The sequence below is a fragment of the Echinicola jeungdonensis genome (assembly GCF_030409905.1).
Classification (GTDB): domain Bacteria; phylum Bacteroidota; class Bacteroidia; order Cytophagales; family Cyclobacteriaceae; genus Echinicola; species Echinicola jeungdonensis.
Window position 1 is genome coordinate 2,079,457 of sequence record NZ_JAUFQT010000001.1, and the last position, 115,343, is coordinate 2,194,799.

Annotated in this window: 77 protein-coding genes, 1 pseudogene and 1 riboswitch (2 of these 79 only partly in view); of the genes and pseudogenes, 59 read left to right on the top strand and 19 right to left on the bottom strand. The window is 40.3% G+C overall.

Going from position 1 to position 115,343, the window contains the following annotated elements; translation table 11 throughout:
• A protein-coding gene (locus QWY93_RS08765) for a GMC oxidoreductase (protein WP_290247822.1) crosses the window boundary here: on the bottom strand, positions 1-841 show its 5' end (the start). 902 nt of this gene lie to the left of the window's left edge; only the first 841 of its 1,743 coding nucleotides appear in the window; its start codon is at positions 839-841; the stop codon falls past the left edge of the window.
• A gap of 520 nt (positions 842-1,361) precedes the next feature.
• Positions 1,362-1,937, bottom strand: a complete 576-nt coding sequence (locus QWY93_RS08770; protein ID WP_290247823.1) for an arylesterase — start codon at positions 1,935-1,937, stop codon at positions 1,362-1,364.
• Between the two features lie 356 nt (positions 1,938-2,293).
• On the opposite strand from QWY93_RS08770, the pseudogene QWY93_RS08775 reads away from it, so the two are divergent.
• The 4 genes and pseudogenes from QWY93_RS08775 to QWY93_RS08790 all read left to right on the top strand — a co-directional run.
• Positions 2,294-2,910, top strand: a pseudogene (locus tag QWY93_RS08775) (ABC transporter ATP-binding protein); the annotation flags it as partial.
• Complete coding sequence (locus QWY93_RS08780) at positions 2,903-5,425, top strand: ABC transporter permease (RefSeq protein WP_290248848.1); 2,523 nt, start codon at positions 2,903-2,905, stop codon at positions 5,423-5,425. The pseudogene QWY93_RS08775 and the gene QWY93_RS08780, both read left to right, overlap by 8 nt.
• Positions 5,426-5,499: 74 nt before the next feature.
• Positions 5,500-5,949, top strand: coding sequence for a MarR family winged helix-turn-helix transcriptional regulator (locus QWY93_RS08785; protein WP_290247827.1), 450 nt, complete (start codon positions 5,500-5,502; stop codon positions 5,947-5,949).
• A gap of 80 nt (positions 5,950-6,029) precedes the next feature.
• On the top strand, positions 6,030-6,557 hold the full coding sequence (locus QWY93_RS08790) for a YceI family protein (protein WP_290247828.1): 528 nt from the start codon (positions 6,030-6,032) through the stop codon (positions 6,555-6,557).
• A 68-nt stretch (positions 6,558-6,625) separates the two neighbouring features.
• On the opposite strand, the gene QWY93_RS08795 is transcribed toward QWY93_RS08790, so the two are convergent.
• Entirely contained in the window at positions 6,626-6,814 is a 189-nt protein-coding gene (locus tag QWY93_RS08795) for a hypothetical protein (RefSeq protein ID WP_290247830.1), read from the bottom strand.
• A gap of 229 nt (positions 6,815-7,043) precedes the next feature.
• Between QWY93_RS08795 and QWY93_RS08800 the strand changes: the two genes are divergently transcribed.
• Positions 7,044-8,249 carry an NAD(P)-dependent oxidoreductase gene (locus tag QWY93_RS08800; protein ID WP_290247831.1) on the top strand — a complete coding sequence of 402 codons (1,206 nt, stop codon included), beginning with the start codon at positions 7,044-7,046 and terminating at the stop codon, positions 8,247-8,249.
• Entirely contained in the window at positions 8,246-8,917 is a 672-nt protein-coding gene (deoC, locus tag QWY93_RS08805) for a deoxyribose-phosphate aldolase (RefSeq protein WP_290247832.1), read from the top strand. The genes QWY93_RS08800 and deoC overlap by 4 nt, the downstream gene beginning before the upstream one ends.
• Positions 8,918-8,989: 72 nt before the next feature.
• Here deoC and QWY93_RS08810 read toward each other — a convergent pair whose 3' ends face one another.
• Positions 8,990-10,189 carry a Na/Pi symporter gene (locus QWY93_RS08810; protein WP_290247833.1) on the bottom strand — a complete coding sequence of 400 codons (1,200 nt, stop codon included), beginning with the start codon at positions 10,187-10,189 and terminating at the stop codon, positions 8,990-8,992.
• Between the two features lie 346 nt (positions 10,190-10,535).
• Between QWY93_RS08810 and QWY93_RS08815 the strand changes: the two genes are divergently transcribed.
• The 4 genes from QWY93_RS08815 to QWY93_RS08830 all read left to right on the top strand — a co-directional run bounded on the left by QWY93_RS08815 (position 10,536) and on the right by QWY93_RS08830 (position 15,712).
• Positions 10,536-11,666, top strand: coding sequence for a hypothetical protein (locus QWY93_RS08815; protein WP_290247834.1), 1,131 nt, complete (start codon positions 10,536-10,538; stop codon positions 11,664-11,666).
• Between the two features lie 248 nt (positions 11,667-11,914).
• Positions 11,915-12,358: a nucleoside deaminase gene (locus tag QWY93_RS08820; protein ID WP_290247835.1), complete on the top strand. Its 444-nt coding sequence runs from the start codon at positions 11,915-11,917 to the stop codon at positions 12,356-12,358.
• Positions 12,359-12,464: 106 nt separating this feature from the next.
• Positions 12,465-13,070, top strand: coding sequence for a superoxide dismutase (locus tag QWY93_RS08825; RefSeq protein ID WP_290247836.1), 606 nt, complete (start codon positions 12,465-12,467; stop codon positions 13,068-13,070).
• A 209-nt stretch (positions 13,071-13,279) separates the two neighbouring features.
• Entirely contained in the window at positions 13,280-15,712 is a 2,433-nt protein-coding gene (locus tag QWY93_RS08830) for a TonB-dependent receptor (protein WP_290247837.1), read from the top strand.
• A gap of 175 nt (positions 15,713-15,887) precedes the next feature.
• Here the strand turns inward: QWY93_RS08830 and QWY93_RS08835 are convergent, their stop codons facing one another.
• A complete protein-coding gene (locus tag QWY93_RS08835) occupies positions 15,888-16,352 on the bottom strand; it encodes a MaoC family dehydratase (protein WP_290247838.1) in 465 nt (154 codons plus the stop codon).
• A gap of 196 nt (positions 16,353-16,548) precedes the next feature.
• Between QWY93_RS08835 and QWY93_RS08840 the strand changes: the two genes are divergently transcribed.
• Positions 16,549-18,396, top strand: a complete 1,848-nt coding sequence (locus QWY93_RS08840; protein WP_290247839.1) for a DUF3857 domain-containing transglutaminase family protein — start codon at positions 16,549-16,551, stop codon at positions 18,394-18,396.
• Entirely contained in the window at positions 18,393-20,321 is a 1,929-nt protein-coding gene (locus QWY93_RS08845; protein WP_290247840.1) for a DUF3857 domain-containing protein, read from the top strand. Before QWY93_RS08840 ends, QWY93_RS08845 begins: the two co-directional genes overlap by 4 nt.
• Before the next feature lie 130 nt (positions 20,322-20,451).
• On the opposite strand, the gene QWY93_RS08850 is transcribed toward QWY93_RS08845, so the two are convergent.
• Positions 20,452-21,675 carry a cation:proton antiporter domain-containing protein gene (locus tag QWY93_RS08850; protein ID WP_290247841.1) on the bottom strand — a complete coding sequence of 408 codons (1,224 nt, stop codon included), beginning with the start codon at positions 21,673-21,675 and terminating at the stop codon, positions 20,452-20,454.
• Positions 21,676-21,910: 235 nt separating this feature from the next.
• A complete protein-coding gene (locus QWY93_RS08855) occupies positions 21,911-22,849 on the bottom strand; it encodes a mechanosensitive ion channel family protein (RefSeq protein ID WP_290247842.1) in 939 nt (312 codons plus the stop codon).
• A 353-nt stretch (positions 22,850-23,202) separates the two neighbouring features.
• Here QWY93_RS08855 and QWY93_RS08860 point away from each other — a divergent pair, with 353 nt between their 5' ends.
• On the top strand, positions 23,203-23,370 hold the full coding sequence (locus QWY93_RS08860; RefSeq protein WP_290247843.1) for a hypothetical protein: 168 nt from the start codon (positions 23,203-23,205) through the stop codon (positions 23,368-23,370).
• A gap of 212 nt (positions 23,371-23,582) precedes the next feature.
• Here QWY93_RS08860 and galB read toward each other — a convergent pair whose 3' ends face one another.
• The 7 genes from galB to QWY93_RS08895 all read right to left on the bottom strand — a co-directional run bounded on the left by galB (position 23,583) and on the right by QWY93_RS08895 (position 39,194).
• Positions 23,583-26,045: a beta-galactosidase GalB gene (gene galB / locus QWY93_RS08865; protein WP_290247844.1), complete on the bottom strand. Its 2,463-nt coding sequence runs from the start codon at positions 26,043-26,045 to the stop codon at positions 23,583-23,585.
• A gap of 379 nt (positions 26,046-26,424) precedes the next feature.
• On the bottom strand, positions 26,425-27,939 hold the full coding sequence (locus QWY93_RS08870) for a RagB/SusD family nutrient uptake outer membrane protein (RefSeq protein WP_290247845.1): 1,515 nt from the start codon (positions 27,937-27,939) through the stop codon (positions 26,425-26,427).
• A 19-nt stretch (positions 27,940-27,958) separates the two neighbouring features.
• A complete protein-coding gene (locus QWY93_RS08875) occupies positions 27,959-31,144 on the bottom strand; it encodes a SusC/RagA family TonB-linked outer membrane protein (protein WP_290247846.1) in 3,186 nt (1,061 codons plus the stop codon).
• A gap of 583 nt (positions 31,145-31,727) precedes the next feature.
• Positions 31,728-33,215: an arylsulfatase gene (locus QWY93_RS08880; RefSeq protein WP_353959630.1), complete on the bottom strand. Its 1,488-nt coding sequence runs from the start codon at positions 33,213-33,215 to the stop codon at positions 31,728-31,730.
• A complete protein-coding gene (locus QWY93_RS08885) occupies positions 33,212-34,501 on the bottom strand; it encodes a TolB family protein (protein WP_290247847.1) in 1,290 nt (429 codons plus the stop codon). The genes QWY93_RS08880 and QWY93_RS08885 overlap by 4 nt, the downstream gene beginning before the upstream one ends.
• 6 nt (positions 34,502-34,507) lie before the next feature.
• Complete coding sequence (locus QWY93_RS08890) at positions 34,508-36,082, bottom strand: RagB/SusD family nutrient uptake outer membrane protein (RefSeq protein ID WP_290247848.1); 1,575 nt, start codon at positions 36,080-36,082, stop codon at positions 34,508-34,510.
• Between the two features lie 34 nt (positions 36,083-36,116).
• Positions 36,117-39,194 carry a SusC/RagA family TonB-linked outer membrane protein gene (locus tag QWY93_RS08895; RefSeq protein WP_290247849.1) on the bottom strand — a complete coding sequence of 1,026 codons (3,078 nt, stop codon included), beginning with the start codon at positions 39,192-39,194 and terminating at the stop codon, positions 36,117-36,119.
• 582 nt (positions 39,195-39,776) lie between these two features.
• Here QWY93_RS08895 and QWY93_RS08900 point away from each other — a divergent pair.
• The 8 genes from QWY93_RS08900 (at position 39,777) to QWY93_RS08935 (ending at position 51,503) form a co-directional block, all read left to right on the top strand.
• Entirely contained in the window at positions 39,777-42,626 is a 2,850-nt protein-coding gene (locus QWY93_RS08900) for a glycoside hydrolase family 2 TIM barrel-domain containing protein (protein ID WP_290247850.1), read from the top strand.
• 3 nt (positions 42,627-42,629) lie between these two features.
• Positions 42,630-42,944, top strand: coding sequence for an L-rhamnose mutarotase (rhaM, locus tag QWY93_RS08905; protein WP_290247852.1), 315 nt, complete (start codon positions 42,630-42,632; stop codon positions 42,942-42,944).
• A gap of 24 nt (positions 42,945-42,968) precedes the next feature.
• The gene (locus QWY93_RS08910) at positions 42,969-45,776 is read left to right on the top strand and encodes a glycosyl hydrolase (RefSeq protein WP_290247854.1); all 2,808 of its coding nucleotides are present in this window, start codon (positions 42,969-42,971) and stop codon (positions 45,774-45,776) included.
• Positions 45,777-46,201: 425 nt separating this feature from the next.
• The gene (locus QWY93_RS08915) at positions 46,202-47,251 is read left to right on the top strand and encodes a GntR family transcriptional regulator (RefSeq protein WP_290247855.1); all 1,050 of its coding nucleotides are present in this window, start codon (positions 46,202-46,204) and stop codon (positions 47,249-47,251) included.
• Positions 47,252-47,344: 93 nt separating this feature from the next.
• Entirely contained in the window at positions 47,345-48,787 is a 1,443-nt protein-coding gene (locus tag QWY93_RS08920) for a purine-cytosine permease family protein (protein ID WP_290247856.1), read from the top strand.
• 19 nt (positions 48,788-48,806) lie between these two features.
• The gene (locus QWY93_RS08925; RefSeq protein WP_290247857.1) at positions 48,807-48,992 is read left to right on the top strand and encodes a hypothetical protein; all 186 of its coding nucleotides are present in this window, start codon (positions 48,807-48,809) and stop codon (positions 48,990-48,992) included.
• 99 nt (positions 48,993-49,091) lie between these two features.
• Positions 49,092-49,994 (top strand): alpha/beta hydrolase, encoded by a 903-nt coding sequence (locus QWY93_RS08930; protein ID WP_290247858.1) that lies wholly within the window; start codon positions 49,092-49,094, stop codon positions 49,992-49,994.
• 453 nt (positions 49,995-50,447) lie between these two features.
• The gene (locus QWY93_RS08935; protein ID WP_290247859.1) at positions 50,448-51,503 is read left to right on the top strand and encodes a GntR family transcriptional regulator; all 1,056 of its coding nucleotides are present in this window, start codon (positions 50,448-50,450) and stop codon (positions 51,501-51,503) included.
• A 94-nt stretch (positions 51,504-51,597) separates the two neighbouring features.
• Here the strand turns inward: QWY93_RS08935 and QWY93_RS08940 are convergent, their stop codons facing one another.
• Positions 51,598-52,899, bottom strand: coding sequence for a voltage-gated chloride channel family protein (locus QWY93_RS08940; protein WP_290247860.1), 1,302 nt, complete (start codon positions 52,897-52,899; stop codon positions 51,598-51,600).
• Between the two features lie 29 nt (positions 52,900-52,928).
• A riboswitch (Fluoride riboswitch) is annotated at positions 52,929-52,998 on the bottom strand.
• A 59-nt stretch (positions 52,999-53,057) separates the two neighbouring features.
• Between QWY93_RS08940 and QWY93_RS08945 the strand changes: the two genes are divergently transcribed.
• Positions 53,058-53,957 (top strand): TIGR01777 family oxidoreductase, encoded by a 900-nt coding sequence (locus QWY93_RS08945; protein ID WP_290247863.1) that lies wholly within the window; start codon positions 53,058-53,060, stop codon positions 53,955-53,957.
• A gap of 20 nt (positions 53,958-53,977) precedes the next feature.
• Here QWY93_RS08945 and QWY93_RS08950 read toward each other — a convergent pair whose 3' ends face one another.
• Entirely contained in the window at positions 53,978-54,154 is a 177-nt protein-coding gene (locus QWY93_RS08950) for a PLDc N-terminal domain-containing protein (RefSeq protein ID WP_290247864.1), read from the bottom strand.
• 131 nt (positions 54,155-54,285) lie between these two features.
• Here QWY93_RS08950 and QWY93_RS08955 point away from each other — a divergent pair, with 131 nt between their 5' ends.
• The 4 genes from QWY93_RS08955 to QWY93_RS08970 all read left to right on the top strand — a co-directional run bounded on the left by QWY93_RS08955 (position 54,286) and on the right by QWY93_RS08970 (position 58,193).
• Positions 54,286-56,838, top strand: coding sequence for a M14 family metallopeptidase (locus tag QWY93_RS08955; protein ID WP_290247865.1), 2,553 nt, complete (start codon positions 54,286-54,288; stop codon positions 56,836-56,838).
• Between the two features lie 161 nt (positions 56,839-56,999).
• Positions 57,000-57,503 carry a hypothetical protein gene (locus tag QWY93_RS08960; protein ID WP_290247866.1) on the top strand — a complete coding sequence of 168 codons (504 nt, stop codon included), beginning with the start codon at positions 57,000-57,002 and terminating at the stop codon, positions 57,501-57,503.
• A gap of 80 nt (positions 57,504-57,583) precedes the next feature.
• Positions 57,584-57,907, top strand: a complete 324-nt coding sequence (locus tag QWY93_RS08965; RefSeq protein ID WP_290247867.1) for a hypothetical protein — start codon at positions 57,584-57,586, stop codon at positions 57,905-57,907.
• Positions 57,879-58,193, top strand: coding sequence for a hypothetical protein (locus QWY93_RS08970; protein ID WP_290247868.1), 315 nt, complete (start codon positions 57,879-57,881; stop codon positions 58,191-58,193). The genes QWY93_RS08965 and QWY93_RS08970 overlap by 29 nt, the downstream gene beginning before the upstream one ends.
• A gap of 182 nt (positions 58,194-58,375) precedes the next feature.
• Here QWY93_RS08970 and QWY93_RS08975 read toward each other — a convergent pair whose 3' ends face one another.
• Complete coding sequence (locus tag QWY93_RS08975) at positions 58,376-58,645, bottom strand: acylphosphatase (RefSeq protein ID WP_290247869.1); 270 nt, start codon at positions 58,643-58,645, stop codon at positions 58,376-58,378.
• A gap of 228 nt (positions 58,646-58,873) precedes the next feature.
• Between QWY93_RS08975 and QWY93_RS08980 the strand changes: the two genes are divergently transcribed.
• The 16 genes from QWY93_RS08980 (at position 58,874) to QWY93_RS09055 (ending at position 81,471) form a co-directional block, all read left to right on the top strand.
• Positions 58,874-59,974 (top strand): vWA domain-containing protein, encoded by a 1,101-nt coding sequence (locus tag QWY93_RS08980; protein WP_290247871.1) that lies wholly within the window; start codon positions 58,874-58,876, stop codon positions 59,972-59,974.
• Positions 59,975-59,976: 2 nt separating this feature from the next.
• Positions 59,977-61,503, top strand: a complete 1,527-nt coding sequence (locus tag QWY93_RS08985) for a P-loop NTPase family protein (RefSeq protein ID WP_290247872.1) — start codon at positions 59,977-59,979, stop codon at positions 61,501-61,503.
• Positions 61,504-61,906: 403 nt separating this feature from the next.
• Positions 61,907-62,191, top strand: a complete 285-nt coding sequence (locus QWY93_RS08990; RefSeq protein WP_290247873.1) for a hypothetical protein — start codon at positions 61,907-61,909, stop codon at positions 62,189-62,191.
• Positions 62,192-62,412: 221 nt separating this feature from the next.
• Positions 62,413-62,919, top strand: a complete 507-nt coding sequence (locus tag QWY93_RS08995; RefSeq protein ID WP_290247874.1) for a heme-binding domain-containing protein — start codon at positions 62,413-62,415, stop codon at positions 62,917-62,919.
• Positions 62,920-63,927: 1,008 nt separating this feature from the next.
• The gene (locus tag QWY93_RS09000; RefSeq protein ID WP_290247875.1) at positions 63,928-64,092 is read left to right on the top strand and encodes a hypothetical protein; all 165 of its coding nucleotides are present in this window, start codon (positions 63,928-63,930) and stop codon (positions 64,090-64,092) included.
• A gap of 434 nt (positions 64,093-64,526) precedes the next feature.
• On the top strand, positions 64,527-64,877 hold the full coding sequence (locus QWY93_RS09005) for a hypothetical protein (protein ID WP_290247876.1): 351 nt from the start codon (positions 64,527-64,529) through the stop codon (positions 64,875-64,877).
• 20 nt (positions 64,878-64,897) lie between these two features.
• On the top strand, positions 64,898-65,086 hold the full coding sequence (locus tag QWY93_RS09010) for a hypothetical protein (protein WP_290247877.1): 189 nt from the start codon (positions 64,898-64,900) through the stop codon (positions 65,084-65,086).
• On the top strand, positions 65,083-65,808 hold the full coding sequence (locus tag QWY93_RS09015; protein ID WP_290247878.1) for a hypothetical protein: 726 nt from the start codon (positions 65,083-65,085) through the stop codon (positions 65,806-65,808). Before QWY93_RS09010 ends, QWY93_RS09015 begins: the two co-directional genes overlap by 4 nt.
• A 56-nt stretch (positions 65,809-65,864) precedes the next feature.
• Positions 65,865-66,938, top strand: a complete 1,074-nt coding sequence (locus QWY93_RS09020) for a glycoside hydrolase family protein (protein ID WP_290247879.1) — start codon at positions 65,865-65,867, stop codon at positions 66,936-66,938.
• A gap of 10 nt (positions 66,939-66,948) precedes the next feature.
• Complete coding sequence (locus tag QWY93_RS09025; RefSeq protein ID WP_290247880.1) at positions 66,949-70,587, top strand: DUF4450 domain-containing protein; 3,639 nt, start codon at positions 66,949-66,951, stop codon at positions 70,585-70,587.
• A 272-nt stretch (positions 70,588-70,859) separates the two neighbouring features.
• On the top strand, positions 70,860-73,037 hold the full coding sequence (locus tag QWY93_RS09030; RefSeq protein ID WP_290247881.1) for a glycoside hydrolase family 65 protein: 2,178 nt from the start codon (positions 70,860-70,862) through the stop codon (positions 73,035-73,037).
• Between the two features lie 129 nt (positions 73,038-73,166).
• Positions 73,167-74,351 (top strand): glycoside hydrolase family 88/105 protein, encoded by a 1,185-nt coding sequence (locus QWY93_RS09035; protein ID WP_290247882.1) that lies wholly within the window; start codon positions 73,167-73,169, stop codon positions 74,349-74,351.
• A gap of 166 nt (positions 74,352-74,517) precedes the next feature.
• The gene (locus QWY93_RS09040) at positions 74,518-75,933 is read left to right on the top strand and encodes a glycoside hydrolase family 28 protein (RefSeq protein WP_290247884.1); all 1,416 of its coding nucleotides are present in this window, start codon (positions 74,518-74,520) and stop codon (positions 75,931-75,933) included.
• Positions 75,934-76,501: 568 nt separating this feature from the next.
• The gene (locus QWY93_RS09045) at positions 76,502-78,418 is read left to right on the top strand and encodes a family 43 glycosylhydrolase (RefSeq protein WP_290247885.1); all 1,917 of its coding nucleotides are present in this window, start codon (positions 76,502-76,504) and stop codon (positions 78,416-78,418) included.
• Between the two features lie 434 nt (positions 78,419-78,852).
• Positions 78,853-80,070, top strand: coding sequence for an oligogalacturonate lyase family protein (locus QWY93_RS09050; protein ID WP_290247886.1), 1,218 nt, complete (start codon positions 78,853-78,855; stop codon positions 80,068-80,070).
• 108 nt (positions 80,071-80,178) lie between these two features.
• Positions 80,179-81,471 (top strand): MgtC/SapB family protein, encoded by a 1,293-nt coding sequence (locus QWY93_RS09055; RefSeq protein WP_290247887.1) that lies wholly within the window; start codon positions 80,179-80,181, stop codon positions 81,469-81,471.
• A gap of 56 nt (positions 81,472-81,527) precedes the next feature.
• Here the strand turns inward: QWY93_RS09055 and QWY93_RS09060 are convergent, their stop codons facing one another.
• Positions 81,528-82,001, bottom strand: a complete 474-nt coding sequence (locus QWY93_RS09060; protein ID WP_290247888.1) for a DinB family protein — start codon at positions 81,999-82,001, stop codon at positions 81,528-81,530.
• 327 nt (positions 82,002-82,328) lie between these two features.
• Entirely contained in the window at positions 82,329-83,834 is a 1,506-nt protein-coding gene (locus QWY93_RS09065) for a rhamnogalacturonan acetylesterase (RefSeq protein ID WP_290247889.1), read from the bottom strand.
• Between the two features lie 317 nt (positions 83,835-84,151).
• On the opposite strand from QWY93_RS09065, the gene QWY93_RS09070 reads away from it, so the two are divergent.
• The 17 genes from QWY93_RS09070 to QWY93_RS09150 form a co-directional block, all read left to right on the top strand.
• Positions 84,152-85,534, top strand: coding sequence for a glycoside hydrolase family 88/105 protein (locus QWY93_RS09070; protein WP_290247890.1), 1,383 nt, complete (start codon positions 84,152-84,154; stop codon positions 85,532-85,534).
• 460 nt (positions 85,535-85,994) lie between these two features.
• Positions 85,995-87,740, top strand: coding sequence for a GH39 family glycosyl hydrolase (locus tag QWY93_RS09075; RefSeq protein ID WP_290247891.1), 1,746 nt, complete (start codon positions 85,995-85,997; stop codon positions 87,738-87,740).
• Between the two features lie 522 nt (positions 87,741-88,262).
• Complete coding sequence (locus tag QWY93_RS09080; RefSeq protein ID WP_290247892.1) at positions 88,263-88,904, top strand: RNA polymerase sigma factor; 642 nt, start codon at positions 88,263-88,265, stop codon at positions 88,902-88,904.
• 656 nt (positions 88,905-89,560) lie between these two features.
• Positions 89,561-90,601 (top strand): FecR family protein, encoded by a 1,041-nt coding sequence (locus tag QWY93_RS09085; RefSeq protein WP_290247893.1) that lies wholly within the window; start codon positions 89,561-89,563, stop codon positions 90,599-90,601.
• A 172-nt stretch (positions 90,602-90,773) separates the two neighbouring features.
• Complete coding sequence (locus QWY93_RS09090; RefSeq protein WP_290247894.1) at positions 90,774-94,184, top strand: TonB-dependent receptor; 3,411 nt, start codon at positions 90,774-90,776, stop codon at positions 94,182-94,184.
• A gap of 18 nt (positions 94,185-94,202) precedes the next feature.
• Positions 94,203-95,717, top strand: a complete 1,515-nt coding sequence (locus tag QWY93_RS09095; RefSeq protein WP_290247896.1) for a RagB/SusD family nutrient uptake outer membrane protein — start codon at positions 94,203-94,205, stop codon at positions 95,715-95,717.
• A 901-nt stretch (positions 95,718-96,618) separates the two neighbouring features.
• Entirely contained in the window at positions 96,619-97,989 is a 1,371-nt protein-coding gene (locus tag QWY93_RS09100) for a glycoside hydrolase family 28 protein (RefSeq protein ID WP_290247897.1), read from the top strand.
• A gap of 74 nt (positions 97,990-98,063) precedes the next feature.
• Positions 98,064-98,768, top strand: a complete 705-nt coding sequence (locus tag QWY93_RS09105; protein ID WP_290247898.1) for a rhamnogalacturonan acetylesterase — start codon at positions 98,064-98,066, stop codon at positions 98,766-98,768.
• 56 nt (positions 98,769-98,824) lie between these two features.
• Positions 98,825-100,462 carry an SGNH/GDSL hydrolase family protein gene (locus QWY93_RS09110; protein WP_290247899.1) on the top strand — a complete coding sequence of 546 codons (1,638 nt, stop codon included), beginning with the start codon at positions 98,825-98,827 and terminating at the stop codon, positions 100,460-100,462.
• 153 nt (positions 100,463-100,615) lie between these two features.
• The gene (locus QWY93_RS09115; protein ID WP_290247900.1) at positions 100,616-103,501 is read left to right on the top strand and encodes a glycosyl hydrolase; all 2,886 of its coding nucleotides are present in this window, start codon (positions 100,616-100,618) and stop codon (positions 103,499-103,501) included.
• Between the two features lie 52 nt (positions 103,502-103,553).
• Positions 103,554-105,023 (top strand): glycoside hydrolase family 28 protein, encoded by a 1,470-nt coding sequence (locus QWY93_RS09120; RefSeq protein WP_290247901.1) that lies wholly within the window; start codon positions 103,554-103,556, stop codon positions 105,021-105,023.
• Positions 105,024-105,202: 179 nt separating this feature from the next.
• Positions 105,203-105,754, top strand: a complete 552-nt coding sequence (locus tag QWY93_RS09125; protein ID WP_290247902.1) for an RNA polymerase sigma-70 factor — start codon at positions 105,203-105,205, stop codon at positions 105,752-105,754.
• A 63-nt stretch (positions 105,755-105,817) separates the two neighbouring features.
• A complete protein-coding gene (locus QWY93_RS09130) occupies positions 105,818-106,993 on the top strand; it encodes a FecR family protein (protein ID WP_290247903.1) in 1,176 nt (391 codons plus the stop codon).
• A 135-nt stretch (positions 106,994-107,128) separates the two neighbouring features.
• Positions 107,129-110,362, top strand: coding sequence for a TonB-dependent receptor (locus QWY93_RS09135; RefSeq protein WP_290247904.1), 3,234 nt, complete (start codon positions 107,129-107,131; stop codon positions 110,360-110,362).
• Between the two features lie 10 nt (positions 110,363-110,372).
• A complete protein-coding gene (locus QWY93_RS09140; protein WP_290247905.1) occupies positions 110,373-112,082 on the top strand; it encodes a RagB/SusD family nutrient uptake outer membrane protein in 1,710 nt (569 codons plus the stop codon).
• 297 nt (positions 112,083-112,379) lie between these two features.
• Positions 112,380-113,942, top strand: coding sequence for a glycoside hydrolase family 43 protein (locus tag QWY93_RS09145; protein WP_290247907.1), 1,563 nt, complete (start codon positions 112,380-112,382; stop codon positions 113,940-113,942).
• Positions 113,943-114,038: 96 nt separating this feature from the next.
• On the top strand, positions 114,039-115,343 hold the 5' portion of the coding sequence (locus tag QWY93_RS09150) for a glycoside hydrolase family 2 TIM barrel-domain containing protein (protein ID WP_290247910.1). It continues 1,065 nt past the right edge of the window; 1,305 of the gene's 2,370 nt are visible here — the first part of the coding sequence; it begins with the start codon at positions 114,039-114,041; its stop codon lies off the right edge, out of view.

Genomic DNA, 115,343 nt, shown 5'->3' on the forward strand with positions numbered 1-115,343 from the left:
CCTTCATATCCACTTTGCTGATATAGGATACTCCTGTGGCGAGGCCCCGTTCATTGGTGGTGACCTTCCTGACCATAGCATAAGTGAAAAGGTCCACCTTGCCTTTTTTCATGGCAGGCTTGACCAGGCAGGTTCCAGATGAAAAATCTGCATAAGCCTGGCAGCCCCGGTTACACTGTCTGCAAAAAAAGCAGACTCCTCTATCATTGCTAATGGGCCGGGTCAATATGGAAAGCCGCGAAGGGATCACAGGAATATTGACCTTGTCAGCTCCTTTTTTGATAAATAATTCATGGAGTCTTGGTTTTGGAGGGGGAAGAAAAAATCCATCCGGTTCATTAAATATTCCCTCCTTGGATCCAAATACCCCTATGAGTTGATCTACCTTGTCATAATAAGGTTTTAGGTCATTATAACCTATGGGCCAATTGTCCCCCAGCCCATCGATGTCTTTTCGTTTAAAATCATGGGGGCCAAACCGTAGGGAGATTCTTCCCCAATGATTGGTGCGGCCTCCTACCATCCGGGACCTGAACCAATCAAATTTAGTACCTGAGGTGGTCGTATAAGGCTCCCCTTCAATGTCCCATCCTCCTATGGCTGCATCAAAATCCCCAAAAGGCCTTAACCTGGTTCCTGCTCCCCTCCTCGGGGATTCCCAGGGATTACGCAATTGTGTCCTGTCCTCTTCTTTGGCCGGGTCAAAGTCCCCACCTGCTTCTACTACTGCCACAGAAAATCCAGCTTCCGATAAAATTTTGGAGGCCATTCCGCCTCCTGCTCCCGATCCTACAATAATCACATCATAAGCTTCCTGGGAAGATTTGATTTGCAAACTCATAAAGGGTGTATTTGGTTTATGGTTAATTAAAAAGGTATTTACAGCTTTTCGCCAAAAGAAAGAATTTTCCCACTTAGCTACGGGCATTTCTTTTTTGGAATATAAGTAAAATAATAACGCTAAAAGGGTTTAGGTCTTTTTTAATTAGCAGGAATTTTTCGAAAAAATTAATTAATTGTTAATCGTTAAGTGCTGTCATTAGTAAATGATTGATAAAATCATTCAAAAAATACAAATACTAAAAAAATGAAAGGGGGAGGTTAAGCTTACACTTCCTGACTTATAAAAATAAAAATAAGGTGTTGGTACATCAGGGTTTTAGCCTTTTTTAGGTGTCAGCGTATTTGTTGAATCATGGTACAACCGAATCAACATTAGGCTGGCAAGTTGTTGATTTGGAGGGGACCTCAAGGGGAAATTGCATTATAGTTTTCTTTAATTTTTCTAGTTGATTCTTTGATTCCACTTTATGTAATGCACAGATGTGCTCGGAGGAAACTAATAACTCAATTGGTTGATTTTAAAGCAATGGTTGAAGGTATTCCCAAACCGTTTGGGCAATAATTTGATGTCCTTCAATGTTAGGATGGATTCCATCATCTTGGTTCAGGTCAGGATTTCCTGCCACTCCATCCAACAAAAAGGGGATTAAGGTTACTTCTTTTTCTTCGGCTATTTGTGGAAATATGGTCTTAAAAGTGGAGGTATATTCCTTGCCCATATTGGGTGGGATTTGCATTCCCGCAAGAATAATTTTTGTGTCAGGATATTTTTCCCTGACTGATTCTATGATCCCCTCCAGATTTTTTTTGGTTTCCGAGAGTTTGATTCCTCTCAGGCCATCATTGGCTCCCAGTTCCAATACAAAAATATCAGGTTTCTCCTCCAAAAACCAATCAATCCTGTTTAGCCCACTGGCTGTAGTTTCCCCGCTAAGCCCTCCATTAATTACTTCATAACCCAAACCAAGACTGTCAATTCTGGATTTGATAAGTCCCACAAATGCTTTTTCTTTGTCAATTCCAAATCCTGCCGTAATGCTGTTTCCAAAGAATAATATGGTCTTTTGAGAGCTGGTTTTTTTCTTAACTTCCATTTGCTCTTTTTTTGAACTTTCCTTTTTTTCTGAAGCATCGCATCCAAAAAGAAGTGCTGTGGAAAGAAAAAGTAATAAAACCCAATTAATTTGATTTAATTTGAACATGTTCTGAAACCTATTGTTCATTTTTTTCGAATGTTATACTTAGTTTAATAAAAGTGAACTGGGAAATGAGCAGTTGCTAATTTTAAATCCAACCTCCCATTTGAAACTGGGTATTGAAACCTTAATTACAACCAAATTATACCCACTCAAAGTTTCCGTTCCAATTTAATCATTTTGAAAAAATCCTATGGCCATTTTAAATGTAGTCGATGTAAGTAAAATTTATCAAAGCGGTACAAGGAGCTTGACTGTTTTGGATCAAGTCAACCTTCATATTGAAGCTGGGGACAGCCTGGCCATTGTGGGGCCTTCTGGAAGTGGTAAAACTACTCTGTTGGGGCTTTGCGCAGGCCTGGATCAAGCAAGTACCGGAAGTGTTCAGTTGAACGGTCATCGGTTGGAAAAGTTGACTGAGGATGAAAGGGCAGCTTTAAGGAGTCAAGAGATTGGTTTTATTTTTCAAAATTTTCAGCTTTTGCCCACCCTTACTGCATTAGAAAATGTCATGGTACCCCTTGAGCTTAGAAAGAAAAAACATGTCCGGCAAAAGGCTATAGAGCTTTTGGAGAAAGTTGGGTTGGGAGACCGGGCCAGTCATTATCCTACGCAGCTTTCTGGAGGGGAGCAGCAAAGGGTGTCCATTGCAAGGGCATTTGCCAATGAGCCGAAAATTTTATTTGCAGATGAGCCAACAGGAAACCTCGATACGGAAACCGGAGAAATGGTTGAAGATTTGATTTTTGATTTAAATAAAGCATCAGGAACCACCTTGGTTTTGGTGACCCATGATGCAGACCTGGCTGCCAAAACCAATAGGATTGTACATATCAAAGGAGGAAAAATTCAAGAAAATCAACATGCATAACTGGGGTTGGATATTTAAAATGGCCTTGCGTGATTTTAGAAAAAACAAAGCCAAATTACTGTTATTTGTTTCTTCCATTGTAATAGGAATAGCTGCCCTTGTGGCTATCAGTTCTTTTGGTGACAATTTGGAAAAGGATATTGATAATCAGGCCAAAGAATTGCTGGGAGCTGATTTGGTTTTGGAAAATAACCAACCTATTGGGGAACAAGCTCTGGATACCATGGCCATTGCCATTGCTGAAGAGGTCAATTTTGCCAGCATGGTGGCTTTTCCAAAATCCGGAGAAAGCCGTTTGACCCAAGTAAGGGCACTTAAAGGGAACTTTCCTTTTTATGGGGAAATGGAAACCGTTCCCAAAAATGCGGATGACAGATTAAGGGAAAATGGCCGGGTAGCTTTAGTGGAAAAAATTCTTCTTAATCAATTCAATGCTCAGGTAGGTGATAGTATTAAAGTTGGAGAACTCCAATTTCAAATTGTCGGGGAGTTGCATAAAGCCCCGGGCCAAACAGGGATTACTGCTACCGTTGCTCCTGTGGTGTATATTCCAAAAAAATATGCTGAAGCCACTGGCTTGATCCAATTTGGGAGTAGGGTGGAATATCAACGGTATTACCAATTGGCAGCCGGGCAGGATGTGGAGGAATTAATTCAGCCTTTTAAAGAGGAATGGGAGGAAACTCATATAGATGATGACACAGTAGAGGACCGGAAAAGGTCAACCGGGAGGTCATTTGAAAATTTATCCAATTTCCTAAGCCTGGTGGCTTTTGTTGCGCTGTTATTGGGGTGTGTGGGGGTCGCAAGTGCGGTAAATGTTTTTGTCAAGGAAAAATTGACCTCTGTAGCCGTATTGCGTTGCTTGGGTGTTTCCTCCAAATCAACCTTCTTTATTTACTTGTCCCAGATTATCATGATGGGCTTGATTGGATCCATATTAGGGGCAACTTTGGGGACGGTGCTACAGTTTATCCTTCCAAAAGTTTTTAGTGATTTTTTGCCTGTTGAAGTGACAGTTCAGACTTCCTGGTCAGCCATAGGTTTTGGCTTACTTACGGGATTGGTGATATCAGTGCTTTTTGCTTTGCTACCGTTATTGAAAATCAGGAAAGTGCCACCGATGATGACCTTGCGGCCGGATGAAAGTTCGGTGAGTTTTACCAGGGATCCTTGGCGATGGTTGGTTGCACTGGGAATTTCTGTATTTATTTTTTCTTTCAGTTTAATGCTATTGGATGGATGGGAAGAATCATTGGGCTTTACTGGCTTCGTTCTTTTGGCCTTTGGTTTATTATGGTTGGTTGGGACTGGGATAATGTGGCTGATCAGGAGGTTTATGCCCCTTTCACTATCCTATCCTATGCGGCAGTCCCTAGCAAATCTTTATAGGCCAAATAATCAGACCATTTCTTTAATTGCAACCATTGGATTGGGTACAGCCATGATCAGTACCCTGTATTTTATCCAAAACCAACTGCTGGACCAGGTCAAATTTGCTGATAAAGAAGACCAGCCAAACATGCTGTTTTTTGATATCCAGACTCCCCAACTAGAGGAGGTGAAAGACGAGATTAAAAAAAGGGAGTTGCCTATAATGCAAGAAGTGCCCATCGTAACCATGCGTTTGGAATCAATCAATGGTGTGGACAAGTCCGATAATGAAGGGTTGCCTGATGAGGAAAGAAATTCAGGGAGGCTGTACAACAGGGAATTCAGGGTGACCTACCGGGACAGCTTGGTGCAAACAGAAAAACTGGTAGATGGGAAATTGCATAAAGTAGAATACCCTGGCGATAGTATTTTTGTCTCTTTTGACAAAGGGTATGCGGATCGAACCGGAATCAAATTGGGGGATGAATTAGTCTTCAATGTACAGGGAAGGCCGATGAAAACCTATGTGGGGAGTTTTAGGGAGGTTAATTTTCGGCGGGTAAGTACGAACTTTCTGGTTTTGTTCCCAGATAATGTGCTCAATAATGCCCCAAAATTCCATGTAATCATTACCAAATCCCAATCTGACGAACAAGCTGCCAATGTCGAAAATGAAATCGTCAAAGCTTTTCCCAATATTTCGGTGATAAATTTAGGGGTGATTGTGGATACCTTAGAGGAAATTTTAGGGAAGATCAGTTTCGTTATCCAATTTATGGCATTGTTCAGTATTCTAACTGGGATTTTGGTATTGATCAGTTCTTTAATTATCAGTAAATACCAAAGGGTTCGTGAAAGTATATTACTCAGAACACTCGGGGCTAGTAGCCCAACAGTGAGGACTATTAATACTCTGGAATATTTCTTTTTGGGATCTTTGGCCTCTTTAAGTGGGATTTTATTGTCTTTCCTGGCCACCGCCATGCTTAATGTTTTCGTGTTTGATTTTCCGATCAGATGGGCCTGGACCGAAGCTGCAATAGTGTATATGGGGATAACAAGCCTTACAGTAGTATTAGGCTGGCTAAATGGAAAAAACATTATCAAAAAACCGCCAATGGAAATATTAAGGGAAGGTTGAGAAATTATTTTCAAGTTTTGAAACTTTTTGTTATGTTTATATGTATATACATTAAATACATAAATGGAAATTAAATGAAACTTGAAGAGGCCATCAAACAGAAAGACTTTAAGAACCAATACAATAAAGCAGTAGTTAATTTATTGTATACCCAGAGTTATTTGGCTTCTTACCAAAGCAAGTTGTTTAAACCTCATGATTTGTCACCTGAGCAATACAATGTCTTAAGGATTCTTCGGGGCCACCATCCAGAACCAATTACAGTTTCCTCAATTCAGGAAAGGATGCTTAATAAAATGTCCAACGCTTCCAGGTTGGTAGAAAAGTTAAAGAAAAAGGGATTGGTCAACAGAAAAGAGTGCCCATCTGATAGGAGGCAGGTGGATATTACCATTACCAAAAAAGGGCTTTCTGTTTTGGATAAATTGGATCCTGTGGTGGAAGACTTTAACCATAACATTATTCAGTTAAGTGATGAGGAAGTGGAAAAACTCAATTTTCTTCTGGATAAATTAAGAGGGTAAAAAAAATTTTCTATAAAACATGTATATACATGTAACGTTTATACATTAAAATAAATATCAATCAATAAATTCAAATCGTTATGAGTACATCAAAATGGATAATCGACCCGACACACTCTGAAATCAATTTTAAAGTAAAACACCTGGTGATTTCAACGGTCACAGGAAGTTTTAAAAAATTTGAAGGAACTGCTGAGTCTGATTCCCAGGACTTTGATGCCGCGAAAGTGGCATTTTCTGCCGATATTAATACTATTGATACCAATCAGGCGGACAGGGATGCACATTTAAAATCTGAGGATTTTTTTGATGCGGAAAAATTCCCGAATTTAGCGTTTTCAAATGGTACCCTTAAAAAGAATGGAGGGGATTATGTCCTAGAAGGAGACTTGACCATTAAAGATATTACAAAACCTGTCCAATTATCAGTTGATTTTGGTGGAGTTGCCGAGGATCCTTATGGAAATACAAAAGCAGGGTTTGAGTTAGAAGGCAAAATCAACCGTAAAGATTTCGGATTGACATGGAGTGCAGTAACCGAAGCAGGGAATGTGGTAGTAGGTGACCAGATAAAAATATTGGCCAATATCCAATTGGTCAAAAATTAAAAATACAGTCTACTAGCTGACTGTTCTGGAAAGCCTTTAAAGTGCAACCTTTTTTTAAAGGGTGTACTTTAGGCTTTCCTTTTTTTATATTGGCCCCAATAGTAAGCTGGGAAAACCAGTGCTTTTAATTTCCATGCATTTTTCTCTGCGGGAGGAAGTTCTTCATTTCCATGAATTCTCCTATACATCATTGAAGCCATCATTGCATGAGCAAATATTGCCAAAAAAAGAAAACTATAAATTACCAATGAAGTCATGAAAAGGGGATTTGATGGTAGTTGGACTAAATTGAAGTTTTAATTATTTTTTTTAATTCAATTATCAAGCAAATGCATTAAACTATTTATTATAGCCTGCGAATTGAAAACAGAAATTGTCAATTTCTTTTTATATTGAAATTGACGATAAAGATTAATTTTGTCGCCCATTCCAAATAGAATTTAAATTGGGCTATGATTTTTCAAATATCCAAATAATAACTTGTTTATGAAAATAGGTTTGATCAAAGAGGGGAAATTTCCTGTGGATCGGAGGGTGGCGTTTACTCCGAAACAACTGGCGTATATGCAGGAAAAATATGCCGGGAAAATAACATTTGTTGTGGAGGGCAGTCCTGTGAGGGCTTTTTCCGATGATGAATACCGGGAAAATGGAATTCCGGTTGTTCCAGAATTGGCAGATTGCGATATTTTAATGGGTATAAAAGAAGTACCCATTCCCCAATTAATGGACCACAAAACCTATTTCTTTTTTTCACACACCATTAAAAAACAAGCCTATAACCGGCCGCTATTGCGGGCCATTATGGAAAAGGGTATTACCCTGATTGATTATGAAGTGTTAAGGAATCAAGGGGAAAGGGTAGTGGCCTTTGGCCGTTGGGCAGGAATTGTAGGTGGTTACAATGGCTTATGGACTTATGGAAAAAAGACTGGTCTTTTTGATCTGAGGCGCGCCAAAGATTGCGATGACCTGGAGGATTTATTGCAAGAGGCAAAAAAAATCCAATTGCCTCCAATTAAAATGGTTATTACCGGTGATGGGCGTGTTGGAAATGGGGTTAGGGAAATTTTGTTGGCCACCGGCATCAAAGAAGTAGCGCCCAAAGAATTGCTCAATAACTATTATGATGAGCCAGTTTTCACCCAATTGGGAATGGGGGATTACAATCGCAGAAAAACCGATGGGGGGTTTGACAAGGAAGAGTTTAGTCGTGAGCCCGAATTATATGAAAGCCATTTTTTGAAATTTACCGAAGTGTGTGATATTTTGTTTGCTGCAGCATATTGGGATCCCAAAGCTCCCCGTTTGTTTGAGGCCAGGGACTTTGCAAAAGAAGAATTTAACCTTTCGGTCATTGCAGATATCACCTGTGATATTGAAGGGTCTATTCCCACTACAATCAAGGCGAGTACCATTGCAGATCCAATTTACGATGTGGATAGGGAAAGGATGGAAGAACTGCCACCTTTTGGTTCACAGCACAGTCTTTCGGTGATGGCCATAGATAATTTGCCCTGCGAATTGCCACGTGATGCATCGGAGGATTTTGGAAAACAGTTAATGGATCATATTATTCCTGCGCTTTTGGAAGAAAATAGCCAATTGATCGAAGAGGCCACGATAGTGAAAAAAGGGCAATTGACCGAAAAATTCGCCTATTTGGAAGATTTTGTCAAAGAATTTAAATGATAGTACACAACTTACAACGTTTCATCGAGCATACCCTGCTTTATCCCACTACCAAAGAAGAGGACATCCTTCAGCTAACACAGGCTGCCAAAGAATTTGAATTTGTAGGGGTTTGTGTTCCTCCGTTTTGGGTTAAAAAGGTGAAAAGAGAATTGGAGGAAAGTGATGTTCAGGTGGTGACCGTGGTTGGATTTCCTTTTGGGTACCAAATGACCGAAACAAAGGTCTTTGAAACCAAACAGGCAATAAAAAATGGGGCGGATGAAATTGATGTGGTATGGTCTCTTACGGCCTTTAAATCTGGAATGAATTGGCCGAAAATTGAGCTGGCGAAGTTGGCTTCCGTCTGCCATGAGGAGGAAAAAATTATTAAAGTAATATTGGAAACAGCCTATCTAAATGAAGGTGAAATTAAAGAAGCCTGTAAAATCTGCAGTGATGCAGGTGCTGATTTTGTCAAAACATCCACTGGCTTTGCTCCAGAAGGGGCTACCCTGGAAAATATCCGATTGATTCGATCCTGTTTGCCCAGTAATGTAGGGGTTAAGGCCAGTGGAGGAATTAAAACAGCAGCGCAGGCCATTGCCTTACTCAAAGCTGGTGCGGATAGGTTGGGTACTAGTTCTGGAGTATCTATTATGGAGGAATGGAGCCAAACCCAGGATTAAAACATGCTTAATTGAGGGATGATGAATTATTAATTATTCCTTTTAAATTTTTAATCCAAAAATAAAAAATCCTCATTTTTCCAAATCCATTAATTCCTTTTTATCCTTATTTATTTCAGTGGCTTTGACCTGGCTCCAGGGCACATTGAGATCCCGAACATCATCATTTTTGTTGAAATAAATCAATAAAAATGGAATAATGAAAAATGTAAGCAGGATATAGGCAAAGCCTACAAATTTCATCTTTGCTGATTTTTTACCAAAATAGATGGCCAATTTTACTGGAATATTCCGGATAGCAGAAAAAGGTAAAAATATCAAAGCCCCTATCAGGTTGAAAAGAAAATGAACTATGGCTATGGTTATGGCAGCATCTGTTTTAAAAATTGCTGCAATGGCGGCAGTAACAGTTGTTCCAATATTGGCTCCAATGATAAAAGGAAACACCCTGGTCAGGGATATTTTCTTGGTTGCTACCGCTGGGACCATCAGAGAGGTGGTAACGGTGCTGGACTGTACGGCAGCAGTGATGAAAAAACCATAAGCAAATGATCTGAAGGGAAGTTTAAAGATGTGTTTGCTGACTTTAATAAAACTTTTAGATATAAAAGCTTTATAAACGGTTCCCGAAAGCAACTTAATGGACAAAAATATCGACAATACACTGAGTAAAAGAGAAGCAATGGGAAAGTTAACCAATTCCACCAATTGGTTGGCCCAGCTCCTGGTAAAAGCAATATGAAGGGAGAAACTGCCATCAAATCCACTTTTTCCATCGAAAAAAGTAATCGTAATATAATGGGCCAATTCACTTAATAAACCAAAATAAACTTCCAGTGGCAGCAGGATTATTACGGTGATGATATTGAAAAGATCGTGCAAAACACCTGCTGACAAGGCTTTTTTGTACTCACTTTTTTTCATGATGTAAGTGAAGGATACCAGAGTGGATGTAATTGTAGTTCCAATATTGGCCCCCATGACCAAGGGGACTGCTTGCATTGTGGATAAACTTCCCGACGCTACCACTGCTACTACCATTGCGGTAACGGTACTACTGGATTGGATCAGGGCCGTCATCAGCAAGCCGATAAATAATCCCACAAAGGGATTGTTGGTAGCCATAAAAATCTTGTTGGCCACCTCATTGTTCATATGGAGGAGAGAAACAGTCAATAAATCAATGGAGAAAATAAACAAAACAAATGCAAAAAGCATTTGTCCAACCATGATCCATTTGTTGCTATATTTTTTTTCCTGAACTAATTCCATCCTTGACCTTAGATCACCTAAATTAATGAGGCAAGTTATATAATTTTTGAACAAAAAAAGGGAGGCAAGATTAGAATGTTCCCTTTGTAATATTAAGCTTATGTTAACTAATTAGGTGATAAGATAACCAAGGTTAAAATGGTGGGGAAATTGTTGTGGATATTAAATTTTGATGTGTTACTGTTTTTTGTAATTTTGTTTTACAATTAAAAAATTTTCTTCCGTTTATCACAATAAATATTAGGGAATATTGAATTGGTCGGTTTATTTAACAATTTGTTAATACACAACTCCAATAATCTTCCTTAACTTTGCGGCCAAATAAAAAATGGCCCAATACAAATCTATGGCTAGATTAAAAGATCAAAACATCAACCAGGCAGCATTATCAAAGGCCGCTTATTCCATTTTTGATTTTTCTAAAAAGCAAAAAACCTTTTTGCTAGTACTCTGTATACTAGTGTCCATTGCAGGTTTTATCACCGAATACACCTATGCCGCCATGTGGTTTGGTTTTACCTTAGCGGCTTATTCCGCAATTGGTAATGACAGTATCCAGACCATCGGGACATTTATTGCTTCCAATCAAAAAAGGAAGTGGTATTGGTTGTGGCTGTTCATGGGAGGAATTTTTGTTGCCACGGCCATTTACAGTTGGGTTGTGTACAATGGAGATGTCACCTATCAACGCCTTCATGTAAAAGGCTTGGACAAAGCTCCTGAGGAATTTGTTTTTCTCCAATTGGCTTCACCCATTGTACTGATGGTAATGACCAGGATGCGGATGCCGGTATCCACAACTTTCCTATTGCTCAATGTCTTTACCTATAGCTCAGGTACCATTGGTAAGGTGGTTCAAAAAAGTTTAATGGGCTATGTATTGGCCTTCTTTATAGCCATTGCCGTCTGGTTTGTACTGGAAAAATTTGTGAAAGGCTATTTGAAAGGGAAAACCAGGTCTTACTGGTATGGGCTGCAATGGATTACTTCAGGCTCTCTTTGGGCCCTATGGTTAATGCAGGATGCCGCCAATATTGCCGTGTTCCTTCCTCGACAGCTTAATATATATGAATTTATTGCTTATGCCGGCTTTGTGTTTATTGGAATGGGCTTCCTCTTTTATTTTAAAGGGGACAGGATACAAAAGATTGTCAATGAAAAAACCCAGGTGACTGATGTAAGGGCTGCGACCATAGTGGATTTTGTATACTGTATATTGTTGTTTTACTTTAAAATGTACAACAATGTTCCGATGAGTACAACCTGGGTATTTATTGGTCTATTGGGTGGAAGGGAATTGTCCATAGCTTTTGCCAAATCCAAAAAACTCAAGAAAAGAAAAGCAAGATTGGTAAGGGCATACCGGTTGGCAAGGAATGATATGTACAAAGCCTTGATTGGATTAATAGTCTCCCTGATATTGGCTTTAATCATCAATGAAGGGATCAGAAAAGAAATAATAGAATTGTTATTCTAAGATAATTTGAAGCGGCCTTCGAGCCGCTTTTTTTTGCTTTAAAAAGATATTTCTGCAAATATTAAGGGCTTGGCTTTTGTAGAAAAAACAGCATTTCCTTTTTCGATAATTTTCTGGCAAGTAAAAAATTGGCCTTAAATAAATTACATCCGGAAATTTACTTTTTGCCTTTTGCTGGACATAATTCCTATCCTGTTGCTTTGTTGCCTTCTAAAATTAAGTTAACTTCAATCGCAAAAATATTAAGCATGGAATTATATTCTCCTGCCTATTTTATGAATGAGGCCATGAAGCAAGCCCAAATTGCTTATGAAGAGGATGAAATCCCAGTTGGTGCCGTCATAGTTTGTAGAAACAGGGTCATAGCCCGGGCCTATAATCAAACAGAAAAGCTGACCGATGTTACAGCCCATGCAGAGATGCTGGCTATCACTTCGGCCTCCATGGCACTGGGGGCAAAGTATTTAACTGAGTGTGAATTATATGTGACATTGGAACCATGCGTGATGTGTGCAGGGGCCAGTTATTGGTCACAGTTGGGAGGAGTTCACTATGCAGCTTCAGATCCTAAAAGAGGATTCGGAAAAGTTGGCCGAGAATTATTGCACCCTAAGACCAAACTTAGCCATGGTCTAATGGCGGTGGAAGCCAAGCAATTACTGGACAGTTTTTTCAAAAAGTTAAGAAATTGACGATTTTAGGGTTAAAAAAGAACCATTTTGAGCTTTGTTTGGTTGAGAAGATAAGATTTTGACTTGATTTAATTATTTAATGTTTAACCATAAAATTTTATAAACAATGGCTTTTGAACTACCAAAACTACCTTATGATTTTAATGCATTGGAGCCACATATCGATGCAAGAACTATGGAAATCCACCACGGAAAGCACCACAATGCTTACGTTACCAAACTAAATGATGCAATTGCAGGTACCGACCTGGAAGGAAAAAGTTTAGATGAACTTATGAAGGTGGCTGGTTCAAACACTGCTGTCAGAAATAATGGAGGTGGGCACTTCAACCACAGCCTTTTCTGGAAGGTTCTTTCTCCAAATGGTGGTGGAAAGCCTTCAGGTGATTTGGCTTCAGCCATTGATGCGAAATTTGGTTCTTTCGAAGCATTCCAGGAAGAATTCAATAAAGCAGCTGCTACCCGTTTCGGTTCTGGTTGGGCTTGGTTAAGCGTGGATGCCAACAAAGAACTGTTTATCTCTTCTACCCCAAATCAGGACAATCCTACAATGGATATTGCGGATCAAAAAGGTGAACCAATCTTGGGCCTTGATGTATGGGAACACGCTTACTACTTGCATTACCAAAATAGAAGACCTGACTACATCAGTGCTTTCTGGAATGTGGTAAACTGGGATGAGGTAAGCAAAAACTTTGCTGCTGCAAAATAATATTAGGTGTTAACCTTTATATTTTAAATCCCCGGGATATTTTCCGGGGATTTTTTTGTGCACTAAAATGAACGGTAATACCGTTCGGTTTTGATACAGTTGATTTTTTTTGTCATAGAAAAACAGGTCTTTAATGAAGTATAAAGGCTATTTTAAGTTTTGGCACTGGATTTTCAACCCTTTTAAGAAACATCCAAAGCAAACCTGTTATGAAAATCCCAGTACAAATATTCCTTATGGTCCTTTCATTTTTATTATTATCGGGCCATGGGCTTGCCCAGCAGAATAGTCAGATTTCCGGAGAGGTACAGGATAATATGGGTAAGGCCCTCCCTTTTGTCAATATTGCACTTTTGGACCATGCTAATGGGGAGTTGATTATCGGTGCGGTTTCTGATGATTCGGGCCGGTTTAATTTAATCCTATCCAACTCCGGTCTTTTTAGGCTGAAAATTTCATCTATTGGTTTTCAAACTTTTCATTCAGAACCCCTTCAGATTGCCACGGGACAAAAAAAAGACCTTGGAATTATTCAACTCAGCGAAGAAACTACCTCCCTTGAGGAAGTAGAGGTCAATGGCAACCGGCCGCAGGTGATTATTGAGGCAGATAGAACCATTGTCCAAATTGATGGGACCGTTATGGCAAAAGGAAGTAATGCCTTGGAAGTTGTGGGCCGGTCACCAGGAGTTTATGTGGATGGAGATGGAAATATTAAACTTAATGGACGCTCAGGGGTAATTGTTTTGATAGATGAAAGGCAAACTTATATGAGTGCACAGGAGCTGGCCAATTACCTCAGAGCCATGCCTGCAGACAATATACAAAGTATAGAAGTGATCAATAATCCTCCGGCCAAATATGATGCTGAGGGAGCTGCTGGGGTATTGAACATAATTTTAAAGAAAAATAACCTGGATGGCATCAATGGTAGTATCCAAACAGGGAATCAATTTAATGGCAGGCACGCCCCATTTGCCAGTGCTAATTTTAATCTCAAAAAAGGGAAATGGACCACAAATTCCAACCTGAATTATAGCAATTGGGCGAGAAATATTGATTTGGAAATCCTAAGAAGGTTCCAGCTCGAAAATGGTCTTTCAGTGTTTGACCAGGATGCTTTGCTTAAACTAGGTGGAAGGAGTTTTTACTTTTCCGGGGGTGCAGATTATCAAATGAGTAAAATGCATTCTTTGGGAATCAGCCTTCAGGCTTCGGATTATAATGGAAAGGCAGATGGAAATAGCCTTACCCATATTTCAAACCCTGATAATTCTGATATCAATCAGCTTAGGGCCATAAATGATTCTAATTCTGACAATCAAAGGTTTTTTTCCAACCTCCATTATACCGGGAAACTGGATACCATAGGGTCCAAGCTTTCTGTTGACCTCGATTATACATTTGTCGATGGAGCGAGTCTTAGCCTGCTTACCAATGATTATTGGGTCAATGAGGATATAGCGGGGGGTACCATGGATCAAATTTTGACCGATAATGACATGAATTATAACATTTTTACGGCCAAATCAGATTTTACAAAAGCCTTCGATAAGGAACATACTTTTGAGTCCGGGCTGAAAGGTAGTTGGGTGAAATCGGATAATAGATTGAATATCAGTAGAAGTGTTGAGGAAGGGCCCTTTGAGCAGGAACCTAATAGTAATCATTTTATATATGAAGAGAGGGTCTTGGCTGCCTATGCTTCTTATAAATCTCCTCTCAGCGAAAAAATCAAGGTGCAAGGGGGATTGAGAATGGAATATTCCTATATCCAAGGAAATTCCTTGACGCTGGAACAGGTCAATACCCAGGAATACATTAACCTGTTCCCAACATTTTATTTACAGCATAAACTATCTGACAAATACCAAATCATTTATAATATAAACAGAAGGATTACCCGGCCCAATTACCGCTTACTAAACCCATTTGTTTTCTATGTTGATCCACTTACCACTGAGCAAGGGAACCCAGATCTCAAACCCCAATTTGCCACAAACCTTGAAATGAGCCATGTTTGGAAGGAAAAGTACCGGTTAACCCTGTCCTATTCCAGAACCTCCAATTTTTTTGGCCAGGTGCTTACCCAGGAAGAAGAAAGCAGAAAATCATTTATACAAGTTCAGAATTTTGACAAAGAAGAAGATATAAATGTTAGGCTAATGGCCCCATTGGAAATCGCAGATTGGTGGACAGTGGACAATATGCTTCATTTTTACCATAAAAATTATCAATCCCAATTGGGGGATGAACTTTTGGATGTGGGGCAATTTTCATGGATGGCAAGGGTCCAGCAAAACATCCGGCTCCCAAAAGGCTTTAAGGTGGAATTGGTTGGGATGTATTTGAGCCCATTTTTAGAAGGTCAACTGGATGCTGAAGGCATGGGATGGGTAGATGCTGGAATTACCAAAACCTTTAAAAATGAAAAATTCACCTTAACCCTTAATGGTAATGATATTTTGAGAACCAGGAGATTCAGGGGCAAGGTCACTTTTGATAAAATCAATACAGACATCAGGCAATATAATAGCCAACAATCTGTCCGGCTGACTTTCAGGTGGAAATTCTCCAAGGGGGAACAGTTCAAAGTCTCCAACCGGAGTGGCAGCACAGAGGAGCGAAACCGATTGGACTAGAAGTGTGTATATTTTGGTTTGAAAGAAGAAAAAATAGTCTCCTGGTGGAGGCTATTTTTTTTAATGACTTGGCTATGGGTAGTTTCTACTGCTGCTAAGGGGATGACAAAATTACTATAGTGAAAAATCTAATCTCATCAACTCCCAGGTGGTGACAAACAATTTGTTGTCAACCTTATTTGAAATGATATAAAAACACCAATTTACCAGTAAAAGCCGGCTTTTTCTGGTCTTTAATTTCCAATTTAATATCCATTTCAGTTTTTATGGTCCCCCTGAGATTGGTGATACTAGCCAGTTTGGCATGTAACCTTACCTCACTATCTACCAGAACGGGTTGGGCAAACCGAAGGGATTCAATACCATAATTGACCAACATTTTTAAATTATTCACTTTGACAATCTGTTCCCATAGGAATGGAACAAGGGAAAGGGTCAAATATCCATGGGCAATGGTATTGCCAAAAGCTCCTTCTGATTTTGCCTTTTCCGGATCAGTATGGATCCATTGATGGTCTAAGGTCGCATCAGCAAATTTGTTGATTTGTTCCTGGGTAATTTTGTGATAGTCAGATACTCCTAATGACTCTCCGATATGTTCCTCGAATTCCTCGAAGCTGTTGATAATTAATTGACTCATGAGGTTGGTTTATAATTTAAAAAACGAATATACATAAAAGGCTCAAATTATTAAACTACGGCAATTAAGGTATGAGCATAAAGTGATGTTATGACAAAAACACCTGATTTCTGGTGAAAAATATGGTTTTTAAAGAAAATAATGTTTGTTTTATGTTATTATTTCGATTTTTAGGACTATCAATCAAGTTGATTTTATGTTTAAAACTGTTTTAAAGTGGAAATTAATTATTTGTGCCTCCCTATTAATGCAATTCCAATTTCCAGCCTATTCACAAACAAAAATAGAAAGATCATTCATTTACTCCCAGGCAGAGCTGAGTCAGGTTGTGGAGTTGACTTCTAATTTTGAAGTCATTTTGACCGTAAAGAAGAAAATCAGGGTGTTTAATCAGGATGGATTGGATCATGCATATATTGGGATTTTCCATGATGAATTTACCTCAATTGAAAAATTTAGAGGAGAAATCACTGACCCTAAAACAGGGAAAAGAATTGATAGACTAAAAAAGAAGGACCTGACCGATGTTTCTAGGATTTCAAATATGTCAATTTATGAGGATAGCAGAATTAGCTATTATGAGCTTAAGACGGGTAGATTTCCTATAGAGGTAGAATGGGAATATACCACCAAAACTGATGGTAACGTGGGATTACCTATCTGGCGGCCAGCACCTAATGACCATCAAAGAGTTAGCTCTTCCTATTTTAAAATAATTTACCCCAATCATCTTGGGTTGAGATACAAAGCAGAAAATATTGGGGAATCTCCCAAAATCACCCATAAGGTGGGAATTACCCAGTTGGAATGGGAGTTAAAAGACCATTTTGTTTTGGAGGAACCTGATGAAGAAGATGAAATAATGATAAAGTTTGCTCCAAATCATTTTTCAATGGAAGGATATTCTTCAAATATGGAAACTTGGAAAGGGTTTGGGCAATGGATCCAAAAACTCAATAAAGGTAAATCAGTGCTGCCCGAAAAAGCGAAAACAAAGGTAGCTGAATTGATTGCAGGAAGGGAAAAAGAGGTTGAAAAGATAAGAGTCCTTTATCAATACCTTCAGGATAATTACCGTTATGTCAGTATCCAGTTGGGAATAGGTGGGTTGATGCCCATGAGTGCTACCGAAGTCTTTGCAATGAAGTATGGGGATTGTAAAGGACTTTCTATGTTTATGAAGGCCTTATTGCAAGAAGCGGGGATACCCTCAAATTATACCCTGGTAAAAGCGGGTGAAGATGCCGGGGAGGTGGAAGCTGATTTTTCCAGCAATCAATTTAACCATGTGATTCTTCAGGTGCCTTTAGAAAAAGATACTGTTTGGTTGGAATGTACATCCAAGACCTTACCAGCTGGATTTTTGGGGGATTTTACCATGGGTAGGAATGTGTTGGTAATCAATGAGGAGGGAGGGGCTTTACAAAGCACACCGAAGTATAATTCTACTGAATTTAACCAAATTACAATCAACTCCCAGTTTTCCCTTCTGGAAAATGGAAACGCTAAAGTCTTGCAAACCAAAACCATGACTGGCCTAGCAGCTCAGCCCTATGTCAATAGGTATTTTTGGCAGGACCGGGAAGACTTTGAAAAATTCATATACCATGACCTGGGTTATTCGGGAGCCCATATAGAAAAATATGACCTTAAAATCGATAAAATGAAAAATGTTCCAATAGCGGAATTTGAGCATGAAACATTTTTACAGCAATTTTATCAAAGCACCCGAAAGAGAATTATTATTACCCCTAAATTCCATAAAGTTAATTCCCGGGATATTAGGAATCATTTTTTGCATTGGGAAGAAAAGCTGAACATCCTAAATCTGGAAGGGATGGAAATTGAAAGTGCAGCTCCTGACTTGAGCTTGTCAGAAGAGCTCTTTGAATATGAAAGGGTACTGCTTTTTGAAGCGTCCGAATTGAAAATTGGTCGGACGGTTAACCTCCATTTTTCAGAAGAGACAGAGGAAGAAGACATTGACCAGGTCCTCAAAAAAATCGAAAAACTTGATTCTCAACCTATATTTTTAAAGAAATGAGCAACTTTAGTAGTAAAAAAATGGCCATTTCCCTTTTGGCTTTGGTCTTTTTATTTAACAATTATTCTTTGGCCCAGGACCTTAAATTGGGCAAATACAGTAGGGAAGAAATTAATATGACTTCCTGTCCATTTGAACCGGATGCCTCGGCAGTGATATTGGGAGAAGTAGGGGAGAGTTTTTACTCCCATGGCAAATGGGTGACGGAGCATATCCATAGGATAAAAATATTAGAAAAAAGTGGTAAGGATCATGCGGATGTTACCTTAAGGTATTATGTAGGGGATGATAATTTGGAAAGTATCACAGGGATCAAAGCCCAGGTAATGAACTTTGAGAATGGTAAAGAAATCATTACCAAGGTAGGAAAAAAGGAAATGTTCGAATCTGATGAAGATAATGGCTATAAGGAAATCCGTTTTACATTTCCCAATGTAAAGGTGGGTTCAATATTGGAATATAAATATGACCATAATTATTATTCCATCACTTTTCTTGATGGTTGGGTTTTTCAAAATGAAATCCCCACCCTTTTTTCAAAATTTGTGTACCAGGTTCCAAAAGATTTATCCTATAGAATGCTGGGGCAGGGAATGCATTTTATTGAGGCCAATAAGTTAGAACAAAAAGGCAGAAACTCTTACGTTTGGAGTTTAAAAAACCTAAAATCCATAAGTCCAGAACCTTATATGTCGAATTTTGTAGACTATCTGGACAAGATTGAGTTCCAGTTGACCGGATATAAAGACCCTTCAACAGGTTTTCTCCAAACGGTATTAAATGATTGGCAAAAGTTATCAAATGAAATTTTTGATATTTATGAGTTTAAAAGTTATTACCGCAATAACAGTGCTTTCAAAGACCTAAAAGAAATTCCTCTTGAGGGAGAAAGTGAATTTGAAATCGCCCAAAGTTCCTACAATTTTATCCAAGAAAATTTCACCCTCAATGATGAAGGGGGATTTATCCCTTCCAAAACTTTGAAAGAATTAATGGAAAGCAGGACTGGTAAAGAAACAGATTTGAATATGCTGTTTTTGGCCATGCTTCATGCCAATGGGATTGAAGCTTATCCCGTATTGATAAGCAGCAAGGGGAATGGCCGTTCCCAATTGGTAACCTATCCATTTGTCAGGCAATTCAACCGGCTAATAATAAGTTCGATTTTGGATGGGGAGAGGGTTTTTGCGGACCTGTCAAAAAAAGAAATCCCCCTGGGCTATCTTCGGTTAGATTACCATGTGGATGGTGGTTTTTTGATAAGGGAAAGGGAAAGCTGTTTGATTCCTATTGGGGTGATGCATAAATCTGGAATTAAACAATTGGTAGAGGTTTCTCTTGAAAATGATTCCCTTTCTTTTGCTCATGATATCCGGTACATCGATTATGATGCAGTAAAATTCGAAAAAAGGAGAGAAAACCTGGAGGAAGATCAAACTAAAATATTACTTGAATTAGAGGAAGACCTGAAACTGGAAGAGTTAAATATCCGGGAAATTGAAGGTAGTAAAAGACAGGTTGAAGCTACTTTTAAAGTTTTAAAATCAACCAACAAAATGTCGGATATGTTAATAATTGAACCATTATCCTTTGCGCGGTTTGAGGAAAATAAGTTTAAGGCAGATGAAAGAGTTTTTCCAGTGGATTTTGATTATGTTTTTTCGGATGCATATATAGTCAATTTTACGATTCCGGAAAATTACCAATTGGATGATTATCCGGAGGAAATGTATATCAAAATGCCTGGAGGTCAGGCCACCTTTAAATACGCCCCTCAGGTGATCAACGGAAACCTAAAGATATATGTCATGATGGATATCAATTCAAAAAAAGTTAAGGCACAGGATTATCAAAGTTTAAAATCCTTTATGGAAATGATGGTGAACAAAATCAAGGAGCCGGTGGTGTTAAAAAAAACATCATAACAAAAAAAGAGGGTGTTTTATTGCCCCCTCTTTTTTTGTTAAAATAATTTCAGCCCACTCCATTTTTCAATAATTATGCAGTCATTGGAGGTTAGGAATTCATTTCTTGGACCAAAGACGGAGAAAATTATTACTTGGTCTTTCTTAACTCCCCAGATTTCTTCAAGGAATATTTGGCTGCTACCGGGCCAATAAGTTCATTAATGATGGAAGTACCCATGATGGTGGTCAGCAAAATGTCTGAAATTTCTTTGTATAGGGGATCCTGATAGACACTGAGTACGAGGCCTATGACTATCCCGCCCTGGGGAATAAGGCCTCCTGCAGTGTTTTTTTGAATTACGGGAGCTGCTTTTGCAAAGCGGGCGCCTGTATGAGAACCTAGGTATTTTCCGAGAGTGCGGAGGATAATAAATAATAGGATAAAGAAAAAAGCTTTGGGTATGGTGGCAATGTTCAGGTATAAGCCACTTAACAGGAAAAAGAATAAAAAAATTATTTCCTCAGTGTACCTTTCAAGGATTTTAAAAATCAACTTTTGTTGGTTACACTTATTAACTACAAAAATTCCCATACTCATAGAGGCAAGAACTTCATCAACTTTTAAATATTGGGCCAGGCCTGCACAAAAGATAAGGAGTGAGAGGACGATCACTACCCATTGGCCTTCCGAGGTTGACTTAAAAAACCGGGAAATTAATTGAAAACCATAGCCCAAAACAATTCCCAATAAAATCCCTGCCCCGATTTGATAAAGTGAAAAAATAAGTGGACTATCCCATGAAGCATTATCTGGTCCAATAAAAATGGAAATCAATCCGAGGGTAAAACTGAAAATCAAAATTCCTAATGCATCGTCCAAGGCAGCAACTCCCACAATTGTGTCAGAAACTTTGCCCCTCGCCCTAAATTGATGCATTACGGCAAAAGTAGCTGTTGGGTCAGTAGGGCTTGCTAGTGCTCCCAAAATAAGGGAAAGGCATAGGATGTTGATTGGGGAATAGGGTATAAATCCGGGGAATAACAAGGAAATGCCTGATATACAACCAGCTATTAAAAAATACGGGAAAACACTGGCTAACAAAGTAATACTGATAATCTCTTTTTCATGTTTTTGGACCTTTTCCCATTTTAATGCACCACCTACTTCAAATGCAATAAAAGAAAGACAAACTTTTAAGATGGGTTGGGAAGTGGAGGTGATTTCTGGATCCAAAAAATTTATAGTGTGAGGGCTGAAAATTATTCCTGTGGCCATGTACCCTATTATTTTTGGCAGACCCCACCTTTCGAGTAACCAGCCAGAGGCATACCCAATAATGAGCAAAAATCCGATGGCCAAAAGGATATTCATAAGGAAATAAAGCAGAAAATAATGTTATAAGCAATTTCGCCAATCATGAAATGTTAGTGACTTAAATCACTTTAAAAAGGATAATGAACAAGGACCTCTTTTTTTTAGGAAAACCTCCAATTCGAAAATCTCCAAGTTGGCAAATAAATAAGGGGTTACAAAGGATAAAACCTCAGGATGCAATTTTATAAAAACATTGGGTCGTTTATTAAGTTTTGTAAATCCAGGTTTACCTTTATTCATTGGCCCCATTTCCCCGAACATTTGATTGAATTTCCACAGGCATCATATCCTTAAATGTTTGACCACCTTTGATTCCAAAATCCAAAGTTCGGATTGGGAATGGAATGGTTATATCATTCTGGTCATAGGCTTCTTTTATGGCAATTATGCTTTGACTGCTGGCGTCTAAATAAGAACTTTGAGTGGTCGAATATTTGAGCCAAAACCTAACAACATAATTAATCGAGCTACTGCCAAATTCCGTAAAGAAGAATTCAATTCCTTTGTCCTTATCAATAATCTCCAGCGTTTCCACCGCATTGGTGGTGATTTCTTTTACCTTTCTCAGGTTGTCCCCATATGAAATACCACCTGACAGGTCAACTCTTCTTTTTCCGGATTTGGTGTAATTTTTAATGGGGTTTTCAAAAATCATTTTGTTCGGAATTATATACAATTGGCCTTGTGGATCCTCCAATTCGGTAGATCTGAGACTTACATGAAGGACCGTTCCGAATATGTCATTGGTTTCTATCAAGTCCCCAGAGCGGATGGGTTTCCTGACTGCCATCATGACTCCCGACATAAAATTGGAAGCAATGTCCTGAAAAGCGAAACCTAAAGCCAAACCAATAATACCGGCACCGGCAAGGAGGGAAGTGACGGCTTTGTCCAGGTTCAGGACACTAAGGGCCACAAAAATGCCTATTGCAACTATGACGAAATAAAGTGTCATGGAAATCAAGGTGGTGAGGCTTGGGCTGTCCGTAAACTTGGTAAGGAGTTTTTTAACTCCTCTACGGACTATTTTGGCAACAATAACAAAGGAAATCGTGATCAAAACGGCCACAATAAAATTGGGGAGCATTTCAATCATGGTTTCAAGCCAACTATTTAGCTTATTAGTGATTATGCTATAAAAATTACCCGTAATATTAGTTACTGTTTCCATAGATAGATTAATTTTTTAATGCCTTTTGTGGCTGCATACAAACCTATTCTTCCCCGGTAGGAATTGGCTTTTTAATCGTTTCAATAAACACGGTGGTTCTTCAGCTTATAACCCCAGGCATCAATTATTCACTAAGTAACCTGTATTTAGGTGAAAAAAACCGACAAGGAGATTACTTGAACAAACTTCAAATAATATAAGTAAAATACATAAAATCTATGAATCTTCATTCTAAATCATTGGAGTTTGGACTGAGGAAATTATTTTTTTACTCCGCATAAAGGCAGTATATCCATTTACTTTATGGCAATGTCCCGGTTTACTTTGAAGAATCTGCATCAAGTTGGGCAAGAATGGAGGAATTTCAGAAAAAGTTTGGAATCAAAGATATTTCAACCCTTCACATTAGAAATGCTTTAAATGAGGAGCGAGGGATTTTAAGTTTTTCACAAGAAGTCGATGCTCAAATGGTTGCCTTGGTTACTTATAGAAGAAGGGGAATTTCCACTGTGTTTTCTTAAAGTATCACAGAAAATTTGGCCAGTAACGCTCTTTTTCCTGTTGTCAGTATGAATATGAATGCCCCAATATCCAAGTAAAAGTTTAATGGGAAAATTCTTTTGAAGATTAAAAAACCAATAAGGGTTTTCTATAGGGGGAAAAGGAAAAATAAGGATCCAAAACAAGCTCCTAAATGCTTTGGAGCTTGTTTTGGGTTTAAAAGATGGATCTGTCACTCAACTTTTATTTCAACCTTTGCTTTTTTGAGGCCTTTAGCTTTTGCTTCCAGAATAATTTCACCGGGGTTTTCTCCCGCTTGGACAATTGCAGTCAACTGCCCATTGAAAACTTTCATTTTAGGATGGTGGAAAAGCTCTAAGCTGGTGGGATCACCATTGGCAGCGGCTCTGTATTTTCCTTCACCATTTGCCTTAAATGATATTGAACGCTGATCAGTGGGACACAAATTTCCATTTTTGTCCACTACTTGTACCCTGATAAATGCAAGGGATTTTCCATCTGCTTTTATGGCTTTTTGTTCAGGAACTAACCTGATATGATGGGGCTTGCCTGCGGTATGGATTGTTTTTTCTTTTACCTGCTCTCCTGCCTTATTATAAGCTATTACCCGCACTTCACCGGGCTCATAGGGAACCTCTTTCCACATCAAGCGGTAACGCTCCTGTAAGGTGCCATTTTTGGTTTTGGTTATTTTTCCAAAGCTTTTTCCATTGACAAATAGCTCAGCAGTTGGGTAGTTGGTGTAAACGAAAACAGGCGTAGCTTTACCTTCCCTGCCCTCCCAGTTCCAATGGGGCAAAATATGTAAAGTTTCCTCTTCCCGGTTCCAAACACTTTTGTAGAGGTAATAACGGTCTTTGGGAATACCTGCTAGGTCTACGATACCAAACATAGAACTGTGGTTTGGCCAGGCATCAGTATCATAGGGGGTGGGTTCCCCCAAGTAATCAAAACCGGTCCACACAAACTGCCCCATAGTCCAGGGGTAATCATCTGCAAGGGCAAAATCCTCTTCCGGCAAATTAGACCAAGAACAATACTCCAAATCATAGGAACTGGATTGTTGATTTTCATGGATTACCTGGGCACCTTTTTCCACAGGGAAATGATAAACTCCCCTTGAGCTTACAGTAGAACCTGTCTCTGATCCCAAAACCAGGCTATGGGGAAGTTGTTCATAAGCTTCTTTGTAGCGGTGGGTTCTGTAATTTAATCCCGCAATATCAATCATGGCCGCAAAGCCATTGTCCAAAACGCAGGAAACCCTATCCATCCCGGCAGTTACTGGTCGGGTAGGATCTTCTCGATGGCATATGTCCTGTAAAAATTTGGCTACCTTATATCCATCTGAGCTGCATTGTGTCGGCACTTCATTGCCAATGCTCCACATGATTACACTGGGGTTATTTCTAAAATGGCGGACCATATTCACCAGGTCTTTTTCAGCCCATTCTTCAAAAAAGCGGTGATAGCCATTTTTGCATTTGGCAACATCCCATTCATCAAAGGATTCTACCATCACCATCAATCCCATCTCATCGCACAACTCAACCAATTCAGGAGTGGGCATATTATGGGAAGTCCTTACTGCATCCGCTCCCATATCCTTCAAAATCTGCAATTGTCTTCTGATGGCAGACCGGTTGACAGCAGCCCCCAGGGGCCCTAAGTCATGGTGAAGATTGACTCCCTGGAATTTTCTTCTTTCTCCATTCAAGAAAAAACCTTTGTCTGCTATAAACTCTATTTCACGGATTCCAAAACGGGTTTCGTATTCATCTATGACTTTTCCATCAATAGAAAGGGTGGAAACAGCCCTATATAAATTGGGTTCTTCCGGAGACCAAAATTCAGGTTGGTTCACTGTCAAATATTGCTCCAAAGGCCGGCCATGGTTCAACTTTTGTCTACTATCCTTGATAGCCACCTGTTCATCCAAATCATTTATAATGGTGGTTTGGATATCTACAAAGGTTCCTTCAGGTACATTATCCACTTGGGTTTTCAGCCGCACAGAAGCATACTCTTCAGAAACAAAAGGGGTGGTCACATAGGTCCCCCACACAGGTACATGAATTTTGGGGGTAACCATAACATGTACATTTCTATAAAGTCCTGCCCCAGGGTACCAACGGGAGGATTGTTCTTTGTTCTCCAAGCGTACCGCTAATGTATTGTCTTGGCCATCTTTATGGAGATAAGGTGTCACATCAAAATAAAAAGCATTGTAGCCATAGGGCCAGAAGCCCACTTTCTCTCCGTTGACATACACTTCAGCCTCACTCATGGCCCCGTCAAACATAAGATGGACTTTTTGATTTTCCGCGTCAAAATTGGCCACACTTAAATCCCTTCGGTACCAACCTACTCCCATATAAGGAAGGCCTCCTGTTCTGCCTGTCTTTTTGGTGGCTACCTTTTCGTTGTTTTGGGTGACGGCCACCACTTGCAAATCATTTTCTTCTGCAAATGGGCCATAAATAGCCCAATCATGAGGAACTGTTACTTCTTGCCATTCGCTGTCATTAAACTCAGGCTGATAAGCTTTTTCATTTTCTCCCTTGGAAAATCTCCAACCATCCTCCAAAGTCCATTGTTTTCTTAAATCTTGGGAATGACCAGGATAAGCCAAAGCCCCCAACAAAAACATAATCAAGTAACTTATTATTCGCATAGGTTAAGTTTGATTTTATTGATCAATAAAATAATTTCCGAAGATATCATTTTTTAGAAGACCTAAACAGTCCCAAAAACCAGAAACCTTCTATAATCCAATTTTTCAATTGGCAAGTAAACTTAAAAAGGAAAATATTCTGTACTGTTCTGTACCAATTTAGAAGGCAGGTTTAATTGGTGAGTGGTGGGGCCGTTTTGAATAAATCTCCGATTTTTCTGACTGTTAGAGGTCAGGATGGGATTTGGTATAACTTTTACCGTTAAATTTCCAAACGACCCTTTTCTTTTTCCCTACACCTAATACTAGATTCAATTAATGAAAAAAGCCATCCCACAATTGAGGGATGGCTTTTTTAAAATTTTGAAAACCCTATTCCTTAATAACCAGGGTTCTGTTGATACAAACCTTCTTTCACATCCAACTGGTTAAGAGGAACAGCATAGATCAGGTCGTCAGAGTTGATGTCCGTTGAAATTTTATTGGCAGCATCATCTGCAGCAATCCAATCCAACATGGTATCAATGGCCATTCCAGACCGAACCAGGTCATGCCATCGCAGACCTTCTCCAATAAATTCCCTTCTTCTCTCTTCCATGATCTGTTCATAGCTCACCAGCACCAGAGGCAAAGTATATCCTGCACGGGACCTGACCTGATTTACCAGAGCATCTATTTCAAGTTGACTTCCTCCACTTTGGCTCAAAGCTTCCGCTTTCATCAGCAGAATGTCTGAATAGCGGATTACCGGAAAATTCAATTCAAAGTCAAAACGGTCCACGCCCAGGTTGTCCAAATCCAAATACTTTTTGATAAAGCGGTCTTGGACCAAATTCCCATTGGCATCGAAATAATTAACCCATACGGAGAAATCATCCCTGACATCCGGGTCACCAAAAGATGCCATCATATCAGGGGAAACAGTTTTAGGTGCATCAGGGAAGGTTCCTCCCGCAAATGGAATCTCATTGGAACGGCCAAAGGCTTCAGGGTAGTGATATTGTACATATTCACCACCTACACCTTGACCACCACTCAAGAATTGAATATCAAAAACAATCTCCTCATTGTTTTCATTGTCATAGGCAAATACATCCCCATAATCATCCAAGAGATCAAATTGGTTACTATCAATGATAGCATTCAATTGTTCTAAGGCTTCACCCCATTCATTTGAATTAAGAGTTGGGCCATCAGGATGCAATTGTGGTCCGGAACGGGTCATATACACCCTGGCCAAGAGACCTCTGGCTGCATAGGAAGTTGCCCTTCCAAAATTAGTGGCACTTGAATAATTGGGGGGCAGGTTGGAAATGGAAAACTCCAGATCGGATATGATTAAGTCATAAACTGCAGGGACTTCACTTCTTCCGATCTCTAAGGCTTCCAATGGAGTCACCGGCCTGTCAAAAACCGGAACTTTTCCAAAGAACCTAACCAAATCAAAGTAAAACAATGCCCTTAAAAATTTAGCTTCCCCTTCAATCCGGGTACGCAAATCACCATCTGGAACCACATTAGCACTCAGGTTAGCCAAAAGGGTATTGGCTCTCATGATATTATTATAGAGCCCATTCCAGGTATCATTCATTATGCTGGTTGCCTCCAGGTTCCTATTAAAATTATTGATCAGGTTGTAATCCCTTACCCCTGCTGTACCTGGGGAATAAATATTATCCGAACGCACCTCGCTCAATTCAAAATGATTAATAGGATAAGCATTTAGGCCATTATAAACCCCGGAAAGAGCGGTAATGAAATCTTCCTCGTTTTGGTAAAAGGCATTGGATCCCAAGGAGGAAATCGGCGACTGGTCGAGTTTGTCTTCGCATGAAGAAAAACCAGCTACTACCAGTCCCATCAAGACGATATAAATATATTTTATGCGTTTCATAAGACTTGTCTTTTACTGGTTAGAACTTAAGGTTTACACCGAAAACAACTGACCTTGATAAGGGGAAAGCACCATAGTCATCTCCATCATTATTGACGGCCTCGGGATTAAAACCACCGGTATATTTATCATCACCGAAGAAGTTTTCTGCAGTCACATATATCCTGGCTCCTGAAACAATCCTTTTATTTTCCAGTAGCCTTCCAAGGTCATAGCCCAAAGTGATATTACGGATTCTCCAGTAATCGGAAGAATACAGCCAGTCGGTATTTTTGATTCTACCAAAGCTAGAAACCGCTTTTCCGGTTTCTCCATCACCCGGGTTTTCAGGGGATCTCCATCTGTTTCTGTGCCTGCCCAGCGTGTTTTCCACGAAACTCATACCTGGACGGTCCATAGCCCTACCAAAGGTGGAATAGATCAAGCCTCCCCATTGTCCTTGTACCAAAAAATTCAAATCAAATCCCTTGTAAGTAAAGTTATTGGTAATTCCCCATACATAATCGGGGGTTGGAGCACCTGACAAAACCCTATCGTCGGCATTGATCACCCCATCATTATTGGCATCCAAATATTGGGGGTCACCTGCTTCCTGACTTCCGTACAAGGCCGCCCCATTATCGATTTCCTCCTGGGTAAGAATTCCGATATTCTGCACCAGATAAAGGGTATTGATCGGTTCGCCCACCATGGTAATCCTGTGGTTTATATCCCAACTACCACCCAAAATGGGGGTGTTTTCAGGGCCTAATTGTTTTACCTCATTGGTATTGTGGCTGAGATTTAATTTGGTAGTCCATTCAAACTGTCCGGTAAAATTCCGGGTAGTCAATTCAAATTCCCATCCTTTGTTCAGCACTTCACCGATATTTGTCAATGCTGTGGTAAATCCTGTTGCTGAAGGCACGGGGATATTCAACAAGAGATCGGTATTCGTTTTCCAATAATAATCGAAGGAAGTATAAACCCTGTTTTGAAGGATCCCCAAGTCCAAGCCAATGTTAGTCATTTCAGATTCCTCCCATCCAAGGTCTGGGTTTGGGAAATTTCCTGGGATCAAACCATTGACAAGGGTCCCTCCATAGGAGTAATTGGCAAAATCCAAAGTGGCAATGTGCGAATAATCCCCAATACCATTATTACCGGAAAGTCCCCAACTGCCCCTGAATTTCAGGTCACTGATAAAGTCACTCACCCCAGGGATTTCCTGGATAAAAAGCTCATCAGAAACCCTCCAACCAAGAGATACAGAAGGGAAAAATCCCCATTTGGTATCTTCTCCAAACCGGGAGGAACCATCCCTTCGTGCAGAGGCTGATATCAGGTATTTACCCATATAATCATATTGTACCCTGCCAAAATAAGAAAGCAAGGTACTTTGGGTTTCAGTGGTGTTGGTGCTGCCGGCATTGATCACCGCTGCATTAAGGGTTGTAATACCTTCAACATCAAAATTACCGCTCGTTTCAAAAGTATTTCTTTTATTGAAACTATAAGATATACCCACTACTGCGTTTACATTATGGTCTTCTTGGAAGGTCCTGTTGAAGGATAAAGTGTTTTCATTGACAAAGGTCAGCTTCCTGAATCCTTCAAAATCACCAGAGGTCTGCCGGTTTCTAGTTACTTCCGCGGGAGTATAACTTTTATTTTGTTGGTCCACATTGTCCACATTGAGGGTACTCCTAAAAGCTAAACCTTTTAAAATTTCATATTCCCCAAAAACGGTGACCAAATTTCTAAAAATAGTGGTTTCATTCAGCCTCCTATTGGCAAAGGCGATGGGACTGATCCTTGAACTTGCCCAGGTGTACAAAGGAATGTCTCCTACACCGGTCAAAAGCCCAGCATCCTCTTCCACTACAGGAGCCATGCCTACCGTAACGTGGGTAATGGCATCTTTACCTTCCACTCCTGGATCATCCAGGATAGAATAAGAGGGACTGAGGTTCAGACCAAATTTCAATTTCTCATTGGGCTGAATTTCCACATTGGCCCGGGTGGAGTAACGTTTATAATTTACCCCAATGGCAATACCTTCCTGGTCCATATAATCACCGGAAACGAAGTATTTAACAAATTCATTTCCTCCGCTGGCACTCAACTGATAGTTCTGAACCAAACCTTTTCTGAACAAATGGTCCTGCCATTCTACAAGCCTCAAGCCCGGATATCCTTCTTGCAGCCAACGCGGGTCGTACATAAAATTCCTGTCAAATCCGCCTAGAATAGCTTCTCTTTCCGCAAGAGACTGGGAGGCGGATCTTCCTTCTCCGGAATTTTCCCATTGGGTATTGATCATTTCAATGGCCCGGTCTATCCACTCTGTTGGACTGAGCACATCCAGTTTCTTCACTGTTTCATTCCAACCCACATAGGAGTTGAAGCTAATCCGGGCTTTTCCGTCTTTACCGGTTTTAGTATTGATGATGACCACCCCATTGGATGCCCTGGAACCATAAATGGCAGCTGCAGATGCATCTTTAAGCACTTGAATGGACTCAATATCGTTTGGACTGATATTGTCCATAGGGTTTCCTCCTGCACTTTCCAGTGGAAAACCGTCAATTACATAAAGGGGTTGGTTGTTGGCAGTAATGGAACCGACCCCTCTTACCTGGACATCGAATCCCCGGCCTGGTACACCTGAAGTTTGTTTTACCCTTACCCCGGCCATTTGACCGACTAAGGCCTGATCCACTCTTTGAATGGGACGTTCGGTAAGGTTTTCAGGTTCTATTTGTGCAATGGAACCTGTAATATTTGCTTTTTTCTGGGTACCATACCCCACTACAACTACTTCTCCTAATTGCTGCATGTCAATCTGCATGACAACATCAATGGTTGACCGGTTACCGACAGGGATTTCCTGGGTTTCAAACCCTATTGAGCTAAAAATCAGAATAGCTCCCTCTTCTGGAACTTCGAGGCTGAATTTGCCATCAATATCGGTAACAGTACCTCTGCTGGTACCTTTTAGCAAAATGCTGACCCCAGGTAAAGGCATATCATCCTCCGATGAAACCACTGTCCCTGAGACTTCCTTTTGTACCTCATAGACTTTCTCCTCGTTCAATGGGACCGGGATTTTTACAATTTCCGGGCTAATTCCTGCCCAGGAAATGCCATATATCCCACAAGCCATTGTCAATAGGAGGAAGACCCATTTTTTGAAAATTGAATTTGAAGTAAAATTGATTTTCATGGATATTGGGTTAAATGTTATTGTTTTTTTGTGTTGTTTTTGGGCCAACTAACTGCCCACCTGCTTATTCCCACTCCGCCTAACACATAATTATTGTTTGGGGTGGGTACCAATAGCTGCTTTTAATTCAATTAGGAATTGATGAACCGGATTTTTTTATAGAAATGAATAACTACGGGAGGGGATCCCAGCTTATAAATGGTTGGAATGGCTAGATTTTTTTGGGTAACACGAACTTCTCTTCCCCTTTTGATATTTCTTGGCTTATTTTATTAAGCTTATACATGGTCCTCTAAAAAGAGGGTTTCATGTCCCATAAATTGACCATAATTCCTTCTTAATTTAGCCAAAAAAGAGATTTTTTGCCAGTTTTATCTCTTAATATTCAGATTGTTATGGGTTTATTTTGTAGGCTGTTCATTAATTGAAAAATTTGATACTAAAAAATATTGCCAGTAAAAAAAGGCCGTAGATAATGAAAACAATCATTATCTACGGCCTGGTAAGGATGTTTCTTTCCCTCTTATTTTTTTCTAAAAGAAAGTGGGTACGTTATTTTTTTGTTAAATGGAAATTGGAGGGTTTATTCATTCTTCTGTTCATCTAAATAACCCAATTTAAATTCCTGATTTGTTTGATGGGCTTCCTTAAAAACATTCTGGATTTTTTGGACCATATCTGGGTGCTCTGAAGCAATATTGTTGGTTTCCCCAGGGTCAGCTTCCAAATCAAACAGTTCAATGGTGCGATTACCTTCACGAATGCCCGTTCTTACACCTTTCCATTTTCCAATCCTTGCGGCTTGTTTCCCTGCCTCTCCATGGTATTCCCAATAGAGATAATCATGTTCTTTTTGTTCGGCGGAATTCCCTGTTAATTCGGGCAGAAATGAAACCCCATCCCATTTAGTCTTTTTTTCAAAGCCAGCTATCTCTGCAAAAGTGGGCAAGAAATCCCAAAAAGCACTGACATGGTCACTGGTTGAATTTTCAGCTATTTTTCCCTTCCAGCTGACAATAAGGGGTACCCGGATCCCGCCTTCATAAAGATCCCTTTTGATGCCCCGGAAAGGGCCGTTTCCATTAAAAAATTCAGGGTCTCCTCCTCCTTCATGATGTGGACCATTATCTGAAGTGAAGATGATAATGGTATTTTCCTCCATGCCCAATTCCTTTACTTTTTCCATGATTTCACCTACCTGATTATCTAAAACTTTTATCATGGCAGCAAAAGCAGCATGAGGCTTATCCTGGGAAGCCAAGGCACCTTTTCTAAAGGCAGGACCGCTGTCTACTCCTTCATATGGTTTACCTTCTTCAAGGTTTTCTTCAAATTGGGACATCTCCTCCTCAGGAGCAATCAACTCAGCATGAGGCAATGCTGTTGGAACAAATAAGAAAAAGGGGTTTTCTTGATTGTCCTCTATAAATTTTAGAGTTTGCTCCTGAATCAAATCAGGGGAATAGGCCCCAAATTGGCCATCTGAATTTTCAGGTAAATCTACCTTTGTTTGATTATTCCACAGGTGAAAAGGATAGTAATTATGGGCCAGGGACTGGCATACAAAACCGGAAAATTGATCAAATCCCTGATTATTTGGTTCCCCTTCGGTACCAGGACCACCCAGGCCCCATTTTCCAAATGCCCCTGTGACATAACCGTTTTCTTGGAGGATTTCGGGCATTGTTTTCACAGAATCTGCCAAAGGCCATTGTCCTTCCCTTTCCCTTTGTCCATAGGGAGCAGGATCCAGGCTTTTATTGTCTCTGATTGGAACATGGCCAGTGTGGAACCCGGTCAAAAGACTTGCACGGGAAGGTGCGCAAACACTGGTGCCAGCATAATGACTGGTGAACTTCATTCCTGAGGCAGCAAGTTGGTCAATATGGGGTGTTTCAAATTTTTCTTGCCCATAACAACTCAAATCACCATATCCCAAATCATCTGCTAAGATAAATATGATATTAGGTGGTTTTATCTCTTGAGATTGGCTATCCTTTTTGTCCGGTTGACAGGAAGCGAAAACTAATGTAAGGGCAAAGCAAACAAGATTAAGATTTTTATTCATCATTTATATTTTTTTGCGGGTTGTAAGGGGACAAGCATGATATCACTTTCAGTCAATAGGCTGGAATTAAACAATACCCACCTTCCATCAGGACTTATAGAATGATGAGAATGGGCCTCCCCGGAAAAGGGACTTTTGCTGGTCAGACGATGTCCGGTGGTCAGCAACCTAACATCAGTTTTGTCATTATAATTGATGCGGTAAATATTGCCGTTAAAGGTATCCCCAACAATCCATTTCAGGTCCCGGGTACCAGCTGTATGCCAATAACCCCCCCAATCCTGTTGCCCATGGAAATTTAGTTCGTTGGTTCTGATATTTAAAGAAAATATCCCGTTTGGATTTTGTTGAAGCCTGTCAATATGGCCCATCACATTAAATCCTATATGGTCAGGGCCTAAAAAGACCTCATGGGTCACCCATTCAGTATCTGATTCCTTGTAGAGGGCCCGGTTATTTACCTCTCCATTTTCACCTATACTAAGGTGCCAAATCCGCTGAGGAGCATCTCCTCCAGTTTCCCAGCAATACATCATCTCGCCAGGAACAAAGGGGTTGGCCTGCAAATGTCCAATTCTAAAAGGTACTTCTATGACGGTATCCAAACCACCAGAATCCAAATCCACCTGCATAATGGAGGACTGGCCATTTTCAACCCTCGTAGAAAAATATAGACGATCTTCTCCTGCATCCAAGGCCATACCATTGGGGTCAATATCTTCTGAGAGTGAAATAACTATCCTTTCGTAATTTTCTTTTTTCTTGACATTTCCATTTTCACTGTCTTCCAGCAATTTACCGAGGTTCAATTCAACCAAGTCATTGTTCCTGAAATGATAGGCCAGGTTTTCTTTCCAGCCCAAATGAAAATGACTACCATCTTCTCCATCCGCAATTTGGATGATCTCATAACTTTCCATAGAAATGGCATAGGCCAAACTTTTTTCTGACCGGTCGGACCGGAAAACTATATGCCCTCCATCCGGTGTCCACTGGGGATGGGTTTGGTAAATTTTGGAGTTATGATGCCTGGAAGTTGTCAGTGCAATGACTTCCACCCCCGTCACCTCATCCCTAAAGGTAAAATGCTCTGAAGGAAAACGCTGGCCAAAAGCATTGTCTCCCTCCATGTCAAATGTTTTATCTACCTGAGATCTTGTAGAATAATCTACTCCATTAATGATCTGGGCCTGAGCATGGGAAAGGGCTGTAAAACCAAAAACAAGGCCGCTCAAAAGCAGCCTTGTTTTTAAGTGTTTTTTCCGTTTTAACAATTTTTCGGACTTCATATTTTTTTATTGATAACCTTCATTTTGTGACAGGTTAGGATTAGCATCAATGGCCGTGCTGGGTATGGGATAAAGTGTCCTGTAATCTTCAGAAGCCTCTTTAAACTCCCAGGGATCGTTAAATTGTCCAAAGCGGATTAAATCCCTTCTCCGGCAAAGCTCAAATGCCAATTCCCTGCCTCTTTCGTCCAAAATATCTTGGAGCGTTACTGTACTCAACAAACTGGCATTGCTGCGGTCTCTCACTAGATTGACAAGGTCAGTGGCTTCTCCAAAATTTCCCATTCTAGCAAGACCTTCTGCTTTGATCAGCAATACATCAGCGTATCTGAAAAAAGCAATATCATTACCGGCATTTCCGCCATTGGTATTGGGATCCAATCCCCACTTGATCCATTTTGTACCAGCATTCATGGGCTGGTTTCTAATGCCTGTGGCAGGAATAATCTCATAAGGAACTGGCCCTTCTGAAGAGACACCAGGCTTGTATAATTGGCTGTTGTTATCAGGGACAATCCTTTCTACCATGACAGTTTCGCCATTACGGGGATCTTTCAAAACTCCTGGGGTCAGGTACATATTAAAACGATCATCCTGTTCTTCATAGAGATCCACCACAGATGGCCGCGTTCCGAATCCATTCTGCGGGGTATAAGGCAAACCAAATAGACCCCCGCTAATTCCAGGCAGTACTTTTTGTACCAAAGGATGCCCTATTCCTCCAGGTATATTTGGGGTATAAACTCCTCCAAATATATACTCGGAATTATTCTCATTATCATGCTTAAAATTATCAAAATAATTGGGCAATAATTCATATGCACCGGATTGGATCACCTTGTCTGCATATTCCACTGCTTTATCATATTGGGCCGTGCCTGTAAATACTTCTGCATTAAGATAAAGGTGAGCCATCAAGGTGTAGGCAGCTTCTTTGGTAAAACGGCCATAGTACTCAGCTCCAACTTCTGTCTGGGAAGGTAGGTCTACCAGGGCTTCTTCCAGTTCTTTTTCGATAAAGTCAAATACTTCGACCCGGGTGTTTTGGGTAGGAAGGTTCAACGGATCCACCTTTGGAGCAGTGAAAATCGGGACATTTCCAAAAAGGTCTATCAAATAGAAATAAGCAAAAGCCCTTAAAGCTTTTAATTCCGCCCTTGGACCTTCAATGTTTTCAAGGCCAGAAGCATCCAATGAGGCAATTAAAGCATTGGCCTGTCCTACAGTGCCAAACATGGTGTTCCATGTGCCGGAAATATAGGAATGGCTAGCGTCCCATTCATGTTCCATCAATTGCTCAAAACTGCTATTGGCCCACCAACCTTGAATCTTTCCATGAACAACCACCTGGTCGGCTGATAATTCCAAAGTCCTGTATTCAACACCCATTCCGGTGATTTGGGCAAAATTCCGGTAGACTCCAGACAAAGAGGAAAGAACTTCCTTTTCGTTGGAATAGAAATTTTCTGGTGTATATATGGAATAAACTTCCTCATCTAGCGAACATCCACCCAAAAATCCCATAACCACTATTAAGGCCAAGGTCAATTTGCGTGAAAATTTAAGTATCATCTTTTTCATTTTAATTCAATTTTTTGTGGAAAATTAACTGGGCTTATTTGAAAGAGATGCTGCCTCCCAACATAAACACCCGTGGCCTTGGATAAGACAGGTAATCGATACCAATCGCCGCAGGTCCACCTGCATTGGTATTGGTTCTTACCTCTGGATCGAACCCTGAATAACCAGTCAAGACAAACAGGTTTTGTCCTGTCACATAAATCCTGGCCTTGCCAAGAAAGTCAAGACTGGACACATCAAAGTTGTATCCGATATTCATGTTATCTAGTCTCAAGAAGCTACCATCCTCCAACCATCTAGAGGAAAATTGAGCGGTCTGGTCACGGCTAACATCTGAATCTAAGGCTGACCTCAGAATATTTATCCCTGGGAATGAGTTGGTATAGGAAAATTCTGCTCCGGTATTGTTCAAAACCTCATTACCTACCACTCCTCTCAAACTAACGGAAGCATCAAAATTTTTCCATTTCCATTGGTGGCTCATTCCAAAATTCAAATCGGGTTGGGCATTGCCAATTACCACCAAATCAGCTCCATCTACCCCATCTTCATCCAGATAGGTCTCCATACCATTTTCATCAAAGCCGGTAAACTTTCTTCCATAAAAGGTTCCTAAGGATAAACCTGGTTTGATGATTTGGGAGAAATCCTTTGGGGTAATCACCCCTGAAAGTGGAGCAGTCCTGATTTCATCCCGAGAAAATTGATCATTGGAAAGGGATACCACCTCATTTTTATTGTGGGAAACATTGAAACTCATGTCCCAGGTGACGGGCCTATCCACAATTAGGCCTGCATTTAATGCAAATTCTATCCCTTTATTTTCCACTTTACCCACATTAGCCCATTGGGTATTGACTACAGAGGGAGCTGCGGTTGAAAATTGCAACAACAAGTTGTTAGTGTATTTCTCATAATAATCAATGGTACCCGTTAAGCGACCGTCCAAAAAGCCAAAATCAAGTCCCACATTCAACTGGTTTGTTTGCTCCCACTGTAAATCAGGGTTTGCATAGTTGGTAGGTAAAACACTTGGAATGGCCTCTCCTCCTAATACGTAGACTGAAGAGCCAGCAATAGACAATTGCTGCCTATAAAGGTCATTGGGGATTTCCTGATTACCCGTTACACCATATCCCAATCTTAATTTTAAGTTATCTATGGTGTTTGACTTGAAAAACTCCTCTTCATTAATATTCCAGGCAAAAGCTCCGGAAGGAAAAAGTCCCCAACGGTTGTTTTCCCCAAATCTACTGGAGCCATCATTCCTTAGGGTAAAAGTAAACATGTAGCGATCCTTTAACCTAAAGTTGGCCCGCCCAAAAACCGAAGCCAATCGATTGGCAGATTTATAAGAGGTATTGGCAAGAATGTTCCCAGATTGGATCAGGTTCCACTTTACCGAACTGGACACAAAGTTATTGGCATCTGTAAAAGTATATTGGGTCACAAAACGTTGGAAAGAGTAACCACCCAGGATATTTAAATTGGTATTGGGAGACAGATTTTTATTGTAGGTCAAGGTAGCTTCCATTATGGAACTGAAATTTCTCAGTTTATTGATGGAAGCCCTTCCTCCTTCTGATTCTCCGGAAGGGTGGGTGGCGGGCATGTTGGTATAGCGCTCTACGTTTTCATCGGTATGCCCCAAATTGACCTTAAAAGTAAGGTCATTCATGATATCGAATGCAATATCCACATTGCCTAAAAATAAATTGGTATTCCTTTCATCATCTACTTCAACCCAGGAAACCGGGTTGATACGTAATTGACCAAGCTGGTAGAAAGATCCATCTGAATTTCTAACAGGCAAGGTTGGTGCCCATCGAATGGCGTCCTTTAGGATATTTCCACCTTCATTATTGATATTGGAAGAAATTGGGGTATTGTCTTCATTGGTCTTTCCATAAGTCATATTGATTCCCAATCTAAGCTTTCCTTCCATAGCTTTATGGGTTCCATTGAACCTACCAGTGTATTTTTTTAGGCCAGATGACCTCAATATTCCTTCCTGGCTGGTATGACCAAAGGAAGCCCGGTAACTACTGGATACATTTCCCCCACCAAAGCCAACATTATGGTTATGGGTTAGGCCGGTCCTGAATACTTCATCCTGCCAAAAAGTATTTGCACCTTCATCAGGATAAGGTATATCGATGGATTCAGCGTAGTTCCTATATTCATCAGCAGATAAAACCGGCAGGGTTTTCCTAATATTTGAAACCCCAACATAAGAATCATAGGTAACGGCCTCTCCCATACTTTTGCTTTTGGTGGTGATGATAATCACCCCATTAGCACCTCTGGAACCATAGATTGCCGTGGCCGAAGCATCCTTGAGAATATCGATAGATTCAATATCGGCAGGGTTAATCGAATTCAGGGGATTCGTTCCCTCTGAAGTAAAAGGGGAACTACCCTGCATCCCTGATACAAACTTATTGGCAGAACCAAATTGCATGGGAACTCCATCTATAACGTACAATGGATCATTACCTGCTGAAATGGAGTTTACCCCACGGATCCTAACCGTGGAAGGGGCCCCGGGCTGACCACTGTTTTGCACAATGTTTACCCCTGCTACTTTTCCCTGCATCAATTGCTCAGGGGCTACAGAGATTCCGGTATTAAATTCCTTGGAACTAACGGAGGAAACAGATCCGGTAATATCTTTTCTTCTCTGGGTGCCATAGCCCACCACAACTACTTCACCTAGCTGCTTGGTGTCCATTTGCATGGTAATATCAATGGTAGTCCTTTCTCCAACTGTAATTTCCTGTTTCTTAAAACCAATGGAGCTGAAGATCAATACCGCATTCTCATCAGGAACCTCCAGGGTGTATTTACCGTCAATATCGGTAACAGTTCCTTTGGAACTCCCTTTTACCAGAATACTTACTCCCGGCAAGGGCAAATTGTCTTCACTGGAAATCACGGTACCAGTAATAGTTTTTTCTAAGGTTTGGGATGAAGTGGATAATTCAATTCCACTTTTTAATTTGTGAGTCTCATCAAAAGCGAGCACTTGAGGGTGATCCAGGACACCTAAGGAAAGCGTTAATAATAAGCTCCCCTTAAACATCCCGGAAGGAAGTTTAAAATTTCTAAACATAGGGTTTGTTATTGGGATTTACTGTATGAATGGCAGGAGAGTCTTGGGCCTCCTACCAAATGATTTAATTACATTTAAGCTTTTTGAAAAAGCCACCTTTTCGCAACACTATAAAGAGTGTTTTTACATGGTTCATTTCTTGTTAAAGCGCTTTTTTTCGAAATGATAAGTCCCAATTTACCCCAATTACTAAATTTTATTATCCTGTACTGTTATGATCAAAATCATTTGAACATTAAATATTCAATCGATTGCAAAATATATTGTTATCCTTTTTTAGTTTTAAAATACCTTAATTTTATAATAAATAACTATTTTATGGTTTTTCCTTTTATTTTTTTACTTTAAATATGTTTATAGAAATGGGCAGAAATAGCCCAACTGTTATGTACTTACCTGTATGGCAAATAGAAATGTTTACCGGTTATTTTTTGATTTTAATTGAAAACCCCACCGATTTAAACTATAAATGAAAAAATACTAATAGGTCAAAAAAGAGGTCCTTCCCTATCAGACCATAACAGTTTTTAACTGATATTTTTTTTCCTTAGTTGATTAATTGTTTTAAAACAACCTAAACCCATGAAATTGAAATTACTGGAAAAAGCAAAACCTAAAGTCAATTTGACTCTTATTTTATCCTTTTTGACAGGGCTTTTGATGTTACCTCAAATGCTATCTGCCCAGCAAAAGGAAACCATGTATTTGAGTGGTACGGATAATGAAAATACCGTTATCTGGGATTTTTTCTGTACTGGCGGCAGAAAAAGTGGTTTTTGGACCAAAATTGAAGTTCCGTCCCATTGGGAACAACAAGGTTTTGGTACCTATAACTATGGCAGGGATTATGTAACCTACGGCAAGTCTTTTGAATTTGCTGATGAAAAAGGCATGTATAAACACAGCTTTGATGTACCAGCAGATTGGGATGGCAAAAAGGTAGAACTGGTTTTCGAAGGTTCCATGACCGATACCGAGGTAAAAGTAAACGGCCAATCGGCTGGAGAAATCCATCAAGGGGCCTTTTACAGGTTTAAATATGACATCACCGACTTGTTGAATCCTGGTGAGGAAAATTTACTGGAAGTTACCGTAAGCAAAATGTCCTCTGATCATTCTGTTAACAGGGCAGAGAGATATGCAGATTATTGGATCTTTGGCGGGATCTTCAGACCTGTTTACCTGCAGGCATTCCCTAAGGAGCACATTGCTCACACGGCCATAGCCGCTGAAGTTGACGGTTCTTTTAAAGCAGAAATCCATACAGAAGAAAGCCCAAGAAGGGGTCAGATCAAAGCGGAGATCACCGACCTGCAAGGAAATGTCATCAAAATATTAGATGCCAGGGTTAGCAGAGACGGCCTTACCACCATCCAGGGAAAGGTAGAAGGAATCAAAACCTGGACATCAGAAACCCCCAACCTATATGAACTTCACCTAAGCTTGAAAGATGGAGATGAAGTTTTGCATACCAGCAAGGAAAGATTTGGCTTTAGAACCATTGAAATCAGAAAAGGAGACGGCATTTATGTCAATGGCACCAAAATCAAATTAAAAGGTGTGAACAGACACTGCTTCTGGCCTGAAACAGGTAGGTCCCTGAACCCAACAATTGACCTCAATGATATCCTTTTGATCAAGGAAATGAATATGAATGCAGTGCGTACAGCCCACTACCCACCGGATCCTTCCTTCTTGGATCTTTGTGATTCCCTAGGACTTTATGTGATGGATGAATTGGGCGGTTGGCAAAATGCTTACGATACAGAACCTGGTGAAAAATTGGTGAAAGAAATGGTGATGAGGGATGTAAACCATCCTTCGATTATTTTCTGGAGCAATGGAAATGAGGGAGGAACCAATAAAGAATTGGATGATGACTTCTTAATGTACGACCCAAGCAACAGACCTGTATTGCATGCCCATCATAGACCAGGAAATGATTTCAATGGTGTCGATACCAATCATTATGAAAATTATGAAAGCCTTCTAAATTTACTAGATAGGGACAGCCTGATCTATATTCCTACCGAATTCCTGCATGGCCAGGATGATGGCGGTGCCGCTTCCGGTTTACATGATTATTGGGAAGCCATGTGGAATTCAAAATTGTCTGGTGGTGGGTTCCTTTGGGTCCTTTCTGATGAAGGGATTGTAAGAACAGATATTCACAATAAAATTGATGTCAATCGGCTTAATGCTCCTGATGGACTTGTTGGTCCTTTCAGGCAAAAAGAAGGAAGTGTATTTGCTATCAGGGAAATTTATTCCCCGGTGAAAATTCAATTGGATAAATTACCTGCTGATTTTGATGGAACTTTAGATTTAGAAAACAGATATCATTTCAACAACCTAAAAGAAGTTAAGTTTGAATGGAAATTGGTTGATTACCATCAGCCATCCCACCCACAAACAGGCAACAGGGTTCTGTCTTCCGGTGAATTCGAGGGTCCGGATGTAGCCCCTACCAAATCCGGTCATATTCAAATCCCTTTACCTCAAAACTGGCAGGAAAGTGAAGGATTGAGATTAACGGCAACTGATCCTCACGGGGATGAAATTTACACTTGGTCATGGCCTGTTGCTCCTGTAAAGGAACTAATGACCAAAATCGAGGATCAATCCCAGGGAAAAGAAGGACCTTATGGAGAAAAAGATGGAATGGTTTCCATCAGTGGGGGTGGGTTTACCCTTACCTTTGATAAAGAAACGGGAAAGCTAAGCAAAATCGAAAAACCTTCCGGGCCTGAGTTGTCATTCAATAATGGACCAACTTTTACCCAAGGTGACAGTCCGGTAAGCTCTGTGACCCATGAGGAGGTGAATGGTTCCCAAATGTTTAAAGTGAAATATGAAGGTGCATTGAAATATGCCAATTGGACTATTCAACCTAACGGTTGGGTTTCTCTAACTTATGAGTATGAATTGCCTGATGGAGAATATCCATATATGGGCATCAGTTTTGACTACCCCGAGGCCAACGTGATCAGTGCTAAATGGCTAGGAAATGGCCCATACAGAGTTTGGAAAAACAGACCTCAAGGTCAATTTGGGCTTCATCAAAACCTTTATAATGACACCCATACAGGAGCAGTTCCTTGGAATTATCCCGAATTTAAGGGATATTTTAGTGACATTGCCTGGATGGAAATCAATACCGCCCAAGGTAAGTTTTATGTTGTTTCCTCTGAGGACAATTTGTTTGTGAGGTTGTTTGACTTCTATGGTCTTTCCGGCCCAACATCCTATCCAAAACTGCCTACAGGTGATATTTCATTCCTGGATGGAATTCCTGGGCTTGGCAGTAAACTGGCCCTAGGAATAACTTCCAGGGCAGGTGTTTATGGTCCTCAAGGTGATGATAATAAAGTAGGTGGTCCAATAAAAAGAACTTTGTATTTTTACTTCGGTCTGTTACAGGAAACCCCTTAAATAATGAGCCAACAATTTGCTTTTCGAATGAAATTACTTCCTGGCTATGAGGAAGAATATGAAAAGAGACACCGGGAAATCTGGCCTGAGCTGGTCAAGCTGTTAAAAGACAGCGGAGTGCAGGATTACAGCATTTACCTGGATAAGGAAACCTCAACCCTTTTTGCCGTGCAAACGGTAAAAGGGGAGAGTTCCTCTCAGGATTTGGGAAATACAGAAATTGTCCAGAGATGGTGGGCTTATATGGCGGACATCATGGAAACTAATAAGGATAATTCCCCGGTAACCGTTCCCCTCAAGGAAGTATTTACACTTTGACTTTTAAACCAAATTATCCCGATAATGACCTTAAAAAAAAGAATCCTTTTCCTGATTTTCCTTCTGGGCCTGCTAAACCTTGGCTGCCAGTCCCAGCAGGAGGATCAGGAATCCTCTGCTATTAAGCCAGGAACCTGGCCTGAAATCACCAGGGAAGCCAAACCCTGGACCCGATGGTGGTGGATGGGAAATGCGGTGGACAAAAAAAACACCCGGCATTTATTGGAATCCTATGAAGATGCTGGCCTTGGTGGAGTGGAAATTGCCCCCATTTATGGTGCCAAAGGTTTTGAAGAAAGATACCTTGAGTTCCTTTCCGACCCATGGTTGGAACATTTGCATTTTACTACAAAGGTGGCAGATAGCCTTGGAATGGGCGTTGATCTCACCCAAGGTACTGGCTGGCCTTTTGGTGGTCCATTTGTGGAACCTGCCTATGCTGCCTCCAAACTGGTGGTTAAAGATTATGATTTTGTAGGTCCAGGTACTTTTGAAAAAGACTTGAACCTGGATATCGAAAGCAGAGAAGAATTTTCTCCACAGTTATTGGCCGTAATGGCATATGGAGAAAATGGAGAAGTCATGGAGATTACCGATGAGGTGTCAGAAGGTGGTCAGCTTATCTGGCAGACGGAGGGTTCCTGGAATATAAAGGCCATCTATAATGGTAAAACGGGTCAAAAAGTAAAAAGAGCTGCCCCTGGTGGAAAAGGGTATACCCTGGACCACTATTCCAAAATGGCTGTGGAGGATTATCTTTCTGAATTTGAAAAAGCCTTTGGAGGAAACATTCCGGATATCAGGGCTTTTTATAATGACAGTTTTGAAGTATATGGAGCCAACTTTACAGCTTCTTTCCTTGAAGAATTTCAAAGTCGCAGGGGATATGACCTAAAGCCTTATATCCCCGAGTTGTTAAGTGAGGAGACCTCCGAAAAAGTGGCCCGCATCAAATCTGATTACCGGGAGACCCTCCATGAACTATTGCTCGAAAACTTTACAAAAAACTGGACAGAATGGGCGCATAACAGAGGTAAGAAGACCAAAAATCAAGCCCATGGTTCTCCGGGAAATCTTTTAGATCTATATGCGGCAGTTGATATTCCGGAATGTGAAACTTTTGGTTCCAGTTATTTCCCCATTCCTGGACTTAGAAGGGACAGTGCGGATATCAGAAATGTGGACCCGGACCCTATTATGCTCAAATTTGCATCCTCAGCAGGGCATTTGGCAGGAAAAGACCTGATTTCTTGCGAAACCTTTACTTGGCTTGGTGAACACTTTAAGTCTTCCTTCAGCCAAATGAAACCTGAGGTGGAGCAAGCGTTTCTGGCAGGTATTAACCATGTTTTTTATCATGGTGTTACTTACAGTCCAGAAGATATTGACTTTCCAGGTTGGTTATTTTATGCTTCCCTTAACCTGAATGAACACAACAGTCTTTGGCCTCATTTTGAAAGTATTAACAACTACATAGCGAGGTGTCAATCCGTACTCCAGTCCGGGAAACCCGACAATGAAATTATCATGTATTGGCCGGTTTATGATGTATGGTCAGAGGAGGGGAATATGTTTAAAATGATTTCTGTCCATCATATTGATCAATGGCTGCATCCAACGGAATTTTACAAGCAATCTACTGAGCTAATGGAAAAAGGGTATTCGGTAGACTTTGCTTCTGATCAGTTATTGGCAGGTGCTAAGGTTGAAAATGGGGGAATCAAAACCCATGATCAGGCTAATTCTGCCAAGGTATTGATCATCCCTTCGTTGAAATATATGCCAGTTACCACACTAAGGAATGCAATTAACCTGGCTCAGGATGGTGCCAAAGTGATTTTCCAAGCTAAACCTGGTCAAGTTCCAGGATTTCATGAGGTGAACACCCGTCAAAATGAATTGGATCAACTTTGGTCACAATTGGAATTTAATGACCTGCAAATAGCGGAAGTAGGTAAGGGGAAAATCATCCTCAGTGATCAGGTCCAAAACAGCCTCAAAAATGAAGGCATTGAAAGGGAAACGCTTACAGATACTGGGTTGAAGTTTATCAGAAGGGCATCAGGTCAGGACAAGTATTACTTCCTGGTCAACCACACACCAAAAGAGATCAATCAGTCCATTGAACTCAATATGGAAGCAGACAGGGTGATGCTGTTGGACCCTCAAGATGGTGCAATCGGCCAAGCCCAAAGTTCTGTGCAAAATGGAAAAACTCAGGTCAAAGTGCAGATGTTGCCTGGTGAGGCATTGATTTTGCAAGCGCTTCATTCTTCAGATGTATCCATCAATCCCTGGTCTTACCGAGGAGAAAAGACATCAAGCATTCAATTGGAAGGCCCATGGACGCTGAAATTTACTGGTGGAGGACCAATGCTTCTTGAGTCACAGGAACTAAAGGAAATAAAACCCTGGACGGCTTTGGGGGATGAAGCAGCAGAACATTTTTCAGGGCAGGGCCTTTACAAGGCACAATTTACCCTGGATAAAAAAGAAGGCCAGAAATACATCCTTTATCTTGGGAAAGTCCATGAGTCCGCTAAGGTAATTATCAATAACCAGGAGGCGGGTTATGCCTGGAGCATTCCTTACGAGTTAGATGTCACCGATTACTTGGACAATGGTGAAAATCAAATCCAAATAGAGGTAGCCAACCTAATGGCTAACAGGATCCGATATATGGATCAAGAGGGGATTTCCTGGAGAAATTACCATGAGATCAATTTTGTCAATATAGATTATCAGGATTTTGATGCTTCAGGGTGGGAGGTGATGCCCTCCGGTCTGGAAGGTCCGGTAACCTTGAAAGGTTATAATATTCAAGTTCCTTAATAAAGGGCTAATCCTATAAACACCAAAAGGCCAATTGATTCCACTGCAAGGAATGTAAATTGGCCTTTTATTTGACTAATGTCATTTTTTTTACAAAATCGACCGAAAACCAAATGTGCAATCGATTGCTCAAATTAAGGTCTGTTTTTTTAATAATTGAAATTTTATCCTTTTTATCCCCTTTCTTTATTGGAAAAATAAATCAAAACATCTCCCAAACTTATATTTTAAGAAAAACAATTATCATAAAATAAACCTATATTTAAGAACAATAAATCTGCACGCATTAAAATAAAAATAGGTAGTTACCTTTTCAATCTTTTAACTGAATTGAGCAGGAAAAATGAAAATTGGAGCGGTTCTTGCAAAATTCCTTAAGTTATTGTTAAATTACAATCGATTGCGCAATAAAATCAAAACCCCAAATGATCGAAATCCAGACTGTTATCCGCATTGATCCGGAATCTAGGATTCCAAAATATCAACAGATTGTCAATTCCATCATTGAGGACATTGAAAAAGGAAGCCTAAATGTTGGGGAGAAAATTCCTTCCATCAATGAAATCAGTGAGGAATATTATCTGTCCAGGGATACAGTCGAAAAGGCCTATAACCTTCTCAAGAAGAAAAAAATCATCGTTTCGGTTAAAGGCAAAGGCTATTACGTGGCCAGAAATGTGTCCCAATCCCAGGTCAAAATACTTTTTCTTTTAAATAAATTGAGCAATTATAAACTTCGGATTTATAACTCTTTTGTCAATAGCCTGGGGACCAATGCGCAAGTGGACCTGAATATCTATCATTGTGATCCAAAATCCCTTTTGAATTTACTGAATGAGAATATCGGGGCTTATGATTATTACGTTATCATGCCTCATTTCAAAGATGATTATTCCCATCACCAAAGTTATAATGAGGAAGTGATAGATTGTCTTAAAAGGATTTCTCCTGACAAGGTAATCATTATGGATAATTATATGCCCGACTTGGGGGATGAAGTGGCTTCCATTTACCAGGATTTCAAAATGGATATTTATAAGGCTTTAAAGGAGGGCTCTGCCCGACTTCAAAAATATGAAAAGCTTATTCTAGTGTATCCGGAAGATTCCCTGTATCCTTACCCTCAGGAAATCAAGCAGGGCTTTAAAAAATATTGCGTTGAATATGATATGGACTTTGAAGTCCTAAATACCATATACCCAGAAATGGACCTCATGCCTCATGACGCATATATAGTTATTGAAGAAAATGACCTTGTCAATTTGATCAGGCAGGTAAGGGAAGAAAATTATGAGTTGGGTGAAGATATTGGGGTAATCTCCTACAATGATACCCCGCTCAAAGAACTTTTAGGTATTACTGTAGTTTCCACGGATTTTAAAGTCATGGGGGAAACGGCAGCTTATATGATCAAAAAAAGAAAAAAAGAAGTGGTCAAAAACGTCTTTAATTTTATTGACAGAGGATCCATATAAAGCACCACACAACCTATTTATCAGTATAGTACAGGACAGATCTTCCGTGTCCTTCTTGTACTTTTAGGTTTACCCAAAATACGATTAGTCATCATGTCGGAGAAAAAGAATTTAGTACAAAAGCTGGAGTCTGTCAATGAATACGAACGCCAGCCTATTCCCCAAAATAAACTTAAAAGCTGGAAAAATTTTATTGGTACCTATGCAGGAGAACATACTGCGGGTACTGAATTTGTTTTAGGGCCACTATTTGTTGCCCATGGGGCTAGTGCCATTGATATGGTCACTGGGTTGTTGATTGGCAATATCCTTGCAGTTTTAAGCTGGGCTTTTTTGACCGCGAAAATATCCGTGAAAACACGGATCACTTTATATTACCAACTTGAAAAAATTGCAGGAAGTAAATTTACCTTGGTTTATAATGTGGTCAATGCCATGTTGTTCTGTTTCCTGGCAGGGGCCATGATTGCCGTTTCGGCAACAGCTGTGGGTATCCCTTTTGACATGACCATGCCCTCCCTGACCGATTTGTACCCTAACAGTTTGGGCTGGGTGGTGACCGTTTTGGCGGTAGGTACTATTACTACATTAGTTGCTATGTTTGGTTTCGAACAGGTTACCAAATTTGCCAATGTGGCTGCTCCATGGATGATTATGGTATTTATAGCGGCAGCTTTTGCTGTCTTGCCTAGACTGGGCGTTACTTCTTTCGGAGATTTTTGGCCAGTTGCTGAAAGCACCATATGGACAGGGGTTCCTTTGGAGGGGCAAAGCAAATATACATTCTGGCATATTATGTTCTTTGCCTGGTTTTGTAATATGGCCATGCACATAGGTATGGCAGATATGTCCATAATGAGATATGCAAAAAAATGGACAGCTGGATTTACAACGGCAACAGGGGTTTTTCTCGGGCACTACGTCGCCTGGATGGCATCCGGAATCCTTTATTCCCTCTTTTTATTAGAATCTAACAATAGTACAACTTTCGCCCCAGGACCTATTGCCTACGGTGCCGTGGGAATTGCAGGTGCCATCTGTGTGATAATTGCAGGATGGACCACTGCCAATCCAACCTTATATAGGGCTGGTTTGGCCATCCAGTCCATCAATCCAAAATGGAAGACTTGGAAAGTAACCTTGGTTGTTGGAGGATTTACCACTCTTGCCGCGTGTTTTCCTGCCCTGGTAATGAAGCTTTCTGAATTTGTTGCCCTTTATGGCTTGATCCTTATGCCCCTGGGAGCAGTAATCTTCATTGATGTTTATGGACTTGAAAAGTTCGGTTTGAAAAGAAATTATGCCGAGGTGAGCAACCGGTCTTTCAACAGTGCAGTGGGGCTAACCTGGGCAGTTACTCTGGCTTTTTGTTTGGCCTTGAACTTAGGAGCAGGAGTTGATATTTTCTTCCTTGGCTTGCCGGGATGGTTTGTGGCAGTGGTGGTTTACATTGTCGCCAGCAAAATTTTCCAAAAACCTGGCTTGCAGACTGCCAGTTCCAACCAAGAATCAAAAAAAGAAGTCCAGATTTCCTGAATAAAAGACCATTGTTCCCATGAAAACCATAATTAAAATACTTTCCCTGTTAGGTTTGTTGATGACCCTGTTACCTTCCTTTTTTGTTTTCAAGGAAGTTATCACAGCCGACCAATGTAAAATTTTGATGTTTATCGGTACGGTAGTTTGGTTTGTCACCGCACCCAGATGGATGAATAAAAAAGAAGAGGAAACACCAGCTTAAGCTATATTTAGAATCTTCCCTAAATGGAGTAGTTCTTGGAAAAAGTTTTTGGAGCTATTACCTTTTGGGAAGATTTCTTTTTTTTAACCCAATTGACCTATGAATACAAGAGGAATATTTCTCCTAAGCCTATTAATCAGTATTTCATTTTTATCCTATTCCCAAAGAAAAACTGTCCCTTTATACAAAGGAGAAGCCCCATTGACCAAAAAAATGCTTCCTAAAGACGTAATGGGGCATGGGGGAAGAGTTGACCGGGTATCCATCCCCGAATTGACCATTTACAGGGCTGAAGATGAAAAATCAAATGGCATGGCCATTATGATTTGTCCTGGAGGGGGTTATCAAATTTTAGCCATTGAGCATGAAGGGCATGAAATCGCTCAGTGGTATCAACAGCGAGGATATACAGCTGTGGTTTTAAAATACAGACTTCCTGAAAAGGAGTTGTTGGAAAAGCCATGGGAAGTCCCATTAATGGATGCAAAAGCCGGCCTAAAATATATTCGTGAAAATGCAGAAAATTGGAATATTGATCCTGAAAAAGTAGGGGTGTTGGGCTTTTCTGCAGGAGGTCATTTGGCTTCTTCTGTTTCTGTTCATGGTGAACCTGGTGCAGGAAAAAAAATCAGTACTCAGCCCAATTTTAGCATTTTGATATATCCTGTAGTTAGCATGGATACTTCTGTTACTCATCAAGGGTCCAGAAAGAGTCTTTTAGGGGATAAATTGAATACCCAGTGGGAAACTTATTTTTCTAATGAAATGCAGGTAGGTCCAGAAACTCCTCCCGCTTTTCTGGTTCATTCCTGGGATGATACAGCTGTTCTCCCGGATAACTCCATCCGTTATGCAAAAGCTTTGAACCAAATGGGGGTAAAAACAGAACTTCACCTCTATGAAAAGGGAGGCCATGGATATGGCAAGGGAGATAAAGATAAAACAGGTAATGCATATCAATGGTTGGATTTGAGCCATAAATGGATCCAAGGATTATTTTAATCTATTTTTAAAGGGTTTTGGTAAAATATTTAAATTGTATTTTTTCATCTGAAAACTTTAATTAGAGCAAAACAAACCGCAAGATTTCATTGTAAAACATAAGTTTACATTGATTAAAATACAAATTTTACAAAAAAGCCCACCTGTGTTTTTTGTAAAAAGAAAAGTTTCTTATGGCTTTTAAAAAATCAATTTTTATATTGCAAACGGATTGGCGGCAATAGGATTTTATTCTGTTTAAAGCTTAATTCAAAACAATTTCCATCAAAACGTGATGGTTACTATAAAAAAATATTCAGCTCATTCAAATACCAATGGAGGGCTGAGGATAAACCCATTTAACCCTAAGCTATCAACTGTCAAATTTTATTGTTCAAATATTTTGTGGGTCTTTTCTTCTTAAGAAACACCTGATTTTTGGGCAATTGGATCTTTAACCAAACCTTTTAAAATATGACTTTAGTTGCTAGCTGCCCCTTATTGAAAATTGATAGTGAATCCAGAATTCCTAAATATCAACAGATTGTTGATTCCATCATTCACAGTATTGAAAAAGGTTACCTTAAAGTAGGTGACAAGCTACCCTCTATTAATGACATCAGTGAAGAATATTATCTTTCCCGGGATACGGTCGTAAGAGCATACAACCAACTTAGGGAAAAGCAAATCATTACTTCCGTGGTCAGCAAGGGTTTTTACGTTAACAAAACCGTTAATACGACTAATAGCAAGGTACTTTTTGTCCTTAACAAACTGAGCAATTACAAACTGACCATTTACAATACCTTTGTCAACAGTATGGGCTCAGATCACCAGGTGGATTTGAGGATTTACCATTGCGATCCTAAGTTGCTGGTCAATATTTTGGAAGAAAATGCAGGTGCCTATGATCATTTTGTGGTCATGCCTCATTTTAAAGATGAAAATTCCCTGCATACCAGTTGTGATGAAGAAGTAATATCCTGCCTCAAAAATATTCCTAAGGAAAAATTGGTGATAATGGATAATCATATCCCGGAAATGGGAGATGATGTTGCCTGCATTTATCAGGATTTCAAAATGGATATTTATAGGGCATTGGAGGAAAGCAAAGACCGCTTGAAGAAATATGAAAAGTTAATCCTGGTTTTTCCAGATAATAACATTTACCCCTATCCCAATGATATTAAGCAAGGGTTTTTGAATTTTTGCAACACCCATAAATTTGATGGGGAGGTGTTGGACAAGATTTATCCGGAAATGGAATTGCAGCCTAGGGATGCCTATATCCTCATTGATGAAAATGATTTGGTAAGCTTAGTGCAGCAAACCCGGGATTTGCGCTTGCAGATTGGGACCGACATTGGGGTTGTTTCTTATAATGATACCCCATTGAAGGAACTCTTTGATATAACGGTTTTTTCCACCGATTTTGAATTGATGGGTGAATCTGCTGCTTATATGATCAAAAAGGATAAACAGGAGGTTGTTCCTAATATCTTTAGTTTTATTGATAGGGGATCTTTATAAGTCATAAAATCTCTTCTTTCGATTGACAAACCCAAAGTCACAACAAAATTTGATAAACAATTACTTCATTTATTAGTGGTCTTTCTGGGGAGGTTCATTTCAGCTTGCCTAGGCTTTTCCCCTTGCTCCTAATCAGAGAGCGGTGTTTAGGCGACCCGATGACCTGTGAACCATAAATTCCGGAATGACCACTAAATAAATAGGCCACCACGCAAGCCAAGCCCATATAAACCCCAGATTCTGCTCCAAAAAGTTCAATCCCCATCAGGGTACAGGATAAGGGGGTATTGGTGGCACCTGAAAAAACCCCTACAAACCCCATCCCTGCCAACAAAGCCATGGGAAGAGGGATAAATCCGGACATCATATTGCCCAAGGTGGCCCCTGTATAAAACAAGGGAGTTACTTCTCCACCTTTAAACCCGGCTCCCAAGGTCAGGGAGGTAAAACCTATCTTGGCTAAAAAATCATACCAGGGAAGGTCTGAAGAAAAAGCCTCAACAATGGTGGGTACTCCCAAACCAATATATTTTGTAGTCCCAACCAGATACACCAATAAAGCCACGAGGATGCCTCCGATAAATGGCCTTAATGGTGGGTACTTGACCTGGTGGTTGAATATTGCCGCCCAAAAATGGGTGGCCTTGGCAAATAACCGTCCAGCTAGTCCAAAACCGATCCCTGCGGGAATAATCCAAAAAACATTTTCCAGGCTCAATTCTGGAATAATGGGGATATGATAAGGGGTGTGATGCACTGCCCAAATTCCTTCACAAGCATAATCAGCCACATAAGCACCTAAAAAGGCGGGTAAAATAGCTTCATATCTTACTCTACCCACAATCAGCCATTCCAATGCAAAGATGGCTCCCGCCAATGGGGTACCAAATACGGAGGCAAAACCAGCAGCCACACCAAGGGTGATAACGGTTTTCCTATCATGCCTTTTTAGCCTAAACCATTTTGTGAATTGATCGGCAATTGCACCGCCCATCTGCACTGCTGTCCCCTCACGTCCTGCGGATCCACCAAACAAATGGGTGGCTATGGTTCCAAAAAGCACCAGGGGGGCCATTCTTAATGGAATCGGGTTGAGGGGTCTGTAAAATTCATCCAATAGTTGGTTGTTTCCTTTAACTACTGATTCCCCGAATCGATGATATACCCAGCCAATGAGCAAGCCCCCAAGGGGCAAGAGGGCAATCAGGTAAAGGTGGTCTTCACGGTAATCAGTGGCCCATTTCAAGCCAATCAAAAAGAAAGCTGAAGCACTTCCGATCAATAATCCAATTAAGGTGGCTAGAATCAGCCATTTGAGGGTGTATAAAACACTAGGTGAAAATTCAAGTTTTAAAAATTTTTTGAAATGAATGAGTTCCCGTATCTTCTCCAACATATTGATGACCAAATTAATTTTTATTTGAAGTTGAAACAGGAGTCATCAGCACTGAAAAATCAGGGCGGTTAAAGGTGGTACCCCATCACCTGGGGGCAAATATATAGTATTTTTCTTAACTTATATCTATGGAATTAGTTTAAAGCAAAAAAGGGAATATGAAAAATATACTGATTACAGGTGGATCTGGAATGATAGGTCAAAAACTCACCAAACAACTGGAGTCAAACCAATATCAAGTGGCGTGGCTAAGTAGAACTCCAGACCAAAACTCCCATAAATCATTTTTTTGGGATATAACGGAAAAAAAAGTGGACCAAAAAGCCCTTGAATGGTGCGATGCCATAGTTCATTTGGCAGGTGCAGGGGTTGCAGAAAAAAGGTGGACACCTGCTAGGAAAAAACAAATTTTGGATAGCAGGGTTGATACTGCCCAGTTGCTTTTTGACCATTTTAGGGCCATGGAAAAAAGACCGGAGGTGGTGGTTTCTGCTAGTGGTGCCAATTATTATGGGTTGGACAACGGCTACCAAATTCTCAATGAAGATAGTCCGGCTGGTAACGACTTTTTGGCCCAGGTGGCTAAAAAATGGGAGGAAACTATTCTTCAATTTGAAAAGTTGGGGGCAAGGACAGTGTGCTTGAGAACTGGCATAGTATTGGATAGAGACGGTGGGGCATTAGAAGAAATTCTAAAACCTCCAATTACTGCTCCTGTTGGGTCCGGAAACCAAATAATGAGTTGGATCCATATTCAGGACCTGGTCAATTTGTATCAGTTTGCATTAGAGGAAAAGAATGTTTCAGGTTGTTATAATGCAGCTACATCCAGCCCCGCTTCCAATAAAGCTTTTACTCAAGTAGCCTCCAGAATAAAGGGGAAGCCTTTCATTCCCCTACCGGTTCCTGGGTTTGCGTTGAAATTGTTTTTGGGTGAATTGGCTGGAGTGGTGCTTGGTGGAAATCATATTTCTCCTGACAAAATTATTAGTGCAGGGTTTAAGTTTAAACATGTGGATTTGAACGAGGCCTTAATGGATATTTATGGAAAAAAGTAATCCATTTATACCAAAATGGGTCATAGGTTATATTTTCCTCTTCCAATAACAAACCATAAAACAGTACCCAATAATGGTAGCAAAATCACCACCAAAATCCAAACAATCTTATCAGTGTCCCTGTGGAATCTGCTTCTGATCACATCAAAGATGGTGAAAACATATATGATAAGGCCAATGGCCCCAAGTCCAAACATAATTTTCAATTTGTATGATAAATGGGGATAAAAGTATAAATCAATCTCCTAATTTTACACCCAATGAAATATACAAATTTTTTAAGCTTTTAAATGCTCCTTTTATTAAAGGGAGGAAACAATTGATTGCTATGATGAAAAAGATATTTTCTCTTTGGTTCTTTTTATTGGCTATCCAAGCCAGTGCTCAGGTCAGCCTGGATTATTACCTCCAAGATGGATTTGAATATAATCCTGAAATCCCAAGCCCGGAATCAGTTTTGGGTTTTCAGATAGGTGAATGGCATGCCAGTCCGGAACAGGTTTATAGGTATATGAAAATCCTTTCGGAAAAATCTGAAAGGGTGAAGTTGGAGACTATTGGAAGGACTTACGAAAGTCGTCCACTTTTTTGGGTTACAATCACCCATCCGGATAACATGGGCCGGTTGGAAGAGATAAAATCCCAAAGAAGCCTGCTTAGGGACCCTGGGCAGTCCGAAAATATGATTATACAAAATATGCCTGTGGTAGCTTATATGGGCTATTCAATCCATGGCGATGAGGCCAGCGGAGTGAATGCTTCCCTATTGGCTGCTTACCATTTTGCTGCAGCTGAGGAAATCGAGGATGATCTAAAGAACATGGTCATCTTGATGGAGCCCACCCTTAATCCCGATGGGATCAATCGGTTTGCCTCTTGGGTCAATGCCAACAAAAGTAAAAACATGAATGGTGACCCCTTAAACCGGGAATTGAACGAGCCTTGGCCAAAGGGAAGAACCAATCACTATTGGTTTGACCTCAACAGGGATTGGTTACCGGTTCAACACCCTGAATCTCAGGCTAGAATAGCCATGATTCAGGATTGGAAACCTAACCTGGTGCTAGATTTTCATGAAATGGGCACCAATAAAACCTTCTTTTTCCAACCGGGGATTCCCAGCAGGAACCACCCTTTGACGCCCAGGAAGAACATTGAATTGACCAAAAAAATAGCCCAATACCACGTCAGGTATTTGGATCAAATTGGTTCCTTGTATTATAGCGAGGAAAGTTTTGATGACTTTTACTATGGAAAAGGCTCGACTTACCCGGATGTCCAGGGTGCCATTGGAATCCTGTTTGAGCAAGCATCGGCCAGAGGGCATTTGCAGGAAAGCATTCATGGTCCCTTGTCGTTTCCTTTTGCCATAAGAAACCAATTTACAGTTTCCCTTTCCTCCTTTGAGGCAGCGAGGGACATGCGGGTGGAATTGAATGAATATATGCGGGATTTTTATATCGATGCCGCTACCGATGCCAATGCGGATGCCAATAAAGCCTATATCTTTGGCTCCAAAGATGACAAAGGAAGGTCTTTTCACTTGGCCCAATTGATCCAAAGGCATAAAGTCCAACTTTTCAGTTTAAAGGAAGATATTACCATCAACAATGTGGAGTTTAAAGCGGATCAGGCATTTATTGTTCCTTTGGACCAGGGCCAGTACAGATTGGTAAAAGGGATGTTTGAGGAGAGGACAGAATTTCAGGATAGTTTGTTTTATGATGTTTCGGCTTGGACACTACCTATGGCTTTTAACCTTGAATCTATGGCATTGAACAGTAGAATTCTGAATTTGGCCAGCGTTGAGGAAGTCATTCGCCCTCTTAATCTTCCCAGAGGCAGGGTAGTAGGAAGTCCCGGGGCTTATGCTTATGCTTTTGAATGGAAAGAATATTACTCCCCTAAAGCGGTTTACCAGTTAATGGAAAAAGGTTATCAAGTCCAGGTCAGCCATTTTCCCTTTGAAACGGATCCTGAAACCCGGTTCATGCGGGGTAGCATTTTAGTTAGAAAAGGGCAAAAAGCTGCCAGCGACCAGGAATTTTTCCTAGACCTGCAGGAAGCTGCCCGGGAAACTGGAGTGGTCATCTATAGCTTAAAAACTGGCAACACAAGCGGAATCGATTTGGGTTCTCCTAAAATGGAAGTCATCAAAAAACCTAAAGTTGCCCTATTGGTCGGTGAAGGCATTTCCGCTACACAGGCGGGAGAAATTTGGCATTTATTGGACCAAAGAATGGAAATGCCCATTACCCTTCTACCAATTGACCGCTTTGACAAAGCTGACCTTAACCGTTATAATGTGATCATTCTTCCAAAAGGAAATTACCGGGAACTGGATGATATGAAAGGGCTTAAATCCTGGATCAATTCAGGTGGGACCTTGATTGCAACTGGTAAAAGTCTGGAGTGGCTTAATCAACCTAGGATAGCTGATTTTAAATTTATGAAAGAAGTCGAAACTGATAGTTCCTTGCAAAAGAGCTATGCGTCCTTTGATCAGGAAAAAGGAGCCCGGGTTACAGGTGGGGCAATTTTTAAAGCCAAGCTGGACAACACCCACCCTATAGGTTATGGGTATTCAGAACCTGAGATTTTTTCTTTTAGAAACAATAATCTGTTTTTGAAGCCCTCCGAAAATCCTTTTGCCAACCCCATGGTTTATGACCAAAACCCTTTGGCCAGTGGGTATATTCATGACCAAAACCTGGAGCAAATGAAAAATACGGCAGTAGTTCAAGTTCATACCCTAGGGAAGGGCAAGGTGATTGGTTTTATTGACAATCCAAACTTCAGGGCGTTTTGGTTTGGTACCAATAAACTCTTTCTCAATGCTGTTTTCTTTGGACAAACGATCAAACCCGGTACCGGTAGTTAACTAAAACCCCCAAAAAATCAGCCCGGTTGTACTTTTTTGCAGCCGGGCTTTTTTCTTTGGATTATCATTTCATCATTAATGTTCCTAATATAAAATGGGTGATTTTTTACTTTTCATTTTACCTACAATACTGTAATTTGCAACGTCATTTGAAAGCCATCATGATCCAGAAATTATTCCCATTAGATAAGAATTATATTTTACGTCAGGCGCAAACTTCCATGGAGGAGAGATTGCTTGAAGTGATGGTTTCAGAATTAAAAGCTTCTTATACCCGGTTTTTTAACCCTTTGGGCTTAATGGACAATACTTATAGTCAGATTGTCCGGACAACTTCCTTTCCAAAAAATCGGATCAGCATTATTTACCAACAGCTTTCCGGAATATACCGTTTTAAATTTGGCTCCAATCAATTGGAATTTTTATTTGACGGCAAGTCCCATTTGGAAAAATACCAGGAAGATTGGGAAGAACAATTTGTGCTTTGGGTCAGGGAATTGGGATGTCATGAATCCTATATTAAAACCATGCTAAGGATGACGGTTTTATATGATTCAGAAAGCAGGGCCGAATTTGCTGAAAACAGGTGCAAAAGTTTTATCAATGAATTTTTTGAACTTAAAATCATCAAGAGAAAAGGGGAATTAAAGCTAAAAATCGCATAAGGGCTGATTGACAAACTCCTTCCTGTCATCTAAATTATGGTATTAAGAAGGAGTAATCTTAATAAATACCATTTTCCATTTTGGCTTTATCTAACCTATCAGGTTCAATATTACTAAATGCACTGAAGCATTACCTGATGGGTAATATGCATAAAACCGGAAAAAAATATGGCAGGTATGTTCAAGTAAAAGGTCTTTCAGAGCGTGGGGTAAGAGCCGATTTAGCAGTTTGGCCTATAAATATTACACTTCCAGGAAATAATTTCAAACAGTTGAAACGTGAGCTTGAGTCACAAAATGATGAGGTCTATAATTTCTTCATCAAACAAGGGTTTGACAAAAGTGACTTGAGTATAGGGAGTACAAATATTAGCGATGCCCGAGGGAATATTTACCAATTCTAATCAACAAGGGAGCGAATTCAGGTATTTACCTAAATCAGAGTTTACCGTTAGAACCAATGACATAGAAAGACTTCAAAAACCTATTTCTGAGTCCCTTGAACTTATTTCAAAAGGAATAGTCCTGGAATCAAAAAATACTTGGAGACCCATAGAGTATATTTTTACTGGATTAAATGACATAAAACCTTCCATGATCGAAGAAGCTACCAAAAATGCAAGGGTGGTTGCGGAAAAATTTACTAGAGACTCAGATTCTAAAGTGGGTAAATTAGAATTGCAAGGCTAATTAACCATAGATGATGGAGATCAAAATACGCCAGAAATAAAAATAGGAAGAGTAGTTTCAACTATTGACTTTCAATTAGAATATTAAAAAACATCGAATCCCCGAGTATTTAATGGCTAATTAAAATAAAAAACTCAAGGCTAAACCCCGTTTCCTATATTAAGCCCATGTGCTTATCTCCTCTAATATTTAAACTCAAACTCCCTATAACCTTTACTTTCCCCTTCTTTCAGGACTTCCAGGTTTTCTACAACTGCCCTGTCCGGGCCGGATTTTAGCCATTTTTCCATTGCATGAAGCTGTTCTGAGGAACCCTCGATTTCCGTGAGAACACTGCCATCGGCTTCATTTTTCACCCATCCTTTTACGCCCAATTCAATGGCCTTGTCCTGAGTACTCTTTCTAAAAAATACGCCTTGTACCTTTCCGGTTATTTTGATGGTCTTATTCATCTTTATGACAATGTGATGTTATTCAAATTTAACAAACTTCCCTTTTTTTGTAAATGGCATTTTTGAAAATCTAACACTGGGAAAGGTTTGGCTCCTTGTATAAAGCCTCAATCTTCGTAAATTAAAAAGAATGATTGGAAATACGAATGAATTGATACTGGAAATATCTCAATTAAAATTCGATCGTTTTCTAAACTACCCAAGCTTCATTCTTGTTATTTCATTTGTATGAAAGGATTTAGATTTACACAGTTTACCCCGCAAAAAGATCCGGAAAAAAATACCTTCGAAAACCTGTTGGAGATTTTCCTGCAGTTAGTTACCATGACCGGAGGAGACGTGGCTGAAGCGTTAAGTTGGCTTACCAACCTTGATAATCGGTATGGTCTTACCAACCCAGGATATGGAATTGGAGATTTTATAGATGATTTGAAGGATAAAGGTTATCTGACCGAGGAGAACCAAAAGGGAGCGTTTAAAATCACCGGGAAATCGGAACAGTCCATTCGGAAAAGGGCTTTGGAGGAAATATTTGGTAAACTCAAAAGGGGGAAAGGCGGCCAACACCGAACCACCCATAGCGGACAGGGAGAGGAAAGGGGCACAGACCGGCGGCCATTCGAGTTTGGGGACAATATGGAACAGATTGCCCTGACCGATTCCTTGCGAAATGCCCAGGTGAACCATGGTTTTTCGGGAGATTTTCTGCTTACCGAAGATGACCTGGAGGTGACCGAAAATGAATACCGGACCCAGACCAGTACGGTACTGATGATTGATATTTCCCACTCCATGATTCTCTATGGGGAAGACCGGATTACCCCTGCAAAAAAGGTGGCCATGGCTTTGGCCGAATTGATCAAAACCCGATATCCCAAGGACACTTTGGATATCATTGTGTTTGGTAATGATGCCTGGCAAATAGATATCAAAGATTTGCCTTATCTTCAGGTAGGTCCCTACCACACCAATACAGTGGCTGGTTTGGAGTTGGCAATGGATCTTTTGAGGAGGAGGAAAAATCCTAACAAACAGATCTTTATGATAACTGATGGAAAACCTACCTGTCTTAAGGTGGGTATTAAATATTACAAAAACAGCTTTGGCATTGACAGCAAGATCATGAAGGAAACCTTAAAACTGGCTGCCCAATGTCGGAAAATTAAAATTCCAGTCACCACCTTTATGATTGCTTCGGACCCTTATCTGAAAGAATTTGTCCGGGAATTTACCAAAGCCAATAATGGTAACGCCTATTACAGCGGCCTAAAAGGGCTTGGCCATTTGATTTTTGAAGATTATAGAAGAAACAGAACTAAACGCTTTTGAGCATGACATACCAGCAATTGAAGCCTAAAGAATTATTGAAAATTAAAACTTTGGGTGAACTGAAATCCTCTGGTTACCAACCTCAATCCATAAAAGAGGAACTCAGGCAAAATCTCATTCGAAAGATCAAGTCGAAAGAAAATGTCTTCGAGGGGATTTGGGGCTTTGAGGATACAGTGATCCCAGACATTGAACGGGCCATTCTTTCGCGTCATAATATAAACTTTCTTGGCCTTAGGGGGCAGGCCAAAACCCGTATTGCCAGAATGATGACCCTCTTGTTGGATGAATATGTCCCTGTGGTGGAAGGATCCGAATTGAATGATGATCCCATGCAGCCATTGACTGCCTTTGCCAAATCATTAATAACAGAAAAAGGAGACGATACACCTGTTATCTGGTGGCACCGGGATGATCGGTATACCGAAAAATTGGCTACTCCGGATGTCTCAGTAGCCGACTTGATTGGGGATGTGGATCCCATTAAGGCGGCTACCTTGAAATTGTCCTATAGTGATGAACGCGTTATCCATTATGGATTGGTTCCCCGATCGCACCGTTCTATTTTTGTGATCAATGAATTACCGGATCTTCAAGCGAGGATTCAAGTGGCTTTGTTTAATATTCTCCAGGAAGGGGATATTCAGATCCGAGGATTTAAATTGAGATTACCCCTGGACATCCAATTTGTCTTTACTGCCAACCCTGAGGATTATACCAACCGGGGAAGCATAGTTACCCCGCTAAAAGACCGGATAGAATCCCAAATCATTACCCACTATCCAAAAACCATAGAAATAGGGAAACATATCACTGCACAGGAGGCAAAGGTGGAAGGCAAACCTCTGGAACAAATCTATATTCCAGAACTAATGAAAGACCTGATTGAGCAAGTGGCCATAGAGGCCCGGCACAGTGAATATGTGGATGAAAAAAGTGGAGTGTCCGCAAGGTTGACCATTACTGCTTTCGAAAATTTGCTTTCTGCCGCTGAAAGAAGAATTTACCTGAATAATGAGAAGCAAACTGTAGTTCGGATAGCAGATCTTATAGGTATCATCCCTGCCATTACAGGTAAGGTGGAGTTGGTTTATGAAGGAGAACAGGAAGGGGCAGGTCTTGTTGCCTATAACCTGATTGGAAAAGCTGTCAGGACCCTTTTTGCAGAATATTTTCCTACCCCGGAGCAAAAGAAAAAGGACAAAGAAGGCAACCCTTATGTTTTACCACTTTCTTGGTTTGGAGAAGGGAATCATTTAGATATTCTTGCTTCCCAAAGTGATAAGGAGTATAAAAAGACCTTGCATATGGTCCCTGGCCTTGAAAAAATAACCACCAATTTTGTCAAAAAACTACCGGATCAAGAAAAGGAATTTTATATGGAATTTGTCCTCCATGGTCTGGCCGAATATAGCCAATTGAGTAAAAAACTGCTGGATACTGGAATGCAGTTTAAAGACCTTTTCAGTAGCATGTTTGATTTGGGAGCACCAGGTGAAGGAGATTTGGATGAAGATGATTTTAATTAATTCAATACCCTTACTTAGTGTAAACCAATGTAATTAAGCTAAAAAAAATCCCGGTGAGACGCTGAAGGTGCTAAGTTTAAGCAAAAGAAATCTTAGTATTCTTTTACGTCTTAGGAGGGACAATTTAACTCACTTACTTCCTTGCATTGAAATGTCAACTGGAGGGGATAGGGGTACTGGGGTAATATCAAAAAAAAACAGGTTCCATTAACAACTAATTCCTCTTTACTTTCGTCCACATAAATTACCAACCCACTGCCTTTATTCTATTTATTTTTCCCTTTTGCCATAAGGGGATGAAGCCGGTAAATCACTTTTTGGAAATTAAAGTGATTTCTAAAGCATGGATGCCAATCCATGAAATCATTTTGAAGTTTATTGTTCAAGATTAAGTTTTTCCATTATGTATGTTGTAAGAGATATTTTCAACACCAAGCCAGGGAAGGCCAAAGAGTTGGTGAAAAAATTTAAAAAATCATTCGAATCTTTTAAGCAATCTGGTTTTAAAGTCCGGATAATGACCGACACCGTTTCCACTTACTGGACTGTGGTCCTGGAAATTGAGGTGGAAGATTTAAAATTATATTTTGACATGGCAAGGGAAAGAAACCCTGAAATGGAAAAAGCTATGGAGGGATACATGGAATTGGTAAAAGGGGGGCGAAGGGAAATATTTAAAGTGGAATAATCGGTGTCAATATTTCCAACTTGCTTCGCAGGTTGGAATTAATAGGCGTTTTAAAATGCAAGACCTTGTACCATCTTTCCACTGGTCTTGCATTTTTTTATTTTGATGGGCTGTTTTTTCCATTTAAAAAAACTAAAGGGCAAGGGATGTCATTTAACCATCTCATTCATTATCTTTGAGGTTTCATTTAGGTCAATTAAAAACCAGAAACCAATAGTCCCATGCTTAAAAAAATTGTAACTGGATTAGTCATCGTACTTATTATTATTCAGTTTTTTCAGCCCGATAAAAATGAATCTAATGATCAAAAAGCAAATATTTCCACTAAGTATGCCATTTCTGATGAGGTAAGTCATATTCTGGAAAATGCTTGTAATGATTGTCATTCTAACCAGACAAATTATCCTTTTTATGCCCATGTCCAACCAGTTGGCTGGTGGTTAAATGGTCATGTTGAAGAAGGAAAAGAGCATTTAAACTTCTCAGAATTCACCAATTTGTCCATTGCCGATCAAAACCATCAATTTGAAGAAATTGTGGAAGTGATCGAAGAAAATGAAATGCCCTTGGAATCTTATACCTACTTGGGATTGCATCCGGAGGCTAGCCTTTCTGACAAGGAAAAGACCAGCTTGATTACTTGGGCTAAGGAACAAATGTCCTACCTAAAATCTAATTACCCAGCGGATAGCTTAAAAAGAAAAAAAAGAGGTGAACAACATCACTAATCAATTTAATTGTTTAAAAAAATAAGCGCTATTAAGCGAGCAATTTCTAAATTAAAGAACGGGATCTTCAAACTGCCGTCAGGCATGTTTTCCAGAATCTACATAACCCAAAGACAGGATAGTCCGAATTTATTTAGAATGAATATTCCTGTTTTATGAATTCCTTTCCTAATATTTTCCTGTTGACCAGGGAATAGGTAATCCGATAATTTTATTATTAAAAGTCTCCATGAGTTTTCTCATGGAGACTTTTTTATTAGCATAATTTTTTTCTATCAAGCTCCCCGACCATCTCTAATGCAATATTAGGGTTAGTTTATACTTATTTGGACCAACTTGAAAAACTGGGGGAACAAATCAATTTTTCAACAATAAGTAATATGTTGGGAAATTAACCGGGGTTTAAGGGAGAAAAAATGTCACTTCTTATTCCCTTCTTTAAAGGCAGGAAAAAAGTGGGTTCCCCTGTATATATAAAGTGGCCCATTGACAATTGGCTCCATACATTTTTTTATTTTTAACCCATTGGTTTACATCATATTATCTGGACCTGATTTTTACTTTGGTCTTACATTTATCAACCCTAAATATCAATTCGTCAAATTCTTGGGTAGTAATTCAAATCAATAGCTCAAAAATATTAGTGGAATGGTGAATTGGTATTTTATTAAAAAATACCCGTAGATATCCATGTTTCATAGTCACAATATTACCTGAGTTAATTTGGCAAAAATAATATGTAAATTGGCAAATATAATACTTACTATAATTAAATAAAATAAATGAAAAATACAAACTTACCCGTTCTGTGTGGTCGTAACAGACCAGTACAGATCAGTTAAAATTCACCACCTCATTACCTTACAACTAATATTTCGCTAAAGAGCTATTTGGAAAAATAAAAAACCAATAAGTGTAGTTTTTAAATTATTTAATAACTGATTGTTTCTCTGAGAATTACTAGGAGCGAAAAAATCAAAACCCATAATTAACAAAAACCAAAACAAAATGACTAAAAAGTTGATTTACTTCTTTTCAGTCTATTTTCTGCTGGGCGCATGCCGGGAAGTAGGCTGGGAAGAGCATTACCAGAGGCCAGAGTGGCTCAAAGGAAATGCCGGGGAGCTTTTGGAAACTAGGGGAGAGTTTTCCCTTTTCCTGGAAGGTGGCTGACCGGGTAAGTGCAAAATATCCAGAAGGTAAAAAGGAAAGCATTCGAAGTATGTTGATGCAACCAGAAAACTGTTTCATCGATTATTACCTTAATAAAAATAATTAAGACAAGGGGTTTGCTAAATAGTACAGAATCGGGGTGTGATAATGCCCCGGTTTTGTCTTTTTTTAGGATCTTCGGATTGATAAGGTAAAACGTCACGGCGATCCGCTTCTTTTAGGCGAGGGACAGTCTCTTTTTTTAAGAGGAGATTGCTTCCTCCCCTTGATAAAGGATTTTGTTGTCTAGGTCCCTAACGGTCAAATTGTCTGCTTTTCGGAGGTTTTGTCCCCTTAATAATTATCAGGTCGTCGGAATGACCATAAAAATCTATTTTCATCTCTATAAAAGAGCGCTCTTGTTAGTGAAAGTTAATGTTCCAAAGAATAAAGCCATGAATATTAAAAAACTACTGCTTTCAATCATCCTAATATTTACCTCCTCTTACTTGTTTGCCCAACAACTGGCCTTTCCAGGGGCAGAAGGATTTGGAAGGTATGCCACCGGAGGCCGTGGAGGGGAAGTGTACAAAGTAACTAACCTCAATGATGAAGGACTTGGTTCTTTCCGGGATGCCGTCAGCCAACCAAATAGGACTGTAATTTTTGAAGTGGGAGGTGTTATCAGGATCAATTCCAGGATTGTGGTATCGAAAAATATTACCATAGCTGGCCAAACTGCCCGGAAGGGGGAATTACCATTTATGGAAATGGCCTTTCTTTTTCCAATGCCAATAATACCATAACCCGTTATATCCGGGTAAGAATGGGAAAAGTAGGCGATAAAGGCGGTGATGCCATCGGAATTGCAGAGGGACATGATATGATCTTTGACTATGTCTCCGTGACATGGGGCAGGGATGGCACATTCGACCTGAATTGTGATGTGAGAGATGTGACTCTTCAACATTCCATCATTGGGCAAGGCCTTCAAACCCATTCCACGGGGGATTGATACAGCCTAGTGGAGGAGTTTCTATTTTGAACTGCCTTTGGATCAACAATCACACCAGGAATCCAAAAGTGAAAGGCGTCAACCAATATGTCAACAATGTGGTCTATAACTATGCTGTTACCGGTTATATCCAGGGTGGAGGGTCGGCAAGGATGTCCTATGCCAATGTTCAAAACAATTATTTTATCGCAGGCCCTGAATCTGGGGATACCCAGCCTTTTAATCGCTCCAATGAGAATTTCCATATTTATGCTGCCAACAATTTGTTTGATGGGAATAAAAATGGAAAACTTGATGGTGCTTTAGTGGAAAAAGAGGTTTATGAACCAGTAACCTGGATGGAAATGCCATTTGATTATCCTGAAGTAACCATCATTTCACCTGAGGCAGCTTATTACCAGGCCCTGAATAGAGTAGGAGCCTCCCTGCACCGGGATGAAGTGGATGAATTTTTAATCAATGATTTAAAATCTTTAGGAACCCAAGGAAAGACCATTCATGATGAAATGGACCTTCCTATGAATGGACCCGGAAAAGTCAAAGGTGGAAATGCCCCAAAAGACAAGGATGGTGATGGGATTCCGGATAGCTGGGAAAAAAACCATGGTTTAAATCCAAAAGATGCCGATGATGGAAACAGTATAAAGAAGGATGGATATACCGCTTTGGAAACTTATATTAATGGACTGATAAATGATAAAAAGCAAATGGCCCACAAATAAAAGGAATTTGCTTTTCCGTTATTCATTAATTGATAACCCACAGATAATAACCAACGATGAACCGAAGATCCTTTATTGCTTACTCGGCAGCCTTTCCCTTTATATGTCAATTGCCTTTAAATTGGAAAATAGGAGATGGAAATGATAAAGTTTCGGAATTTGCCAAAAGTCTGAAACCACTAAACAGGATATTAGAAACCGAAGGATATTACGTTTGGGGCACCAGTCCCATTTATGAAAAGGATGGAAAGGTCCATGTTTTTTATTCCCGTTGGCCGGAAAAATATGGCATGGGAGGATGGATCCATAAATCTGAAATAGCTCATGCAATTGCCGATAAGCCAGAAGGCCCTTTCACCCATCAGGGAACCATTTTTGCCCCCCGGGGAGGAGATCATTGGGATGCAACTACCTGCCATAATCCCCATATCCAGGAGATTGATGGAAAGTATTACCTCTTTTATATGGGTAATAGCAACCGGAGAACCAATACCAAAAGAATTGGGCTGGCAGTATCTGATTCCTTAAATGGCCCATGGAAAAGGCCGGATGGACCTTTGTTGGAAGCAGGTTCGGAAGGAAGCTGGGATGATCATTGCACCACAAACCCTTCCTTTGTCAAGCATCCAGACGGACGTTGTTTTCTTTATTACAAGTCCTGGAATACTTACGAATATGAAAATTATACGGACCCCAAAATCCGTGGAAACCGGAAATATGGTCTGGCAATAGCTGATCATCCTGAAGGCCCATATAAAAAATATGAAGGGAACCCCATCATCGATTATTCCGGTAGGGGAAATAATATTCAGGCAGAAGATGGTTTTGTCTGGCATGAAAATGGGAAATTCCGCATGTTGATACGGGATATGGGGATTTATAACCATCAATACGGATTGTATCTGGAATCAGAGGATGGGATTCATTTTTCTGAAGATCCCCAAATAGCTTATTTTGAAACCGACTATTATTTCAAACAACCTCCCAAGCCAGGTCACCTTTCTAAGTATGGCCGGTTTGAAAGGCCACAAATTTTATTCGAAGATGGAAAGCCGGAATACCTGTTTCTGGCCAGTCAGGGAGGGGAATACATGACCTCCAGTTCATTTGTCTTTAAAATTGATTCTTAAGCCAACTCAAATGTTTTCGATTACCAAAAATCAAATTCGATTATCAGTTTTGGCCCTCGGGCTTTTATTTACTGTTCAGGGACCGGCTCAAGCCCAGGAATACTGGCATGATCAGCCAAGGGAAGTTCGCTATACTCCCGATGGAAAAGATTTTGTCATCGTCAATGGTGACCGGAAATTTAACCGGGCTTTGTATGGCTACCATTCTGACTTTAGAACCGAAGCAGGTGACCTGCCTGAATTTTCCTTTTACCTTCCTGGTATGGGAGGCAATTTCCGTTTTGGCATTCAAAAAGAGAACAATGCCAAATGGTTGGAAGATGCAGTCCATATTGAATCCCGGTACCAATCCGGAAAAATGCATTATGTCATTGCCGATCCAATTTTGGGAAGTGGTAAAATAGAAATTACCGTTATGCCCCTCCGTGAAAGGGAAGGCGCGATTTTTAAAGTTGAAGAGCAGGGTGTTCCTGAGTCGGTTAATTTGCTTTGGCTGTATGGTGGGGTGACTGGAAAGCGGTTTAGTCGTATGGGTGATTTGGGTGCAGATCCACCATCTGTTTTTTATCTCACCGAAGAAAAAAGCATGGGGAATGATATCCAAATAGCTGGGGATAACCGTTTTGAACTCCTTTATGGAGAGGAAAATGAAGAAGGCAGATCTAAAATGCTGGGTGTTTTTCCAGAAAATGCAAGTTTGAAATTGGCCAATCCCGAGCATCTTTATAGTATTTCAAATCTTTTGAAGGAAGGAAAAGGTGAAGCTGAGGTGATCTTAGGCCAAATGCCTTTCGGTTTTGATACCGAATATTTTTCCATCTACCGGCCAGGGTTTGGAACAATGGGATATGCGGACCTGGAACCAATATTTGAACAGGCTGATACGCAAAGAAAAGTTTTGGCCAACAGGATAAAAGTTAACACCCCCGATCCTTATATCAATACCGTTGGAGGAGCATTGGGTATTGCTGCCGATGCGATTTATGATGAACCTGCCTATGTGCATGGTGCCGTGGCCTGGAGAATGCCTTTGCCAGGATGGAGAGGAGCTTATGTGGCTGACTGGATGGGCTGGCATGAACGGGCAAAAACCCATTTTAATGGTTACCTTGAATCCCAATACCTGGAGCCAGGAGGAACCAGAAATGATCCTGATACCGCAAAACATTTAGCCAGACAAATGGAGGTGAAGGGCAAATCTATTTTTAACCGTGGCTACATCAGTCGCCGCCCCGGAGAACCATCTGCTCCACACCATTATGATATGAACCAGGTCTTCTTTGATCAGTTGATCCGGCATTTTGATTGGACCGGGGACAAGGTTTACCTGCTTGAGGTTTGGCCATCCATACTCCGCCATTTGAATTGGGAGAAAAGAAATTTTGATCCTGATGGAGATGGACTCTATAATGCTTATGCCAGCATTTGGGCCAGTGATGCCTTGCAATATAACAGTGGAGGGGTAGCCCACGCTTCAGCATACAACTACTATGCAAATAAAAAGGCTGCAGAATTGGCCCGGATCCTAGGGGAAGAAGATGATCAGTTTGAAGCAGAGGCCAAAAAAATACTTGATGCAATGAATGGGCACCTCTGGTTGGAAGACCAGGGTTGGTATGCAGAATATAAAGACTTTTTGGGGCCTGAAAGGCTTCACCCAAATGCCGGGGTTTGGTCAGTATATCATACCGTTGACAGCGAGGTGCCGGATCCTTTCCAGGCTTATCAGATGACACGTTATTTGGATGAGGAAATTCCCCATATCCCACTGGTAGCCCAGGGTTTGCCGGAAGGCGAATATCACACAATTTCCACCACCAATTGGATGCCCTATACCTGGTCTGTCAATAATGTGGCATTAGCAGAGGTGCTTCATACCAGTTTGGCTTATTGGCAGGCAGGAAATTCCACCGAGGCTTTCAGACTTTGGAAAAGTGCTATTTTGGAAAGTATGTATTTGGGAGGCAGCCCCGGTAATTTCCAGCAATTGTCCTTCCTGGATGCTATGCGGAGCGAACTTTATAGGGATTTTGCTGATGCAGTGGGTATGGGAGCCCGTTCCCTGATAGAAGGATTGTTTGGAGTGAAACCTGATTTGTTACATGACAAGATAAACATCGTACCTGGATTTCCTGCATTTTGGGAATATGCAACCCTAAGCACGCCTGACCTGGCTGTTGATTTTAGAAGGTCCGGGATGACAGATCAGTATGAAGTGGTCAACCGTTTTGGAAAGACTTTGGAATTGAACCTGGTGGTCAATGCCAGAAATGAAAAAGTTCAACAAGTTTTGGTTAACGGACAAAATGCTGATTGGGAATTATTGGAATATGAGGTTGGCCAGCCAAGGGTTTTGATCAAAGCACCAATGGATAAAATAGCTACCGTAAGTATCACCTGGGAAGGAGAAAAGGTAGAAAATATGGCCTTGGAAAAAAGCTTAACTCCGGGCGTGAAAATTATGCTGGAACATCCCGCCAAAATGTTGTTAGATGTTTACGATCCGGAAAAAATATTAGCCGAAAAAGCAGTGAATGATGGAAAGTTTCATGCAGTAACAGGAGAAAAAACCGGAAATGGGACCTTTTTTGTGAAAATTAAACAAGGCGAAATGAATTGGTGGGAACCTATGGCCATTGAAATTAGGCCAACTTTTGAAATAAAATCCGCTGAAAAACAAAATAAAAATTCCCTTCAATTTACTCTTTCCAACAATGAGGTAAAGCCAAAATCGATAGAGGTAAAAGTAAATGGGAAGGTTTGGAAAGAATCGGTGCAATTGGCTGATCAAGAACCACTGGAATTAACAGTCCAATCGCCAGATTTTCTAAAAACCGGAACCAATATCGTAGAGGTTTACGTAGGAGAAGAATTGCTTGCCCAACAAAAGGTGATTAATTGGAATTTTGTTTCTCCTAAACAAGGGGATTTGGAAACAGTTGATATATCGCCAGCTTTGAATGATAAGGTCACCCAGATTTTCAGAAACAATTATTACAGTCCAAGGTCTCCATACCCCACCTTGCAGATTCCTGTTCATGGAATGGGGGATTGGGCCAGCCATGGGGCTTATATGGATATTAATGATGCTGGGTTGAGAGAATTAGCCGGGGAGGATCATCAAATTGAATTGCCTCAAGGAATAGCTTTCCAAACACCTGGTGACGATTCCAATAATATCCTTTTTGCCTCCTTGTGGGATAATTATCCTGACCAGGGAGAAGTGAAGCTGGAAGGGAAAGCCAAACACGCTTATTTCCTGATGGCAGGTTCCACTAACCATATGCAAAGCAGGATGGACAATGGGAAGTTAATTGTTCATTACAAAGATGGAAGTACAGAGGAAATGGAATTAAAAAATCCGGAAAACTGGTGGCCCATTGAGCAGGATTATTTTATCGATGGTTATGCCTTTGACATTGACCAGCCAAGACCTATAAGGGTACATCTCAAATCTGGAAAAATCAGTAATGAAGCCCATGATGATTATGTGGGAATAGACCATTTTACCAATTATGGCATCGATGGCGGGGCAGCGACCGTGCTAGATTTGCCATTGGATGAAAGTAAAGAACTGGAATCCCTGGAAATAAAAGCCACCACTATTGAAGTAGTTATTGGCTTAATGGCGGTTACTTTGGAAAGATGATTGGGGAGCATTGCTAGATTAAATTGTAGCCTTAGTTCGAAAAAAACATTGCTTAATAGGCTGAGGGTTGGATTTGAGGGGAGATGCATTGGGAGTTCTTTAATAAGGGGATTGCCACGCCCTTTTCCCATCTCTTTTCCAAGCGTTCAAGGGCCCGCAATGACGTTAGCGACCCTATTTCTCTAAATAAAATAGATACTGAGTTACTGTTGACGGTTGACCGTTGACAGCCAAAATTAATAAAACAATGAAACAACCTTAATTTCTTTTATATGAATTATCATTTGCGAAAAACCAATTTGATTAATTTTTTGCTTGCAATGCTTCCGCTTTTAATGCTGTTGGATGCTTGCCAGGAACCCACCATGGAGGAGACAGATAAAATCGACCGAAAAGCATTGGTCAGCCGCCACAATGTGGTAGTGGAAAAACCGGATACTTTAGCTTCCCTATCTGTAGGGAATGGGGAATTTGCTTATACCGTGGATGTTTCCGGCTTACAAACTTTTCCAAAATATTATGAAAAAGGCGTGTCACTGGGCACCCAAAGTCAATGGGGCTGGCATGCTTTCCCCAATCCAAGTGATTACAAATGGGAAGAAATATTGCGTTATGATACTTCCGCCATTGGGCAGGTAATTCCCTTTCCTGTACAGCACAAAGAAGGCCGGAAAAAAGAAGTTACTGATTATTTCAGGACCAGTCCCCACAGGCTTCACCTTGGCATTATTGGTCTTAAATTAATCAAAGAAGATGGATCAGAAGTAGCAGTCAATGACCTGGAAAATATCCATCAGGAACAGGAGCTTTGGAAAGGAAAAATCACCAGTGAATATGAAATAGAGGGCCACCCAGTCAAAGTGGAATTGTATGGTCATCAGGAAAAAGATGGCTTTTCTGCAAAAATCAGTTCGCCCCTCATTTCAGCTGGAAGGTTAAAAGTCAAATTTGCTTTCCCTTATGGTTCTGATTGTCATGTTTGCCCTGGTTATGACTGGACCAAACCGGAAAAACACCAATCTGATCTGGAAAGCATTAATGAACAACAGATCCGCATCAACAGAACCCTTGATACCACCCAATATGTAACCGATGTTAGCTGGAAAGGTGAGGGAAATTTTGAGGAAACCGAAAAGCATTATTTTACTTTAAGCCCAGGATCCGACCAGGAGAGCTTTGAGTTTACTGCATTGTTTTCAGAAGAAGGTGAACAGCAAGTGCCGGATTATGAAGCTACCGCAGAAAGTAGTGAAAAAGGCTGGGAAGATTTTTGGCAGTCGGGTGGTGCTATTGATTTCTCGGAATGCACCGATGAGCGTGCCCATGAATTGGAAAGGAGAGTGGTGCTTTCCCAGTACCTGACTAAGGTCAATTGTTCCGGTTCACTACCTCCGCAGGAAACAGGCTTGACCATGAACAGTTGGTACGGCAAATTCCATATGGAGATGCACTGGTGGCATGCGGCCCATTATGCCCTTTGGGGCCGTGTTGAATTAATGGAAAAGAGCTTGCCATGGTATTTCCATGTGTTGGAAAAAGCCCAGGCCACAGCTGAAAGGCAAGGTTTTGAAGGGGCCAGATGGCAAAAAATGACAGATCCTTATGGAGATGAAAGCCCTTCCAGTGTGGCTTCTTACCTGATCTGGCAACAACCCCATTTCCTTTATTTTGTAGAACAGATTTACAATGCAAGACCAGAAAAGGAGACTTTAGAAAAATATAAAGAATTGGTCTTCGAGACTGCCGAATTCATGGCTTCCTTTGCCAAAAAGAGCGAAGAAGATGGAAAATACCATTTGATTGCGCCATTGATTCCTGCTCAGGAATTATTCCCCGCCAATTCCACTGATGACCCACCTTTTGAGTTGGCCTATTGGCATTATGGACTAAAGGTGGCCCTGGATTGGCAAAAAAGGTTAGGGATGGAAGAAAATCCCAAGTGGAGGGAAGTATTGGATAATTTGGCTCCTTTGGCCATCAAAGACAGTTTGTATCTGCCCAGCAGTACCCACCCAAGGGCTTATGAAGATGATTTTTACCTCCATGACCACCCAATCGTTTTGGGAGCCTATGGCATTTTGCCCAAGACTGAAATGATTGATACCACCATCATGAGAAACACCCTGGAAAAAATCCTGAAGATTTGGGATTGGGAATCCACCTGGGGTTGGGATTATCCCATGATGGCCATGAACGCTGCCAGATTGGGTATGCCAGAAACTGCCTTGGAGGCCTTGTTTATGGGAGAAAAGAAAAATACCTATCTGCCCAATGGCCATAATTACCAGGATGAAAGATTGCGTATCTATCTGCCCGGCAATGGCGGATTGCTTACCACGGTGGCTATGATGACTGCCGGCTGGGAGGGCGGATCCGATCGTCCTAACCCCGGTTTCCCGGACAATGGCAAATGGAATGTGAAATCGGAGGGTTTGACAAAAATGCCATAAGGGAAATTTGAGATGTAAGATTGCTGGTCCGGATTACAAATCCGGGCCTTCCGTTATTTTTAGGATTTGCAATCCCTTTTAGCATTGTAAATTTGAATGACAATTAAACCTTGTAACGAAAAAAATAGAATGAAGAAATTAAGCTTTTTTCTGATGCTGATGGCCTTTATGAGTCAATTGACTTTTGGCCAAACCAGCCGGATTGATAAGGACCTGGATTGGTCTGAAAGAATGGCCCAATCCATAATGAAAAGGAATCCGGAATCTTGGATGATAGATTTTATGGATAGGCCCGTTTGGAGCTATCCTCAAGGATTGGTGCTGCATGCTTTTGAAGTTTTGTGGAAGTCCAGTGATAAGGATGAATATTACCAGTACATCAAGGATTATGCAGATGAAATGATAGAGGATGACGGCAATATCCGGACTTATAAGTATGAGACCTACAATATTGACATGATCAATTCAGGGAAGTTACTGTTCAATCTATATCAACAAACTGGGGATGAAAAATATAAAATTGCTATTGAGACTTTGAGGACCCAATTAAAATGGCAGCCAAAAACAAATGAAGGTGGCTTTTGGCATAAGCTGCGGTATACCTACCAAATGTGGTTGGACGGGGCATATATGGGAACTCCCTTTTTGATGCAATATGCCAAGGAGTTTAATGATCCGGATGCATTTGATCAAGGTGTCCTTCAATTGAAATTGATGGAAAAGCACCTCAGAAATGATGAAACAGGCCTTTTGTATCATGGATGGGATGAAAGCAAGTTCCAGACATGGGCTGATCCTGAGACGGGCCGTTCTCCCAATATTTGGGGTAGGGCCATGGGCTGGTATGTCATGGCCGTAGTGGACGCATTGGATTTTTTGCCCAATGATCATTCTGGAAGAGAAGACTTGATGGGGATTTTACAACGGTTATCTGAAGCGGTGAAAAACTATCAGGATATAGAATCCGGGCTTTGGTACCAGGTTGTGGATCAGCCTGAGCGGGCTGGAAATTATAAAGAAGCATCCGCTTCTTGCATGTTTGTATATGCCCTGGCCAAGGGTGTAAATAAAGGTTACTTGGATCAAAGCATGTTGGAAGTGGCGGAAAAAGGTTTTGAAGGAATTTTGGATGAGTTTATAGAGGTGGATGAAAATGGGGAAGTAGATCTTACCCAGGTTTGCGCCGTTGCAGGGCTTGGAGGAAACCCTTACCGGGATGGCTCCTATGAATATTACATCAATGAAAAGATCAGAACCAATGACCCTAAAGGAGTGGGGCCATTTATCTTGGCCAGTTTGGAATTGAGAAGGTAAATTACTGTGAAGCTTACAAAGAAAGAATTTCGCGCAAAGGCGAAAAGCCCGCTAAGATAGATTCTAAATCAAGAGTTTTGTTGTCCAAGGGAATGAAAAAAAATAGAACTTTGCCTTCTTTGCGACTCCGCGAGGGAAACTTAAATCGAATTAAAATATACTAATTATGAAAATAAACCGATTATCATCCCATTTGCTATTGATGCTTATAGGATTAGTGATGTGGAATTGTTCCACTAAAGAGGAGAGCCAAACCAAAGGGCCTTGGGATGGGTTGGATTCTATCCGCGCCCAGATAAAAGCTCCTGAATTTCCTGATAAGGATTTTTTGATCACTGAATTTGGTGCCCAGGAAGGTGGAGAGGTTTTAAATACCCAAGCTATTGCAGATGCTATCCAGGCATGTCATGAGGCTGGTGGAGGTAGGGTAGTGGTGCCCGAAGGTGTGTTCTTAACCGGCGCCGTCCACCTTAAAAGCAATGTCAACCTTCATATTCCTGAAGGGGCAACCTTACGCTTCAGCAGGAATGCAGAAGATTACCTGCCAGTGGTTCACAGTCGTTGGGAGGGCATGGAGTTGATGAATTATTCCCCTTTCATTTATGCTTACCAGCAGGAAAATATCGCCATTACCGGAAAAGGTACATTGGATGGCAATTCGGATATGGAAAACTGGTGGCCATGGTGCGGTGCTACCCATTTTGGCTGGAAAGAAGGAATGGGCAGGCAGAACCCGGCAAGGAAGTTATTGCATGAAATGGTGCATGATGAGGTACCATTAGAGGAAAGGGTTTTTGGTGAAGGACATTACCTGAGGCCCCAATTTGTTCAGCCATTTGATTGCAAAAATGTATTGATTCAGGATGTGAAATTGATCAACTCCCCCATGTGGAATGTGCATCCTGTATTATGTGAAAATGTGACTGTTGAACGGATAAGGGTGGAAACCTTGGGGCCCAATAATGATGGATGTAACCCAGAAGCTAGTAAAAATGTCTTGATCAAGGATTGTTATTTTGACACCGGGGATGATTGCATTGCCATTAAATCCGGCAGAAATGAAGATGGTAGGAACCCGGGAATTCCTTCGGAGAATATTATTATTGAAGGTTGTGAAATGAAAGAAGGCCACGGTGGAGTGGTTATCGGCAGTGAAATCTCCGGTGGGGCAAGAAATATTTTTGCCCAAAATCTGGTGATGGACAGCCCTAACCTGGACAGGGTCCTGCGTATCAAGACCAGTTCAAAACGAGGGGGAACCGTGGAAAATATTTATATGCGGAATGTGAAAGTAGGAACCTACAAAGAAGCAGCTGTCAGGTTTAATATGTTCTATGAAGAAGAAGGGGAACATATTCCTACCATCAGAAATGTGATCGTGGAAAACCTTCAGGTTAAAGATGGCGGTGAATATGCCGTTATGGCCAATGCCTATGAAGAATCTCCGGTAACAAATTTTCAAATGATCAACTGTAGAATTGATGGGGTGGAAAAAGTATTTAATGTGAACCATATGAAAGATGTGAAATTCGAAAATGTGATGATCAACGGCGAGGAAGTAGATTTTAAGGAATATAAATAAACGGTTAAAAAATTTAATTAATAAAAGGGTAAATAACTGTTTGTTTACCCTTTTTTATTTTTAAATATTTTAAAGGCAGGATGCTTCAGAACAGTTTTTTAATTGATAGTTAGCATATTTCCCCTATAGCACTCCTTTTTTTAGCCCGATGTTTTTTAATGGGCTTAGAATTTTCTTCGGAATAATTTTCTAACCAAAATAACCAATTGTTATGTGTTTCATTTATACAAAAAAAGTGAAAACAGTTTTATGCTAAATTTCTGGGGATAAAAGCTTTTTAAGGCTTAAACAACAATTACCATGGGTAAAAGATGGGGTGATTATGATGTTAGTTGCCCAATTAACCCTTTTAGGGGTTAAAATAATAGCCTCTTTTTAGGAAAAAACTATAGTTCTAAAAAATGTTATGATATTGAAAGGCCTTTCTCTTAGGAAGAAAAAAGTGTTTTTTAATGTAACATAAAAACCGGAATTTGGGATTTTCTGATTAAAGTGTATATTTGACACATAAAAAACAATCCTTCGGCCTTTAGGGTATATCCCGGGGTCGATAAAACCAAATTCTAATATGAACCCTATAATCCCTTCTTACCATCGCAAGGCATTTCTTTGCCTCTTTCTTTTATTTGTTGGAATGGTAGCTCTGGTAGCAAGACCCATAACAGAAGACAGTACCAAAATGGACCATTCAATTTTGGCTTATGTAAAACAAGGAAATACGGAACGAACTGCATCTTTGCACTTGGCTTATAAGCCTAATGATCAAGATTTTGTTCCGCTAAATAATGGAAAAGCGATCCTTTACCCTTTATTAGGATCCCGGAAAATGGGGGCTCCCCATTTGTTTGAACAAAATGAAGGTGGATATGGTCTAGTTGCATCTGATAACCAAAGCGGAAATGGCGTATTAGTTTATGATACCCAGGATCTGATCTATTATTCTGGAGAACGATTATTGGTATTAAGTGAGGAAGTTCAGGTGCAGGATCCGGTTTGCCAATATGATGAAAAATTAGAAGCCTATCGAATAGCCTGGTTGGGAAGTGATGGTGAATATTACGTTTCCATTAGCAAGGACCTTGAAACCATCAAAGAAACCAGGAAAACCGAGAACTATCAAAGAAAGAACATTTTAGCGGCTTTGCCAGAAGGTGCCAAAGATGCTAGTGTTTTTTCTCCTGACCTGGAGACTTATAAAACTTTGATTAACAAATTTGCCCCTATCCAGCATACAGGATTTGAGGTTTTGGAAGATATAACTTTGTCCGGAGAGGAAAAAATACAACTTATTCTTCCAGATGAAGTGAAGGCAAGATACAGTGATGGCTCAACTAAAGAAATGCCGGTATTTTGGAATCAAAGTGACCTGAAAAAGCTACATAAGGCAAAACAGGGGACTTTTGAAATAAGGGGAAAAGCGTCTCAACCCCTTTTTGCTAATCCATTTATTGAGCAAAGAGCAGATCCCCATATCATCAAGGGTTCAGATGGTTATTACTATTTTACTTCCTCCTACCCCATGGTAGGTGGTGATGATCCTGAAGGCTATGACCGGGTGATCCTAAGAAGGGCAAAAACTATCAAGGGCCTTGCTGATGCCGAAGAAGTGACCATATGGGATGAAAAAAATTCAAATATTAGCTCAAGGTATGTTTGGGCACCCGAAATTCACGAAATCAACGGAACCTGGTATGTGCTTTTTACTACCAGTAGTCCAGACGCAGGAGTATGGGGAATTCGGCCAATTATCATCGCCTGTAATCAAGGTGACGGAGATCCTATTAAGCCAGAAAACTGGGAAAAAACAGGTCATTACTGTGAGGCAGTTGAAAGTGATGAGGTGGCTTTTCAGCATTTTTCACTGGATATGACCTACTTCCAACACCAGGGAAAACATTATGTTATCTGGGCTGAAAAGCCAAGGGGCTCCAATCTGAGAATTGCTTCTATCAACCCTGAACAACCTTGGAAAATGACGTCACCTTCTGTCCAATTATCCAAACCGGAATATGGTTGGGAATGGAAAGGTGCTCAGTGGGTAAATGAAGGACCTGCCGTAATCAAAAATGGAGATAAAGTATTTGCCGCATTTTCTGCTGCAACAGTAGATGAAGCTTATTGTGTAAGCATTTTATATGCTGATAAAGATGCTGATTTATTGGATCCGAATAACTGGATCAAGCAAAACTATCCCTTATTGAGTACCGATGATTTGGATGGTCAAAAAGGGCCAGGTCATAATTCCTTTACGATCGATGAATATGGGAATCCATTGTTGGTTTACCATGCGAGAACCGAAGGAGAAGTCAGTGGCCCGGGAGACAAAGGGGATGGTGGACTATATGACCCGGGGAGGCATGCCCGTATCCGTCCGGTGCATTTTGCTATTGACGGAATGCCTGTTTTCAATATGAGTCCAAAACAAATCCTGGATCCTGCGCTTAACCATTTTACTGTCAAAGTGACTTTGAAGTCAGCAGAATAATTAAAAAGGCTTTAGGTAAAATATTTAGGTTTCCATTAAGGAGAACTTCAAATTATTCTTATAGAAATAAAAAACAATGGGAAATCCATTGGGTGGTGCGGTTCTATTTGAACATTCACTATCCAATGGATTTTTTTAGGTCTTTGAAAAAGTTAAAGGTCACAAATTACCAAGTAACCGAACAACCAATAACTTTTATCAAAAAGGCATTCAAAATCAATTAGTTTCTTGATAGAATAACATGCAATATTCCCAGGAGTTAGGAAATGTTTTTTAAATTGATACCTGATAAATGGAAATTTAAAATCATTGACTAAAAAGCCCTTTTATCTCATTTCTTTGATCAAGTCAATGATTAATCCTAAAGGATTCCTATTTCATTTGGAGGAGGTTTTCTTTTTATAATTACATTTCTAAAACAACCCAATTTAACCATGAAAAAGATATTTTTATTGATTGCTGTATCACTGGCTGTGGCATGTGAGAAGGAAAAAGAAGAGATTCCTAAAATGGAAACCGGAGGGAATCCACCCATGCCAGAAGCTTGGATTGATAAAGATACAGGTCATAAAGTGGTACGGCTTTCCAACAGGGAAGGAATTAACCGGAGTTTTTATTTTCATAACAACCCATTTTTTCAATCTGAGGATGGCACCACCAAAATGGTTTTTTATGGATCAGTTGGTGAAAACAATCAACTTTTCACCATTGATATGGAAACCAAAGAAATTACTCAACTTACTGATGACCCAGAGGGAATGTCAGGTGAAATTGTGGGAAAAAAAACCGGAAGGGTGTATTACCAGCGTGGAGATTCTGTGTTTGCTACAGATGTAAACTCCGGAAGAAGAGATTTGGTATATGTTTTTCCTGAAGGGTTCAATGCCCGGATAAGCACCATTAATGCGGATGAAAAATTGTTGGCAGGTGCCAAGAGTGTTCCTGCAAAAGATTCCATTTATCGGGCCAACCCTGAAAAATCCCAATATTTTAATAAGATATATGATGCAAAATTACCCCATGCACTCTTTACTGTAAACTTGGAAACCCAGGAATTAGATACCATACATTCTGATACGGCCTGGATTAATCATATTCAATTTTCACCTGTTGATCCTGACCAATTGATGTTTTGCCATGAAGGTCCCTGGCATAAAGTTGACCGGATTTGGAATATCAATGTGAAGACTGGAGAAGTACAAAAGATGCATGAGCGGACCATGGACATGGAAATTGCAGGACATGAATTTTGGAGCCGTGATGGAGAGGTCATATGGTATGACCTGCAAATGCCCCGCGGGGAGACTTTCTATCTGGCAGGGGTCAATGTGAAAAACGGCGAAAGGTACCGCTATCAAATGGACAGAAATGATTGGTCAATTCATTTTAACATTTCCCCTGACCAAAATCTTTTTGCCGGGGACGGTGGAGACCCTGGGCAGGTGGCCAAGGCCGAAGATGGTCAATGGATTTATCTGTTTACCCCTAAAGAAGATAGGCTGGAATCGGAAAAACTGGTCAATATGGCCCATCATGATTACTCCCTTGAGCCAAATGTTCATTTTTCTCCTGATGGTAATTGGGTGATTTTCAGAGCTAATTTTGAAGGGGAGAGCCAAATTTATGCAGTTGAGGTGGAAAAGGAAAAATAAACTTGATATCTTTTTAAGGTTGTAGGATTACTTAAAAATGAATAGGGGTGTTCTTAATTACCAAGTATGTACTTGGTAATTAAGGCTTGATTTTTAAGTCTTTGGTCTATGGAAGAAACATTCATGATCGATACAGATGATTTCCAACTTACGCAGATGGATTTTTTCATCAGGCTGCTTATTGCTACAGGAATTGGATTATTGATAGGCTTGGAGCGGGAGCATGCAAGTCCGGAAAAGGAGGAAGTCTTTGCAGGGGTGAGGACCTTCGTGTTTGTGGTTTTATTCGGTTTTTTGATTGCCTTTCTAAGTTTCCTATTTACCCATTGGTTGATAGTTGCAGGGTTGATTTCCGTGATGGTGTATGGAGGACTTTCTTATTGGGTGAAATCTCGAGATGGAAAAATTGGAGGAACCACAGCATTTGCAACCTTGACAGCCTTTATTTTAGGAAGTACCACATTTCTTGGTTTTATCGAGGCTAGCCTAGCTGTTACGGTAATAGCCCTGGTAATGCTTTCTTTAAAGGAACCTTTGCACAGTATCGTAAGGCAAATCACCCAGATTGAATTGTTTGCCCTTGTTAAATTTGTGGTGATTTCCCTATTGGTTTTACCTGTTTTGCCTGATGAAACGATGGGGCCTTATGATGTCCTAAACCCGCAAGAGGTAGGCTGGGTTATTATCCTGACTTCTGGGATTGGTTTTTTGGGATATATTCTGATGAAATTTTTAGGGGGAAAAAAAGGGATTCTGCTTACGGGAATTTTCGGAGGTTTGGTTTCCAGTACCGTGGTAGCATGGGTGTTTGCTGAGAAGAGCAAGGAAATTAAAGCGTTATCAAAAAATTGTGCAGTAGCCATTCTAACCGCTTCTTCCATAATGGTTATCCGGGTTTTTGTTTGGATGACCATTTTTAACCAAGAATTGATAGGAAAGTTGGCATTGCCTCTCGCCTTGGTGTTTTTGGCGGGCGTTGGGGCTGCTTTTTACTATTATAAAAAGCCCTCCAAGGATCCGGATATCAATGCTGATCTCCCCTTGGGAGAGCCTCTCAACCTGAAAAAAGCCTTGTTTTTTGGCCTCCTTTATTCAGGGATCTTACTGTTGGTGAGTTATGCCAACAGCCAATTAGGTACAAAAGGAGTTTATATATCCAGTGGTATTGCTGCTTTGACTGATATCAACGCAATCACCATTTCTGTTTCAAAGCTGGCAGGAAACTCTTTTTCAATTCTGACCGCTCAAAATGTAATTTTAATAGCCACTCTTTGCAATACCTTGGTGAAGATCGGAATATCAATATCGGTGGGCAGTAAGTCTCTAAGAAATTATATTCTTTTGGGCTTTGGATTGGTATTTCTGATGGGAATCGCCGGTTTTTTGATAATTAATTTTTAGGCCAACTGTTGCTAAAAATGGCTCTGTGATATTCTTTATTTTGGTATTGCCAAGCTCTATTTCCAAATTCCCAGAAGACGGCGTACGATTACAAGTTGTCCGATATGATAGGAATTATGATCTGCCACCAGCAGGAGCTCCCGGAAATAGTTTTGGCCGGAACCATGAGGGATGGGAGCGGTGAGATCAACTTCTGGATTAGCGGCCATTTCCAATAATGCTTTTCTGTCGGAGCGGTATAGTTTGATACTATTTTCCCACTCATCAAGTGACCTTGGTGCCACGAATTGAGGCCAGTAATCATCAGGCCAGGTTGGCTCCTTATAGTTTGGGTTTTGGCAAAAATCCAGAATATCATGTTGAATGGTCCGAAGGTGCTCCAGGAGTTGCCAGGGTGAGTATGGAAGGCCCCGAGCCTGGACTCCACGCAGTTCTTCAGGTATACCGTTTATGACAGTGTCAAAGTTGACATGGGCGTCCTCCCACTGGAGTAAACTTATAAGGTGTTTTCGAATAATGGCCTTGTCCATAAGTCAAAGGATTATTTTTTAATAGATATGGTTGGTTGGGATAAGGGGCTTGAGATCTGTTTACTATACAATTTATCGATTTATAAGCTGAAGGAAAATGGGTTTTTATACCGAAACCTAAAATTTGAGTGATTGAGGAAGGAGCTGATTAATATTTTGACAACTTACCGCCTATAGTTGGCAAGAGGTCAAAGAATAGTTTCTTAAAAGAGAGTAAAGGAAAAGGAAGATGAATCCTCTTCGATCTTTGACTTTTTTTCAAACCCAGAAAAAAGGCCGGAGGAGAATCCCCCGGCCTTGATAACCTATTAAAATTAAACTTTATTCTTATTTTATGTAATCTTTAAGATCGCATTCTTCCAATCCTTTTATTCCTTTAACCACCGCTTTTGCATTGTATTCTGCTCCTTCTTTGATGGTATGGGTATGGTCCCTGTCATTAAAGAAATGCTCTTTAACATATTCCTCTCCCAACTCATCATAACCATCCGCGATGATTTTATTGAGGTTGATGAAATAAGCTTCCCTGGCTTCAGCAGCCTGTTTTGCCCAAAGTCCATAGCTATCATCAGCCCGGTTTACTTTGCCTTCTTCATTCCAGCTGTTTCGAGGGATCAATGAGCATACAATAGGAGTTGCTCCTTTTTCTTTGGTTTCAGTAATCATTTGTTTCAGGTATTGACCATAAGAAAATACCGTTTCATATTGCTCAGTGATAGGGTTATAAATTTCCTCGGCTTCAGTACCTGCACTTCTGATGGTGCCTCTTGCGCGGTGATTATCATCCAATGGACTGCTGTCGTTATGTCCAAACTGCATGATCACATAGTCCCCTGGCTCTAACCTTTCATATACTTTTTCCCAAAGGCCATAAGTCTGGTAGGTTCGGCTACTGGTTCCGCCCAAAGCATGGTTTTGCACTTTGATTTCTTCCAGATCAAAATAGGGAGCCATATAATCTCCCCAGCCCCAAAGGCCTCCAGCACCATCTCCCTGGCCATTTTTTACCGTACTGTCCCCAATCAGGTATAGGGTGGGTTTGTCTTTTTTCAAATAAGCCTGAAGCTTACATTTTTCCAGGTCTTTGATTCCCTGCACTACTGTCCAGGCGTTGATGCGGGCGCCGGCTTCATTGGTATGGGTATGATCTTTTTCAAATAAAGCTTTGACCACCTTAGGGCCCCATTGGTCATATTGATTGGCTACTCTTTCATTCAGATCAATAAAAAAAGCACCGGTCCTTCTGGCCACCGCTTTGGCCCATTTGCCATAATCCTGATCTGCCCTTTCTACTTCTCCATCATGGAATTTGTTCCTGGGGATCATGGAAGCAATGATGGGTGTGGCTCCTTTTTCTTTGGCTTCGGTAACAAACTTTTTTAAATACCAACCATAGGTATGAACCGTTTCTGGTGTGCCATCGGGCCAGATCAACTCAACCGTCTCATCACCGGTTCCTGGAAGCACCCCCCGGTAACCCGCCCTGGTAGTGTCAGGCTTGCTTCCTTCATTATGGCCAAATTGCATAATAACAAAGTCACCTGGTTTTAAATCATCCAGGACCCTTTTCCATCTTCCTTCTTTGACAAAAGTTCTGGTGCTACGGCCGGCCATGGCCTGATTGCTGACTTCTAACAGCTCACTGTTAAAAAAGTCATCAATAAAGGTTCCCCAGCCCCATTGGCCAGGCCCTCCATCCCCGGAGCTGTTTCTAACGGTGCTGTCTCCGATAATATAAAGGGTGGGTTTTTCTTCTTTGGCAGTAAATGCTGCCGCTACCATTAGTAATAGGAATGCAAATAGGGGGAGTAATCCTTTTCGTTTTCTTTGCATGGTTTAGGATTCGTTTTTTGGGTAAATTAATTCAAATGGAATTTACTTTTAGGATATATGATTTATCACCTCTCATTATAAACCACAATCATTTAAGATATTAAATATAATGAGAATAGGAATTCCCTTGGATCAATGATTTCTTTGGTAAACTCCATCAATAAAACTAAAAATAGAATTCCAAAAAGCTATGCTGTATTATGTGGTTTGAAATAAATTCCATCACGATACAGGACAGTAATTCCAATAGGAAAACTAATTTTATATTTTTAAATCAATTAGTCAAAATGACCCAAATTTTACCTTAAATAAATATTATGAATATCCAACAACCAATTTGGCGAGGTGGATTAGTAGGATTGCTAAGTCTAACCCTTGCCTGCTCACCCCAGGAAAAACAAGAAACTGTCCAGGAACCAGAAGTGCTAACCGATACCAATACTCCTTTGCATCTTTTGGAACCTGATTATCCGGTGCCTTATGGTCACCCGGAAGAAAAAGAGGTGAAGGAGGTTCTAGATAGAATTTATAAATATTTGGATTCTACCACGCCAGCAGCGATCCTTTCTGAAGAGGGCGGGGAATCTCTTACTGATTATAGCCAAGTGGATGAAAAATCCGTCCTCAGTCAAGGAGATTTTAGATTGTTGAGCTATGAATGGGGGGTGACTTATTCAGCCATGCTTTTGGCTGGAGAGGTTACTGGAGATCAAAAATATACCGATTACACTAAAAAAAGGGTCAAATTAATTGCAGACCTTTTTACTCATTTTAAGGAATTACCGAGCAAGGACCATGCTTTGCATTCCGTTTTGTATCCTGGGGCTTTGGATGATGCAGGAGCGCTTTGTGCCTCCTTTATCAAGACCCAGAGAAGCGGGGTGGATGCTGATGTAAGACCGGTAATTGACAACTTTATAGATTACATCATGAATGGCCAATTCCGCCTTGAGGATGGGACCTTGGCCAGAAACAGGCCCTTGAAAAACACTCTTTGGTTGGATGACCTTTATATGAGTGTGCCTGCTATTGTCCAAATGGGCAAATTGACTGGTGAGCAAAAATACTTTGATGAGGCAGTCCGTCAGATAAAACTATTTTCTGATCGGATGTTCAATGAGGAAAAAGGCCTTTATATGCACGGTTGGGTGCAAGGCATGGAGGAACACCCTCAGTTCCACTGGGGCCGTGCCAATGGCTGGGCCATCCTGACCAAGGTGGAGGTGCTAAATGCTTTGCCAGAGGATCATCCAGGCCGCCCAATGGTTTTGGACTTGCTTAGAAAACATATTCGTGGATTGGCAAGGTTGCAGTCCGGTTCGGGATTTTGGCATCAGCTTTTGGACCGAAATGATTCTTATTTGGAAACTTCTGCAACGGCCATATATACTTATTGTATTGCCCGTGCGGTCAACGAAGGCTGGGTGGATGATCAGGCCCATGCTCCAATGGCAATTTTGGCTTGGAATGCAGTAAGTACCAAAGTAAATGATAAAGGCCAGGTGGAAGGAACCTGTGTAGGGACCGGAATGGGTTTCGACCCTGCTTTTTACTACCACCGTCCCATTAATCCATATGCTGCCCACGGCTATGGTCCGGTAATCGCAGCTGGGGCAGAAGTCATCAGAATGCTAAAGATGCATGATTTTGAGATCAATGACAGCTCAGTGCAGTTGCTGGATGAATCTGCAAAGGATTAAATTATTTTCATTTAAATAGGTTTAGGGTTAATTTCTTTCTAATAAGCCGCCTCAAAGTTTTGGGGTGGCTTTTTTTATATGACTAAACCAGTCTATAAGTCTTTGCCTGAAAAGTAATGATGGAAATAAAGGAAAGAATCAAGAGGATTGAAAAAAGAAAAATGTAGAATTAATAATTGATTCCTGCAACAGTAGTTTGTGTCTTCATAAACCGCCAGCTAAACAAGGTTACTTGCAATCCCTTGACAGGTAAGTAGGCTCCCAAATAACAAACAAACCTAACAACTAATAACTTTCACTGAATATGTTTTCAAAATTTATTTGTTTCAAAACGGAACTAAGTTAACTGTCTTGGCTAGCTCAGAATAATTTAAGTGTTTTTATAACTTTTAATAAGAATTATATAATTTGGATGGTCAAGTAATTTTATACTTTCCAATAAAACCCAAATTCAATATTTATGAAATTATCTTTTGCAATATTTAGAATCATCAAAAATAGCATTTTGTCTTTTTTTGTTTTGATTCCTGTGTCTTTAATTTATGCTCAATCCAACGGGGTAAGTGAAGAGGAAGCGGAAATCAATATTGATTTTTCCCAGCATATTGGACAAATGAGTCCGGTTTGGGCCTGGTGGGGATATGATGAGCCCAATTATACCTATATGAAGGATGGGAAAAAGTTGCTGACAGAAATTTCCCAGTTAAGCCCTGTCCCGGTAAATGTGAGGGCACATAGCCTATTGGTTACAGATGAGGGGCCGAGAGCCGCCTTAAAATGGGGTTCTACCAATGTTTATACCGAGGATGAGAAAGGAAATCCTGTTTATGACTGGACCATTGTGGATAAAATTTTTGATACCTATATCGAGAGAGGGATGAAGCCTTTTGCCCAAATTGGCTTTATGCCAAAAGCACTTTCCTCCAAACCGGAACCCTACCGCCACCATTGGAAACCTGGAGCCAAATATGAAGAGATTTACAGGGGCTGGGCCTATCCGCCCAAGGATTATGAAAAATGGGCCGAACTGGTTTATCAATGGATCAGTCATTGTGTGGAACGGTATGGAAAAGAAGAAGTGGAGAGCTGGTACTGGGAGTTGTGGAATGAATATAATATTGGATACTGGCAAGGTACCACGGAAGAATATTTCAAGCTTTACGATTTTACTGCTGATGCTGCCAAAAGGGCACTTCCTTCTATAAAAATAGGAGGACCTGAGACTACGGGGCCAGGTCATCCCGATGCTGCCAAAGAACTAAGAATGTTTCTGGACCATGTGACCAAAGGTACCAATTATGCTACGGATAAGACCGGTTCCCCGTTGGATTTTATCACCTTTCATGCCAAGGGAAGTCCTAGATTGGATGATGGTGTGGTGGTCATGGATATGGGCAGGCAATTAAGGGATATTGACAAAGGTTTTGAAATAGTGGCCTCTTACCCTGAGCTCAAAGACTTGCCCATCATCATTGGGGAGTCAGATCCGGAAGGTTGTGCAGCCTGTTCTGAAGCCGATTATCCGCATAACGCTTACAGGAACGGAACCATGTATTCCAGTTACACAGCCGCTTCTTTTGCCAGAAAGTATGAGTTGGCGGATCATTATGGCGTAAATTTCCTGGGAGCAGTAACCTGGGGTTTTGAATTTGAAAATCAGCCTTGGTTTGCTGGATTTAGGGATATGGCCACCAATGGAGTAAATAAGCCGGTACTGAATGTCTTTAGGATGTTTGGCATGATGACTGGGCAAAGGGTAGCCGTAAGTGGAACCCTTGGTGGAAATGCTGGTTTGCCCTATGATTATAAAACCATTAGGGATCAAAGCGTCCGCGGGGAGGAACCGGACATCAATGCTTTGGCTGCTATTGATGGGGAAAAAGCCACTGTTATGGTCTGGAATTATCATGACCGAAATGATTTGAGAGGAATTTCATCTGTGGCCCTGAATATGGAAAATTTACCTGATGGCCAGTATCAGCTTTTACATTTCAGAGTGGATCAGGAGAACAGCAATTCCTATGAGCTTTGGAAAAAAATGGGGTCTCCCCAAAACCCGAGCGATTCTCAAATCCGTCAGCTTGAGGAAGCGGGACAATTGGAACTTTTAGAACCACCAAAATGGGTAAAAGTGAAAGATGGAAAATTGAAGGTGGATTTGGTTCTTCCACGCCAAGGAGTTTCCTTGCTTAAATTAACGAGGTAAAGGATTTTTGGCTTAATTTTTCCATGAATGGTGAAAAACAAAGGGTGAACAGCATAGTACAGTATGATTTGAACGAATGAAATTTTTAAATTTCTAATTCAAATCAATCCCAACATGTGGATCGGTTTGGAAAGAAGATTTTGACAGTAATTGTTAAAACTTCATTTCGATTAGGGGTTTTATAGACAGAAAAGCCAACTCTATAATGGAGTTGGTTTTTTCTTATCCCCTTTTTACCTAACCTTCCTGCTCATGCCCAATCAGGATAGTTCAGAACACTTATTGTATAATTGTTTCATAATTTGGCGGTTAGCCATTTCTAAAAATTGGAAAAACCAGCTAAATCTGGGAAAGTTACCATTAATAATTTATTTTACATTTTCTGAGAATTTGTTTTAGAAATCGACCATTGCGTCTTCTAATTCCCCTGAACTTTTTTCTTTAATGTGCAGGAAAAACACTTGGAATATTAAAATAAATATTGGTTGGTCTTTAAATCCCAAAAATAACCCTAAGTGCCAAATGGAAAATAACTTGAAAAAGGAGTTTGCAGCTGAAGTAATCTGTCCAGAAAAAGAGGCCAAAAGCATTAAAACTTCAGACATTCAGCTTTGGCAAGCATTTAAATCAGGAAATAACGCTGCTTTTTTGCAAATCTATGAGTCCCATTTCGACCAACTTTTTAGTTATGGTTTTAGAATTTGTAAGGATGAGGATCTGGTAAAAGACGCTATTCATGATGTGTTTTTCGAATTAAGGAAAAATGGTAAAACTATTGGTGAAACAGATTCTATCAAGTTCTATCTCTTCAAATGTCTGAAAAGAAAAATCATTAAAGAGCTGACCTCCTGGTACAACAAACAGGAAAAACTGAATGAGCATATTCCTTTTGAAATCACATTTTCACATGAACATTTTTTAATCAACAGCCAGATTGATAAAGAGAAATCCCTGAAAATAAGCCAGGCCCTAAGTGAATTGTCTCCCAGAAAAAGAGAGGCCATTTATTACCTTTATTATGAAGGCATGAGTTATGAACAAATCAAAGAATTGATGGATCTTTCCAATGCAAAATCCGCAAGGGATTTGGTCTATAAAGGGCTAAGGTCGCTTAGGGAAACAATTGGTTTTATGCCGGTGTTTTTCCTTTTTGGAATACAGTAATTGGAGATATGAGACGATAGATTTTAGATATGAGAGCGGTCCAAGTTAGTAAACTTATTATCATCTCCCTTCAAAGTTTCTAAATGGTGGGATAGTCATGAACGGTTATTAGGGATGCACACTGAGCGGAATAGAAAGCTGATCGAGAATTGAAATTCCGATCCCTAATAATTGTGATTTGAAATCGACATAAAGGCATATATTCCTGAGACTGTTTCATAAGTGTTTCGTGCAATTGACTAATAATATTTTATTCTAACGATTGAAAAATAGTGAATTAATAATTGGGAATGAACCTGCCTAATCATGGGAAACCATCGAATCCCTAATTCCCGGATATCAAATCACTATCAACTATCCAATACAAACAAAATTTGCTTTAGTGGATTTTTAGTGATTTTGACTAATTTGACCGCTTCCATTATCACAAAAGTTTTAGAGAACTGGCAAAATTTCAGTTATAACCTAAACAAAAAAATGACATTGGACTTTAAGCTGTCGGCAGTTGACATCCATTGGAATAAAACAAGCTTCACCTGGCTCATAAGCCATATTTTTTAGGGTTTTGAAAATTTCTTTAAAAAAAGTTAAAAAATAAAGGCGTTGTTTGGGGAGTTTTCTGCTTTGACATGTAAACGGAGTAAAAAGAAATAAGAATGCCTCAAATAAAGGACCTTATAGAAGATCTAGAATTTATCAGGTGGGTAAAAAATCCAGAGGATAAGCTGCAGGAATATTGGCAAAACTGGATAGAAGCCAATCCTGATAGGATAGAGGATGTGAAATTAGCCAGGGAGGTAATTCTTGGTTTAAAATTTCCCTCAAAAAAGGCAAGTCCAGAGGTAAAAAAGGAAGTGCTCAATAAGCTACTCCAAGCTTCTCCTTCCGAGGAAGAAGAAAAAGAAAATAGCTATACCAAAAATAAATCCATAAAATGGAAGAGCTTTAACCAATGGGAAAAGATAGCTGCAATATTGGTGTTTGCCTTGATGCTGTCCTTATTAATTGGAAACCTTTCATTTTTTAAAGAAAAGCCTGCTCCAGTTCAGGCTTTGAAATGGATAAATAAAACCACCAATTATGGTGAAAAGCTTAATTTTAGATTGCCTGATGGTTCCATTGTCTGGTTGAACTCCGGGAGTAGTTTGGAATATCCCGCCTCCTTTGATTCCACCGTTAGATTAGTGAAACTCCATGGTGAAGGATTTTTTGAAGTAACTGAAGATAAAAATAAGCCCTTTAAGGTATTGTCAGAAAATTTGACCACGACAGCTTTAGGGACATCATTCAATATCAAAAGCTCCTATCAAAATGTGGTTATCGTTTCTTTGGTCACTGGAAAAGTACAAGTAGATGACCAATTGGACAATCAGCAATATTTGCTGAGCCCCGGTGAACAACTCGATTTTGACAATGAAAATAAAAAAGGGAAAATCTCCAATTTTGATTTGGAGGCAGTTCAAAGTTGGAGAAAGGGGAAACTGGTTTTTCAAAAAGCTACCTTCCAGAAAGTAAAGGAAGATTTGGAAAGGTGGTATGGAGTTTCCATTCAAGTGGAAGGACAACCTTCACAATCCTGGAGATTTAATGGAGAGTTTGAGAACCAGATCCTGGATGTGATTTTGATGAGTATGTCCAATATTGAGGATTTCAGCTATAAAATCGACAAAAAAGAAGTTCAAATAAATTTCAATTAATAATTCAATCAAAATCCAAAATGCCATGTCAAAAATAACCGCCAACACCTCCTAATTAAAGGCCAACATATAAGGCTAAAAAAAGCGGTCCCAAGGAGGATTAAACATTGGGGAATGGGCAATCTCCCTAGGACCGGGTCTAAATGAATGTATCAATAAACCAATCAAAATTATGAAAATTAATTTACTAAAGACAATCTATATGTTGTCCAAGTATTTCTTATATGGGTTTTCGATCCAATTATTGGTTCTCAACTTTGTCATGGCCTCGGAAGTCAAGGGGCAATACAAGTCTATTGATGAGGTCCAGGTTAGGATAGAAAAGAAAAATCTTTCTTTAACGGATTTTTTTCAAACGATTGAAAAACAAACCCAATTTAACTTCCTGTATGACCAAAAGCAGGTCAATGGAAAGACTAAAGTTCAAATTGTAAGAAAAAACGGGACCGTTGAAAGCTATTTGAAAGAGGTGGGGGCACAGGCGAAACTAAGTTTCCGCCAGGTGAACAATAGCATAGATACCAAACCTCAAATTAATGAGAAAGCTCCTACTGAACCTGTGGATGCTGTTTTCAAGGTCGTCACAGGAACGGTGTCCGATCATAATGGAGAGCCACTTCCCGGAGCTTCTGTTTTGATAAAAGGTACTTCAACTGGAACTGTAACCGATTTGGATGGTAAATATTCCATCAATGTGGATCAGGGGAAAGTATTGGTTTTTTCCTTTATTGGTTACGGAAGCAAAGAAATCACCGTTGGCAATGCCAGTGAAATAAATGTGGTCCTTTCAGAAGACATGTCTTCTCTTGGTGAAGTGGTGGTTGTCGGGTATGGTACTCAGAAAAAGGCCAATATCACAGGATCCATTGCCCAGATTGAACCTGAAAATTTAACAGAAAGACCCATCCAAAGAGTGGATCAGGCCTTGGTCGGTCAAATGGCCGGTGTGAGGGTAAAACAAACTTCTGGTGTTCCAGGTCGTGGTTTTGATGTCCAGGTAAGAGGTGTTGGGTCCATTACTGCCAACAACCAACCCCTTTATGTGATTGACGGTTTTCCACTGGAAAGTTCAGGAGGAAATCCAATGGACAATATCAGTCCAAACGATATTGAGTCCATTCAAGTGTTAAAAGATGCCTCTGCAGCAGCTATTTACGGTTCCAGGGCATCTAATGGTGTGGTTATTATCAATACCAAAACAGGTAAGGAGGGCAAAGCCAAAATCAATTTTAACTCCTATGTGGGTTGGAATGAAACTGTGAAGAAACTCGACGTTTTAAGTCCTACAGAGTGGATTGACAGGGCCACTGAAATGATCAATACCCAATGGGAAAACTCAGGTGAAGGTAGATCAGCTTCTCAGTCTCTAGCAGAAAGGGAGGCTATCCTGGGAGGATTTAACAGGAATTATATGTATGACCCTCGATGGATGCAGGAAGGTTATCCCGGGCTAAGACTGGTAGAATGGCAAGATCATTTGTTTAGGAAAGGGTTGGTTCAGAACTATCAATTGAGTGCCAGCGGTGGAAATGATTTTGTGAAATACTTCGTTTCTGGTGATTATATGGACCAGGAGGGTATTGCCGTAGGAGTAAATTATAAAAGATATTCTACCCGTGCCAATGTAGAAATCCAGGCCAATGAAAAATTGAAATTTGGATTGAACCTAAGCCCCTCTTATTCCATTTTGGATGATCCAGGAGTTGAAGGTAAAGATGCCATCACCCATACTACTGTAGGTATGGCCCCGGTTGTAGAAGAAGAGGCCGGACTTTTGACCGGTATAGGAGATGTCCCCTTGTACACTTGGGCTAGTTCAAGGCTCAGTCCTATTGCCTACGCCAGAAGAAGACTTAACCAAACCACGATTTTCAGAAATTTGGCCACTGTATATGGGGAATATGAATTTACAAAAGGATTGGCTTTCAAGAGTACCCTGAATGTGGATAATGTAGATCAGCAAAATAAAAATTATACTCCTGCTGAGATCACCAGAAACCGCCAGACCTCTGGTGGATTCAATGGCTACAGAAAGTTGACTTTTGTGAATGAAAACACCCTTTCCTTCAATAGGACCTTTAATGAAGACCACAATCTTAATGCGGTGGTTGGGATGTCTTATAATTTCAACAAGCGTAACACCTACCAAATGAGCGGTAATTTTGATGTAGAAGGAATTACCACTTTGAATGCTGCCATCATAAATGCAGGAAGCACTAATACAACTGAAACCCAAAGTACGCTGGTATCTTATTTTGGTAGGGTACAATATGATTATTTAGGTAAATACCTGATCTCAGCTTCTGCACGTAGAGATGGATCTTCAAGGTTTGGTCAAGATACCAAATGGGGTTTCTTCCCTTCCCTTTCCTTAGGTTGGAGATTATCCGATGAGGATTTTATGCAGGGACTTGATGCGGTAAGCGATTTGAAAATAAGGGGTAGCTGGGGGCTATCCGGAAATAACGGCATTGGGGATTATTCCCATATTGCTACCCTTGATTTTGCCAATTATTCTTATGGAGGAACCCTGGCTAATGGCTTGATCCCAGGAAACTTTCCAAACTCCGGACTTGGTTGGGAGGAATCAGAAATGACCAATATCGGTTTTGACCTGGGAATTTTGGAAAACAGGTTTTATACCTCCTTTGATTATTACTGGAAAAATAATACCAATCTATTGTTGAATATTCCTGTTCCATCTGCCACTGGTTTTACCACTGCCTTGACCAATATCGGTGAAGTGCTGAACAAAGGTTGGGAATGGGAGTTAACCAGCAGGAACATAACCGGGCAATTTGAGTGGACTACTAATTTGAACCTCAGTCATAATACCAATGAGGTAAAACAATTAGGCCCTGAAAATACCCCGATCCTTGGTGGTAGTTTTGATATTAATCACCGGATTACCATGGTGGGTGAGCCTATGAATACCCTTTACCTGGTTCAAAATATTGGTATCCTTACCCAGGAGGAAATCGATAATGGAGCAGCACTTTATGGAAATCAGGAAGCCGGTGACCCTCAATATTTGGATGCCAATGGTGATGGGGTGATCGACCCTGATGACAGAATTTTGTCCGGTGCACCTACACCTGATTATATCTGGGGGCTTACCAATAATTTCAGCTATAAAGGATTTGACCTCAATATTTTAGTACAGGGACAATGGGGTGGTTTGATTTATTCCACTTTTGGCCGTGCTATGGACCGTCCAGGAATGGGCTACGTTGAAAACACCCTTGGAAGACACCGAAACAGGTGGAGATCTCCTGAAAACCCTGGAGATGGAGAAACCGGTAAAGCAGTATCCAGCTTTGGCAGGATCAAAAATACCGATTGGTTGTATTCTTCAGATTATTGGAGAATCCGAAACATCACTTTGGGTTATGATCTTGGAAGGATTATTGAAAACAAAAATCTCCTTTCTGGAGGCAGGGTTTATGTTACCGCAGAAAACTTTTTTGGAGATGATAAATACACAGGAGGTTTTAACCCAGAAGCGGTGAATAATAATGGGGATGACTATGGTGCTTTTCCATTATCGAAATCAGTTGTTTTTGGTGTAAACCTTAAGTTCTAATAAAAAAAGACCAATCTTATGAAAAAGTTTAATTTATTATATATCGTCTTGATAGGACTGGTGACCGGAACTATTTCTTCCTGTGAAAGTAAGCTGGACCAGTCTCCGATTTCCTCCTTGGGTTCTAACGCCTTTTATCAAAATGAGGAAGATTTCATTACAGCCCTTTCTGGGGTGTACAATGGCCTGAATGCTTATCCCATCAATCATTTTGAATTGAGTGAGGTGCGTTCGGATAATATTTATACACCTGGGACTGCAGGTGTGAGGGATTATAACCTGATAAATAATTTCAATAGAAACCTAGAGGCCACCAGCATAATGAGCGATACTTGGAATGGCCTTTATAACAATATCATGAGGGCCAATACCCTTTTGGCCAATCTAAGTGCTGATGTGGTGCAAGATGAAGATTTGCGTACCAGGATTGAAGGTGAAGCAAAATTCCTTAGAGCCTTGTTCTACTTTGATCTTGTGAGGTTTTACGGAAAAGTACCGGTTTTTGACCAGCCAGTAACCCCATTGGAAGCTCTAGAAATTGGAAGAAGCGAAGTTCCTGTTGTTTATGATTTGATCATTTCGGACTTGGAGTTTGCCATAACCAACCTTCCACCTAATTATACAAGTGCTGCCGATTTTGGAAGGGCAACCTCCCATGCGGCAAGAGGAATGCTTGCAAGGGTTTATATGACTCGTTCCGGACCACAAGTCCACCCTGCTGGACCGGCCCTTGGCACGAATGAATGGGGTGAAGCCCTAGAGCAATTGGATGCCATTATTGACAGTGATCAATTTGACCTGGTGGACAATTATGCGGATATATTTGCTTATGATAATGAAAACAATGAGGAGATAGTTTTTGATATCCAATTCCTCAGTGGAGGTCAAGGTGTAGGTGGTGAATATGTACAATACCATTATCCGGAAGCCTTTGGTCGTTCTAATGGGATTCCATTTGCTGGGGGAACTTTTCCTGACGCGCCAAAAACAGTTTCTGCTGATGTGATGGATTCATTCAATGATGCCGATGTAAGGGATGATTTCTCGGTATGGGTTAATTATTTCGATACCAACGGGAATTTGGTCCAAGACCGCTTTATCAAAAAGTATTTGGATTTGGACAACCTGGGCGTAGACCGTTTTGACTTTGAATTGAATTTCCCGGTAATCCGCTATTCAGACATTCTGTTGATGAAAGCGGAAGCTTTAAGCCAAAGTGGAGGAAATCAATTGGAAATAGATGCCTTGGTCAACCAGGTCAGAAACCGGGCAGGAATCACTTTACCATTGATAGGGGTGAGCTATGAGCAAATTATGGAGGAAAGAAGGAGAGAGTTTATTGGTGAAGGATTGAGATGGCATGATCTGGTTCGGTCCGGAATGGCCATTGATACCATGACCGAATGGGTTGAAGAGGAAGATGATGCCAATAAAATCGCTACAGATATAAATTCTGATGACCTTATCTACGCAGTTCCTCTTAACCAATTGGATGTTAAAGAAGGTCTATATCAACAAAATCCTGGTTATTAATCCAGGTATTATTTGAGGTTTTTGTTAATTATGAATAAACCATCCCTCTTTGGGGGATGGTTTTATTTGGAGTTCAATATTATTTATTAAACGCAAAAAAATCTTACTTTCATCATCCTTTTGGGGAGTTGGAGTTTCGAATAAAATTATAATTGTGAATGGGTTTAAACAGCCATAAAACCAGCTCTTAATAAGGGCTGGTTTTTTTATTAATGGGGGAGAAATTAAGGTGATTTTGGAGCCCTATTCTTTAGTTTTTCCAAATACATTTATTATTGTAATACTAGCAATACCCTTGCATTTAGGGACTTTTGGGTAGTCGAATGGTCCGTAAAAATCACTTTGTCGGGAAAATTTTTCGTTAATAACAGTATAGTACAGAATAATATTCTTTTTAATAAAATTTACCTTGGTCATCTATCAATTTATTAGCCTTGGGCGAATTGACTTAAGGCTTTAATAATAAGGGGTTTATTATTGGAAAAGCAGTTTTCTATGAGGACTGCTTTTTTTGATATGATAGATGAGAAAATTTGCCAGGGATACCTAATCTCCTGTTTTTCCATCTTAGATGAAGAAAACAAATTTTAATTTCTAAGTGAAATATTAAATCATTTTGAATTTTTACCAATAGTAGGTTTTTAATCTGAATTTGGGAGTCTTTGCCATCCAGTGCAGACAGCGGTTTTTTTTCTCAAAACAATTGGGATGTCTTTCCCACAGTATAAATCAGCACACATTTGATCTAATAATTGAATAAATTTGATCAAAACCTTGCCTGGTTTGTAAAGGCATGAATCGCCTTTAAAGTTAAATTCAAATTTTACATAAACCATAAGCCTTCATCCAAAGTATACCCTGTTAGGTTTAGTGGGTGATGGGTTTGAAATTTAATAAACTCATGAATAAGAATATTTTATTATCCCTTTTGGGATTGATTATGTTGGTAGCTTCCTGTGCTGAAAAAAAGCAACAGGTTTTGATCAATGAAATCCAGGTGGAAGCACCATTTGAAATGCCAGCCATAAAAGTGCCTGATTTTTCTCAAGTGGACCGTTTCCCTATTACCGAATTTGGGGCAAAAAAAGAGGATAAGTTCGCCAACTCCCAGGCAATTGCAGCCGCCATTGATAAAGCCAATAAAAATGGTGGAGGGGTAGTGGTCATTCCTGAAGGGGAATGGTTGACCGGAAAGGTCCATTTGAAAAGCAATGTCAATCTTCACCTTGAAAAAGGAGCCACCTTATTGTTTTCAGAAAACCCTGAAGACTACCTACCAGCTGTACAAACTACCTGGGAAGGAATGGAATGCTACAACTATTCCCCATTGATCTATGCTTTTGAATGCGAAAATGTAGCCATTACTGGAGAGGGGAAATTGGAAGCCAAAATGGATACCTGGAGGGATTGGTTTGATAGACCCAGACCTCATATGGAAAGCTTGAAAAGACTATACAACTTGGCTGCCAAGGATGTGCCTGTTGAAGAACGTCAATTTGTTAACGACTCCTCTGATTTCAGGCCCCAATTTATTCAGTTCAACCGTTGCCAAAATGTATTGTTGGAAGGAGTGAAGATCAGAAACAGCCCATTCTGGGTGATCCATCCATTTATGTCTAAGGATGTAGTGATCCGAAAAGTGGACGTATTTGCCCATGGACATAATAATGATGGGGTGGATCCTGAAATGAGTCAGAATTTGCTGATAGAAGATTGTGTATTTGACCAGGGTGATGATGCCATTGCTGTGAAATCGGGAAGAAACCAGGATGCCTGGAGATTGAATATGCCTACCAAAAATGTTGTCATCAGAAATTGTCTTGTGAAAAACGGCCATCAACTTTTGGCTATAGGAAGTGAGCTTTCCGGAGGGGTGGAAAATGTGTATATGGAAAATTGCGAGGTGAAAGATGGGGCTAAATTAAACCATCTGCTCTTTATCAAAACCAATGAAAGACGAGGTGGTCATGTCTCCAATATCCATATGAAAAACATTAAATGTGGAAAGATAGATAAAGGAGTTTTGGGAATAGAAACCGATGTGCTTTACCAATGGGGTGATTTGGTGCCGACTTACGAAAGAAGGTTGACACCGATCAAGGATATTTACATGACCAATGTGGGAGCAGCAGATGTGGAATTTATTTCAAGAATCAAAGCTGAAGAAGAGCAGCCAGTTGATAATGTACATTTGAAAAATATTCAGGTGAAAGAAGTAAGAGGGGAGGAAAATATTCACGATAATGTGAATAACTTCAGTTTGGAGAACTAGAAACAAAATTATTTAAGAAAAGAAAAAGTATCAACAGGGGAGAGGTAAAGTGTTTCCTATTAATATAATAAACAATGAAAAAACTATTAATTGCTTTTTTGGCGATCGTTTTACTTGGTAGTTTTCGTCATGATGAAGAATTGAGTATTTGGCTGATTGGGGATTCCACTATGGCCAGGAAAAGTCCGACCCGGGACCCTGAATCTGGTTGGGGCGTGCCTTTGCAAGATTTATTCATTGACCGAGCCAAGGTTCATAACCATGCAGCGAGTGGTCGGAGTTCTAAGAGTTTTGTAGATGAAAAAAGATGGGAAGCAGTAAGGAACAGTATTCATCCTGGAGATTATGTGGTAATCCAATTCGGCCATAATGACGAAAAGGAAAAGGAAAGCCTGCATACTGATCCAAATTCCACTTATAAGGATTATTTGAAAAAGTTTGTAGTGGAAACTCTCAAAAGAAAGGGGATTCCTATTATTTGCTCTCCCATAGTCAGAAGGCATTTTGATGAATCCGGGAAATTACTGGATACCCATGAGGAATATGTTGATGCAGCTGAAGAAGTGGCCAAAGAAAATAATGTTATCTATATTGATATGGAAGCAAAAACCAGGGAACTGGTAGAAAAATTGGGCCCGGAAGGTTCTAAAAAGTTGTATAATTACAAAAAGAAAGATAATACCCACCTCAACCATTATGGTTCAAGAAAAGTAGCTGAATTATTTGCGGAAGGATTAAGGGAAAAACAGAATCTTCGATTGGCACAATGGTTAAAGTGAATTACCCAAGTGATACTTGGCGATATCCATTAATAATTGGATAATTTCGTAAAATTATGAGCAAGATAAGTTTTTTGACGCTTGCCCTTAGCTGTGGGCTGAGTTGTCTTGGCCTTCAGGCCCAAGATGACCCCAAATGGGATGATACCCAAAAAAAGGATTGGGATAAAGCTTTTGAAAAAGTGGAAATCCCTTCTTCAGTTGATGGAAAAAAGCAAGCTGCTATACTATACAAGGCAAAGAGTGAAAAGCCAAAGCCTTTAATTGTCAGCCTTCACACCTGGAGCGGGGATTATACCCAAAAGGACCCCCTGGCAAAGGAAATATTGGCCAGAGACTGGAATTATATCCATCCGGATTTTAGAGGCCCAAACAATTCCCCGGAAGCCATGGGCAGCACATTGGTGATTTCGGATATTGCCGATGCGATTGACTTTGCTCTGGAGAATACCAACACTGATCCAAATGGGGTTCATATCATTGGAGTTTCTGGAGGTGGGTATGCCACTTTATTGGCTTTTATGAATTTGGATTATCCCGTCAAATCTTTTTCAGCCTGGGCCCCAATTTCTGATATAGAGGCTTGGTATTGGGAATCCGTAGGGAGAGATCAAAAATATGCCGGGGATATATTGCAGGCATTGGAGGCAGACAGTGTGGTCTTTAAAGAGGAAGAAGCCCTTAAGCGCTCCCCTATTGCCCATGAATTTCCGGTAGAAAAAAGAAAAGGTAGCCAACTGTTTATTTATGAAGGTATCCATGACGGCTATACTGGTTCTGTGCCGATCACCCATTCTATCAATATGTATAATCGCTTGGTAGGAGAGCTGAAGTATGGAACTTCAGAAATGGATAAAATCATCAAAAAGGCAGCTGATGATCCAGATTTGGTTTCCCCGCAATCCACAATTGAACTTTTAACAAAACGCATGGATCCCAATTATGACCCCAATTTCAATCTTTTTGGAAGGAATATTTATCTGTATCGCAACTTTGGAAATATCAGTCTCACCCTGTTTGAGGGTGGTCATGAACAACTGCCGCAGGCTTTGTCCTTAATTCCCATTAAGGCCATTTCCCCAATGAAAGCCAATATCCTGACATTGGGAGATTCCAATGGGGAACATGTTGGCGGTTGGGTGGACCAACTCAAGGAAATTTTACCCCAATCTAAGATCGTCAATATTTCAAAGTCCGGAAGGACCATTGGATTTGATAATCTGGGCCGGACCGAATTGAATGCGTTGAAGAATATTCAGACTTACTTGAATGAGGCCGAGGAAGAAATTGGAAATGAAAGTTATGATTATATCCTGCTTTGCCTCGGCACCAATGATACTAAGAGTGTTTTTGCTGAGCGGCAGGATGAGGTTGTGATTAACTTTGAAAAATTGGTGGATACAATTCTTGAGCATGATTTGGTGAAAAAAGAAAAAGCTCAGTTACTTTTTATTACCCCACCTCCTATTAGAACGGAAAATATTATTGAAAAATATCAAGGGGGAAATGAGCGCCTGGCAGCCTTGATGCCCAAGTTTAAATCCATACTTGAACAAAGGGAGGTTCCTGTTGTGGATGTTTTTAACCCCTTGCAGGGAGTTTTGGACTATTATGCTGAGGATGGGGTGCATATGTCTCCAGAAGGACAAGAGATTATTGCCGGGAAGATTTTAGACAGATTAAAGAATTATTAAACCTATTTTGTCAAATTCAAAATAGAGTTTGTAAACCTTCCCGATTTAGAAGGAAAACTACCGAAAATTGAGCTTTAGGCTTATTTGCAATATGCAAAGTAAGGTTAGTTTGCCTTGAAAATTAAGCTATTAAGATTCAATTAACTTATTCATATGAATACCAATCCAAAAATATTATTTCAACTGCTGCTACTTTTTGCATTAGGGACAATTGCTGGTTGTAGTGGCAGTGCTAAGGAGAAGATTACCCAAAAGGGACCTTTGGAATGGCCGGAAGTCACCCAGGAAATGAAGCCCTGGACCCGTTGGTGGTGGCATGGCAGTTCTGTGACCAAAGAAGATATTAAAGCGGCTTTGGAAGAATATAAGGAAGCCGGTTTGGGTGGGGTTGAGATTACTCCCATTTATGGGGTCCATGGAGCGGAGGAGCAATTTATAGATTTCCTTTCCCCAAAATGGATGGAAATGCTGGAGTTTACCCTCAAGGAAGCCAAAAGATTAGGATTGGGAGTGGATCTTGCCAATGCTTCGGGATGGCCTTTTGGTGGTCCATGGGTAAGCGAGGATTTGGCCTGCAAATATATGGCTTATAGAACATTGGAAGTTGGTTCAGGAGAATCCGTCAACCTGGATATGCATTATTTTCAGGAACCCCTGCTGACTACGGATAGTAAATTAAAGCCTAGCATTGAAGACATCGAGTCACCCATCAGTGCTAATAAAGACATGCAGAAATATGCCTTTAAACAAGTTCGGTATCCCAAGACTCTTTCTCCTATTGCTGTTACGGCCAATAAAAAAGGAGAAAAGGGATTTTCCGAAGTTTTGGATTTGACCGATCAGGTGAAAAATGGACAGTTGGAGTGGACAGCTCCAGAAGGGGATTGGTTGATAGTGGCTCTTTATCAAGGTGATCATGGTAAAATGGTGGAAAGGGCAGGTCCAGGAGGAGAAGGAAATGTGATTGACCATTTTTCTGAGATGGCCATTAATAGCTATTTAGGTCACTTCGACCAAGCTTTTGAGGGCTATGATCTGAGTTATCTGAGGTATTATTTCAATGATTCTTATGAAGTAGATGATGCATATGGAAGTTCCAACTGGACTCCTGCATTGTTTGATGCTTTTGAAGAACTCAATGGGTATGATCTAAAGAATTATTTGCCTGCATTGATTGGCCATGGGAAGGAAGAAACTGTTAATAGGGTTCTATATGATTACCGGATGACGGTTTCAGAATTGTTATTGGGCAAGTTTACCAAGAAGTGGCAAACCTGGGCAGAAGGCCAGGGAAAAGGAATTCGGAACCAGGCCCATGGATCCCCTGCCAATGTCCTGGATCTGTATGCAGCTTGTGATGTTCCTGAAATTGAAGGTTATCACTTTTTGAACCTAAAAAGTGCGGCTTCTGCAGCTCATGTTACCGGGAAAAAATTGGTTTCTTCTGAATCCGCTACCTGGTTGAATGAGCATTTCCAATCTGATTTTGGAGAAGTTAAGACTGCATTGGATAGACTTTGGCTTGCGGGGGTCAACCATGTTTTTTACCATGGTACGGCCTTTTCTCCCGAAGATGCCCAATGGCCGGGATGGTTATTTTATGCGGCTACACATTTTACTCCTGCCAATAGCCTTTGGGAAGATTTTGATGTATTTAACCGTTATGTTGCCCGAATTCAAAGCTTTATGCAGGCTGGGGAACCGAGCAATGATATTTTGCTGTATTATGGCATTGCTGATTACTGGTCAGAAAAAGGCAGAAGTATGTTAAGATCTTTTCATACTGATGAAATTTTCCACGCAGTTTCCTTAGGTGAATGCGGCAAGTATTTATCAGAGAATGGCTATTCCTGGGATGCCATTTCAGATAATCAGTTAATGGATGTGAAAACAGAAGGTTCAGGGCTCCTGGCCGGTGGAAATCACTATCAAACCATATTGGTTCCAAAGATGGATCTTATGCCCCTGGAAACTCTTGAGAAATTAATGGAATTGGCCGAAAATGGAGCCTCCGTGCTTTTCCTGAAAAACCTTCCAATGGATGTTCCCGGGCTTGGGGATTTGGATGCAAGAAAGGAAAAAATGAAAACCCTTAAAGCAAAGATTTCATTTGTAGAAAAGGCAGGCAGCAAAGTAGCCCCCTTGGGTAAGGGGGAAATTGTTTTGGCTGAGGGAATGGAGAAATTATTGCTGAAGGCCCCTGTGAAAGCAGAATCCATGTACGAAATGGGCTTGGCTTGTATCAAGCGAAAAAAAGATAGTGGAGGCCATTTTTACTTGATTAAAAACCAAGGCCTAAAGAGCATTGAAAATTGGGTGTCACTTAAGGAAAAATTTGCTTCAGCTGCCATATTTAATCCCATGACCGGAAAAAATGGGTTTGCTGAAATCCAGAATGGAGAAGTGGGAAATGAACTTTTTCTCCAAATTAAACCAGAAGAGACCTTAATTGTTGAAACCTTTGGTGAAGAGCTTCAGGGAGAATTGTATCCCTATTATGAAGTGAGTGGAGAAATGATTCCAATCGCCGGAAACTGGGAAATTGAATTTACCAAGGGCGGCCCAAGCTTACCGGAAAAGGTTCCCACAACCTCCCTTAAATCCTGGACTGAATTTGGAAAGGAATATGAAGCCTTTTCAGGGACAGCAGAGTATAAAATTACCTTGCCAGTTTCCACTGCCCAACCAGCTGCCTGGAGGTTAAACCTTGGGGAGGTTAAAGAATCGGCCTCTGTATATCTAAATGGGGAATATGTAGGAACCTGTTTTCAAAGTCCATTTTCCCTAGACATACCAGGTAATTTATTTAAGGGTAATGATGAACTGATCATTAAGGTTTCCAATTTGATGGCCAATAGAATAGCTGATTTGGACAAGCGGGGAGTGGAATGGCGAATTTTCTACAATACCAATTTCAATGCCCGGAAAAGGGAAAATGTGGGGAAAGACGGAAAGTTCACTGCTAAAAATTGGGAGCCGCAAGCTTCTGGTTTATTGGGACCGATTAGCTTGACTCCATTGGAGATGGAATCCTTTTAATGGAAATTAATTCGGCTATTTAAAATATTAATTACAACTGTATTAATTCAATATGTCTCACAATCAAACATTTAATCCCAATTACAACCCGTGTCTGGTAATGACGGGGATATTCATGTTGGCCATTCTACTTGGAACCAATTTTTCCTGCCAAAGCCAGTCATTTGGCTGGGTGAAAGAGGTGGGGGCAAAACGCGCCCCAGTTGGAACCAAAACATATAATGTGGCTGATTATGGTGCAGTAGCTGACGGTGAAACGCTCAACACTGAATTTATTCAAAAAGCCATTGATGCCTGTGCGGCCCATGGAGGAGGTATTGTCACTTTTTCCCCCGGAGATTATCTTACAGGCTCCATTTATGTGAAAGAAGGGGTGCATTTGAACATTCCGGAGGGTGTGACCATCCTGGGAAGCCAGGACATCAAGGATTATCCTGAAATCGACACACGGGTAGCGGGGATTGAAATGGTTTGGCCATCCGCCTTGATCAATGTATTGGATCAGGAAAATGTGATGATCAGCGGAAATGGTTTGGTAAATGGCCAGGGCAAAGTCTTTTGGGACCAATACTGGACTATGCGAAAGGATTATGAAGCCAGAGGATTGCGTTGGGTGGTGGATTATGACTGCAAAAGGCCACGGACTTTGTTAGTTTCCAGGTCATCAGATGTAACGCTAAAAGGCCTGAACTTCCAACAGGCCGGCTTTTGGACCATTCAACTTTTGTATTCCAAAAACTGTACAGTAGATGGGGTGACGGTTCGGAACAATATCGGCGGACATGGCCCCAGTACGGACGGGATTGATATTGACTCCTCGTCATTCATATTGATAGAAAACTGTGATATCGACTGTAATGATGATACTTATTGCCTTAAGGCCGGAAGGGATGCAGATGGATTAAGGGTAAATAAGCCCACCGAATATGTGGTGTTGAGAAATAATATTTCCCGAAAAGGGGCAGCTTTGTTTACCTGTGGTAGTGAAACATCAGGCGGTATTCGCTATATCCTGGCGGAAAATATGAAAGCCATGGGCACTTCTAATGGCTTTTTGCTGAAGTCCGCCCTTACCCGTGGGGGAACCGTGGAGCATATCTATGTCCGTAATGTGGAAATGAAGGATGTTAGAACGGCCATCAATGCCGGGGTCAACTGGAACCCCTCTTACAGTTATTCCAAGTTGCCCGAAGAATATGAAGGCAAGGAATTGCCCGATCATTGGAATACATTATTGGAAAAGGTAGATCCGGAAGAAGGTTTGCCCCATTTTAGGGAAATGCATCTGGAAAACTTTAAGATTTCAGGAGCTGAAATTTTGATCCATGTCTCCGGTAGGGAGGATTCTTGGATGAAAGGTTTTTCATTAAAGAATATAGATGCTACGGCAGAAAAGGCAGGAATAATATCCTATGGTAAGGATTGGGAAGTGAAAAACTTCCAATACCAAACGGAGGATGGAAGCGATATTGTTGTGGAACATAGTGAAGGGGTAAATATTCCGGAGGGAAGTAAAAAATGAAAACAATTGAAGTTTTTTAGTCCTGATCTTTATTTAAGGGGAAAGATTTTATTGCAAATAAGCTTGTTCATTGCCAGATTGATTTGCATGAACTTTAATTAAGAAAACAAATTAATGATTAGTTTATTACTTTGTTTTTTTAATTTGCATTTTAAAATATGCAATAAAATCACCCCAACTTGAGAATAGAGGATAAATTACTGATTAAGGAAATTCAAAAACGGAATAGAGAAGTTTTTAAAGCACTTTTTCATGATTATTATCCTGGATTGTTAAAATTTGCTGAGGGCTTTGTTTTTGATAAGGAGGTATGTGAGGATATAGTGCAAAATATTTTTGTATATATCTGGGAGCAGGCCGAATATCTGAATATCACCACTTCCTTTAAATCCTATCTTTACAAGGCTGTTAAGAATAGATGTTTAAATTATTTAAGAAGCCTAAAAATAGAGGATAAACACAACTTACTATATCTGGAAGCCAGTTTGAATGAATCCCCAGTTGATTGGGAGGATTCCGAAATTCCCCAAAAAATTGAAATGGCCATTGAAGGCCTTCCTCCTAAAATGGCTGAAATTTTTAGGTTAAAGTATATGGAGGAAAAATCCTTAAGGGAAATTGCCACTCAACTGGATGTGTCCGAAAACACCATCAAAACCCAGTTGCTTAGGGCCAAGGATAAATTACGGGGGATACTACGGGAATCCCTGGATTTGAATTTTTTTCTTTAAAAAAAATATTTTTTGTCACCTGTTTTTGAATCCCGTGTGTCATAAGTGTAAAAAGTTCAAGAGGTGAATAAATATTCTGAAAATATAGATTTTTCAATCATTTGGAAAAAGATGTATGCTTCCTTGACGGAGAATGAGGAAATACAACTTCAACGATGGCTGGCCGAAAACGAGGAGCATCAGGCCTATTTCGATAAAGTAATTGATTATTACCAAAATGGTTCCAAATTTGAAGACACTGCCGAGTTAACCGAGAAAGGATGGCCCGCCCTTTCCAGTAAAATCAATTTTTCCAAAAAACCAAAAAGGAAAAACCGGTTTTTGGTTTATGCAGTATCAATGGCAGCATCTATTGTATTGTTTTTGGCAGTCCTTGCTGTTATCAAACCTGATTTGTTCCAAAATGATAATCAGATACAAATAGCTGAAACAATTACCCCTGGGTCAGAGAAAGCCATCCTTTTGATGGAGGATGGTACTTCTTATGATCTATCCTCAGGTAAAAATCTGAGTTTGGAAGTGGGGGGAGCAGAAATTTCCAGCCAGGGAACCTCCCTCAGGTACAACAGTGAAAATGCAGAGGGAAAACAAGTGAAATACAATACCCTAGTAATCCCAAGAGGGGGACAATTCAATTTAACCCTGTCTGATGGCACTCAGGTTTGGCTTAACGCAGGTTCCACGCTGAAATACCCGACAGCTTTTGTTGGAAAGGAAAGGAATGTGGAATTGACTGGAGAGGCCTATTTCGAAGTCAAAAGGGATGAAAATAAACCCTTTAAAGTAATAAGCGGAGAGCAGGTAGTTCAAGTATTAGGGACTTCATTTAATGTGTCCTCTTATCAAGAGGAGCCTACTGTTTTTACCACTTTGGTAGAGGGGAAAGTAAATGTATACCTGGATAACGATCCTCAAAATCATCAAATACTATCTCCAAATCAACAAAGTGTATTGGAAAAAGGGGAGAATTCTCTCCTAAAAAGGGAGGTGGATGTAGCTGAATATATATCCTGGAAGGACGGTTGGTTCTATTTTAAGGAAAAACCTTTAGAAACCATTGTGGCCGATTTATCCAGATGGTATGATGTTTCTTTCCAATTTGATAATCAAGGAGCGAAAAAACTACCCTTTACAGGGAAAATCAGGAGGTATGAGGATTTAGAAGATATCTTGAAACTATTAGAAAAAACGAAAGAAGTGCAATTCAAAATAGAAAGGAGGAAAGTAATTATTAAATAAAAAAAAGGAGGATGTTGCCGCATCCCCCTTAAAACAAATCGAATCAATCAATATGTTTTACTTAAGCAACCCAAAATTATGAAAAAAAAGCCCAGTAACCTACCCTTTTATAGAAGGGGTAAAATCCTTTTAGCGATGAAACTTACCCTAATACTCGTTTTGGTAGGAGTAATGAAAGTTTCTGCAAGTGCTTATTCTCAAAATGTAAAATTGGCACTGGATTTACGCCAAGCCACCGTAGAGCAGGTATTTGAAGAAATCAAAAGCCAAAGTGAATTTAATTTCCTTTATCGAACTGATTTGGTAAAGGACTTACCGAAAGTTGATGTTAATCTGAAAAAAGTAAGGATAGAAAAAGTCCTTGATCAGATTTTGGGGCCTCACCAATTAACCTATGAGATCCAAGATAAAACTATAATTATTAGTAAAAAGGAAACCAAAACCCAAAATGAGACACAACTACTTGATGAAGTAAATGCCAATGAAGTAACAGGAACAGTTACCGATGAAAACGGTCAGCCTATACCAGGGGCGACTATACAGGTACAGGGAACCACCAGAGGTACCGTCACAGATTTAGATGGTAAATATAGTATTGATGTTGAGGAGGGAGCAACCCTTATTTTTAGTTTTATTGGTTATAAAAAGCAACCCAGAGAGGTACGAAAACAAACCATCATGGATGTTTCTCTTTCTCCGGATTTAGGAAACCTGGAAGAAGTTGTTGTAATAGGTTACGGAGCCGTAAAAAAGGAAGATTTGACGGGTTCAGTAGCTTCAATAAGTTCAGAGACTATCCAAAAGACCACTGTTCCTGATGCGACAGGAGCACTTCAGGGAAGAGTAGCAGGAGTAAATATTGAAAAGAATGTAGGTAGACCAGGCAGTGGTTTTAATGTTACTATTAGAGGATTGAGTTCCATTAGCAATAGTAATTCCCCTTTATTTGTAATTGACGGGATTCCAACCACTTCAGGTTTGGCTGACTTGAATCCCAATGACATTGAGAAAATTGATGTGCTAAAGGATGCATCCGCAACGGCTATTTATGGCTCACGTGGTGCCAATGGAGTCGTTATTGTTACTACCAAAAAAGGGTCTGAAGGAAAATTCACCATTCAATATGATGCATACTATGGTGCGAGGACACCCACAAACCTCCCTGATATGATGAATGGGCCAGAATATGTGAATTGGAGGACGGATTTGTTTAATTATCAGGGAAAAAGCACAGACCGGTCCAATCCGGAATTTTTTACGCCTGAGGAATGGGATAGAATTGATCGTGGTGATTATACGGATTGGATAGACCTTATTCTTCGAAACGGAATGCAGTATAGTAATACATTAACGGCTTCGGGTGGTGATGAAAAAGGTACATTTGCATTGAGTATTGGCCAGTTAAAAGAAGAGGGGACGGTTCCCGGCCAAGACTATAATCGCTATAACATGCGGTTAAATCTTAACAGGAAGTTTGCAGAGAAATGGGAAGCAGGAGGAAACATTTATTTATCTTCCAGTGAGCAGAATGAAGGAAGCTATGAAATATTAAGATCTTCCTACCGGTTGCCTCCTGTTGCCAACCCTTATGATGAGAATGGGGATCCAAAATTCTTTGCTTACCGAAATGATTTTGTAACGAACCCTTTGTTTGAAAGTAAAGAAGATGGGGAAATCCGTGAAAATCGCCGTTATAGAGTATTTGGAAATATGTATTTCAAGGTCGAGCCCTTGGAGGGTTTAAAACTTCGATCACAAATTGCTCCCCAAATTATTTATGGGAGGGAAGGCCAATACTTTGGACAGTTCAGTAAAGCCGGGTCAGGAAAAATTGAAAATACAAACGCGAATTATCGAACCACAGATTTCTTTTCTTATGTGTGGGATAATCAAATTGATTATCAGAAAAAAATGGATTTACACAATTTAAATTTCAGTGTAGTTCAAAGTATTCAATTTGAGCAATGGGAGGAAAGTTATCAGGCAGCAAGAAATTTCCCTTTTAATAGTAAATGGTATAACCTGGATGCAGTCCCTATGGAAAATATTTCTGCTTCCCAAACCGACTATAGAAAGCGTACCTTGTCCTCATTTTTGGGAAGGTTTCAGTACTCCTATAATGACAAATATCTATTTACGGCAACTGGTCGTTATGATGGTTCCTCCAGGTTGGCAAAAGGCAATAAGTGGGCATTTTTCCCATCAGCAGCTATAGGGTGGAAGTTATCCGAGGAAAACTTTTTACAATCCGTTGATCAAATAAATAACCTTAAGTTGAGATTGAGTTATGGAGTTTCTGGAAATGATGCGGTTGACATTTATGGAACACAATCAAACATCTCCCAGATGAATTACGGTTTTGGAGGGAATGTTTCCCCTTCGTATTATAAAGACGGTTTAGCCAATACCGACCTCACTTGGGAAAAAACTACAGAATTCAATTTTGGCCTGAATTATAGTTTTTTCAATTACAGAGTTAATGGAACCTTGGATATTTACAGAAGGGATGCAAAGGATTTGATTATGAGGCGTCAACTCCCTTCAACAAGTGGATGGAGCGATATTTGGGACAATGTAGGTTGGGTTAGAAATACCGGAGTTGAATTTGGATTAAATACCTTAAATATCCAGAACAATGATTTTTCATGGACTACAGATATTGTTTTTGACCGGAATAAAAACGAGATCGTTGAATTGTTTGGTAAGAAAGAAGATGATATTGGGAATAGATGGTTTATTGGACATCCCATCCAAGTAAATTACGATTATGAGTTTGATGGAATCTGGCAGACCGATGAGGCGGATTTGGCAGCGGACTATGGGCAGACTCCTGGCCAGGTAAAGGTGAAGGATTTAAATAATGACCAGGTAATAGATGCTGATGATAGGAATATTATTGGTCAGCGGACTCCTAAGTGGAGTGGGAGCATCACCAATACCATGAATTATAAAACCTGGGACTTTTCATTCAATGTTTACACCCGCCAAGGGCAGCAATTGTATAGTACCTTTGTTTCCACTTATATGGCCTATGAAGGCAACTATAAAAATGTGGATGTCAATTACTGGACTGAGGACAATCCATCCAATAAATATCCTCAACCTGGTAACAAGGGACGGTATTTTAATGCCATGCGGTATCAGGATGTATCATTTGTCAGATTGGGCAATGTCACCTTGGGCTATGCTTTTCCGGATGAATTGTTGAATAAGTTAAATGTCAGGAAGCTTAGACTCTATTTTACTGCTACCAACCCTATTGTATTTACTTCCTATAAGGGGTATGATCCTGAATGGGCCTCTCAAAACACATGGGGTGAGTCCACGAGTTTTGCAACTTATCTGATGGGTATTAATCTTGAATTTTAAATCATTTACCATGAAATTTAATAATCAAATATATATAATCTGCTTATTAGCTTTGTCTACTTTTTCTTGTGAAGATTTCCTTGAAGAAGAAAACAGAAGTAATGTAAACGCTGATACTTATTTTGTTGATGAGTCAGGTTACGAATCATTAGTTAGCGCAGCCTATTCCTCATTAAGGAATGTGTGGGGAGATGACCCTTGGCTTTTTTGCCTTGGCGTTGATATTTACACCAGAGGGGAAAGCGAACTTATCGGCGGTACTTATGAGAACCGGGATGTGTTCAGTAGCCAACTCAATGAATATGCTGGTTTGGATCCTCAAAATAGTTTTGTTTCTGATTTTTATTCAGAGGTTTACCGGGCTATTCAGATTTGCAATACAGCCATATCAAGAGCAGATGCTGTCAATGGAATGGATGAGCAAAAGAAACAAAGGCTTGTTTCAGAGGTTAAGTTTCTTCGTGCCTATTATTATTATTTGTTAGTAGAGCAATTTGGTGGTATTCCAATTGTGGAAGAAGAAATCAACTCTGCAGTCACCAATTTTGAAAGGGCTTCTGAGGCAACCGTATATGAATATATCATTAGCGAATTGCAATCCTCTATGGAGGGAGTTTCTCCTGGTCCTGACCAATTTGGTCGGGTTAGTGAAGGAGCGGTGAAAAACCTCCTGGCTTTGGTTCATCTCACCAGAGGATATCGGTCTTATGGGGCTCCTGATGATTTTTCTTTGGCAGCATCTTTAGCTGATGAAGTAATAAATGATTACGGATATTCTCTATTAGGCACATTTGAAGAAGTGTTCACCCCTGGCAATGAAATAAATAGTGAGATCATTTTTTCTGTACAATATGATCCGGGGACGTTGGGGGTAACCAGTCAAGGACGTCCTGACGGGAACGGGCAAAGTGCACATTGGGGATGGGAATTATGGACCAAGGAAGCAGGGTTTGAGCGTGAAAATCCTACCTATAACTGGAAAAAGTCACAATTCACTCCAACCCAATTCTTATACTCCCTTTTTAATACAAGTATGGACAGTCGGTATGATGGGACGTTCTTAAGTACGTTTTATGCTACTATTGATGATCCTGCACAAGGCATTGAAGCGGGGGATCTAAAAGTGTATTTTCCAAAGTGGGATGAGGATTTTACAACCCTTGACTCACTGGCTTTTATGGCACAGCATCCTAACGCTAATATCATTACTTATCCCAGATGGAAACAGGATATTGAGAATGTCGGAGGAGCAGGAAAATTCCCAATGGTGTGGAAGTTTCATGATCCAGATGCAGCTTTCCATTCCAATACCGACAACTACACCGGAACTCGCGATATTTTCCTTTACCGGTTGGCAGAAACCTATCTAATTGCTGCTGAAGCTTATCATAATTTAGGAAATAATGCTTTGGCTGCTGATAGGATCAATACTGTTAGAAGGAGGGCAGCCATTCCTGGAAATGAGTCAACAATGGAGATTTCAGCAGCCGATGTGGACCTTGACTTTATCCTCGATGAAAGAGCACGTGAAATGACAGGGGAATATAAGCGTTGGATGGATCTGAAAAGAACCGGCAAATTGATTGAACGAACTTTGCAGCATAATAATCTTGCAGAAAGAGCAAATCAAATAAAACCATTCCATTTGTTACGGCCAATTCCTCAATCGGTTATTGACCGGGACACTGGAGAATTCCCACAGAATCCTGACTACAACTAATAAAATTCTTCCAAGCAACCATCAGGGAAAGTTTTCTTTACCTGATGGATTTTTTATTTCCAAGGAAAAGGCTTTGGATTGCCATGGGCTTACCAGTAATAACAAATCTCACATTCGTTTAAAGCCAACTAAAAATCTTATAAATGGTAAATAATCCAGGCCAAAATAGATGGAGGTTAAATGTTTTGTTGCGATAGACATTAAGGGAAATTAATTATGGGATATTTTGATAAGAATGATAGCACAAAGAATTTAAAGCTTATTTTTAGATGTTTTCCGGTAATATTATTTTTTGGATTGTTATTTGGCTCTGGCTTAGCAAATGGCCAGGATGCCCCATCAGCATTCCAAAACCCTATAATGCCGGGGTTTGGGCCAGATCCCTCTATTTGCAGAGCAGGGGATGATTATTACTTGGTCAACTCTTCTTTTGCATGGTTTCCTGGAATTCCGATATACCACAGCAAGGATTTGGTCAACTGGAAGTTGATTGGATATGGAATTACCCGCCCGGAACAACTTAATTTTGATGGTATAAAAGATAAAAACGGGATCTGGGCTCCTACTATTCGCTATCATAAGGGTTTGTTTTATATTTCGACCACTTGTAATAATTGCGGTGGAAATTTTTATATCACAGCTGATGATCCCACCGGAGAATGGTCTGACCCAGTTTGGTTGCCAGAAGCCCCTGGTATAGATCCCTCCTTATTCTGGGACGATGATGGCCGGTGCTATTACACGGGAAACTATTGGAATTTTAAAGGGTCTTGGCCAGGCCATTGTGCTATATGGGCACAGGAACTGGATTTAGAAAAACAAAAATTGGTAGGGGAAATGAAGGTGTTGACCTCGGGACATGCCAACAATGCAAGCCATACAGAAGCTCCCCACATCTATAAAATCGATGGGCGGTATTTATTGGGGACTGCTGAAGGAGGTACAAACGGGTACCATGCTGTGACCGTGCATCATAGTGATGCGGTGTTGGGCCCCTACACTGCCGATAAAATAAATCCGGTATTGACGCACCGGCATTTCGGTGAAGATTATCCGGTCCAGGCAGTGGGTCATGCAGATCTGGTACAAATCCAGAATGGGACTTGGTGGGCCGTTGTTCTGGGAAAAAGGCAGATAGAAGGGCATGTTCCTCTTCCGCGGGAAACATTCCTATGTAAGGTAACCATGGAAAACGGCACCCCTATATTTAATCCCGGTCAAGGAAAAGTATTGATGGAACAAGAAAGACCTGATTTGCCATGGACTCCTATTCCAACCGAACCACATAGGGATGAGTTTGATTCAGACAGTCTGGCCTTGAAATGGTATACCGTCAGAACTCCGACCAGGAAATTTCATACCCTTGAGAAAGGAAAGCTAACCATGGAATTACGCCCACAGGTTGTTGACAGTTTGGAAAATGCATCCCTTTTAATCCAGCCCACAAGACATTTTAAATTTTCCGCCACCACCAAATTAACTTTCAAACCAACAAAGGAAAACGAGCAAGCCGGTTTGATCATTTACCGTACAAACGAAAGCTATTATACGCTGATGAAAGAGAAGGGAAGGGTTGTTTTGGTTAAGAAATTTGATGGCCAAAAGAAAATAGTATTGTCGGATCCCTATAACAAAACCGAGGTATTTTTCAATCTTGAAGTGGATAGCCTGGCCATGCAGTTTCAGTTCGGGGAATCGCCGGACAATATGGTCAATATAGGGGAGGTACAAAGCTTGGTAACCCTTTCTGAAAATGAGATCAATAAATTCAACGGTACGGGAATCGGTTTGTATGCAACCAGTAAGGGACAAAAAAGCAATAATAAAGCAATATTCGATTGGTTTGAATATAAGTATTAGTTGAATTTAAAATCCTAAAAATATTAAGCCCCAATAATGGTCTTGTTTAAATGAGCCAAACTTAATGAAATAAGTTTACACTTAAGATAATAAATTATGAAGTACATAAGTACATTAGTTTTTCTTTTTATAGCATTAATCAGCTTAGCACAAAGTCAAAGGGAGAAGAAGAATTTTGATTTTGATTGGAATTTCACCCTTGAAGATGTCTCTGAAGCCAAAAATCCCAATTTCGATGACAGCAACTGGCAAGAGGTACAGTTGCCACATGATTGGAGTATAAAGCAGCCGGTTTCCAAGGAAAATGTTGGTGAAGGGTGGATGGTGGGGTCCATGGGCTACTTGCCGGGTGGCATTGGGTGGTACCGCAAAACCTTTATGGTCCCTGTGGATTTTAAAGCCAAAAAAGTTGTCATTCAATTTGACGGGGTATATCATCAGAGCGATGTATATATCAATGGCAAGCATTTAGGGTTTCATCCCTATGGTTACACCACTTTTGAATATGACTTAACTCCCTATTTAAACTACGGAAAGGAGAATACCATTGCTGTCAGGGTGGATCATAGCGACAGCCCGTCCTCACGTTGGTATTCAGGTTCAGGGATTTACAGGCATGTTTGGCTAAAAGTGACCCACCCTGTCCATGTTGCCACATGGGGGACTTATATTACCACTCTGGAGATTTCAGAAAAAGAGGCTCAAGTCAATATAGCCACCACCATTGAGTATAATGGTCAAAATCCTGTGGAGGTTTTGGTCCAAAACCAGATCATTGACAGGCAGGGAAAAAAAGTTGCAGAAGAGAAATCAAAGCTTCAGGTAGGGAAGTCAAAGCAGGAGACTTTGCAACAATCCTTAAAACTCAAGGAACCTCAGCTTTGGTCAATAGACGAGCCCACCTTATATGCGATGGAGACTACCGTGAAGGTAAACGGCAAAACAGTCGATGAATATAAGACCCCTTTTGGGGTAAGAGAGATCAGGTTTGATGCAGATAAAGGCTTTTTCCTGAATGGAGAGAACATCAAAATGAAGGGGATGAACCTTCATCCGGATGCAGGATCTCTGGGCACTGCAGTACCTGATCGGTCTTACCTGCGCAGGCTTCAAATACTCAAGGAATATGGCGTCAATGCAATCCGTTGTTCTCACAACCCACCCACAACAGAGTTTTTGGATATGTGTGACAGTTTGGGTCTCGTGGTCATTGATGAGGCATTTGATAAATGGAAAAGCGGATACTATGAAAAATATTTTGATGAGTGGTGGCAGCGGGATATGGATGCTATGATTTTACGGGACCGTAACCACCCTTCTATTGTGCTATGGAGTGTAGGTAATGAGACTTCAGAGCAGAACTGGGAAATAGGGGGTACTGAACGGCTGAAAATGTTGGTA

Bases quoted from the DNA above. Each gene is read 5' to 3' on its own strand.
- QWY93_RS08860 (WP_290247843.1), top strand. From the start codon at position 23,203: ATGGAGGAATTTCAGAAAAAGTTTGGAATCAAAGATATTTCAACCCTT.
- QWY93_RS08810 (WP_290247833.1), bottom strand. From the start codon at position 10,189: ATGGAATTAGTTCAGGAAAAAAAATATAGCAACAAATGGATCATGGTT.
- QWY93_RS09065 (WP_290247889.1), bottom strand. From the start codon at position 83,834: ATGCAAAGAAAACGAAAAGGATTACTCCCCCTATTTGCATTCCTATTA.
- QWY93_RS08930 (WP_290247858.1), top strand. From the start codon at position 49,092: ATGAATACAAGAGGAATATTTCTCCTAAGCCTATTAATCAGTATTTCA.
- QWY93_RS08920 (WP_290247856.1), top strand. From the start codon at position 47,345: ATGTCGGAGAAAAAGAATTTAGTACAAAAGCTGGAGTCTGTCAATGAA.
- QWY93_RS09040 (WP_290247884.1), top strand. From the start codon at position 74,518: ATGAAAATAAACCGATTATCATCCCATTTGCTATTGATGCTTATAGGA.
- QWY93_RS08885 (WP_290247847.1), bottom strand. From the start codon at position 34,501: ATGAAGTCCGAAAAATTGTTAAAACGGAAAAAACACTTAAAAACAAGG.
- QWY93_RS09010 (WP_290247877.1), top strand. From the start codon at position 64,898: ATGGGAAAAGTAGGCGATAAAGGCGGTGATGCCATCGGAATTGCAGAG.
- QWY93_RS08945 (WP_290247863.1), top strand. From the start codon at position 53,058: ATGAAAAATATACTGATTACAGGTGGATCTGGAATGATAGGTCAAAAA.
- QWY93_RS08915 (WP_290247855.1), top strand. From the start codon at position 46,202: ATGATCGAAATCCAGACTGTTATCCGCATTGATCCGGAATCTAGGATT.
- QWY93_RS08975 (WP_290247869.1), bottom strand. From the start codon at position 58,645: ATGAATAAGACCATCAAAATAACCGGAAAGGTACAAGGCGTATTTTTT.
- QWY93_RS08790 (WP_290247828.1), top strand. From the start codon at position 6,030: ATGAGTACATCAAAATGGATAATCGACCCGACACACTCTGAAATCAAT.
- QWY93_RS08850 (WP_290247841.1), bottom strand. From the start codon at position 21,675: ATGAATATCCTTTTGGCCATCGGATTTTTGCTCATTATTGGGTATGCC.
- QWY93_RS09140 (WP_290247905.1), top strand. From the start codon at position 110,373: ATGAAATTTAATAATCAAATATATATAATCTGCTTATTAGCTTTGTCT.
- galB (WP_290247844.1), bottom strand. From the start codon at position 26,045: ATGCGAATAATAAGTTACTTGATTATGTTTTTGTTGGGGGCTTTGGCT.
- QWY93_RS09020 (WP_290247879.1), top strand. From the start codon at position 65,865: ATGAACCGAAGATCCTTTATTGCTTACTCGGCAGCCTTTCCCTTTATA.
- QWY93_RS09095 (WP_290247896.1), top strand. From the start codon at position 94,203: ATGAAAAAGTTTAATTTATTATATATCGTCTTGATAGGACTGGTGACC.
- QWY93_RS09080 (WP_290247892.1), top strand. From the start codon at position 88,263: ATGGAAAATAACTTGAAAAAGGAGTTTGCAGCTGAAGTAATCTGTCCA.
- rhaM (WP_290247852.1), top strand. From the start codon at position 42,630: ATGAGCCAACAATTTGCTTTTCGAATGAAATTACTTCCTGGCTATGAG.
- QWY93_RS09045 (WP_290247885.1), top strand. From the start codon at position 76,502: ATGAACCCTATAATCCCTTCTTACCATCGCAAGGCATTTCTTTGCCTC.
- QWY93_RS08935 (WP_290247859.1), top strand. From the start codon at position 50,448: ATGACTTTAGTTGCTAGCTGCCCCTTATTGAAAATTGATAGTGAATCC.
- QWY93_RS09055 (WP_290247887.1), top strand. From the start codon at position 80,179: ATGGAAGAAACATTCATGATCGATACAGATGATTTCCAACTTACGCAG.
- QWY93_RS08845 (WP_290247840.1), top strand. From the start codon at position 18,393: ATGAGCAACTTTAGTAGTAAAAAAATGGCCATTTCCCTTTTGGCTTTG.
- QWY93_RS08950 (WP_290247864.1), bottom strand. From the start codon at position 54,154: ATGTTTGGACTTGGGGCCATTGGCCTTATCATATATGTTTTCACCATC.
- QWY93_RS09050 (WP_290247886.1), top strand. From the start codon at position 78,853: ATGAAAAAGATATTTTTATTGATTGCTGTATCACTGGCTGTGGCATGT.
- QWY93_RS09070 (WP_290247890.1), top strand. From the start codon at position 84,152: ATGAATATCCAACAACCAATTTGGCGAGGTGGATTAGTAGGATTGCTA.
- deoC (WP_290247832.1), top strand. From the start codon at position 8,246: ATGATAGTACACAACTTACAACGTTTCATCGAGCATACCCTGCTTTAT.
- QWY93_RS09025 (WP_290247880.1), top strand. From the start codon at position 66,949: ATGTTTTCGATTACCAAAAATCAAATTCGATTATCAGTTTTGGCCCTC.
- QWY93_RS08835 (WP_290247838.1), bottom strand. From the start codon at position 16,352: ATGAGTCAATTAATTATCAACAGCTTCGAGGAATTCGAGGAACATATC.
- QWY93_RS08870 (WP_290247845.1), bottom strand. From the start codon at position 27,939: ATGAAACGCATAAAATATATTTATATCGTCTTGATGGGACTGGTAGTA.
- QWY93_RS08820 (WP_290247835.1), top strand. From the start codon at position 11,915: ATGGAATTATATTCTCCTGCCTATTTTATGAATGAGGCCATGAAGCAA.
- QWY93_RS08990 (WP_290247873.1), top strand. From the start codon at position 61,907: ATGTATGTTGTAAGAGATATTTTCAACACCAAGCCAGGGAAGGCCAAA.
- QWY93_RS09035 (WP_290247882.1), top strand. From the start codon at position 73,167: ATGAAGAAATTAAGCTTTTTTCTGATGCTGATGGCCTTTATGAGTCAA.
- QWY93_RS08895 (WP_290247849.1), bottom strand. From the start codon at position 39,194: ATGTTTAGAAATTTTAAACTTCCTTCCGGGATGTTTAAGGGGAGCTTA.
- QWY93_RS09115 (WP_290247900.1), top strand. From the start codon at position 100,616: ATGAATACCAATCCAAAAATATTATTTCAACTGCTGCTACTTTTTGCA.
- QWY93_RS08900 (WP_290247850.1), top strand. From the start codon at position 39,777: ATGAAATTGAAATTACTGGAAAAAGCAAAACCTAAAGTCAATTTGACT.
- QWY93_RS08955 (WP_290247865.1), top strand. From the start codon at position 54,286: ATGATGAAAAAGATATTTTCTCTTTGGTTCTTTTTATTGGCTATCCAA.
- QWY93_RS08995 (WP_290247874.1), top strand. From the start codon at position 62,413: ATGCTTAAAAAAATTGTAACTGGATTAGTCATCGTACTTATTATTATT.
- QWY93_RS08980 (WP_290247871.1), top strand. From the start codon at position 58,874: ATGAAAGGATTTAGATTTACACAGTTTACCCCGCAAAAAGATCCGGAA.
- QWY93_RS08785 (WP_290247827.1), top strand. From the start codon at position 5,500: ATGAAACTTGAAGAGGCCATCAAACAGAAAGACTTTAAGAACCAATAC.
- QWY93_RS08875 (WP_290247846.1), bottom strand. From the start codon at position 31,144: ATGAAAATCAATTTTACTTCAAATTCAATTTTCAAAAAATGGGTCTTC.
- QWY93_RS08880 (WP_353959630.1), bottom strand. From the start codon at position 33,215: ATGATGAATAAAAATCTTAATCTTGTTTGCTTTGCCCTTACATTAGTT.
- QWY93_RS08815 (WP_290247834.1), top strand. From the start codon at position 10,536: ATGGCTAGATTAAAAGATCAAAACATCAACCAGGCAGCATTATCAAAG.
- QWY93_RS09075 (WP_290247891.1), top strand. From the start codon at position 85,995: ATGAAATTATCTTTTGCAATATTTAGAATCATCAAAAATAGCATTTTG.
- QWY93_RS08910 (WP_290247854.1), top strand. From the start codon at position 42,969: ATGACCTTAAAAAAAAGAATCCTTTTCCTGATTTTCCTTCTGGGCCTG.
- QWY93_RS08970 (WP_290247868.1), top strand. From the start codon at position 57,879: ATGCCCGAGGGAATATTTACCAATTCTAATCAACAAGGGAGCGAATTC.
- QWY93_RS09000 (WP_290247875.1), top strand. From the start codon at position 63,928: ATGACTAAAAAGTTGATTTACTTCTTTTCAGTCTATTTTCTGCTGGGC.
- QWY93_RS08840 (WP_290247839.1), top strand. From the start codon at position 16,549: ATGTTTAAAACTGTTTTAAAGTGGAAATTAATTATTTGTGCCTCCCTA.
- QWY93_RS08925 (WP_290247857.1), top strand. From the start codon at position 48,807: ATGAAAACCATAATTAAAATACTTTCCCTGTTAGGTTTGTTGATGACC.
- QWY93_RS08830 (WP_290247837.1), top strand. From the start codon at position 13,280: ATGAAAATCCCAGTACAAATATTCCTTATGGTCCTTTCATTTTTATTA.
- QWY93_RS08825 (WP_290247836.1), top strand. From the start codon at position 12,465: ATGGCTTTTGAACTACCAAAACTACCTTATGATTTTAATGCATTGGAG.
- QWY93_RS09105 (WP_290247898.1), top strand. From the start codon at position 98,064: ATGAAAAAACTATTAATTGCTTTTTTGGCGATCGTTTTACTTGGTAGT.
- QWY93_RS09030 (WP_290247881.1), top strand. From the start codon at position 70,860: ATGAATTATCATTTGCGAAAAACCAATTTGATTAATTTTTTGCTTGCA.
- QWY93_RS08960 (WP_290247866.1), top strand. From the start codon at position 57,000: ATGATCCAGAAATTATTCCCATTAGATAAGAATTATATTTTACGTCAG.
- QWY93_RS09100 (WP_290247897.1), top strand. From the start codon at position 96,619: ATGAATAAGAATATTTTATTATCCCTTTTGGGATTGATTATGTTGGTA.
- QWY93_RS09120 (WP_290247901.1), top strand. From the start codon at position 103,554: ATGTCTCACAATCAAACATTTAATCCCAATTACAACCCGTGTCTGGTA.
- QWY93_RS09090 (WP_290247894.1), top strand. From the start codon at position 90,774: ATGAAAATTAATTTACTAAAGACAATCTATATGTTGTCCAAGTATTTC.
- QWY93_RS08780 (WP_290248848.1), top strand. From the start codon at position 2,903: ATGCATAACTGGGGTTGGATATTTAAAATGGCCTTGCGTGATTTTAGA.
- QWY93_RS08890 (WP_290247848.1), bottom strand. From the start codon at position 36,082: ATGAAAAAGATGATACTTAAATTTTCACGCAAATTGACCTTGGCCTTA.
- QWY93_RS08855 (WP_290247842.1), bottom strand. From the start codon at position 22,849: ATGGAAACAGTAACTAATATTACGGGTAATTTTTATAGCATAATCACT.
- QWY93_RS08985 (WP_290247872.1), top strand. From the start codon at position 59,977: ATGACATACCAGCAATTGAAGCCTAAAGAATTATTGAAAATTAAAACT.
- QWY93_RS09005 (WP_290247876.1), top strand. From the start codon at position 64,527: ATGAATATTAAAAAACTACTGCTTTCAATCATCCTAATATTTACCTCC.
- QWY93_RS09085 (WP_290247893.1), top strand. From the start codon at position 89,561: ATGCCTCAAATAAAGGACCTTATAGAAGATCTAGAATTTATCAGGTGG.
- QWY93_RS08800 (WP_290247831.1), top strand. From the start codon at position 7,044: ATGAAAATAGGTTTGATCAAAGAGGGGAAATTTCCTGTGGATCGGAGG.
- QWY93_RS08940 (WP_290247860.1), bottom strand. From the start codon at position 52,899: ATGTTGGAGAAGATACGGGAACTCATTCATTTCAAAAAATTTTTAAAA.
- QWY93_RS09060 (WP_290247888.1), bottom strand. From the start codon at position 82,001: ATGGACAAGGCCATTATTCGAAAACACCTTATAAGTTTACTCCAGTGG.
- QWY93_RS09110 (WP_290247899.1), top strand. From the start codon at position 98,825: ATGAGCAAGATAAGTTTTTTGACGCTTGCCCTTAGCTGTGGGCTGAGT.
- QWY93_RS08795 (WP_290247830.1), bottom strand. From the start codon at position 6,814: ATGACTTCATTGGTAATTTATAGTTTTCTTTTTTTGGCAATATTTGCT.
- QWY93_RS08770 (WP_290247823.1), bottom strand. From the start codon at position 1,937: ATGGAAGTTAAGAAAAAAACCAGCTCTCAAAAGACCATATTATTCTTT.
- QWY93_RS09135 (WP_290247904.1), top strand. From the start codon at position 107,129: ATGAAACTTACCCTAATACTCGTTTTGGTAGGAGTAATGAAAGTTTCT.